General features: G+C 70.5%; 78 protein-coding genes and 1 pseudogene. 25 read left to right on the top strand and 54 right to left on the bottom strand.

The features are described 5' to 3' along the window. Positions 1-58: 58 nt before the first annotated feature. The gene (locus tag STRIP9103_RS12860; protein WP_078613890.1) at positions 59-1,879 is read right to left on the bottom strand and encodes a S9 family peptidase; all 1,821 of its coding nucleotides are present in this window, start codon (positions 1,877-1,879) and stop codon (positions 59-61) included. A 161-nt stretch (positions 1,880-2,040) separates the two neighbouring features. Here STRIP9103_RS12860 and STRIP9103_RS12855 point away from each other — a divergent pair, with 161 nt between their 5' ends. Then, a complete protein-coding gene (locus STRIP9103_RS12855) occupies positions 2,041-2,457 on the top strand; it encodes a nuclear transport factor 2 family protein (protein ID WP_048820178.1) in 417 nt (138 codons plus the stop codon). Between the two features lie 103 nt (positions 2,458-2,560). Next, entirely contained in the window at positions 2,561-3,367 is an 807-nt protein-coding gene (locus STRIP9103_RS12850) for an SURF1 family protein (protein ID WP_009309448.1), read from the top strand. 114 nt (positions 3,368-3,481) lie between these two features. On the opposite strand, the gene STRIP9103_RS12845 is transcribed toward STRIP9103_RS12850, so the two are convergent. The 4 genes from STRIP9103_RS12845 to STRIP9103_RS12830 all read right to left on the bottom strand — a co-directional run bounded on the left by STRIP9103_RS12845 (position 3,482) and on the right by STRIP9103_RS12830 (position 8,611). Further along, positions 3,482-4,939: a hypothetical protein gene (locus STRIP9103_RS12845; RefSeq protein WP_009309443.1), complete on the bottom strand. Its 1,458-nt coding sequence runs from the start codon at positions 4,937-4,939 to the stop codon at positions 3,482-3,484. Next, a complete protein-coding gene (locus STRIP9103_RS12840; RefSeq protein WP_078613891.1) occupies positions 4,936-5,544 on the bottom strand; it encodes a SigE family RNA polymerase sigma factor in 609 nt (202 codons plus the stop codon). Before STRIP9103_RS12840 ends, STRIP9103_RS12845 begins: the two co-directional genes overlap by 4 nt. Before the next feature lie 707 nt (positions 5,545-6,251). Further along, positions 6,252-7,334 carry an aspartate-semialdehyde dehydrogenase gene (locus tag STRIP9103_RS12835; protein ID WP_009309368.1) on the bottom strand — a complete coding sequence of 361 codons (1,083 nt, stop codon included), beginning with the start codon at positions 7,332-7,334 and terminating at the stop codon, positions 6,252-6,254. Beyond that, a complete protein-coding gene (locus tag STRIP9103_RS12830) occupies positions 7,334-8,611 on the bottom strand; it encodes an aspartate kinase (RefSeq protein ID WP_009309397.1) in 1,278 nt (425 codons plus the stop codon). The genes STRIP9103_RS12835 and STRIP9103_RS12830 overlap by 1 nt, the downstream gene beginning before the upstream one ends. 330 nt (positions 8,612-8,941) lie before the next feature. Between STRIP9103_RS12830 and STRIP9103_RS12825 the strand changes: the two genes are divergently transcribed. Next, positions 8,942-9,658: a response regulator transcription factor gene (locus STRIP9103_RS12825; protein WP_009309409.1), complete on the top strand. Its 717-nt coding sequence runs from the start codon at positions 8,942-8,944 to the stop codon at positions 9,656-9,658. After that, positions 9,655-11,037, top strand: coding sequence for a sensor histidine kinase (locus tag STRIP9103_RS12820; RefSeq protein ID WP_009309330.1), 1,383 nt, complete (start codon positions 9,655-9,657; stop codon positions 11,035-11,037). The genes STRIP9103_RS12825 and STRIP9103_RS12820 overlap by 4 nt, the downstream gene beginning before the upstream one ends. A 98-nt stretch (positions 11,038-11,135) precedes the next feature. Here STRIP9103_RS12820 and STRIP9103_RS12815 read toward each other — a convergent pair whose 3' ends face one another. Then, positions 11,136-11,636, bottom strand: a complete 501-nt coding sequence (locus STRIP9103_RS12815; RefSeq protein WP_009309453.1) for an SgcJ/EcaC family oxidoreductase — start codon at positions 11,634-11,636, stop codon at positions 11,136-11,138. Positions 11,637-11,884: 248 nt separating this feature from the next. Between STRIP9103_RS12815 and STRIP9103_RS46355 the strand changes: the two are divergent. After that, positions 11,885-12,229: pseudogene (locus STRIP9103_RS46355) on the top strand (GNAT family N-acetyltransferase); the annotation flags it as partial. 36 nt (positions 12,230-12,265) lie between these two features. On the opposite strand, the gene STRIP9103_RS12805 reads toward STRIP9103_RS46355, so the two are convergent. The 6 genes from STRIP9103_RS12805 to STRIP9103_RS12780 form a co-directional block, all read right to left on the bottom strand. Next, entirely contained in the window at positions 12,266-13,201 is a 936-nt protein-coding gene (locus STRIP9103_RS12805; RefSeq protein ID WP_009309359.1) for a M56 family metallopeptidase, read from the bottom strand. Positions 13,202-13,341: 140 nt separating this feature from the next. Beyond that, positions 13,342-13,800 carry a hypothetical protein gene (locus STRIP9103_RS12800; RefSeq protein WP_234022188.1) on the bottom strand — a complete coding sequence of 153 codons (459 nt, stop codon included), beginning with the start codon at positions 13,798-13,800 and terminating at the stop codon, positions 13,342-13,344. Positions 13,801-13,888: 88 nt separating this feature from the next. Further along, positions 13,889-16,198, bottom strand: coding sequence for a tetratricopeptide repeat protein (locus tag STRIP9103_RS12795; protein WP_048820175.1), 2,310 nt, complete (start codon positions 16,196-16,198; stop codon positions 13,889-13,891). A gap of 112 nt (positions 16,199-16,310) precedes the next feature. Further along, complete coding sequence (locus STRIP9103_RS12790) at positions 16,311-16,973, bottom strand: DUF5063 domain-containing protein (protein WP_009309437.1); 663 nt, start codon at positions 16,971-16,973, stop codon at positions 16,311-16,313. Next, positions 16,966-17,565, bottom strand: a complete 600-nt coding sequence (recR, locus tag STRIP9103_RS12785) for a recombination mediator RecR (protein ID WP_009309432.1) — start codon at positions 17,563-17,565, stop codon at positions 16,966-16,968. Before recR ends, STRIP9103_RS12790 begins: the two co-directional genes overlap by 8 nt. A 241-nt stretch (positions 17,566-17,806) precedes the next feature. Then, complete coding sequence (locus tag STRIP9103_RS12780; protein WP_048820186.1) at positions 17,807-18,157, bottom strand: YbaB/EbfC family nucleoid-associated protein; 351 nt, start codon at positions 18,155-18,157, stop codon at positions 17,807-17,809. Positions 18,158-18,567: 410 nt separating this feature from the next. Here STRIP9103_RS12780 and STRIP9103_RS12775 point away from each other — a divergent pair, with 410 nt between their 5' ends. Further along, positions 18,568-19,338, top strand: coding sequence for an SLATT domain-containing protein (locus STRIP9103_RS12775; protein WP_009309451.1), 771 nt, complete (start codon positions 18,568-18,570; stop codon positions 19,336-19,338). 248 nt (positions 19,339-19,586) lie between these two features. Here the strand turns inward: STRIP9103_RS12775 and STRIP9103_RS12770 are convergent, their stop codons facing one another. Continuing rightward, positions 19,587-21,872, bottom strand: a complete 2,286-nt coding sequence (locus STRIP9103_RS12770; RefSeq protein ID WP_048820174.1) for a serine/threonine-protein kinase — start codon at positions 21,870-21,872, stop codon at positions 19,587-19,589. Positions 21,873-22,194: 322 nt separating this feature from the next. Between STRIP9103_RS12770 and STRIP9103_RS12765 the strand changes: the two genes are divergently transcribed. The 7 genes from STRIP9103_RS12765 to STRIP9103_RS46350 all read left to right on the top strand — a co-directional run bounded on the left by STRIP9103_RS12765 (position 22,195) and on the right by STRIP9103_RS46350 (position 31,633). Beyond that, on the top strand, positions 22,195-23,550 hold the full coding sequence (locus STRIP9103_RS12765) for an aspartate aminotransferase family protein (protein ID WP_048820185.1): 1,356 nt from the start codon (positions 22,195-22,197) through the stop codon (positions 23,548-23,550). 71 nt (positions 23,551-23,621) lie between these two features. After that, complete coding sequence (locus tag STRIP9103_RS12760; RefSeq protein WP_048820173.1) at positions 23,622-24,224, top strand: hypothetical protein; 603 nt, start codon at positions 23,622-23,624, stop codon at positions 24,222-24,224. Positions 24,225-24,384: 160 nt separating this feature from the next. Continuing rightward, positions 24,385-25,086 carry a GntR family transcriptional regulator gene (locus STRIP9103_RS12755; protein ID WP_048820172.1) on the top strand — a complete coding sequence of 234 codons (702 nt, stop codon included), beginning with the start codon at positions 24,385-24,387 and terminating at the stop codon, positions 25,084-25,086. Next, positions 25,083-27,644, top strand: coding sequence for a dolichyl-phosphate beta-glucosyltransferase (locus STRIP9103_RS12750; RefSeq protein ID WP_009309393.1), 2,562 nt, complete (start codon positions 25,083-25,085; stop codon positions 27,642-27,644). The genes STRIP9103_RS12755 and STRIP9103_RS12750 overlap by 4 nt, the downstream gene beginning before the upstream one ends. A 274-nt stretch (positions 27,645-27,918) precedes the next feature. Next, a complete protein-coding gene (locus STRIP9103_RS12745; protein WP_009309435.1) occupies positions 27,919-28,569 on the top strand; it encodes a hypothetical protein in 651 nt (216 codons plus the stop codon). Positions 28,570-28,617: 48 nt separating this feature from the next. After that, a complete protein-coding gene (locus STRIP9103_RS45205; protein WP_078613889.1) occupies positions 28,618-30,714 on the top strand; it encodes a serine/threonine-protein kinase in 2,097 nt (698 codons plus the stop codon). A gap of 44 nt (positions 30,715-30,758) precedes the next feature. Then, positions 30,759-31,633, top strand: a protein-coding gene (locus tag STRIP9103_RS46350) for an IS5 family transposase (protein WP_374005668.1) whose coding sequence is annotated in 2 segments (ribosomal slippage) — positions 30,759-31,148 and positions 31,151-31,633 — 873 coding nt in all. Because the reading frame shifts where the segments join, the coding sequence is not laid out codon by codon here. Between the two features lie 55 nt (positions 31,634-31,688). Here STRIP9103_RS46350 and STRIP9103_RS12725 read toward each other — a convergent pair. Next, the gene (locus STRIP9103_RS12725; RefSeq protein WP_009309450.1) at positions 31,689-32,972 is read right to left on the bottom strand and encodes an adenylosuccinate synthase; all 1,284 of its coding nucleotides are present in this window, start codon (positions 32,970-32,972) and stop codon (positions 31,689-31,691) included. A gap of 198 nt (positions 32,973-33,170) precedes the next feature. Between STRIP9103_RS12725 and STRIP9103_RS12720 the strand changes: the two genes are divergently transcribed. Continuing rightward, on the top strand, positions 33,171-34,184 hold the full coding sequence (locus STRIP9103_RS12720) for a diacylglycerol kinase catalytic domain-containing protein (protein ID WP_009309331.1): 1,014 nt from the start codon (positions 33,171-33,173) through the stop codon (positions 34,182-34,184). 113 nt (positions 34,185-34,297) lie between these two features. Here STRIP9103_RS12720 and STRIP9103_RS52755 read toward each other — a convergent pair whose 3' ends face one another. After that, positions 34,298-34,426, bottom strand: coding sequence for a hypothetical protein (locus STRIP9103_RS52755; RefSeq protein WP_009309429.1), 129 nt, complete (start codon positions 34,424-34,426; stop codon positions 34,298-34,300). 63 nt (positions 34,427-34,489) lie between these two features. Then, the gene (locus STRIP9103_RS49880; RefSeq protein WP_009309367.1) at positions 34,490-34,735 is read right to left on the bottom strand and encodes a hypothetical protein; all 246 of its coding nucleotides are present in this window, start codon (positions 34,733-34,735) and stop codon (positions 34,490-34,492) included. 109 nt (positions 34,736-34,844) lie between these two features. Here STRIP9103_RS49880 and STRIP9103_RS12715 point away from each other — a divergent pair, with 109 nt between their 5' ends. After that, positions 34,845-36,356: an APC family permease gene (locus tag STRIP9103_RS12715; RefSeq protein ID WP_009309424.1), complete on the top strand. Its 1,512-nt coding sequence runs from the start codon at positions 34,845-34,847 to the stop codon at positions 36,354-36,356. A 111-nt stretch (positions 36,357-36,467) separates the two neighbouring features. Then, on the top strand, positions 36,468-37,100 hold the full coding sequence (locus tag STRIP9103_RS12710) for a TIGR04222 domain-containing membrane protein (RefSeq protein WP_048820171.1): 633 nt from the start codon (positions 36,468-36,470) through the stop codon (positions 37,098-37,100). A 17-nt stretch (positions 37,101-37,117) separates the two neighbouring features. On the opposite strand, the gene hemC is transcribed toward STRIP9103_RS12710, so the two are convergent. From hemC to STRIP9103_RS12660, 10 genes are all read right to left on the bottom strand, one after another. Next, positions 37,118-38,053, bottom strand: coding sequence for a hydroxymethylbilane synthase (hemC, locus tag STRIP9103_RS12705; RefSeq protein ID WP_048820183.1), 936 nt, complete (start codon positions 38,051-38,053; stop codon positions 37,118-37,120). 49 nt (positions 38,054-38,102) lie between these two features. Continuing rightward, the gene (locus STRIP9103_RS12700; protein WP_009309408.1) at positions 38,103-38,300 is read right to left on the bottom strand and encodes a DUF397 domain-containing protein; all 198 of its coding nucleotides are present in this window, start codon (positions 38,298-38,300) and stop codon (positions 38,103-38,105) included. Between the two features lie 198 nt (positions 38,301-38,498). Beyond that, positions 38,499-39,731, bottom strand: a complete 1,233-nt coding sequence (gene tgmC, locus STRIP9103_RS12695; protein ID WP_048820170.1) for an ATP-grasp peptide maturase system methyltransferase — start codon at positions 39,729-39,731, stop codon at positions 38,499-38,501. Continuing rightward, on the bottom strand, positions 39,731-40,696 hold the full coding sequence (gene tgmB, locus STRIP9103_RS12690) for an ATP-grasp ribosomal peptide maturase (protein ID WP_009309334.1): 966 nt from the start codon (positions 40,694-40,696) through the stop codon (positions 39,731-39,733). Before tgmB ends, tgmC begins: the two co-directional genes overlap by 1 nt. Further along, on the bottom strand, positions 40,696-40,959 hold the full coding sequence (gene tgmA / locus STRIP9103_RS12685; protein WP_009309382.1) for a putative ATP-grasp-modified RiPP: 264 nt from the start codon (positions 40,957-40,959) through the stop codon (positions 40,696-40,698). The genes tgmB and tgmA overlap by 1 nt, the downstream gene beginning before the upstream one ends. Before the next feature lie 121 nt (positions 40,960-41,080). After that, complete coding sequence (locus STRIP9103_RS12680) at positions 41,081-41,929, bottom strand: helix-turn-helix domain-containing protein (protein ID WP_009309394.1); 849 nt, start codon at positions 41,927-41,929, stop codon at positions 41,081-41,083. Between the two features lie 12 nt (positions 41,930-41,941). Next, positions 41,942-42,457: a DUF6879 family protein gene (locus STRIP9103_RS12675; RefSeq protein WP_009309345.1), complete on the bottom strand. Its 516-nt coding sequence runs from the start codon at positions 42,455-42,457 to the stop codon at positions 41,942-41,944. Continuing rightward, positions 42,438-42,701 (bottom strand): hypothetical protein, encoded by a 264-nt coding sequence (locus STRIP9103_RS12670; protein ID WP_009309379.1) that lies wholly within the window; start codon positions 42,699-42,701, stop codon positions 42,438-42,440. Before STRIP9103_RS12670 ends, STRIP9103_RS12675 begins: the two co-directional genes overlap by 20 nt. A gap of 120 nt (positions 42,702-42,821) precedes the next feature. Further along, positions 42,822-43,016, bottom strand: a complete 195-nt coding sequence (locus STRIP9103_RS12665; RefSeq protein ID WP_009309387.1) for a DUF397 domain-containing protein — start codon at positions 43,014-43,016, stop codon at positions 42,822-42,824. After that, entirely contained in the window at positions 43,013-43,882 is an 870-nt protein-coding gene (locus STRIP9103_RS12660) for a helix-turn-helix domain-containing protein (protein WP_009309369.1), read from the bottom strand. Before STRIP9103_RS12660 ends, STRIP9103_RS12665 begins: the two co-directional genes overlap by 4 nt. Positions 43,883-44,069: 187 nt before the next feature. Between STRIP9103_RS12660 and STRIP9103_RS12655 the strand changes: the two genes are divergently transcribed. Both STRIP9103_RS12655 and STRIP9103_RS12645 read left to right on the top strand, forming a co-directional pair. Next, positions 44,070-44,405, top strand: coding sequence for an ATP-binding protein (locus tag STRIP9103_RS12655; RefSeq protein WP_234022187.1), 336 nt, complete (start codon positions 44,070-44,072; stop codon positions 44,403-44,405). 627 nt (positions 44,406-45,032) lie between these two features. Continuing rightward, entirely contained in the window at positions 45,033-45,515 is a 483-nt protein-coding gene (locus tag STRIP9103_RS12645) for a hypothetical protein (protein WP_009309344.1), read from the top strand. Between the two features lie 10 nt (positions 45,516-45,525). Here STRIP9103_RS12645 and STRIP9103_RS12640 read toward each other — a convergent pair whose 3' ends face one another. The 3 genes from STRIP9103_RS12640 to STRIP9103_RS12630 form a co-directional block, all read right to left on the bottom strand. Then, positions 45,526-46,476 (bottom strand): hypothetical protein, encoded by a 951-nt coding sequence (locus STRIP9103_RS12640; RefSeq protein ID WP_009309442.1) that lies wholly within the window; start codon positions 46,474-46,476, stop codon positions 45,526-45,528. Positions 46,477-46,554: 78 nt separating this feature from the next. Next, positions 46,555-47,595: a NucA/NucB deoxyribonuclease domain-containing protein gene (locus tag STRIP9103_RS12635; protein WP_009309401.1), complete on the bottom strand. Its 1,041-nt coding sequence runs from the start codon at positions 47,593-47,595 to the stop codon at positions 46,555-46,557. Positions 47,596-47,768: 173 nt separating this feature from the next. Next, positions 47,769-48,299: a GbsR/MarR family transcriptional regulator gene (locus STRIP9103_RS12630; RefSeq protein ID WP_009309389.1), complete on the bottom strand. Its 531-nt coding sequence runs from the start codon at positions 48,297-48,299 to the stop codon at positions 47,769-47,771. A 103-nt stretch (positions 48,300-48,402) separates the two neighbouring features. Here STRIP9103_RS12630 and STRIP9103_RS12625 point away from each other — a divergent pair, with 103 nt between their 5' ends. Both STRIP9103_RS12625 and STRIP9103_RS12620 read left to right on the top strand, forming a co-directional pair. Next, on the top strand, positions 48,403-49,359 hold the full coding sequence (locus STRIP9103_RS12625; RefSeq protein ID WP_009309392.1) for an ABC transporter ATP-binding protein: 957 nt from the start codon (positions 48,403-48,405) through the stop codon (positions 49,357-49,359). Next, entirely contained in the window at positions 49,356-50,993 is a 1,638-nt protein-coding gene (locus STRIP9103_RS12620) for an ABC transporter permease (protein ID WP_009309371.1), read from the top strand. Before STRIP9103_RS12625 ends, STRIP9103_RS12620 begins: the two co-directional genes overlap by 4 nt. A 594-nt stretch (positions 50,994-51,587) precedes the next feature. Here STRIP9103_RS12620 and STRIP9103_RS12615 read toward each other — a convergent pair. The 12 genes from STRIP9103_RS12615 to STRIP9103_RS12560 all read right to left on the bottom strand — a co-directional run bounded on the left by STRIP9103_RS12615 (position 51,588) and on the right by STRIP9103_RS12560 (position 65,512). Next, positions 51,588-52,184: a Uma2 family endonuclease gene (locus STRIP9103_RS12615; RefSeq protein WP_009309346.1), complete on the bottom strand. Its 597-nt coding sequence runs from the start codon at positions 52,182-52,184 to the stop codon at positions 51,588-51,590. Between the two features lie 88 nt (positions 52,185-52,272). After that, on the bottom strand, positions 52,273-53,493 hold the full coding sequence (locus STRIP9103_RS12610; RefSeq protein ID WP_009309403.1) for a cytochrome P450: 1,221 nt from the start codon (positions 53,491-53,493) through the stop codon (positions 52,273-52,275). 311 nt (positions 53,494-53,804) lie between these two features. Further along, complete coding sequence (locus STRIP9103_RS12605) at positions 53,805-54,479, bottom strand: response regulator (RefSeq protein WP_009309391.1); 675 nt, start codon at positions 54,477-54,479, stop codon at positions 53,805-53,807. Next, on the bottom strand, positions 54,476-55,825 hold the full coding sequence (locus STRIP9103_RS12600) for a sensor histidine kinase (protein WP_009309377.1): 1,350 nt from the start codon (positions 55,823-55,825) through the stop codon (positions 54,476-54,478). The genes STRIP9103_RS12605 and STRIP9103_RS12600 overlap by 4 nt, the downstream gene beginning before the upstream one ends. A 145-nt stretch (positions 55,826-55,970) precedes the next feature. Continuing rightward, positions 55,971-56,645, bottom strand: a complete 675-nt coding sequence (locus STRIP9103_RS12595) for a response regulator (RefSeq protein WP_009309385.1) — start codon at positions 56,643-56,645, stop codon at positions 55,971-55,973. Beyond that, entirely contained in the window at positions 56,642-58,078 is a 1,437-nt protein-coding gene (locus STRIP9103_RS12590) for a sensor histidine kinase (RefSeq protein WP_078613887.1), read from the bottom strand. Before STRIP9103_RS12590 ends, STRIP9103_RS12595 begins: the two co-directional genes overlap by 4 nt. Positions 58,079-58,088: 10 nt before the next feature. Then, positions 58,089-59,330: an acyltransferase family protein gene (locus STRIP9103_RS12585; protein WP_048820182.1), complete on the bottom strand. Its 1,242-nt coding sequence runs from the start codon at positions 59,328-59,330 to the stop codon at positions 58,089-58,091. Between the two features lie 376 nt (positions 59,331-59,706). Continuing rightward, the gene (locus STRIP9103_RS48330; RefSeq protein WP_048820181.1) at positions 59,707-60,678 is read right to left on the bottom strand and encodes an alpha/beta hydrolase; all 972 of its coding nucleotides are present in this window, start codon (positions 60,676-60,678) and stop codon (positions 59,707-59,709) included. A 646-nt stretch (positions 60,679-61,324) separates the two neighbouring features. Next, positions 61,325-62,275, bottom strand: a complete 951-nt coding sequence (locus tag STRIP9103_RS12575) for an alpha/beta hydrolase (RefSeq protein ID WP_009309374.1) — start codon at positions 62,273-62,275, stop codon at positions 61,325-61,327. A 379-nt stretch (positions 62,276-62,654) separates the two neighbouring features. After that, positions 62,655-63,947 carry a kynureninase gene (locus STRIP9103_RS12570; protein ID WP_009309333.1) on the bottom strand — a complete coding sequence of 431 codons (1,293 nt, stop codon included), beginning with the start codon at positions 63,945-63,947 and terminating at the stop codon, positions 62,655-62,657. Next, positions 63,940-64,785: a tryptophan 2,3-dioxygenase family protein gene (locus STRIP9103_RS12565; protein WP_009309348.1), complete on the bottom strand. Its 846-nt coding sequence runs from the start codon at positions 64,783-64,785 to the stop codon at positions 63,940-63,942. Before STRIP9103_RS12565 ends, STRIP9103_RS12570 begins: the two co-directional genes overlap by 8 nt. Before the next feature lie 313 nt (positions 64,786-65,098). Then, positions 65,099-65,512: a DUF3151 domain-containing protein gene (locus tag STRIP9103_RS12560; protein WP_009309423.1), complete on the bottom strand. Its 414-nt coding sequence runs from the start codon at positions 65,510-65,512 to the stop codon at positions 65,099-65,101. A gap of 483 nt (positions 65,513-65,995) precedes the next feature. On the opposite strand from STRIP9103_RS12560, the gene STRIP9103_RS12555 reads away from it, so the two are divergent. Together STRIP9103_RS12555 and STRIP9103_RS12550 are read left to right on the top strand one after the other, a co-directional pair. Further along, positions 65,996-67,231 carry a S8 family peptidase gene (locus tag STRIP9103_RS12555; RefSeq protein WP_009309417.1) on the top strand — a complete coding sequence of 412 codons (1,236 nt, stop codon included), beginning with the start codon at positions 65,996-65,998 and terminating at the stop codon, positions 67,229-67,231. Then, the gene (locus tag STRIP9103_RS12550; protein WP_009309419.1) at positions 67,228-67,476 is read left to right on the top strand and encodes a hypothetical protein; all 249 of its coding nucleotides are present in this window, start codon (positions 67,228-67,230) and stop codon (positions 67,474-67,476) included. Before STRIP9103_RS12555 ends, STRIP9103_RS12550 begins: the two co-directional genes overlap by 4 nt. Before the next feature lie 51 nt (positions 67,477-67,527). Here STRIP9103_RS12550 and STRIP9103_RS12545 read toward each other — a convergent pair whose 3' ends face one another. The 4 genes from STRIP9103_RS12545 to STRIP9103_RS12530 all read right to left on the bottom strand — a co-directional run bounded on the left by STRIP9103_RS12545 (position 67,528) and on the right by STRIP9103_RS12530 (position 72,028). Next, positions 67,528-69,012 (bottom strand): MFS transporter, encoded by a 1,485-nt coding sequence (locus STRIP9103_RS12545; protein ID WP_009309399.1) that lies wholly within the window; start codon positions 69,010-69,012, stop codon positions 67,528-67,530. Positions 69,013-69,356: 344 nt separating this feature from the next. Continuing rightward, the gene (fbaA, locus tag STRIP9103_RS12540; protein WP_009309352.1) at positions 69,357-70,379 is read right to left on the bottom strand and encodes a class II fructose-bisphosphate aldolase; all 1,023 of its coding nucleotides are present in this window, start codon (positions 70,377-70,379) and stop codon (positions 69,357-69,359) included. Between the two features lie 205 nt (positions 70,380-70,584). Beyond that, positions 70,585-71,139, bottom strand: a complete 555-nt coding sequence (pyrE, locus tag STRIP9103_RS12535) for an orotate phosphoribosyltransferase (protein WP_048820166.1) — start codon at positions 71,137-71,139, stop codon at positions 70,585-70,587. A 94-nt stretch (positions 71,140-71,233) separates the two neighbouring features. Then, positions 71,234-72,028, bottom strand: coding sequence for an aldose epimerase family protein (locus tag STRIP9103_RS12530; protein WP_009309452.1), 795 nt, complete (start codon positions 72,026-72,028; stop codon positions 71,234-71,236). A gap of 246 nt (positions 72,029-72,274) precedes the next feature. Here STRIP9103_RS12530 and STRIP9103_RS12525 point away from each other — a divergent pair, with 246 nt between their 5' ends. Then, positions 72,275-72,493, top strand: a complete 219-nt coding sequence (locus tag STRIP9103_RS12525; RefSeq protein ID WP_048820165.1) for a hypothetical protein — start codon at positions 72,275-72,277, stop codon at positions 72,491-72,493. A 39-nt stretch (positions 72,494-72,532) separates the two neighbouring features. On the opposite strand, the gene STRIP9103_RS12520 is transcribed toward STRIP9103_RS12525, so the two are convergent. From STRIP9103_RS12520 to STRIP9103_RS46325, 7 genes are all read right to left on the bottom strand, one after another. Further along, positions 72,533-73,588: an SRPBCC family protein gene (locus tag STRIP9103_RS12520; RefSeq protein ID WP_009309396.1), complete on the bottom strand. Its 1,056-nt coding sequence runs from the start codon at positions 73,586-73,588 to the stop codon at positions 72,533-72,535. Positions 73,589-73,697: 109 nt separating this feature from the next. Beyond that, positions 73,698-75,296, bottom strand: coding sequence for a polyamine aminopropyltransferase (locus tag STRIP9103_RS12515; RefSeq protein ID WP_048820180.1), 1,599 nt, complete (start codon positions 75,294-75,296; stop codon positions 73,698-73,700). 164 nt (positions 75,297-75,460) lie between these two features. After that, the gene (locus STRIP9103_RS12510; RefSeq protein ID WP_009309411.1) at positions 75,461-75,982 is read right to left on the bottom strand and encodes a DUF2617 family protein; all 522 of its coding nucleotides are present in this window, start codon (positions 75,980-75,982) and stop codon (positions 75,461-75,463) included. Positions 75,983-76,439: 457 nt separating this feature from the next. After that, on the bottom strand, positions 76,440-76,940 hold the full coding sequence (locus STRIP9103_RS49870) for a hypothetical protein (protein WP_009309395.1): 501 nt from the start codon (positions 76,938-76,940) through the stop codon (positions 76,440-76,442). A gap of 76 nt (positions 76,941-77,016) precedes the next feature. Then, complete coding sequence (locus STRIP9103_RS12495) at positions 77,017-77,316, bottom strand: hypothetical protein (protein WP_009309406.1); 300 nt, start codon at positions 77,314-77,316, stop codon at positions 77,017-77,019. A gap of 3 nt (positions 77,317-77,319) precedes the next feature. After that, positions 77,320-77,562: a hypothetical protein gene (locus STRIP9103_RS46330; RefSeq protein ID WP_078613884.1), complete on the bottom strand. Its 243-nt coding sequence runs from the start codon at positions 77,560-77,562 to the stop codon at positions 77,320-77,322. Positions 77,563-77,844: 282 nt separating this feature from the next. Next, positions 77,845-78,078: a hypothetical protein gene (locus tag STRIP9103_RS46325; RefSeq protein ID WP_086019256.1), complete on the bottom strand. Its 234-nt coding sequence runs from the start codon at positions 78,076-78,078 to the stop codon at positions 77,845-77,847. Between the two features lie 203 nt (positions 78,079-78,281). On the opposite strand from STRIP9103_RS46325, the gene STRIP9103_RS12490 reads away from it, so the two are divergent. Next, positions 78,282-79,448, top strand: coding sequence for a pyridoxal phosphate-dependent aminotransferase (locus STRIP9103_RS12490; protein WP_009309336.1), 1,167 nt, complete (start codon positions 78,282-78,284; stop codon positions 79,446-79,448). Between the two features lie 216 nt (positions 79,449-79,664). Here STRIP9103_RS12490 and STRIP9103_RS12485 read toward each other — a convergent pair whose 3' ends face one another. Both STRIP9103_RS12485 and clpB read right to left on the bottom strand, forming a co-directional pair. After that, entirely contained in the window at positions 79,665-80,192 is a 528-nt protein-coding gene (locus tag STRIP9103_RS12485; protein WP_009309363.1) for a YbjN domain-containing protein, read from the bottom strand. A 181-nt stretch (positions 80,193-80,373) separates the two neighbouring features. Then, positions 80,374-82,971 (bottom strand): ATP-dependent chaperone ClpB, encoded by a 2,598-nt coding sequence (gene clpB, locus STRIP9103_RS12480; protein ID WP_009309415.1) that lies wholly within the window; start codon positions 82,969-82,971, stop codon positions 80,374-80,376. 127 nt (positions 82,972-83,098) lie between these two features. On the opposite strand from clpB, the gene STRIP9103_RS12475 reads away from it, so the two are divergent. Continuing rightward, positions 83,099-83,512: a pyridoxamine 5'-phosphate oxidase family protein gene (locus tag STRIP9103_RS12475; RefSeq protein ID WP_048820179.1), complete on the top strand. Its 414-nt coding sequence runs from the start codon at positions 83,099-83,101 to the stop codon at positions 83,510-83,512. Positions 83,513-83,707: the final 195 nt, after the last annotated feature.

Here is an 83,707-nt window from a genome sequence, read left to right as displayed (position 1 = left end):
AACGAACCCCATCCCCCCGAGCCAGAAGGCGCGGCGGGGGCGGGGCCTCCTCGGGGAGTCAGGACAGGTGGCGTTGGGCGAAGGAGAGTTCCAGGCGGAGTTGTTTGATGCGTTCGTCGACGACCAGGGAGCCATGGCCGGCGTCGTAGCGATAGACCTCGTGGACGGCGGACCGCGCGGCGAGCCGCTCGACGTAGTTGTCGACCTGCCGGATGGGACAGCGGGGGTCGTTGACCCCGGCGGAGATGTAGACGGGAGACTTCACCGCGTCCACATACGTCAGGGGTGACGACGCCTCGAAGCGTTCGGGAACCTCCTCCGGCGTACCCCCGAGCAACGTCCGGTCCATCGCCTTCAGCGCCTCCATCTCGTCGTGGTACGCGGTGACATAGTCGGCGACGGGCACCGCGGCGATACCGAGACTCCAGGCGTCCGGCTGGGTGCCGAGGCCGAGGAGGGTCAGATAGCCGCCCCAGGAGCCACCGGTGAGGATCAGCCGCTCGGGGTCGGCGAAGCCGGAGCTCACGGCCCACTCCCGTACCGCCGCGATGTCCTCCAGCTCGATCAGACCCACCCGGTGCTTGAGCGCGTCGGTCCAGGCGCGGCCGTAACCGGTGGAGCCCCGGTAGTTGATGCGGATCACCGCGTACCCGTGGTCCAGCCAGGCCGCCGGCCCCGCGGCGAACGCGTCGCTGTCGTGCCAGGTCGGGCCGCCGTGGATGTCGAAGACGGTCGGGTAGGGGCCGGACACACCGACGGGGCGTTGGACGAGGGCGTGGACCCGGCCGCCGGGGCTGTCCACCCACACGTCCTCCACCGGCACCGAGCCGGGGCACTTCAGGCCCGGCGGGTCCAGCACCACCTCACCCGTCGTCGAGCGGACGACCGGCGGTTCGGCGGCCGAGGACCACAGGTACTCCACGCTGCCGTCGGGGCGGGCCGTCGCCCCGGACACCGTGCCTCTCGGGGTCTCCACGCACTCCAGACGACGGGACGCGAGGTCGTAGCGCCACAGCTCGCTGCGGGCCTCGAAGCTGTGGACGACGAGCAGGGCGGAGCCGTCCGGGTACCACTCGGCGCTCAGGTCGCCCTCCAGCTGGGCGGCCAGCCCGAGGTCGGTCTCCTCGCCGGACGCCACGTCCCAGACCAGCGGCTCCCAACGGCCGCTCCGCTGATGCCCGATGAGCAGGCGCGTGTCGCCGTCGACCGGGGCGAAGCCCATCACCTCCAGGCCCAGCTCGATCGTGCCCCCCTTGGTGTCGTCCAGCTCGGCGACCGTCGTACCGTCCGACCGGACCACGCGCAGCGCCGAGTGCATCGCGTCGCCGTGCTCGGTGTGCTCGATCGCGATCAGCGTGCCGTCGTGCGAGAGGTCGCCGACGCCCGCCGACTCCCGGTGCCGGTAAATCTCGACGGGGGGCGAGCCGGGCCGCGACACATGGATCGTCGAGCCGTCCTCGTCCGTCGAGCGGCCGACGATCGCCATACCGCCGTCGCGGCCGATCGCCAGACCGGCCGGGTAGGAGGGATCGAGACCCGGCGTGGCCTCCTCGTCGGGGCCGCCGTGGAACGGCTGGCGGCGCCACACACCGAACTCGTCGCCGTCCTTGTCGTCAAACCACCAGATCCACTCGCCGTCGGGCGAGAGCACGCCGTCCGTCGTGCCGTTGGCCCGGTCCGTCACCTGGCGCTGCTCGCCCGTCACCCGGTCCCACGCGTACAACTCGTACGTCCCCGTCGCGTTGGAGACGAACAGTGAGCGGTGCGGCGCGTCCTCCGCCCAGTCCGGCAGCGACACCCTCGGCGCCCGGAACCTCTTCTCCCAGTCGGGCATCGACCCGCTCTGCTCCTGCGGGGTGGACCCGTTGCTCTCAGTCATGGCCCCATACTGCCCCGACCGCCCGACATTCCGCCCCCGAGGCCCCCAGCCTGTGGAAAACTTCCGGCCCGGCGGGCTCGAACGGCCTCGAACAAGCTACGGACCGGCACGGAATGCCCAGGTCAGGGTCGATTGTCAGTGGTGGAGTCCACACTCGCCCCATGACCTCAACGACCGATTCCCCTACGACCGATTCGCCCCCTATGACCGATATGCGCGGCACCGTCGAGAAGTTCTGGGCCACCGCACAGGCCCGGGACTGGGCCGCGTTCGCCGAGACGCTGGCCGAGGACGTCGTGTACGAGCTGCCGCAGACCCGGGAGCGTATCCGCGGCAGGGACACCTATGTGCGGTTCAACCGGGAGTACCCGGGTGACTGGCACGCCCGGATCGAGCGGATCATCGCCGAGCCGGGGCACGTCGTCAGCTGGATCCATTTCACGGTGGGGCTGGAGGAGATGTACGGCATCTCGTTCTTCACCGGCGACGAGCAGGGCAGGATAGCCGCCGTCACGGACTTCTGGCCCGAGCCGTACGAGCCGCCGGCGGGCCGGGAGCACCTCGTCGAGCGGTACTGACCCGTGAGGGGTGACGGCCCCGCGAGAGGGACGGGCTCCGTGGGGACCGAGGGGGCCGACCCCGCGGCCCGGCGGTCGGCGTGGGCACCGTACGGTGGAAGGCGTGTACCGGTTTCTGCTGACGCCCCGTTGGTGGGGGATCAACGTCTTCGTGCTGCTCGCCATCCCCTTCTGTGTGTTCATGGGGTCGTGGCAGCTGAGCCGGTTCGAGGACCGGATGGCGGACCATCGCGCGGCGACCGAGCGGACGGACCCGGCGGACCGGGCTCCGGCGCGGCCACTGGAGAAGTTGCTGCCGGTGGACAGGGAGACCTCGGGCGAGTCGGCCACCGCCAGCGGACGGTACGGCGAGCAGCTCCTCGTGCCGAACCGGAAGCTGGACGGCAAGAACGGCTTCTACGTACTGACGCTGCTGCGTACCGACGAGGGCCGGGCCCTGCCTGTCGTACGGGGCTGGCTGCCCGGCACCGCCGACCCGGACAAGGCCCCGGCCGCGCCCACCGGCGAGGTCACCGTGACCGGTGCGCTGCAGGCCTCCGAGACCCCGGGGTCGAACGGCGTGGCCGTCCAGGGCGGGCTGCCGGCCGGGCAGACCGGGGCGATCAGTGCGGCGGCGCTGGTGAACCTGGTACCGGACAAGCTGTACGACGCGTGGATCACGCTCGACAAGGCCGACTCGGGGATGAAGGCCGTGCCCGCCGTCGCGCCGCAGGACACCGGGCTCGACCTCAAGGCCTTCCAGAACCTCGGCTACACCGGCGAGTGGTTCGTCTTCGCGGGCTTCGTCGTCTTCATGTGGTTCCGCCTGTTCCGCCGAGAGGTGGAGTTCATCCGCGACGCCGAGCTGGGCCTGGTGCCGGGCGACGACCACCCCGGGGACCGCTCGCGCGAAGCCGAGCCCGCCCAGTAGACCGCTGAGGTCCGCAGGCCCTTTTGAGGGGCGCGGGCTGTACCGATCCGCGGCTCCGCCGCGTGGGCGCGAGCCGTCGGCGGCCCCGGCTCACGCGGCCCCGGCTCACGCACTTCAGGACGTCGCCAGCAGTCCCGTTCGGTAGACCGTCCCCGCGCAGGCGTTGCTCACGGTGGTCGTGGCCGTGGTCACGCCGCCCTCCGCCGTGTGGGAGACGAGGACGCTGCCGTCGACGGCGCCGTCCTCGGTGAAGAGCTGGGTGGTCATGGAGTTGGTGCCGTCCGTGGTGGTGCCGCCGTCGGTCACCTCCTCCGTGGGGGTGGGATCCGGACTCGGCTCACCGCCGCCGCTGGTTCCGCCGGTCGTCTCGTCGCCGGTGGGGCAGGGCTCGGACGGCACCCAGGCGAACTGCACCTCGTACGAGGTACCCGGCGCCAGCACCAGCTGGGAAGGAGACAGCGCCGGGTCGGGCAGCCCGCCGGCCGCGTCGCCCGCGACATGGGGCACCACGCTGATCCTGGACCCGTCGGCGGCACCCTGCGGGGTCGTGCTCACACCGCCCGCGCCGGCGACCGTACAGCTGGCGCCGGAGATGTTGGACACGCGGAACGTGCCGTAGACGGCGCCGACGGAGTCCGGGGCACCGGCGCTCGCACTGCTGCTGAGCTGGGTGGCAGTACAGGCCGGGATGGTCTCGGTCGCGGGCGTCGGCTCGGCACCGCCCGTGGAGCCGTTGCTCTCGCCCTTGCCCTTGTCGCCCTTGCCCTTGTCATCATTTTTGCCGGATTCCGGGGCGCTGGACGAGCCGCCCGCGGAACCACTCTTGCCGGACTCCCCCTTGGACTCGCCCGAACCACCCTGCGTCTGCGAGCCGTTGCCGACGGCGGAGGGATTGATCTCGGAGCCGGTGGAGTTGGAGACATGGACCAGGGCCGGGACCGCCGTGCCGATGAAGAGCGCGGCTGCCGCCATACCGACGACGGCCTGACGCTTGCGCGCCCGCCGGGCCGGTACCGCTCGTCGCAGATGCTCCAGCGTGCCGTCGCGCGGCTCGATCTCCGCCACGGCCTGGTGCAGCAGATTCCGCAGCGCCAACTCGTCCGAGTCGGCCCCGGCCAGGCCCAGCCCCGGACCATGGCCCGCGCCGAGCCCCTGACCACCGGAACCCCGGCCGCCCGGTTCCCGACCGTTCCCAGCACTCGAGTCACCCGAACCCGAGGCGCCCGATCCCGAGCCCAGGTCGTCCGAACCCGACTCCCCCGAACCCAGGTCGTCCGAACCCGAATCGCCCTGGCCGTCCAGCCGCCCCGGCTCCTTTGGACCGTGCCCTTCGAGACCCTGGCCCTTGGTGGGGCCTTGTTCTTCGGGGCCGTGATTCACAGTTCCGTTCCCAGCGTGCGATTGCGTTTCTTCGTGCTCGTCGAGCCCGCGCCCCCCGACGCGCTCGTCCCGCCCGCGCTCTTCCGCGCGTTCGTCGTCGTCCCGGCGTCCCCAGGAGGCCCGCCTCCGGGTGCCGAGCTCATCGTGCTCGTCGCGCCTGCCGTGCCCGTCGTCCCTGGCGTTCCCGCTCATGCCGGGGCCTCCATGGCGACCCGCAGGGCCGCGATGCCGCGCGAGCCGTACGCCTTGACCGAACCCAGCGATATGCCGAGCGTGTCGGCGACCTGGGCCTCGGTCATGTCGGCGAAGTAACGCAGCACGAGGACCTCGCGCTGACGGCGCTGGAGCCCCTTCATCGCCTTGATGAGGGAGTCGCGCTCCAACTGGTCGTACGCGCCCTCCTCCGCGCTCGCCATGTCGGGCATCGGCTTCGACAGCAGCTTCAGCCCGAGGATGCGGCGGCGCAGGGCGGAGCGCGAGAGGTTCACGACCGTCTGGCGCAGATAGGCGAGCGTCTTCTCCGGGTCACGGACGCGCTTGCGCGCCGAGTGGACGCGGATGAAGGCCTCCTGGACGACGTCCTCGCAGGAGGCGGTGTCGTCGAGAAGGAGGGCCGCGAGGCCGAGGAGCGAGCGGTAGTGGGCACGGTACGTCTCGGTGAGATGGTCGACCGTCGTACCGGAGGCCGGCACCGTGGAGGTGTCGTCGTCCGCGCCGTCACGCTGACTGGGTATGCGGGTGGGCCGCGCCGCGGGCATGGGCGCGATCACCGGCATGCCGCCGGGCGAGCCGGGCATGCGGGGACGGACGGCCACAGGGGGGCGCCGCAGGGCGGCGCCCCTCGTCTGTACCGCGGTGAAGTCGAGTACCTCTGCCACGCCTGTTGGACCCGCTTCCCCCCTTGGAGGTTGTACGCGACAGGCATCGCTTTTGCGTCAGATCGCGCGCCTGTTCGTACGCCACACACCCCGCCCGCCCGTACGGCACACACCCCACCGGTCGATTCGGTACCCGCGCCTGGCGGCACGCTGCGCGCACCCGCCAGTACGACCGACCGAACACCGGACAGCGCGTCGAACGCCCTCATGCGTACCAGCTCTTCCCCTGTGCCCCGAGTGTGCGCGCCCAGCCCCGCCGAAGGGCGCTTGTTGAAGACGCTCCCCGTCCGCCGCGCGGTTGCGGCGGACGGGGAGGGAAATCCTCGATCTCCGGGAGGCCTGAATCAACCCGAAGACCCCGCGACGGCACGGCCGGAAATCCTTCGACCACCGCACCGCCGACCTGAAGAACTTACACGCCACCACCGACAACGTCCCACAGCGAACCGACAGCCGGCACTCATGCGAACCAACAGTCGGCATTCACACAGAACTTCAGTCGGCACTCACGCGAACCGACAGCCGGTCTACACGACGAAAGCGAACGCCACGCCCAAAAGCGGAGGCCACTGCACTACAAGACAACGCACAGTGCACGCAGAGACAACGAACCCTGCCCCCCGGACCTACGCCGTCAGCTCGGCCGCCACCAACTCCGCGATCTGGGCCGTGTTGAGGGCGGAGCCCTTGCGGAGGTTGTCACCGCAGACGAAGAGTTCGAGGGCGGTGGGGTCGTCGAGGGCGCGGCGGACGCGGCCCACCCAGGTCGGGTCGGTGCCGACCACGTCGGCGGGCGTGGGGAACTCCCCGGCGCCCGGGTCGTCGTAGAGGACGACTCCCGGCGCCGTGGCCAGGATCTCGCGCGCCTTGGCGACCGTGACCTCGTTCTCGAAGCGGGCGTGGAGGGTCAGGGAGTGCGCGGTGACGACCGGCACCCGTACGCAGGTCACGGCGACCGGCAGGTTCGGCAGTCCGAGGATCTTGCGGGACTCGTTGCGTACCTTCATCTCCTCCGACGACCAGCCGTCCTCCCTCAGCGACCCGGCCCACGGCACCACGTTCAGCGCCACCGGCTCCGGGAACGGCCCGGTGTGGTCGCCGAGAGCCCGCCGTACGTCACCGGGGGTCGTCCCCAGCTCCGTACCGGCGACGAGGGAGAGCTGCCGGCGCAGGGTGTCCACGCCGGCGCGCCCGGCGCCGCTGACCGCCTGGTAGGAGGAGGCCACCAGCTCGCGCAGCCCGAACTCGGCGTGCAGCGCGCCGAGCGCCACGATCATGGAGAGGGTGGTGCAGTTGGGGTTGGCGACGATCCCGCGCGGCCGTACCCGGGCGGCGTGCGGATTGACCTCGGGGACGACGAGGGGCACCTCCGGGTCCATCCGGAAGGCGCCCGAGTTGTCGACCACGACCGCGCCCTTGGCGGCGGCGATCGGCGCCCAGTGCTCCGCGATCTCGTCGGGTACGTCGAACATGGCGACGTCGACCCCGTCGAAGACCTCCTCGGCGCCCTCCGTCAGCCCCAGTACCTCGACCTCCTCCCCGCGCACGGTCAGCTTGCGGCCGGCCGAGCGGGGGGAGGCGATCAGACGGATCTCGCCCCAGATGTCCGCCCGGTGGGACAGGATCTGGAGCATGACCGTGCCGACGGCCCCGGTCGCACCCACGACCGCGAGCGTCGGCCTGCCGGTTCGCCCGGCATCAGCGGCCATCAGCGACCGGTGCCCCCGTACACGACGGCCTCGTCGCTGTCGGAGTCGAGGCCGAAGGCCGTGTGGACGGCGCGCACGGCCTCCGGGACGTCGTCGGCACGGGTGACGACCGAGATGCGGATCTCGGAGGTCGAGATCAGCTCGATGTTCACGCCGGCGTCGGACAGGGCCTCGAAGAAAGAGGCCGTGACACCCGGGTTGGTCTTCATCCCGGCGCCGACGAGGGAGATCTTGCCGATCTGGTCGTCGTAGCGCAGGGAGTCGAAGCCGATGCCGTCCTTGTTCTTCTCCAGGGCGTCGATCGCCTTGCGGCCCTCGGTCTTGGGGAGGGTGAAGGAGATGTCGGTGAGGCCGGTCGTCACGGCGGAGACGTTCTGCACCACCATGTCGATGTTGACCTCGGCGTCGGCGATGGCGCGGAAGATCGCGGCGGCCTCGCCCGGCTTGTCCGGGACGCCGACGACCGTGACCTTGGCCTCGGAGGTGTCGTGCGCGACACCGGAGATGATGGCCTGCTCCACCTTCTGGTCCCCTTGCTCGATCGGCTCACTGCTGACCCACGTGCCCTGCAGTCCGCTGAAGCTGGACCGGACGTGGATCGGGATGTTGTAGCGGCGGGCGTACTCCACACAGCGGTGGAGCAGCACCTTGGAGCCGGACGACGCCAGCTCCAGCATGTCCTCGAAGGAGATCCAGTCGATCTTCCGGGCCTTCTTCACGACCCGCGGGTCGGCGGTGAAGACGCCGTCGACGTCGGTGTAGATCTCGCAGACCTCGGCGTCGAGGGCGGCGGCCAGCGCGACGGCGGTCGTGTCCGACCCGCCACGGCCCAGCGTGGTGATGTCCTTGCTGTCCGCGCTGACGCCCTGGAACCCGGCCACGATGGCGATGTTGCCCTGGTCGAGGGCCGTACGGATACGTCCCGGCGTGACATCGATGATCCGGGCTTTGTTGTGGACCGAGTCGGTGATGACGCCTGCCTGGCTGCCGGTGAACGACTGGGCCTCGTGGCCCAGGTTTTTGATCGCCATGGCCAGCAGCGCCATGGAGATACGCTCTCCGGCGGTCAGCAGCATGTCGAACTCACGCCCGGCAGGCATCGGTGACACCTGCTCGGCGAGATCGATCAGCTCGTCCGTCGTGTCGCCCATCGCGGAAACGACGACGACCACCTGGTGGCCGTTCTTCTTCGCTTCCACGATCCGCTTGGCGACGCGCTTGATGCCCTCGGCATCGGCTACGGAGGAGCCTCCGTACTTCTGCACGACAAGGCCCACGTGCGCTCCTCGCTCGGTTCAGTCCCTTATCCGCCCCCTACACACATACGCGTATACGGGCGGTGCGGTCGGCTCAGTCTAACGAGCGGCCGACATTCCCCTCCGAAGTACCGCATGGTGAGATGTCCCGCTCACCTCTTGATCACCTCGGTTTTCTCCGGACGTCCGCCGTTTTTCACCCGGCTTCTCGCCCGGACCTCCGGCCGCTCCGGGAACGTCTCTGCCCACCTCCCCGCCGAACAGTCGGCGAGGACGCGGAAAAGTGCCCCGAGTCACATCGATGCACCCCACACCGATGAATGCTCAACTTTCAAGCACTAAGGTCGTGCCGTGCGCGTACTTCTGGTGGAAGACGACGAGCCGGTCGCCGAGTCCCTGCGACGCGGGCTCCTGCGATATGGCTTCGAGGTGGAGTGGGTCTCCACGGGCGGCGCGGCGCTGTCGTACGAGGGACCTTACGACGTCGTGCTCCTCGACCTCGGTCTGCCCGACACCGACGGCCTGGACGTCTGCAAGGCGCTGCGGGGCCGCAGCGAGGTGCCGATCATCGTGATCAGCGCGCGCAGCGACGAGACCGACCGGGTGGTCGGCCTGGAGCTGGGCGCCGACGACTACGTCTCCAAGCCGTTCGGCGTGCGTGAGGTCATCGCTCGCATCCGCGCGGTGATGCGCCGGATGCAGCCGCGCACCCCGGACGCCCCCGCCGCCGGCCCCGACCGCTACGGCTCCCGGCTCACCATCGACCGCAAGGCCGCGCGCGTGCACCTCGACGGTACGGAGGTGGGGCTCGCGCCCAAGGAGTACGACCTCCTCGCCTTCCTCGCCGAGGAGCCCGGGGCGCTGATGTCCCGGGAGCAGATCATGGAGGCGGTCTGGGACGCGAACTGGTTCGGGCCGACGAAGACGCTGGACGTCCATGTGGCGGCGCTGCGGCGGAAACTGGCCGGGGCGATCACCATCGAGGCGGTTCGGGGGGTCGGGTTCCGGCTGATCGTGACCGAGGAGACCGGGGAGACCGGGGCGGGCAAGGACAGCGGCGCGTCATGATCCGTCAGCTCATCCGCAGCTACGTACTCCTCGTGGCCGTGGCCATCGCCCTGTTCACCGTGCCGGTGGCCTTCACGCTCACCGATCAGTTGCGCGGCGACACCAAGGAGTCCGTCCAGCGCGAGGCCGAGACCATGGCGCGGCTGCTGGGCAACGGCAACGACGCCTCCTGCCAGGCCCTGACGCAGATGGCCAAGGCGTACCCGAAGAAGGAGAAGGTCCAGGTCCTCGCCACCAACGGCTGCGCGCCGACGGAGCTGGAGGAACCGGCCCGGGACGCGGCGCTCACCACGGCCCTGCGGCAGGGCCGGTCGACCGTCGACTGGGGCTCCGACTTCATATGGGGCGAGAACCTGGTGATCACCGTCCCCGCCCATGAGCGCACGGCGGACGGCAAGGAGACGGACGAGGTCGTCGGCGCCGTACGGGTCGTCTTCTCGACCGACCACCTCACCTACCGGCTGTGGACGATCTGGGGCTTCCGGGCGGCGCTGGCCGTACTGGTCCTGATGGCGGCGGCGATCATCGGTGTGTTCGCCGCCCGCCGCCTGACCGCTCCCCTGCGCCAACTCAACGAGATGGCGAGCAAGATGAGCGACGGCGACCTGACCGCCCGCTCCCCCGTCACGGGCCCCCAGGAGACCCAGACCCTGGCCCGCACCCTCAACCAGGCGGGCGAACGCCTCGACACGCTCATCGCCTCGCAGCGGATCTTCGTGGCGGACGCCTCGCATCAGCTGCGGACCCCTCTCACGGCCCTGCGTCTGTCCCTGGACAACATCGCGGACGGGGTGGACGACGAGTTCGTACGGGAGGACGTGGAGCAGGCCACGGCCGAGGTGGTCCGGATGAGCCGGCTGGTCAACGGCCTGCTGGTGCTGGCCCGGGCCGAGGCGAAGGTGACGGTGGCGGAACCGCTGTCCCTCCGGGACGTCATCCAGGAACGCCTCGGCGTATGGAGACCGGCCGCCGACGAGCGCGGAGTCACCATCACGCTCAGGGGGAGTGCCGACGGCCGGCCGCTTGTGCTGGCCAGTCCCGGTCATCTGGACCAGGTCCTGGACAACGTGCTTTCCAACGCCCTGGAGGTCTCACCGGACGGTGCGACCATCACGGTCCTGGTGGAGCCTCGGGGCGACGAGGTGGTGCTGTCGGTGCTGGACGAGGGGCCCGGTATGTCGGACGCCGAGAAGTCCCGTGCCTTCGACCGCTTCTGGCGCGGCCAGGGCCTCACCGGCAAGTCCGGCTCCGGCCTCGGCCTCGCCGTTGTCAAGCAACTGGTCACCGACGACGGCGGAACCGTGACCCTCAAGGACGCGCCGGGGGGCGGCTTGTGCGTCGCGCTCACGCTGCGGGCGGCGCGACACGGGGGCGGCTGAGCGCGTAGGCGCCGAGCCGGGCGGGGTGGCTGAGCCGGTGGGGGTGGAGGGCTCAGCCACGGCTGTGGTGGCCGGTGGAGCCGGCCGGTGGCTGGTGATCAGCCCTCGGGCATCGCCGACGAGTGGTGGTTCACGATCTTCCACACGCCGTTCCGCTTCTCGTACTCGTACGTGTAGCGGGCCTTGACGACGCGCTTCTTGCCGGTCTTCTTGTCGGTGAGCGTGAACTGGTACACGCCGGCGTCGAGCGCGGAGTTTCTGTCGAGGACGTTGATGTGCGTCTCGATCTTCTTGCCGACCGGCTTGTTCTCCAGGAAGTGGTTGAAGTAGTCCACGATCCCGGCGCGGTTGGTGCGGACCTTGTTGGAGACGGTCGGCAGGAGCACCGCGTCCTTCGCGTACCGGTCCGCCACCTTCTTCGCGTCGCCGGTCCGCAGGGACTTGTTCCACCCGTCGAAGAGCGCCGCGATCTCCTTCTTGGACGGCTTCTTCGGCGCGGCCTCGGCACCGGCCATGCTCACTCCGGCGGTCACGGTACCGGCGGTGACGACAGCGGTAGCGGCGACGATGGCGGCGCGTATGCGGTTCTTGCGGGTCATCGCGATCTCCAGTGCGAGTCGGGGTGTTCCTCCCTCCGCGTTCTCTGCGGTGGAAGTGACTCAAGATTCGCGTGACGCCGGTTAGGGGCCGTTCAGTGGACGTACAGGGGTGAGGCAAGGTTCGTACAACGTCTGTTGGAGGGTGCCAGGGTCCGACGCACCCGGGATTCCCCCTCGCCGGGAGCGTGAGCTCGCGAGGGACCCGCTCCGTCCATGAACCCCACCACGAAACGGATCCGCATCCTGTCATGAGCATTCGCACCGACTGGATCACGCGTGCCGAGACCGGCGCCGACATCCCCGCCATCCGCGAGATCGACCTGGCGGCCTTCGACACCCCGTTGGAAGCCGACCTCGTCGACGCGCTACGTACGGACGCCGCCTGGATCGACGGCCTGTCCATCGTCGCCGCCACCGTGGACGACAGGGTCGTGGGCCACGCGCTCCTGACCCGCTGCCACATCGACGACACCCCGGCCCTGTGCCTGGGCCCCGTCGCCGTGCTCCCCGAGTACCAGCGGACCGGCGCCGGATCGGCGGCCGTCCGCACCGCGCTCAAGGCGGCGAAGGACATCGGCGAGCACTTCGTCGTTGGAGCCGTTGGAATCCGAGGCGTCCATGGACCGCGCCTACAGCGTCCCCAACGCCGGTGCGAACGCGATCAGCAGGGGGAGCAGGGCCAGGAGGGCGGCGGCGGTCGTGGTGGCCGCGCGGTGGGCCCGGTCCAGGCGAGGCGGCGGTTCCAGGAGCCGCTCCACCCGGTCGCCGAGGAGACGACGGGTGCTGGCACAGCTCAACACGCCCCGGTGCTGGTTGAGTTCGATCAGGGCGAGGGCAGTGGTGAGGTGACCGCAGCGGCGGGAGGCCGTGTCGTCGGCGGCGAGTTCGACGAGGCGGTGGGTCTGGTCGGCGAAGTGGGTGAAGAGCGGAATGCGGGGGAAGCCGGTGGCCAGCGCGGTGGAGAGGTGGAGCAGCCAGTCGTGCCGGGCCCGGGCATGGCCCAGCTCGTGCGCCAGTACGGCGTCCAGCTGACGGTCGGTGAGCTTGCCCAACGCGCCGGTGGTGACGACCAGTTGGGGCGGCGCGCCCGGCATCAGCCAGGCGTCCGGGTACTCGTCCTCCAGCACGAGAAGCGGCCCCTGGGCCCGGGGGAGTCCCGCCGGGAGGTCGGGCGCGCGTTCCCGCAGATGCGCCCGGCGCAGCGTGCGGCGGCGCCGGGCCTCGACCAGTTCCCGTACGAGCATGGCCCCGCTCCACGCGGTCCCGCAGGCCAGCAGCAGGGTCAGCAGGGCCGTCCAGGGCGGAGCGGCCGTCAGGTCGTACGCGGCGGTCACGGCCGCCGGCGCGGGCGCGAAGGCATGCGTCCGGACCGTCTCGAACACCGCCGCCGCGCCCAGCACCAGCGCCGCCAGACAGCTCAGCAGCGCCGCCGCCACCAGACACTGCCACGCCCACAACGCCACGACGGGTTCCCGCTCGGGCCACCCCGCCTTCAGCAGGGCACGGGGGCCCAGCACGGCGGCGGTCAGGGCCACGGCGATGAGAAGGAGCAGGAGGACGGTCACGTCGGCGGGTCCGGTTCCTTGTCGGACGGGCAGGCGGGCGGGGCGGAGCGGGTCACGTACGTACGTCGGTGCCTACGCTACCGCCGCCACCGGCACTTCGAGGTGCTCGCGACCACCGCGGTTGCCTCCGGCCGCCGCACTCAATTCCCCGTGGACGCCGTACCGATGTCGCCGCCCGCCGCGATGGAACCGGCGCCGGACGCGTTCACGCCGCCGGTAGCCGGATCCGGGGCCGGAGACGGGGCCGGAATAGGCGACGGGGCCGCCGGCGGCGAAGTGGCTCCGCCCGTGGACGCCGTGCCGATGTGGCCGCCGGCGGCGATCGCGCCGGGGCCCGACGCGTTCACGCCGGTGCCCGGGGCAGGCGGAGCGGGCGGGGGTGCCGAGTTGCCCAGCTGGGCGAGCAGGGTGAGGGCGATGCCGATGAGGGCCGCCACTCCGCCCGCCACGCTCGCCCAGGGGTCGGCCGCGTCGACGTCGAGCACGGCGCCGACCACCAGCCCCACGACTCCGGCCGCGCAGAGCCCGACTCCCGTCCACAGCAACGCCTTTGAACGTCCGCCGTGCTGTCCTGTCTGACCCGTCCGCCCAGTCGTCATACGGTCATCATCCCGCCCCGCACCGTCGATCACGCCTCTCGTCCGAGCAGGATGCCAACCTGTGACGGACGAGCGCGGCCGCGGTCGGTCACTCGGGGGCGGGATCGGGATCGGGATCGGCCGTGGTCTCGGGGAATTCCTTGACGACCGTGAACATCGCCTTGAACATGCCGAACATCACGGTCGCCATCGGATGCTCCTCGCCCAGCGCCGAGAACATCTCCACGAACACGCGCACCGTCGGCTCGGCATAGCGCTCGTCCCGCGTCGCCATGTAGGTCTGTATCAGCGCCAGCCGCGCGACCATGGTCTCGGCGTGGTCATCGGTGAGCACGCGCAGGCAGGTCTCCAGGTCCCGCTCCGCGGCCCGCACGTCCTCCTCGGTGGCGGGGGTGAGCTGCCGGGGCTCCAGGGTCGCGATCTCCTCGGCGATGCCACGCATCATGCCGACCAGCGCCTCCTCGTCGTTCTGCGCGGCGACGAGGAGCCTGCCGAAGACAGAGCTGGTCCCCGCCGGCAGCGGCGGAAGGACGGCCTGGCGGGTCAGCATGGCGGCCAGGCTCTTGGCGGCGAGGGTCTCGGGGTGCTCCTCGCCCAGCACGCGCACGCAGTCGGCGAGCAACGCCTCGGCCAGGTCGACGGCCCGCGCCGACTCCCCCACCTCGGACACGGCCACGGCCACGTTGTGCCGCGCCGAGAAGGTACGGGGGTGGTCCTCGCCGAACACCCGGACGCAGCCCGCGACGACGTCCTCGACCAGCCGGAGCGCCCGCTCGGGATCTCCTTCCAGAGAGGCCATGTAGTACACGTTCATCCGGGCCGCGAGCGTTGTCCCGTGCTCGGTGCCCAGGACCCGCTCACAGTCCGCCAGGGTCTGCTCGGCGACCGCGGGCAGTTGCTCGGTGTCCAACAACATCCGGCGGGCCTGGACGAGTCGGGTCCGCGCGTCGAGGGTTTCCACGGAGTCGGGGCCGTGCAGTCGTACGCAGGACGCCTCGGCGCGACGGAGCAGGCCGAGCGCGCCGGGTGCGAGCCGCGTCCCGGCACTGAGCATGAAGTTGCCGGTCCGCGTCAACAGCCCCGCCATCGCCTCCGTGTCCGCGTCGGGCGAGGTGTGCTCGGCCAGCTTCTCGACGTGGGGCAGCAGCGTCCGCATGACCGGCCATGCCGAGGGGTCGTCTTCCACATCCCGAGGCATCGCCCGCGCCAGTGCCTCCGTCGCCGCCGCGCACGCCTGTTCGATCGCCTCCTTGTTCCGGTGACGGTCGGCGGCGTCCTCGGTGCGGGACACGGCCTGTACCAGGCGGTGCACGGACACCGTGTCGCCGGAGAGAGTGATCATGCTGTGGGCGGCGAGGCGGCCGAGGGCACCGCGAACGGCCGGGCGGCTACCGAGGTCGGCGAGGAGGGATCGCGGGATGCCTTCGGGGGCGTACCAGGCGAGCGTCAGCAGGATCCGCACGGTCAGCGGGTCCTCCGCGAGGCGGTCCAGGGTGATGTGCCAGACGCGGGCGACGGTGCGTTCATGGTCGCGGCTCTCGTCCTTCGCCGCGTACATCTCGACGGGGTACGCGGCGAGGTCGTCGAGGTATTCGCGGGCCGAGCAGTCGGTCTGCTGGCAGTACGCCGCCACCTGGGCCACCGCGAGCGGGAGGCAGCCGAGTTCCGCGCAGAGTTCGGCGGTGTCCGGGTCCTCGCCCCGGATCCGGGTGAAGAGGCCCACCGCCTCCGTGTCGGACAGGACGTCCAGCGGTACGGTCTCCGCGATGCCCTGCCAGCCCGTCGCCTGTCGGCTCGTCATCAGGAAACGGCCCGAAGGCGCCCTGGAGAGCAGGGGGGTGACGTCGGCGGGAGTGGTGACGTTGTCGAGGACGAGCAACCAGCCGGTGTGCGAGGCGAGCCATCGCAGGGCCCACTCGGCCAGCTGTTCCTGGGGCAGCAGGGTGGCCAGCGAGGGCTGGAGGGCGGTGGCGAGACCGGCGAGGCCGGCGTCGATCGCGGCGCGGCTTTCGGCGGTGATCCACCAGACGGGGGCATGGGTCGTGCTGTAGCCGGCGGCCCAGCGGGCGGCGAGCGTGGACTTTCCGATGCCTCCGAGGCCGTGCAGTACATGGGCGAGCGCCTGGCCGGGAACGGGCACTGCCTCGTCCAGGACGCTCAGTTCGTCGCCACGGCCGACGAACAGCCCTGCCCGGTACGGGAGCCTGGTCAGGACCGGTGGGCAGTCGACCGACTCGGCCGGCGGGCATGCCTCGAGCGCCAGGAGCCCGACGTTGTCGATGTGCAGACCCACGGAACCGGCTCCGGTGAACGCCTGACCGATGTTCCCACGAGCGGCGATGGCTTGGTCGCCGGAGGCGTTCACGGCAGCCGGATCGCGGTCGAACAAGGCACTCATGGGTCACATGATGACCGCCCACGCCGGAAATCGTCATGCGTACGGCGGGAGTTGGGCGCCCGATCGGATCTCGCGCGCCGCTCCCGCCGTGAACCATGCGGTGCCCGCTCGGCTACTTGACCTTCCGGCCGAGGCCCAGCGGCCCCGCGATCTCCTCCGCCATGACCTTGCCGGCCTCGAATTCGAGGGTGTCGTCGCCCATGCCCTGGTCGGTGTCGAGGCCGTCCAGTTCGGCGAGGGGCTGGTTGAGACGGACATGGGCGACCAGGGACTGCAGGGCCCGCAGGGTCGCCGAGGCCGTGGAGCCCCAGTTGGAGAAGTACGAGAACTGCCACCACCACAGGGCCTCGGTGTGGCGGCCGGCGCGGTAGTGGGCCATGCCGTGGCGGAGGTCGGTGATGACGTCGGCGAGGTCGTCGGAGATACGGGCCGGGACGGGCGCCTTGCGCGGCTCGTACGGGTCGAAGACCTCGGAGTACACGTCGACGGGTTCGAGCATCACGGCCAGGCGTTCGCGCAGCTCGTCGACGTCCGGCTCGGGGCCCGGGTCGGGCTCGTAGCGCTCGTCCGGCACGATGTCCTCGTGCGCGCCGAGGCGACCGCCGGCCAGGAGGAGCTGGGAGACCTCCAGGAGGAGGAAGGGGACGGCCGAGTCCGGCTCGTCGCCCTTCGCCACCTCCGTGACGGCCACCAGGAAGCTCTCGATCTGGTCCGCGATCTGGACCGCGAAGTCGTCCGGGTTCTGGTCGGTCGCGTGCAGCGTGGCGTCAGACATCCAGCAATCGTCTCCCCTCGAAGGCGCGGCCGAGGGTCACCTCGTCCGCGTATTCCAGGTCGCCACCCACCGGGAGGCCGCTGGCCAGGCGGGTGACCTTGAGGCCCATGGGTTTGATCATGCGGGCGAGGTACGTCGCGGTGGCCTCGCCCTCCAGGTTCGGGTCGGTGGCCAGGATCAGCTCCGTGACCGTACCGTCGGCCAACCGCGCGAGAAGTTCCCGTATACGCAGGTCGTCCGGTCCCACACCCTCGATCGGGCTGATCGCGCCGCCCAGGACGTGGTAGCGACCGCGGAACTCACGGGTCCGTTCGATCGCGACGACATCCTTCGGTTCCTCCACGACACAGATGACCGACGGGTCGCGGCGGGTGTCCCGGCAGATGTTGCACAGCTCTTCCTGCGCGATGTTGCCGCAGGTCGCGCAGAAGCGGACCTTCGCCTTGACCTCCATCAGGGCCTGCGCGAGGCGCCGTACGTCCGTCGGTTCGGCCTGGAGGATGTGGAAGGCGATCCGCTGCGCGCTCTTGGGACCGACGCCGGGCAGCCGCCCCAGCTCGTCGATGAGGTCCTGGACCACGCCTTCGTACACGGACTGCCGTCCTTCCTGGTGTCTTTCAGTACGTACCGTAGTCGGCCGCCGCCGGTCGGAGGAAGGCGGTACGGGTCTCGGATGGATTCAGAGGGGTCGCGGAGGGAGCTGGGGAGCCGCGAAGCGGGGCGGGGCGTGGGTCCGGAGGCCTCCGGGGCCGGGGGCTTCCGGGCTTCCGGGCTTCCGGGTTTCCGGGGGCTTCCTGGTGCTTCCGGGGGCTTCCGGATCTCGGGGGAAGGAATCAGAACGGCAGGCCCGGGATGCCCAGGCCGCCACCGCCGCCGAGGCCCTGGGCGAGGGGGCCCAGCTTCTGCTGCTGGAGGGCCTGGGCGTTCTCGTTCGCCGCCTGGACCGCCGCGACGATCAGGTCGGCGAGGGTCTCGGTGTCCTCCGGGTCCACCGCCTTGGGGTCGATCCGCAGGGCGCGCAGTTCGCCGGAGCCGTTCACGGTGGCCTTCACCAGACCGCCGCCCGCCTGGCCGTCGACCTCCGTTTGCGCGAGTTCCTCCTGTGCCCTCGCCAGGTCCTGCTGCATCTTCTGGGCCTGCTGGAGCAGCTGCTGCATATTGGGCTGGCCACCACCGGGGATCACGATCAGCTCCTCGTTCTTGTCCGGGTCGCCGCCCGGACGTTCTTGCCGGATCATCGCCCGGGCTCGCGCCTGAACTCGCGCCTGGGCTCATTGCTTGCGTTCTTGCCTGGGTTCTTGCCTGGGTTCTGCCGGGGTTCTTGCTCGCGTTCTTGCGGTCGTCACGAGCCTACGTGGTCGGCACCGCCTGTGCTTTGCCACTCTTTCGAGTGAGTCGGCGGGGATTCGTATATCTGATCAAGGGCAACTTCCAGGGGTAAAAGCGGTGAAACCGGGGTCTTCGCCACCCCTTGGGAGGTAGGAAGGGTCCGGCCGCGTGCGCGACGCCGGGCGCCGCGCGTACGGCCATCCGTACGTGCACGCCGTACGTGTCTCGCACTGTCGTCAGCAGCGTCGTCAGTAGGGAGTGCCGGGTGAGCCAGCCGGAGATGCAGCCCGAGGGGTGTCCCCCGGACGGGCGTGGTGACGGGTCCGGGCTGTGGGCGGAGCCGTGGACGGCGACGGATGGGCCCTGGGCCGGGGATCTGGCCGGGCGGCCGTTTCCGCACGGGGACTGGGGGGCGCCGGCGGAACGGCTGGACGAGCTGTACCGGTGGGTCGAGCGGACGGCGCTGGAGACCGCCGGGTGGTATCTCGCCGACCGGGTGTGGAAACGGCTGGGGGCGCGGGTGCTGCGCGTCGGGGCCGTCTTGGGGGCGCTCGTCGGGGCCGCGCTGCCGCTGCTCGATCTCACCGGGGTGATGGGCGGGGTGGCTCCCTGGGGGTACCTCGCGCTGTTGTCGTGCGTGGCGTGCGTCGCGGTGGATCGGTTCTTCGGGGTCACGTCCGGGTGGATGCGGGATGTGGCTACGGCCCAGGCTGTGCAGCGGCGGCTTCAGGCGCTGCAGTTCGACTGGGCGTCGGAGAGTGCGCGGGAGGTGCTCGGGCCGACGGAGGGGACGGCCGGGGAGGCGGCGGAGCGATGCCTCGGGGTGCTGCGGCGGTTCTGTGAGGACATCACGGAGTTGGTGCGGGCGGAGACGGCGGACTGGATGTTGGAGTTCCGGAACGGGGGGGTGGTGCCGCTGGGGCTTCAGGGCGGGGGCTCCGGGGGCCGCTCCGAGGGCGCCTCGGGTGGGCGCCTCTCCATGCTCCCGAGTGCCCGCCCGAACATGCCTCGCCAACGTCCCCCGGAGGCCCGCTGACCGCCTTTCCTCGCCCCCGCCGCCCCTACCCGTCCCCTCCCCCAGGGGCTGCCTCCCCTTCGACCCCGCCGCGCCTTCCAGCTCGGGGGGATGGAGGTGGGTCGGCGGGCGCGGGTGGGGATCCGGGGGGGCCGGTTCCTGGACGTACGACTGGAGTTCGACCGTCATCCGGCCCGAGGAGGCCGCCGCGTACTCGGCGCCGTAGTAGGGGCTCGCGCCGGGTGTTCGGCGAAAGTTCGCCCGGCGGCTCAGCCCGCCTTCGTGTACGTGACCGCCTTCCCCGCCGTGTCGACGCGCCGCAGCCGTCCGTCGGGCAGGAGGGTGACGGTGGTGGCGGCGCCCGGGGAGCAGGAGGTGGCCGGTTCACCGACGGTGACGGTGGAGGGGCCGATCTGGAGAGGGCCGCCGTCGGCCGGTTCCTCCGTCAGCTCCGCCTCGAACACACAGTGGTACGTGCCGCCCCCTTCGAGCGGGCCGTCCGCCGTGAGGGAGAGCACCGTGTCGCCGACCTCGCCCTGCTGGATGACGAGTTCACGGGTGTCCTCGCTGTCGGCGCCGCCGAGGGCCGCGTTCCAGGTGCCGAGGAACTCCTCGGGGATCGTCCCGGCGTCCGGGGACTCGGTGGTCGGCTCCGGCGACGTCGCCGGGTCCGACGGCTCGGGTGTGCTGGGCCCCGGGGTCGCGGGCGCGCTGGTGGTCGGCCCACTCCCCTTGGCGTCGTCCTCCTTGCCGCCGCCCTTCTTCATCACCGCGTAGACGGTGCCGCCCGCGCCGAGCGCCACGACCAGGGCGACGATCACGAGGAGGACGGAGGAACGGCCGCTTCTGCGGGACGGTTCGGGGGCGACTCCTTGGCCGGGGCCGTAGACGGGGGGCGGTCCGTAGGGCGGGGTCGGGCCGAGACCGGGGGCAGCGGTTCCGGGGCCGCCGTGGTCATGGCCGTACGGCGTCTGACCGTGACCGTACGGGGAGCCGTCCTGCCCGTACGAGCCGTACGGGGCCTGCGGGGCGGCGGCACCCTGGGGATAGCCGTACCCGGGGGCGGGGGCCGGGCCTTGCTGCCCGTAGCCGGAGGCGGCCCCCTGCTGCCCGTAGCCGGGAGCGGCGCCCGGCCCATGGCTGGGGACGGCGCCCGGCTGCTGTCCGTACCCCGCAGGCCCCTGCGGGTGCTGCTGCGGCTGCTGCGGGAAGCCGTACCCGGCGGGTGCGGGTCCCTGTCCGGGCGGCGCGCTCGGCGGAGGCGGCTGGGAGCCCGCCGCCCCCACGATCTGCGTGGGCAACCGGTCCAGCGGGGCCGAACCCGGCGTACCCGGCGGGGGCGGTACGGCACCACCGTCGGGCGCGGCGGAGGCGTGCTCGGCCGGAGCCGAGGGCGGGGTCGCCGGGCCGGGCGGAGTCGCGGAAGCGGGCCCGGGCGGAGTCGCGGGCGCGGCGGCGGGCGGCTGCTCGGTGAGACCGGGCGCTCCTGCCCGACCGTCCTCCCCAGGAGTCACCGCCGCTCCCTCGCTGTCCGTCCCCACCGCCCCCGGAGCACCCGCGGCTCCCGCGGCTTTCCCAAGCGGCACCGCCCCCGGCGTGCCCTCCGCTGTCCCCGGCTCCTCTCCCGGCGCCTCCTCCGGATCCTCGGCATCCAGCAACTGCACCGCGTGCCGCCCCAGTTGGGCCACGAGGGCACTCGGCAGCCAGGGGTCGCGGGACCGGCCGGCGAAGACGGTGTCCTCGGCCCCCGTCCGCAGCAGGATCTGGGCCAGCGTCGGACGGGCGGTGGGGTCCTTGCGCAGGCACTGCCGTACGAGGTGGTAGAGCCCTTCGGGCAGCCCCGCCAGGTCGGGCTCTTCCTCGGCGATGCGGTACATCAGCGCGTGGACACCGGAGTTGGCGGCGCCGAAGGGGAGGTTGCCGGTGGCGGCGTAGGCGAGGATGGAGCCGAGGCAGAAGACGTCGCAGGCGGGGGTGATGCGGTCGCCCCGCACCTGCTCGGGCGCCATGAACCCCGGCGACCCGACGACCGCGCCGGTACGGGTGAGCCCGCCGTCGGTGACCGTCTCCAGCGCCCGCGCGATACCGAAGTCGATGACGCGCGGCCCGTCGATCGTGATCAGCACGTTGGACGGCTTGAGGTCCCGGTGGATGAGCCCGGCGGCGTGGATGTCCTCCAGCGCGTGCGCGAGCCCGGCGGCGAGGATCCGTACGGAACGCTCGGGCAGCGCCCCGTGGTCCCGCCCGACCACGGTCTGCAGGGACGGCCCGGCGACGTACCCGGTGGCGACCCAGGGGATCTCGGCCTCGGTGTCCGCGTCCAGCACCGGTGCGGTCCAGTACCCGCCGACCTGCCGCGCGGCCGCCACCTCCTGGCGGAACCGCGCCCGGAACTCCTCCTGCACGGCCAGCTCACGCCGGACGAGCTTCACAGCGACGGTACGACCGCGGTCGGAGCGGGCCAGGTACACCATCCCCATCCCGCCGGCTCCCAGCCGCGCGAGCAACCGGTAGGCCCCGATCCTCTGTGGATCCCCCGCCCCGAGCTTCTCCATGGCTACCGTCCCCGCCTTCCCCCGAGCCCCCGTGCGAGCCTTCGTGGCTTCCTTACGCGAGTGTGTACGCGTACGTGTGAGTACGTACGTGTACGTACGCAACGGACCGATCGTAGTGCGGCCACGAGAACAGCCGAATGGACCGGCGTCTACGGTTCCGTAACAGCCCCGCGCCCTGAAGGTCCGCTGCGACCACGTAGATGGGGGAGGGACGGGTAGGGGCGGCGGGGGCGACAACATGTCGCGTTCCAGCCCCGCGCACAGACAGGACGCCGATGTCTCCGACACACGTCCCACCCCTACCCTCACCCCCATGACCCCTCTGACCCCCCAGCCAGATCCCCAGGTCGGCGCCAAGGTGAAGGCGGCGGACCGAGCCCACGTCTTCCACTCCTGGTCCGCCCAGGAACTCATCGACCCGCTCCCCGTCGCCGGTGCGGAGGGTTCGTACTTCTGGGACTACGACGGCAACCGCTACCTGGACTTCACCAGCGGCCTCGTCTTCACCAACATCGGCTACCAGCACCCCAAGGTCGTCGCCGCGATCCAGGAACAGGCCGCGACGATGACGACGTTCGCCCCGGCGTTCGCGGTCGAGGCGCGCTCGGAGGCCGCACGGCTGATCGCCGAACGCACGCCGGGCGACCTGGACAAGATCTTCTTCACCAACGGGGGCGCGGACGCGGTGGAGCACGCCGTGCGCATGGCCCGGCTGCACACCGGCCGCCCCAAGGTGCTCGCCGCGTACCGCTCGTACCACGGCGGCACCCAGCAGGCCGTGAACATCACCGGCGACCCCCGCCGCTGGGCCTCCGACACCGCCGCGGCCGGGGTCGTGCACTTCTGGGCCCCCTTCCTCTACCGCTCCCGCTTCTACGCGGAGACGGAGGAACAGGAGTGCGCCCGCGCGCTGGAACACCTCGAAACGACGATCGCCTTCGAGGGCCCCTCGACGATCGCCGCGATCATCCTGGAGACCATCCCGGGCACGGCCGGCATCATGATCCCGCCGCCGGGCTATCTGGCAGGCGTCCGCGACCTCTGCGACAAGTACGGCATCGTCTTCGTCCTCGACGAGGTCATGGCGGGCTTCGGCCGCACGGGCAAGTGGTTCGCGGCGGACCACTTCGACGTGGTCCCGGACCTGATGACCTTCGCCAAGGGCGTGAACTCGGGATACGTCCCGCTGGGCGGCGTGGCGATCTCCGGGACGATCGCCGAGACCTTCGCCAGGCGCCCGTACCCCGGCGGCCTGACGTACTCCGGCCACCCGCTCGCCTGCGGCGCGGCCGTGGCCACGATCAACGTGATGGCGGAGGAGGGCATCGTGGACAACGCGGCGGAACTCGGCGCGACGCTCATCGAACCGGCCCTGCGCGAACTGGCCGCCCGCCACCCCTCGGTCGGCGAGGTACGCGGCGTGGGCATGTTCTGGGCCCTGGAACTGGTGAAGAACAAGGAAACCCGCGAGCCGTTGGTCCCCTACAACGCGACGGGCGAGGCCAACACCCCCATGCTGGCCTTCGCCAAGGCAGCCAGGTCCCAAGGCCTCTGGCCCTTCGTCAACATGAACCGCACCCACGTGGTCCCGCCGTGCAACATCACGGAGTCGGAGGCGAAGGAGGGCCTGGCAGCACTGGACGCGGCGCTGACCGTGGCGGACGAGTACACGGTGTGAGGCGATGACTCCGGCCGGATTCGCGCGATCAGCGGGGCCGACGGTTGTGGCCGTGGCATCTTGGCCAGGTGATGCACAGGACAGAAGAGGAGTGGCTGGCGACTCAGCGTCCGTCGCGGATACGTGAGGTCCAGGCCGGTCGCCTGGCCTGGACCGAGGTCGATCTGATCGACATCCAGGGCGGGTCCGCGCGTCCGTTGCGTGAGGGGCTGGAAGTCTTCGGCGTCCAGGTGAACTACCTGCGGGTCGGCCAGCCCCGCCATCTGGTGGCGGCGCTGGACGGCACGAGACCGATCGCACCGTATGTGATCCTGTCCTGCCACGGCGACGAGGGACGCATCCTGATGGACGACGTCGCCGAGGAACTGGCCGAATTCCAGCCGTTCAACGGCGCCGTCGGCCCGGACCGGGTACGCGAACATCTCCGCCTGCCGGGCAGCGTCACCCTCGCCACCGGCTGCGACACCGGGGACCCCGCGCTCGCCGAGGCCTTCCTCGACGCCGGCGCCAGCATGTACATCGCCCCCACCGGCGCCCCGTTCGGCTACGCGAGCGTGTTCGCCCCGCTGTTCTTCTTCTACGAACTCACCGAGCGGCGCACCCCCTCGGCGGCCGTCGAACACCTGCGCGCACACGACACCGAACTCGCCATGTGGCAGCTCTACCAACGCTGACCCCACACGCCCACACGGGTCCACGAGCCGCACGAGTCGGCACAGTGGGGCAAAAACTCCTCGCTCGAACCCGAACGCGTAAGGTGACGTGCTCGTAAGAGAACACAGAGAGCACGCACAGGAATGCGTACCCGTACGCGGATGGGGGACCCAGACCACGATGCCCGGCACCGGCGGTGGCAATGGCGCCGTGACCCGTAGCACCCTGCGGCAGCAGCTCGCGGACGCGCTCCGTGACGAGGTGCTGGCCGGCCGTCTGAAGCCGGGGCAGGAGTTCACGGTGAAGGAGATCGCCGAGCAGTACGGGGTGTCGGCGACGCCCGTGCGCGAGGCCCTGGTCGACCTGTCCGCGCAGGGCCTGCTGGAGGCCGTACAGCACCGGGGTTTCCAGGTCCACGAGTACTCGGTGGCCGACTACCGCAGCATGGTCGAGGCCCGTGTCCTGGTCGGCGAGGGCATGTTCCGCCGGATCGGCGACCGCAAGGTCGACCCCCGTACGGCCGCCGCGCTCGCCGGGGTCCAGCGCCGCGGCGAGGAGGCGCGGCGCGCCGCGACCGCCGGTGACCTGAACATCCTCATCGGCTACGACCTGCGGTTCTGGCGCGAGCTGACCTCCCTGTTCGGTAACCCCTACCTCACCGACTTCCTGCACCGGCTGCGCGTGCAGTCCTGGGTGTGCGCGGTCCAGCACCTGCGCCGCGCGGACGACCTCCGCGGCCGGCTCTGGTCCCGCCACACCGAGCTCGTCGACGCCCTCACCCGCCGCGACGCCCAGACCGCGCGGCAGATCGTCGCCGGGTACGACGAATACTCCCTGACCCTCGTGGAAAACCCGGCGAACGGGGAAGCGGAGGCCGGATGACCACGCCCCCCGCGGGCGTCGGCCCCCATGTCGGCGTCGACCTCTCCGTCGTCATCCCCGCCTACAACGAGGAGGGCCGCCTCGGCCCCACCCTCGACGCGATCGTCGCCCATCTCGCCGCGACCGAGACCGCCGCGACCTGGGAGGTCATCGTCGTCGACGACGGCTCGACGGACGGTACGCGCGACGTCGTCGCCGCCTTCACCGCCCGCGACTCCCGCGTCCAGCTCATCACCGGCGGCCCCGAGAACCGCGGCAAGGGCCACGCCCTGCGCCTCGGCGTCTGCGCCTCGTACGGCCGCCGCGTCCTGCTCACTGACGCCGATCTCGCCGCCCCCATCGACGAGTTGGAACGGCTCGACAAGGCCCTCGCCGACGGCAACTCCGCCGCGATCGGCTCCCGCGAGGCCCCCGGCGCCAACGTCGAGCAGCGACAACACCGGCTGCGCGAAACCCTCGGCCGCGCCGGCAACTTACTGATACGCGGCCTCGCCGTGCCCGGCATCCGCGACACCCAGTGCGGCTTCAAGCTCCTCGACGGCGACCGCGCCCGCGAGGCCTTCGCCGCCTCCCGTCTCGACGGCTTCGCGATAGACGTGGAGATACTCCGGCATTTCCGGCAGAGCGGCTGGCCCGTCGCCGAGGTCCCCATCCGCTGGTCCCACCAGCCGGGCTCGAAGATCCGCCCCCGCGACTACGCCCGATCCCTGACCGACCTCGCCATCCTTCGGACCCGTACGACCAAGCCCCGCACAGCCGAGACCCGTACACCCGCCCCCCGTTCCCTCGACGCACCCGGCTCACCCCGATCCCCCCGCCCGGCACTCCGCGCAGCGCTCCGCTCCCTCCGCCCCGCCGACGCCGCCGCGCTCACCCTCTTCCTCCTTCTCTCCCTGGCCCTCCACTCCGGCCGCTGGCCGGATCCGAACGGCCGCTACCTCCCGGACTCCCTCCAGGACCAGAACCAGTGGGAGTGGTTCTTCGCGGTGACGGCCGACAACCTCGTCCATCTCCGCAACCCCCTCTTCACCACCGCCCAGGGCTTCCCGGACGGCGTGAACCTGATGGCCAACACGGTGATGCTGGGCCTGTCGGTCCCCCTCACCCCGGTCACGCTCACGCTCGGCCCGGCCGTCTCCCTCGCCCTGGTGATGACGCTGGGCCTCGCCGCGACGGCCGCCGCCTGGTACTGGCTGCTCGTCAAGCGAGTCGTACGGCACCGGGGCGCGGCCTTCGCGGGAGCGGTCCTCGCCGCGTTCGCCCCGCCGATGGTCAGCCACGCCAACGCGCACCCCAACTTCGTCGTCCTGTTCATGCTGCCGCTGATCATCGACCGGGCCCTGCGGCTGTGCACGGGCGAGCGGACGGTACGGGACGGGGTGGTCCTGGGCCTGATGACGGCGTACCAGATCCTCCTCGGCGAGGAGCCGCTGCTGCTCGCCGCGATGGGGATGCTGCTGTTCGCCGCCGCGTACGCCGTCGTGCGGCAGGACGTGGCCCGCGCCTGCTGGCGCCCCCTGCTGACGGGGCTGGGCATCGCGGCCCTGGTGGCGATGCCTCTCGTCGGCTTCCCGCTCTCCTGGCAGTTCTTCGGCCCGCAGAGCTACTCGGACATCGCCCACGGCGACAACACCGGCAACAGCCCCCTCGCCCTCCTCTCCTTCGCCGAACGCTCCCTCCTCGCCGGCGACCGCGCCCGCGCCGACGCGCTCTCCCTCAATCCCACCGAACAGAACGCCTTCTACGGCTGGCCCCTCGTCCTCCTGGCCCTCGGCATCGTCGTACGCCTCTGGGAACGCCCCCTGGTCAAGGCGCTCGCCTTCACCGCGCTCGCCGCCGCCGTCCTCTCCCTCGGCACGAAGATCCGCCTGCCGCAGACGGACCTCGTCGTCCCCGGCCCCTGGACGCTGCTCGCCGAGAAACCGCTGTTCGAGGCGGTGATCGAGAGCCGGGTGGCGATGATCTGCGCCCCCGTGCTCGGCATGCTGCTGGCCCTCGCCTGGGAACGCCTCGCGGCGACGAACGGCCTCGGCACCCGGTACACCGGCTTCATGGCGATCGCCCTCGCCCTGCTCCCGATCGTCCCCGCGCCGCTGACGTCGATGGAGCGGCCCGAGGTCCCGGCGTTCATCGCGGACGGCACATGGAAGTCGTACGTGGACACAGAGGCCGGCGAGACCCTCGTACCCGTCCCGCTGCCGGACGCCGGCAACGCGGAGGCACTGCACTGGCAGACCACCGCCGACTTCGCCTTCCGGATGCCCGGCGGCTACTTCAACGGCCCCTTCGGCGAGGACCGCACCGGCATCTACGGCGCCGCCCCCCGCCACACCTCCAACCTCCTGCGCGACGTCCGCTACACCGGCGAACTCCCGGTCATCGGCGAGAACTGGCGGGCCCAGGCCCGCCGCGACTTCGCCTACTGGCACGCGGGCGCACTCGTCCTCGTCCCACAGACGTACGACGAGCAGCTGCGCGCGACGGTGGACAAGCTGGTCGGCCATCCGGGTAGGTGGGTGGGCGGTGTGTGGGTATGGGACCTGCACGAGACCGCATAGGACAGGCGCGAGAGTCACGCGAGAATCACCAGGGCCTCAGCGGGAACCCGTGGAGGCCTCGGGCCCCCGTGGACCCGTACGCGAACCCACAGAACCCGCGCCGGCCCTCGGCCCCCGCACCACACCGTCCGGAACCCGCACACCGACCCCGTAGGGGTCCGCACGAAGGGGACTGAAGCGGCCCCCACCGACTACGCTTCCCTGACCACTGTGTGCCGTGCGCGAACCGCTCCGTACCGTGCGTGGCATGCCGGATGACGCGAGGAGTTCTCTTTTGGCCTGTGACCTCTGGTTGGTCCCGCTCGTCGACGTGTTGTGCCACACGCCCGACAATCCCTTCGCCGAGGAACTCGCGCTCTACAACAAGCTGCTGGGCGAGGCCGGGCTGCCACCGGTGCCGGTGTTCCAGTACATGCCGGGGATGACCGGCGACGTCGCCCCGGTCGCGGGCTTCGACTACGACGCGCTGCACTTCCTGCGCCGGGCCTATCTGCTCCAGGTGTGCGGTCTGGCGGTGACCCCGGTGGACGAGCTGGGCGGCGACTACGAGCAGCTGCTGGAGATGTTCGAGACGACGGCCCAGCAGTCGCACCTGGTCTGGCACTACGACCACGCCGGCGCGTACGTCCCGGTCGACTTCCCGCAGCCGCTCGCCGACGAAGAACTCCTCGCCGGTGGCGGCCCCTTGGGCTCCTCCCAGGCGCTGCTGCGGGAACTGGAGTTCGTGGCCCCGGCGATCGGCATCGACCCGGCGAACCCCCCGGCCCCGCCCGAAGCCCCCCTCGCCCCGACCGAGCTGGAGGAACCGGCCGTTCCGGCGCCGTACGATCCCAGCCCCTTCGCCCGGGAACGCCATGTCTGGCTGGGCCTCCACGCGGCGACGACCCGAAGCCTGGCGCAGGGCTCGATGATCGTCTTCAGCTGAGCCGGAAGCGGGCACCGTCCGAGGCGTGTTGTGCGAAGATCCGGTGCTATGCGTCCACTCACCGCTGAGGACCCCTCGCACATAGGCGCGTACCGGCTCGTAGGGCGGCTCGCGGCCGGTGGGATGGGGCGGGTCTATCTGGGGCGGGCGCCCGGTGGGCGGATCGTGGCCGTGAAGCTGGTGCACGGGGAGCTGGCGCGGCAGGGGGAGTTCCGGGAGCGGTTCGCGCGGGAGGTGCGGGCCTCGCGGAAGGTCGGCGGGGAGTGGACGGCGGCCGTACTGGACGCCGACACCGAGGCCGAGGTGCCGTGGGTCGCCACCAAGTACGTGCCCGGACCCTCCCTGGAGTCGGTCGTGGAGGACGGGTACGGGCCCTTGCCGACCGCCTCCGTACGGGCCCTCGGCCACCGGCTGGCCCTCGCCCTCACCTCGATCCACGACGCCGGCCTGGTCCACCGCGACCTCAAACCCTCCAACGTCCTCCTGACCGCGGACGGCCCCCGCGTCATCGACTTCGGCATCGCCCGCGCCCTCGACACCGTCACCGGCGGCGGTCTCACCCGCACCGGCGCGGTCATCGGCTCCCCTGGCTTCATGTCCCCGGAACAGGTCCGCGGCGAACGCGTCACCACCGCCTCCGACGTCTTCTCCCTCGGCTCCCTGCTCGCCTACGCCGCCACCGGCCGGCTGCCCTTCGGCACCTCCGAAATCGGCCTCCACGCCCTCATGTTCCGCATCGCCCAGGACGAGCCCGACCTCACCGGGGTACCGGAGGACCTGGTCGACCTGATCCGCGAGTGCCTGGCCAAGGACCCGGCGGCCCGTCCGACCGTGGCCGAGCTGATCGACCGCACGCGCACCCCGGACTCCGACGCCGCCTGGCTACCGGCCGAACTCCTCGCCGGACTCGCCGACCACGCCGTACGGCTCCTGGACACGGACGGCCCGGAACCGACGGTCCTCGACGCCGCCGCGCCCGGGTCGACATCGCCACCGACACCGGCCCCCGCCCCGACTCCGGCCGACGCGAAGACTCCGGCACCCGCTCCGACTCCGGCCGACGCGAAGACTCCGGCACCCGCTCCGACTCCGGCCGACGCGAAGACTCCGGCACCCGCTCCGACTCCGACCGACCCGAGGACTCCGGCACCCGCACCCCCCTCCGGCCTCAAGCCTTCCCGGGCACGGCGGCGGGCGGCCGTTCTCGGCACCGTGCTGGCCGTGCTCATCGCGGCGGTCGTCTTCGTCGTACTACGGCCGGACGGGGAGAAGGAGCAGGGGGCGAAGGGGACCGGCGATCCAACGGCCTCGGCCACATCCTCCGCGTCACCGTCCAAGTCGGCCTCGGCGTCGGCCTCCCCCTCCCCGTCCGGCTCGCCCTCCGCCTCCGCCACGCGGGCATCCACCGCCGAACGCATGCCGAAGTCGCTGGTGGGGGCCTGGGAAGGGAAGGAGAAGACCAGCGACGGGATGGTCCGTACGCCTCGGGTGCGGATCGAACTGCGGGCGGGCGCGCGGGGGCAGCCGCTCGCGGTCTATTCGCGGCTCGGCTACTTCTCCCTCTGCCGGGCCCGCAGTTCACTGCGGTCGATCGACGGGAACTCGATCACACTGGGCGAGGCCCGCTGGGAGGACGAGCAGACGGTCGAGGGCGAGAACCGGGAGGAGTGCGGTGCGCCGCCGTCGAAGCAGACGATCAGGCTTCTGGCCGAGGACGAGAGCGTCGAGTGGACCGGCGACGGTTCCTCGCTCGAACTCTTCCGCGCCGCCACCGGCGGTTCGCCCATCCCCGAGGAGTTCCTGGGCAGATGGGAGTTCGTCGACCTGGAGGGCAACCGTATGGGCAGGTTCCTCACCATCGAGCAGAGCGCCGTGGGCGGCGAGATCGTCACGCGGAACAACTTCGCCCCGGGCTGCGAGTACACCCAGACGCTGAGCGCGGTGAACGACGGCATCTGGTACGGCCCCCAGATCGTCGGCTTCGACGACGACAGCGAGGGAGAGGACGCCTGCGAGAGAGGCGCCAACGGCAGCATGTCCATCGAGCCGAACGAGGGTGGCGAACTCCTCATGTGGCAGATGTACGACCTCGGCAGCGAGCCGGGCACGCTGGTGCGCGCCCGGCCCGCCGACGCGGGGCACTAGGGTGCGTTTCATATGTGGATCTTGATGTGTCAAGATCCCACTTCGTGGGGCGGCATGATCTGACGAATACACAGTGGGCGAAGCTGGAGCCCCTGCTCCCGGTCGGCAAGAAGCCTGGACGGCCACCGGTGCACACCAAGCGGCAACTGATAGACGGCATACGGTGGCGCACCCGCGCCGGTGCTCCCTGGCGGGACGTGCCCGAGCGCTATGGCCCGTGGGAGACGGTCTACGGCCTGTTCCGCCGCTGGCAGCGGGACGGCACCTGGCACCGCATCTTCGAACAGCTGCAGGCCCAGGCCGACGCCGAGGGACTGATCACCTGGGACGTCTCGGTGGACTCGACCATCGCCCGCGCCCACCAGCATGCGGCCGGCGCCCGCAAAAAGGGGATCTGCAGATCGAGCCGCCAGGCGGTGTGTTCATCGAGCCCGACGACCACGGGCTCGGACGCTCCCGGGGCGGGCTGACAACCAAGCTCCACCTGGCGGTCGAGCAGGCCCAGAAACCGATGTCGCTGGTCATCACGGCAGGACAGCGCGGTGATTCCCCGCAGTTCCAGGTGGTCTTGGGCCGCATCCGGGTGCCCCGGCTCGGGTCGGGCCGCCCGCGCACCCGGCCGGACAAGGTGCGTGCCGACAAGGCGTACGGCTCCCGCGCGAACCGTGCCTACCTGCGCAAGCGCGGTATCCGCTGCACGATCCCGGAGAAGCGCGACCAGATCGCCAACCGCAAGAACCGCGGCTCCCACGGCGGCCGGCCACCTAAGTTCGACAAGGCCGACTACAAGGAGCGCCACGCGGTCGAGTGCGGAATCAATCGCCTCAAGCGGCACCGCGCTGTCGCCACGAGATACGACAAGTTGGCAGTTCGCTACGAGGCGACCGTGCTGGTCGCAGCCATCAACGAGTGGCTGTGACCAGCACTTTCAAAACGCACCCTAGATCACTCGGGGCCCCGGATGACGCCGGGCACTAGATGAACGAGTTGATCTCGATCGTCTCGTCGCGGCCCGGGCCGACGCCGATCGCGGAGATCGGGGCGCCGGACATCTCCTCCAGTGCCTTGACGTAGCCCTGGGCGTTCTTGGGGAGGTCGGAGAAGGACTTGGCCTTCGTGATGTCCTCCGACCAGCCCGGCAGGGTCTCGTAGACGGGCTTGGCGTGGTGGAAGTCCGACTGGGAGTAGGGGAGTTCCTCCACGCGCTTGCCGTCGATCTCGTAGGCGACGCAGACCGGGATCTCCTCCCAGCCCGTCAGGACGTCGAGCTTGGTGAGGAAGAAGTCCGTCAGGCCGTTGACCCGGGTCGCGTAACGGGCGATCACCGCGTCGAACCAGCCGCAGCGGCGGTCGCGGCCCGTCGTCACGCCCCGTTCGCCGCCGATGCGGCGCAGGGCCTCGCCGTCCTCGTCGAAGAGTTCCGTGGGGAAGGGACCGGCGCCGACGCGGGTCGTGTACGCCTTGAGGATGCCGATGACGCGGCTGATCTTGGTCGGGCCGACGCCGGTGCCCGTGCAGGCGCCGCCCGCGGTCGGGTTCGACGACGTCACGAAGGGGTACGTGCCGTGGTCGATGTCCAGCAGCGTGCCCTGGCCGCCCTCGAACAGGACGACCTTGCCGTCGTCCAGGGCCTGGTTGAGGACCAGGACCGTGTCGGTGACGTACGGGGCGAGCTTGTCGGCGTAGCCCAGCAGCTCCTCGACGACCTGGTCCACCGCGATCGCACGGCGGTTGTAGAGCTTGGTGAGGAGCTGGTTCTTGACGTCGAGGGCCGCCTCGACCTTCTGCGTCAGGATCGACTCGTCGTACAGGTCCTGGACACGGATGCCCACGCGGTTGATCTTGTCCGCGTACGTCGGGCCGATGCCACGGCCGGTCGTACCGATCTTCCGCTTGCCGAGGAAGCGTTCCGTGACCTTGTCGACGGTGACGTTGTACGGCGTGATGATGTGAGCGTTGCCGCTGATCAGGAGCTTGGACGTGTCGACGCCGCGCTCGTTCAGACCGCTCAGCTCGGAGAGCAGGACCGACGGGTCGACGACGACTCCGTTGCCGATGACCGGAGTGCACTCCGGGGTCAGGATTCCGGAAGGGAGCAGGTGCAGGGCGTACTTCTGATCGCCCACGACCACCGTGTGGCCGGCGTTGTTGCCGCCCTGGTAGCGCACCACATAGTCGACGGAGCCGCCTAGCAGGTCCGTCGCCTTTCCCTTGCCTTCGTCACCCCACTGAGCACCGAGCAGCACAAGTGCGGGCACGCGCGTACACCCCTTCCGGGCGGGGCATGTCCAAGGTCGGGGGCGTACGCGGTGGCTCATATCCACCGCGTGCACCGCGACCGTCGTTGGCCGCAAACTGTTGGACCCGGATGCCCCGGAATAGACGAAGCCCCTGGCGCAATAGCGCAAGGGGCTCTTGCACAAAGATGCTACCCGAGGAAGCGAGGCAGGACCGAGGTGTCGACTCCCGACCAGCTCCTCGTGGTCATCGACCCCCTCGCCCGTCATACGGACGGTGAGTCGGTACGGATCGCGAAAGACGTGCTCAGCGCGGGTGCGGCGAGTACGAAGGTATGCCTTCCGGACGGGCCCGAGGAATTCGCGCGCGTGCTCTCGCGGCGGGGTTCGCGGCGGCCGGTCGTCGTCGGCGACGACCGTGCGCTGCTGCGGGCCGTGGCCATTTTGCATCGCCGGCGGGAGCTGGCCGCGTGCGCGCTCTCCGTCGTCCCGGTCGGTTCGGCGCTCGGGCTCGCCCGGTCGCTCGGCGTCCCGACCGGCGCGGTGGCGGCTGCCCGGGCCGCCCTCGACGGCGTCGAACGCCGACTGGACCTCCTCGTCGACGACAGCGACGGGGTGGTGCTGGGCAGACTCCGGATTCCGGCGCTGCCGGGTGCCGCCGCCTGCGAGACGGAGGCCGAGGCGGAGACGGAGACGGGGATGGATACGGGGACGGGTACGGGGAGAAGCGTTGCGAGGGGGGTCGGGACAACGGGCACGGGGGCCGATCCCGGTGCGCCGGGGGATGGCTCCGGCAGCTCGGGAGGTGGCCTCGGCGGGGCTCACTCATGGCTGCGTGCCTGGCCCCAGTCCCTCGTCCGTACGTTGTCCACGCGGCCTTCGCGTCCCGCCCGGGGCCCCCGGGCCTCGCGTCCCGCTCGCATACGGGTCGCCTCGTCGGCCGGGGTCGGGCCCTCGCGGCTGCGGGTGGAGGTGGACGGGGTGGTACTCGTGGACCTGGGTCAGCCGGTGGAGGCCGTGTCCATCACCCCCGGCGCGGGCGGCGGTGCCGAGGTCGAGGTCCGGCCGGTGTCGGTGGGCGCCGAGGCCGCGCCGCTGCAGGCGGTGGGCAAGCTGGTCACCGTCTCCGGGGCGGACTTCCGGTACCGGGCGGATTCGCTGGTGGCGGGACCGGTGCGGACACGGACGTGGACGGTACGGGAGGGAGCCTGGGGGCTGACGTTGCCGGGGTGAGGTGATGACGCCGGACGGGCCGCGATGTCGCCGGACGGGCCGCGTCGCCGGATGGGCCGCGATGTCGCCGGAGGCGTGAAGGGCGCCCATGGTGGTGCCGGGCGCCCCGGGTGTCACCGGAGGTTGTTGACGACCACCGACGCGCGGAACCAGCGGCGTTGGTCGCCGTAGAGCCGTCGCTGGGCGGCGGCCAGACAGCCGTCGGTGTGGGCACGGACGACATGCCCGGTGGTCAGCCGCAACGACAACTCCGTCCGCCCCGGCCTGGGCCGGCAGACCGCAGGTCAGCGCGGTGACGGTCGGCTTCACGACGGGGCTCCGGTGGCGGCGAGGGCGGTGAAGGCGGCGGGCAGGGCGGCGGGACGGCGCATGGCGGGGTTTCCCCAGGGACGGTCGGCGACGGCAGCGGCGGGACGGCGGCCAGCGGGAGCTGACGCGGCATCCTTCCCGGCCTTTGTTCCGGTATGCGCGATATCCCCCGTTCGGGTGAGAAAAAGGATCACGATGACGGCCGTACCGAGAATTTTTCTAAAGGTCTGGTTGACAAACATTTAACGCCCCGAGACTCTTGGCCGACTCATTCGGGCTACAGAGTTCCGGTCCAGCAGGTCCATACGGCAGCGAGCCGGGCGATCACGGCAACCAGGAAGGGGCCACCCGATGGCGGTACAGGAAGGCGTCGCTCCCGAGGCACCCGACACGAGCCCAGGCACCGTGCACAGGCTCAAGCCCAACGCGGTCGGCCTGCTGGGCGTGGTGTTCATGGCGGTGGCCACGGCCGCCCCGATCACCGCGATGACCGGCAACGTGCCCTTCATGGTGTCGTCCGGCAACGGCATCGGGGCCCCGGCCAGCTACCTCGTCGCAATGGTCGTACTGGCAATCTTTTCCGTCGGCTTCACCTCGATGGCGAAGCACATCACCTCCACCGGCGCCTTCTACGGCTTCATCTCCTACGGTCTCGGCCGCACCGTCGGCCTCGCCTCCGGACTGCTGGCGACCTTCGCGTACGTCGTCTTCGAGCCGGCCCTCATCGGCATCTTCTCGGTCTTCGCGACGACGACCCTGGAGGACCAGACCGGGACGCACGTCCCCTGGTGGACCTTCGCGATCCTGATGCTGGCGATCAACGCCCTGGGCACCTGGTTCGGCGTCTCGGTGGCCGAGAAGCTGCTGGTCGTGCTGCTCGCCACCGAGGTGACGATCCTCGCCGCGATGGCGATCTCGGTCGCGCTGCACGGCGGCGGCCCGCACGGCTTCACGTTCGGCCCGGTCAACCCCGTGAACGCCTTCCAGGGCACCTCCGCCGGCCTCGGGCTGTTCTTCGCGTTCTGGTCGTGGGTCGGGTTCGAGTCGACGGCGATGTACGGCGAGGAGTCCCGCGACCCGAAGAAGATCATCCCCAAGGCGACGATGATCTCGGTGCTCGGCGTCGGTGTCTTCTACGTCTTCGTCTCCTGGATGGCCATCATCGGCAACGGCGAGAAGGAAGCGGTCGCGGCGGCCTCCTCCGCCAACCCGCTCGCCATGTTCTTCAACCCCACCGAGCAGTACGTCGGCCACTGGGCGGTCGTCGTCATGCGGTGGCTGATGATCACCGGCTCGCTCGCCTGCGGCATGGCCTTCCACAACTGCGCGGCGCGCTACCTCTACGCCCTCGGCCGCGAAGGCGTCCTCCCCTCCCTCCAGCGGACCATCGGCCGCACCCACCCCCGGCACGGCTCCCCGCACATCGCCGGCCTCGTCCAGACGGCGGTGACCGGCGTCCTCCTCGCCGCGTTCGCCCTCGCGGGCAAGGACCCGTACACCGGTACGTACGTCCTGCTCGCCATCCTCGGCACGATGGCCATCCTGGTCGTCCAGGCCGTCTGTTCCTTCGCCGTCCTCGCCTACTTCCGCTCCCACCACCCCGAGTCCCGCCACTGGTTCAGGACCCTTGTCGCCCCGCTGATCGGCGGCGTGGCGATGCTCGCGGTGGTCGTCCTGCTCGTGTCCAACATGGGCGTGGCGGCCGGCCCCGAGTCGGGATCGCTCGTCCTGCGGGCCACGCCGTGGATCGTCGCGCTCATCGCGATCGGCGGGGTGGCGTACGCCCAGTACCTGAAGCACCGGGCGCCCGAGCGGTACGCGCTGCTGGGACGGACGGTGCTGGAGGAGACGAAGGAGCGATAGCCCTTTCGCAAGCTCAAGTGTTCCTCTGAACAGGCCCCGGGAAGGGTTGTGGGCGGTTCTGTCCGGTGACACTGCGGGCAGGCGGGGGTGTTTCAAGGGGGTGAGCCCGAGATGCGGTTGGGCTTTCGGCGGAGTGTGGCGGCGGCCGGGGAGGAGAACCGGGCGCTGGACGTGTACGACGTCGCGTTCTTGGCGGGCGGGGCGCATCGGGTGGCCGACAGCGCGGTGATCGCGCTGGCCGAGCGGGGGCTGGTGACGGTCCGGGGCTCGCGCGTACGCGCCGTGGGCCGGGAGCGGCCCCACCATCCGGTCGAGCGCGTCCTGATCGCGTCATGCCTGCGCAGCCGGACCGTCGTCGCCGTGCACACGGCCCTCCAACGCTCCCCGGAGGTCGAGGAGATCGCCCGCCAACTTGCCGCGCGGGGCCTGGTGACGGGCTCCCGGCGCCGCTTGACCCGCGCGGGCCGACGGCGACTGCGGACGGCCGAACAGGACGGGAACCTCCCGGCGTACGTCTTCGACGGCCCCGCCGTCCTGCCGCGCGGCCCCGTCCGCCGCGGCATCGCCACCGTCCATCCGATCCCGTCCGGCCTCGGCCGCGCCCTGGTCCGCATGGGCAAGACCCTGGACCACGGCTACGACTACGACTACGACTCGGATGCGGACACCGGCTCCGGTCCGGGGTCGGACTCCGGCTCGGGTGGCGGGTTCAGTTGCGGTGGTGGGGGTGGTGGCGGTGACTGAAACTCGGCTCCGAAATCTCAGTGGGGGATGGTGTCGATCAGGTCGCGGGCGCCCTGGCGCAGCAGGGCGACGGCGACGGAGGTGCCGAGGGTGGCGGGGTCGAGGCGGCCCGCCCATTCGTGGGCGTTGAGGACGGTCTTGCCGTCCGGGGTGAACACGCTGGCGCGCAGGGACAGTTCGCCGTTGCGTTCGGTGCGGGCGTATCCGGCGATGGGGCTGTTGCAGTGGCCCTGGAGGACGTGCAGGAACATGCGCTCGGCGGTGGCTTCGCGGTGGGTGTCGGGGTCGCCGAGGTCGCTGACGGTCTCGATGAGGTCGGTGTCGCCCTCGCGGCACTGAAGGGCGAGGATGCCCGCGCCGATCGGCGGCATCATCGTCTCGACGTCCAGGATCTGGGTGATCGCGTCGCTGCGGCCGATCCGTTCGAGACCGGACACGGCGAGAAGCAGTGCGTCCGCCTCGCCGTCCGCGAGCTTCCGCAGTCGCCGGTTGGCGTTGCCTCGAAACGGTACGCAGGTCAGGTGCGGGTGGGATGCCGCGAGTTGGGCGGTGCGCCGTACGGAGGAGGTGCCGATCCTGGTGCCGGGCGGCAACTCGTCGAGGGTGAGCCCGCCGGGGTGGACGAGTGCGTCGCGGATGTCGTCCCGCTTGAGGAACGCGGCGAACGCGGTCCCTGCGGGCAGGGGCCGGTCGGCGGGGACATCCTTGACGCAGTGCACCGCCAGGTCCGCCTCTCCCGCGAGAAGCGCCGCGTCGACCTCCTTGGTGAACGCGCCCTTGCCCTCGACCTTCGCCAGGTCGCCCATCCACTTGTCGCCGGTCGTCTTCACCGGCACGACCGTGGTGCGGATGCGCGGGTGGAGCGCGGCCAGTTCACCGCGCACGCGCTCCACCTGAGCCAGGGCCATCGGCGAGTCGCGGGAGACGATACGGATGAGCTCAGGAGCGGACATGCCGTCCACGATAGTCCGTCAGATACGGGCGCCGACCTGTACCGCCGGCCTACTGGTCGAACCGCCCGTCCTTCGCACCGGCCAGGAAGGTGTGCCAGCCGGTGGGGGTGAGGTGGAGGAGGGGGCCGTGGGGGTTCTTGCTGTCGCGGATGGCTCGGCCGCCGGTGGAAGTGAAGGCGACCTCGACGCAGTTGCCCTCGCCTGCGGTGTACGACGACTTCCAGAAGGGGCTTACGACCTCGGTCACGGTGTGTCTTCCTTGCTTCTCTGTAGTGCGCGCCGAATGAGCTGCGCGCTTGCATAGTTGAGATCCCCTCAGCGAAGCCGCCGAAAACCGCCCCGCCACGCTGGATCCGGGCGCCGTACCGACACCGACTGTCAGTCCCGGATGCAGGTCGGCTCCTGGGCATGTGCCGGGCGAGCATGCGGAGGCGCGCCAGCGTGGTCAGGCGCTGAGTGGGGGGTGTGCGTGGTTCCAGCGGAGAGCCGGGTGGTCGCCGATCCAGTACGAGCGGGCCTCGGTAGTGATCCGCTGTCCGCCGATCCAGTAGGCGTGCGCCTTGGGAGTGACCTCCATACGGACGGAGGTGATGTCGGGTTCGCCGGCGTCCCGCCACGCGGTGACCACGCGTTCGACGGCGTCCCAGATGGCGACCGGTCCTCCTTGCCGGACGTGCCACTCGTCGCCGTCGGCGGTGAGGGCGGCGAACGCTTCACGGCTGGTGTCGAACAGGTAGACCGTCTCCCGACTACCACTGACGGCTCGTACGAGTTGGGTACCGGGTGCGGCGAGCTGGGCCAGGAAGGCGGGCATCCAGTCGTTCAGCACGTCCGGGGAGAGACTGGTCCGCCGCTCTGTGTCGGCGTGGGCGGCGCGGGCCGACAGATCTCCCGAGAGGGGGACGGCTGCCTCCGCTCGGGCAGGCATGAACGAGGTTCGGCCGATGATCCGGCCCTCCGCCGTGCCGTCGTCCTTGACGGTGAGCTTCGCCAGGCCCGTGCCGTAGGACCAGGCGCTGGGGCCTACCGTCGCGAGGATGATTCCGCCGGGCCTGGTCTGTCTGACCCACGCGTAGGGGATGCGGCGGACGGCGCAGGTGGCGATGGTTCGGTCATACGGTGCGCGGCTGGGATGCCCGAGGAGACCGTCCCCGGTGACAGTCCATGTCGAATACCCCGCCTCCTCCAATGCCGCGTCTGCCCGCCGCGCTACGAGGGGGTCCACTTCCACGCTGGTGACGTTGTCCTCTCCCAGTCGATGGCACAGCAGGCCTGTGGAATAGCCCGTGCCCGTGCCGATCTCCAGCACGCTCATGCCGTCGTCCACGTCCAGCGCTTCGTTCATCCCGATGACGGTCGCGGGCATCGTGGAGGACGAGGTGGGGTAGCCGGTCACCGGACCGTCGGCCGTCTCGGGGGTGACGTGACCGTCGATCTGCGTCACCCAGGTCTCGGTCCGATAGACGAGCGTCAGCCACTCGTCTTCGCCGGTGTCGCGGCTCACGGGCGTGTAGCGGGTGAAACCGTCCAGGCCGGTCTCGTCCTTGAAGAACGACGGGAGGAACCGTTCCCGGGGTACGGCTTCGACCGCCTTCCGCCATGCGGGGGTCTTCAGAACGCCGCCCTCTTCCAGGTGGTCGGCCAGAGCGCGGCGGAGCCGTGCGGGGTCGAGAGGCATCACGTTGTGGCTCCTTGCTCCAGGAGGTCGGCGAAAGCGGCGGCGATCGGCAGCCCTGTCTCGTCTTCGAGCCAACCCCATTGGCCGTTTGGGTTCAGCTCCAGCCAGCGGAGGTCACCGTCAGGAGTGATGCACAGGTCGAAGCTGCCCGAGGCGAGACCGAAGTGCTCCAGATGGGCGGTCAGGGCTTTTTCCATCCCAGTGGGCAGAGTCATGGGCTGGTAGGTCAGGGCGCTGTAATCGGCCCGCCAGTCCAACAGGTCGGAGTCGATCCGGATGGCGAACACCTTCGGGCCGACGACGACCACTCGCACGTCCGCGACCTTGTCGACGCGCGCTTGGAACAGGTGCGGGGCCACAGTCACGCTCTCGTCCACCTCGTCGGCGGTGACAGGTTCGGTCCAGGTGGTCAGCCCCATGCCGTCGCCGCGCCGGTAGGGGGTCCAGCGCAGTGTCTTGTAGATCGCCTGGCCGTGATCGGTGATGAAGGCGCGGATGGTGGCCAGATCGTTGGAGATCAGTGTGGGCGGGACCGTGAGGCCAAGGCGTTGGGCCACGGCCAGTTGCATGGGCTTGTGTTCCGCCGCGTGGTTGCTGAGCGGGTGGTTCACGTAGCGGCAGTTCGCCAGGGCGTAGAGCGTGCCGCCGAGGCCATGACGGACCTGAGCGGCCGCGAACCGGGCGTCGGGGTCGCCCAGATGCTCGAAATGGGGCCACGTCGGGCGACGCCAGTACAAGGACCGCACCCCTTCCAGAGTGGTGTTCCTGGAGGGAGTGCGGAGGCGGCCCACGGGGGTGGCCTCCAGGCCGGCGCCGAACCGGGCTGACAGCAGGAGGCGGTCACCGATGTCGGAGGGGTCGAACCGCACGACCGGGACACCACGTTCGTTCAGTTCGGTGATGACCATGTCGGCGGTCACATCGTCCACCTCGGTGACGACCGCGACCGCTCCGGTGCCGGTCATCAGTCCTGCTCGCTGTCCTGGTCGTGGTCCGTGTCGTTGCGACTGTCCTGGTTGGTGGATTGGGGCTGCGTCTCGGTTCCCTTGCTGGTTCCGTGCTTGCCCAGCTCCACGACACCACCCAGCGCGTCGCGGAAGACGGTGGTCTGGGTGACGTGGTCGAGTTCGGCGGTCGCGTAGCCGGGCTGGTAGGTGCTGGGGTACGGACGCATCCGGCTGATGCCCCAGGGCAAGCGCGGCTGGGCGGTGACCGTGGTCTGGTGCATGGTGTTCCTCTCCTCGGCTTCTTGTGGGTGCCACACCGCCCTCGACATCGGGCGCCATGGCCACAACGCTAGGAACCCACGCTCCCCAACTACCAGGCGATTGCAGGTGATTGCAGGGTGATCATCTGAGCGAGCCCATGGCCGTCGTGATCAGTGCGCGGGCCTTCGTGCCGTAGACCGCGGTGGCCGCCAACACGGCGAACGTGTCGGCGTACGCCGCTACCTCACTGGGCTGGGTGAGGGTGAGATAGCCGGAGACCAACTCGACGTTGACCTGTGCTTTGTCGTAGATCCAGAATCCTTCTACCGGCATCCGAGAACGTCCCAGCCGCATGGGCACCACACCCAGGCTGACATTGGGCAGCGAACCGACGGTGAGCAAGTGCTCAAGTTGTTCGAGCTGTGTGGCCACCTCGCCAAGTGCGTTCCTTAGAACCGACTCCTCGATCAGGAATGCGAAGCGACGGTGTCCCTCGTAAAGCACGTGCTGACGCTCCATGCGCGCGGCCACGGCGTCCGCCACGTCATCGATCTCCACCCGTCTGCGCTGGACCCCTCGCAGCACGTCTTCCGTGTAGCCGTACGTCTGAACGAGTCCGGGTACGAGCCCGGGTGAGTACGAACGGAACCAACGGGTTCGCTCGTACAGCGGCAAGCGGGCTTCCTGCGCCTGTCGGAGCCCCGCACGCTCCATCCGGCGCCATTCCACGAACATGCCCTCTACAGCCCGGAGAGAGGCAATCAGGTCGCTTGTTTGATCTTCCTTCCCACACGCCCGGCACCAGGCGCGGATGTCGTCTTCGGACGGCGAGGTCTTCGCCGTCGAGATCCGGGACACCTTGGACGGATGCCACCCGCACGCCTGTGCAAGTCCCTTGCCGTCCAACCCGGCGTCCTTGCACATCTCCCGGAGACGATCGGCAAGGACGCGCCGGGCTGCCTGAACACTTGACGAGCCTGATGCGGGCATGGTGCAGACCGGTCAGACCGGCTTGTACTCCTCGTGCGGCGTGGCCCGTTCCCAGACCGTTTCGAACGCCGTACCGACCAACTCCACCACGGCCGGCTCAGTGCGCCATTCACGGTCGACCACCTCTCCGATTCCGGAGAAGTAGGTGAAAAGCACCGAGGAGTTGTCGAACATCCACAGGTCGGTTCCGGGGAGCGGGATGTCCGCCGCCCTTCGCCGGGGCAGCCACCGGACCAGCTCACCGGCCGTGACATTGGGGAACGTCACATCGTACTCGTACTTGATGTAGTCCGTCACCGGTTCCGAGACGATCCGGGCCCGTCTCATCACGACTCCGCGTTCCGTCGTCTCGGTCACCACGTCCAGGAATGGACGCCACCACGTCGATCGGTCCGCGGTGGGGTCGAGACGCTTGCCGTTCTGCCACTCGATGAACTCGGGGTCACTGGGCTGGTAGGCATCGCGCATTTCGAGGTGAACCGCTGAACGCTTGGCCCTGGCCAGCCCCTCAAGAACGGGGTTCGTCACTGGCGCTGTCCTCCGGGCGCGGGATGTACTGCAACATGACCTTGGGCAGCCGGATGATCGTCTCGTGATCCGGCACGTCCGTCGAGTGGCCGGGGACGGAGCCGATCTCCTGGCACACCTTCACCTCGGCCTCCGTGGCTTTGTACGACTGGACGAGCAGGTCTCCCGTGTCCTCGTCCAGCCAGATCGTCGGCGAGTCCGTGTCAGGTGTGTTCGGGATGATGCCAAGAAAACGTAGCCGCATTCCCTCTCCCGGTGCCGATGCGATTGCATCCGATTGCACGACTTTGCCCCGGGCGGCAGAGGGCGTCAATAGGGCACGCGTGTACGGCGGTTGGCGGCAGTGACCACTTCGAGTGGACGGTCAGCTGAACGCGCCGCGCTTGGCCCCCGCCAGGAAGGCGTGCCAGCCGGTGGGGGTGAGGTGGAGGAGGGGGCCGTGGGGGTTCTTGCTGTCGCGGATGGCTCGGCCGCCGGTGGAGGTGAAGGCGACCTCGACGCATTGGCTCTCGCCGACGGTGTACGACGACTTCCAGAAGGGGCCTATGACCTCGGTCACGATGCGTCTTCCTCGCTGCTTTGCAGTGCGCTTTGGATGAGTCGCGCGCTGGCGTCTGGTGCCAGTGCTGCCGATCGTAGTTGGTCGAACGAATTGGCGTAAGCCGCCAGATCCTCGGGCGCTTCAAGGACAGAAGCACCCCGCAGGTTCTCCAAGGCTACGGCTTCGACAGTCGGGTCAGATTCGAAGCTGAAGGACTGAAAGGCGGAGGTGGAACCTGCAATCGCTCCCGCGCCGAACGGGAGCACCTGGACGGTGACGTTCTGCCGTTCTCCGACCTCAAGGATCGCGGACAGTTGGTCCCTGTGGATCGAGACGCTCGTCAAGGGGTGCCTGACGACCGCTTCCCAGAGGATGGCGGTGTACGTCGCTCCGCCCTCTTCGATCTTTGCCTGCCGCGCCTCGCGCACCTTCGCCAACTGAGCGATTCGTTCAGGGGCGATGTAGTGAGGCGTCGCCGCGATAGCGGCCTCCGCGTACGCAGCAGTCTGCAGAAGCCCCGGAACAACGACCGGCTGCCATTCCCGGATGTACGTCGCGTCGTCCTCCAACGCAATGTAGTCGAGGTAGTCCTGTCGAAGGTGTGCCGCATGTTCGAGCCACCACCCGCGATGCTTGGACCGCTTGGCCAAGTCCTCCAGTTTGGCGAGAACTTCGGGGTCGTTCACACCGTACGCATCCAGCAGTACGCGGACCTCAAGGATGCGCGCGGTCACGTGCCCGCTCTCTATACGGCTGACCCGAGCCTGATCGACACCGAGCACGCCTGCCGCGTGCGCCTGGTCGATCTTGGCGGCCCGTCGATAACGCTTGAGCGCAGCCCCAAGTCGCCTACTGCGCACGGTCGGCCGTCCCCCTGCGGGCATTGCTTCCCCTCTCCTGCGAGAGCCGGTCTCAGGTCGCACCAACTCTAGGGCGTGCGACCACCAAAGAGGGAAGCCGACATATATGAGAACTTTCCACTTGCAAGCCAATCGATTTGAGCTCTAGCCTCATGGTGCACGCACCACTACAGGGCGTGAACTTGACTGCACGTCAGGGGGTCCAATCGCCATGCCCGCACTCGCTCCACGCCCCACCCACCCGCGTCGCGACTCCTTCCGTATCCCCAAACGCAGAAGACACGTTCCGGAGGCCCGCGCGGCGGTGCGGCGGATCCTCAAGGACTGGGCCCTCGACGGTGAACTCGCCGATGACATCGCCACCGTGGCGACCGAGTTGGTCACCAATGCCGTACGGCACTGTCGGGTGGCCCTCGCCGAGGTCGAGGTGGTGGTGTCGATCCGGGGGTGTGGGCTGCTGCTTGAGGTGTCGGACCCCGACAAGGGGCGGCTTCCGGTGCCGCACACGGAGGGGGAGCCGGAGGGCGACGGGGGGGGCGCGGGCTGACGCTGGTCGCCGCGCTCTCGGAGCGGTGGGGGTGCGAGGCGCGGCCGTTCACCAAGTGCGTGTGGGCGTACTTCCTCGTGCCCGAGGAGTCGCATTGCAGCAGGTGACGTCGGCGCCACCCCTCAGTCCTCAACGCGGACGGTGGCGACGCTGGGCCGCCCGTTCGGAACGGCACCGGGCAACCCACGGCCGGTGGCTGCCGCTGCTCCCCCGCGAACCGTGCTGGGAGCCACCGCACGCGCAGGTGAACGTGCGCACCGAGTACCCGGTGAACCCGGAGCGGGACATCGTACGGCCGTACGTCACGGCGCACTTCGATGAGGAGCGACCGAGATGGACTTGAGCAAGAACGAAAACGAAAGCGAACCGAAGGCGCGGCCGGAGGCATCGCCGGAAGACGCGGTCATGGCCACGTTCAGCGCGCGGCTCGACCATGCCGTGGCCTGCAAGGACGCCTGCCGCCGGAAGGGGGTCACCTGTCTCCCCTCGGTGCGGTTGGGCAAGGGGCACCGCGAGGCGAGGAGGGCGGCCAGCAGGGCGCGGCGGAGTACTCCGTCCCCATGACCGTACGCACCTCGTCAGGAATAATCCGTTGACAACAAGTTGTTTTCATTCGATGCTGGCCGTATGTCGTCAACGTCTCCCCAGCCGACCGATCCCGCCACCGGCCCCGCCGACCCCACCGACCCCTTCTCTCCTCCCAGCGCGGACGAGGCTCGGGCGCAGCGCACGTACGCCTCGCTGTTCCGCATCGCCGAGCGGCACGCGGCCACGGACGGGCAGCGGCGGCGCCAGTCCCATCCCCACGTACTCGGGCCGCACGAGGCTATCCGCCTCGTCTCCTTCCTGCTCAGCGGGGCCGCACTCCTCGAAGACGGCGAACCGGAGGTCGACCGCGCGGACATCACCGCCGCGCTGACGCTCGTGCCCCTCGCTCGCGGTGAGATGGACGAGCTGGAGGTCGGCCTCCTGGAAATGGCCCGGGGGCGCGGCATGACCTGGCCGGAGATCGCCTTCGGCCTCGGCCTCCAGACCCCGCAGGCCGCCCGACAGCGCTACGAACGCCTGGCCAGCCGCACCGACACCGGCTCGGACAAGGGCGGCGCGTAGCAGGCCTCGCCTACGGCTCGGGCCAGACCGTCACGTAGTACTCGCCCTCCTCGCTGCGCGGGTCCCTGCCGCGTACGTAGACGATGACGTGCCACCTGTCTCCCGCGTCCGGGCCGGGCAACGGCACGGTGTCGGCGTACTCCTCGTCCTCGTCCGGCACGACCCGCAGGTCGCCGCCGGGCCCGCTCAGCGTGAACTCCGCTTCGATCTCCCACTCCCGCGCCTCGGCGGGAAGCGCCCGGGTGAAGGAGACGACGGTGCCGAACAGGAACTTGTCTCCCCAGCCCTGTGTGGCGATACGAGCGCCGCGCCCGTCAGGCGAGATCACGAGCAGTTCACCGGTGGCGGGGATCTGCGGTGCTCCGTCCCCGACGTACAGAGTGAGGGTGTGCGACGGCTCCCTGAAGGCGATCGCCGCGGAACCGGCGACGCACTCGTCGGCCTCGGTGGATTCATCGGCTCCGGACCGGTCCGGGAGGATGACTTCATAAGGGCTCTTGAGGGCGGGCCACAGCTGGATCAGGTGGGTCTCCCGCATTTCCTTCACGCCTGGAGGGTGCAGGCCCGGAGCCGCCGACTGCGTACGGATGTGCACGCGGACCCGCCACCAGGACAATTCCGTGGCGCCGCCGGGGACGGGAACGATCTCCTGATCATCGGCCGGGTTGTGCAGGAAGACCTCTCCCGCGAACCGCATGCTGCCTTCGACCACTTCCCGCCAGTCGGAGGTGTCCATCGCGGGCGCCTGCTGGTGGAACTCGAAGACTAGGTGGACATCCCCGTACGGCGTCAGCGTGCCGATGTGTCCGGCACGCCCCTTCCGGGAGATCTCCAGCGTGCCGGAGTCGCGCTTGGACTCCTTCGGCTGGGGGACTTCCTCATCGTCTTCGAGAGTGCCGATCACCCAGTACTGGCCGTGATCCGCGCGAAAGTCGACCTCATGGCGCACAGGGCGGTTCATACCGTTCCTTCCATTCAGCGGCGGCGGCTCCCGCACCCCAGGGCAAGGGCGGGGAGCCGCACAGTACAGCGCGTGGTCTCAGGCGGCCACGTAGAACGGGTCACCGTCGAAGACCCGGTACGTCCTCTTGAACCCGGAGACCCGGCCACCTTGAGTCTGCTGCTCCGAAGGGGGTACGAACTTGATGCCCCGCTGCGACGCCGGGAGCGCGGTGCCGCCCTCCTTCGTGCTGGCGAAGGGGTACTCGTCACACCAGGTCAGGCCCTTTGCCTTCTCCGCCGGCGTGGGCTTGGCCTTGCCGCACACGGCGTCGCGGTTCCTGTCGATCTGCTTCTCGTTGCTGATCGCGTGCAGCGGCTTGCCGTACCCGGGCTCGCCGTAATGGCCGCCCTTCTTGCGTACGTTGCGGATGTTCTCGCCGATGTACCGCAGATCCCCCATGTTGACCACGGCACCCGCCTGCGGGAACACACACCCCGGGGCCCTCGTGCGCTTCTTCTTGCCCCAGAACATGTCGTCGCACCGGTACCTCGCCGAGTTGTACTTGAACGTCCCAAGGGTGTAGCCCGGCTTGGTGAAGGTGAACCGGTAGGAGGACGAGGTCAGTTGCTTCTTCTTCTTGCCCACGTTGGTCTTGTAGGCCACCTTGCCGCTGCGGGCCGGGCCCAGGGTGGAGCCCTGCGGGAAGTCGACCTTGGTCGTGATGCCCTTGCCGGCGCCCACGCGCACGCTCATACGGATACCGGAGGCGTTGACCAGCTTGGCCTTGCTGACCGTGAAGGTCTCCTTCCAGTTCCGCTTTCCGGCCCGGAGCGTCATGGAGTGCCTGATGTGGAACGTGGCCTGGCCGGTCTTCTTGCCGTTGCGGTACACGTCGACACGAGCGTTGGTGTCCAGGCACATGCTGGTCCGGGTGATCACGATCTGCCCGATCTTGCAGCTCGGCACCGCGGCCGCATTGACCTGCACGGTTTCCACGGCACCCAACCGCATGGCGGCGAATCGATTCTCCGCCGACGCGGACTGCGTCGAGGCCGAAGACGTACCTACCAGGGTCCCGGCGAGCGCGAAGCCCGCCACCGAGCCCGCTATGAGACGGCTCGTCGTTGTCCTGCCCATTGAATGTCCCCCGTCCCCGCCGCGACGCGCGGACCGTACGGATTACGGTCCGGTGCGGCGGAAGGCGACATTCAACGTATGAGCTTCATACCCCAACTCACCAGTGCATGACGGGAGTTGTCCCGAACTCGTCTTGTACCGAAGGGCACCTCCCTTTAGTACAAGGCGAGTTGTCAGCCCCGGCCGAACACCCTGTCCCGGTGCTCACGCCAACGCCCCATCATCGCCTCGACCTCTCCCTCGACGAACTCGAAGAAGGCGAGGGTCTCGGCGAGGCGGCGGCCCGCCGGGGTGTCGGCGCCGAGGCTGGTGACGCCCTCGCGCAGGGCGTCCTCCCAGCGCTTGATGAGGGCCTCGCGGTTGGTGATGGCCTCGTACCACTGCTCGCTGTGGACGCGGTAGCGCTCGCGCCGGGAGCCGGGCTCGCGCTCGCGGGAGACCAGGTGGACCTGGGCGAGATAGCGGACCGCGCCGGAGACGGCCGCGGGGCTGATCTGGAGCTGTTCGCCCAGCTCCACGGAGGTCAGCGCGCCGGTGTCGGAGGCCAGGAGCGCGGCGAAGACCCGGGCCGGCATCCGCGGCACCCCGGCCTCGACCAACTGCGCCGCGAAGTGCTCGACGAAGCGCGAGACCGACTCCGGGTCCCGGCCGGAGGATTCGGCGTCCCGCCCGGCCGTCCTCGCCTCGGCCTTCGATTCCGTCATCCCTGGATCATCTCCCCTGGTCAGACACCACCGCTCAGTCTACGGCGCTTTTATACGTTTCCTTAACTTCACAAATTTCTGAAAGAAGTGTACGTTCTGAAGCATGACGAAGGCCATAACCGTCTCGGGACTTCACAAGTCCTTCGGACGGACCCACGCGCTGGACGGGCTCGACCTGACCGTCGAGACCGGCGAGGTCCACGGCTTCCTCGGCCCCAACGGAGCCGGAAAGTCCACCACCATCCGCGTTCTGCTCGGCCTGCTGCGCGCCGACTCGGGCGCCGCGCAGGTGCTCGGCCGCGACCCATGGGCGGACGCGGTGGAGGTGCACCGCCGGATCGCGTACGTCCCGGGTGATGTGACCCTGTGGCGGAACCTCGCCGGCGGCGAGGTCATCGACCTGTACGGGCGGCTGCGCGGAGGGCTGGACGCGCGGCGCCGGGCCGACCTCGTCGAGCGGTTCGAGCTGGACCCCACGAAGAAGGGGCGCACGTACTCGAAGGGCAACCGGCAGAAGGTCGCCCTCGTCGCCGCCTTCGCCTCCGACGTCGACCTGCTGATCCTCGACGAACCGACCTCCGGCCTGGACCCGCTGATGGAAGAGGTCTTCCAGCAGTGCGTACGGGAGGAACGGGACCGGGGCCGTACGGTCCTCCTCTCCTCGCACATCCTCAGCGAGGTCGAGGAACTCTGCGACCGGGTCAGCATCATCCGCAAGGGCGTCACCGTCGAGACCGGCTCCCTCACCGACCTGCGCCATCTGACCCGTACCAGCGTCTCCGCCGAACTCGCCTCCCCGCCCAACGGGTTGACCCGTCTCCCCGGCGTCCACGACCTCGACGTCCAGGGCAACCGGGTCCGACTCCAGGTCGACACCGACAAACTCGACGCCGTACTGCGCTCGCTGAGCGAGTCGGGCATACGGTCGCTGACGTCGACCCCGCCGACGCTGGAGGAGCTGTTCCTGCGGCACTACCAGGACGACGTACGGGGCGCGGCAGGGCCGACGGACGGCACGGAGGGCGCAGAGGGTGCGCGGGGCGCGGTGAGCGCGCGATGAGCGCCACCACCGCCACCACCGCCTCCAGGGGCGGCGGCTCGTTCGGCGCACGATCCGGCGGGCGCAGCCCTCAACTGGCCGGTACGGGGATCCTGTTGAGGTTCGCCTTGCGTCGGGACCGGGTCATGGTCCCGGTCTGGGTCGCGGTGATCGGCCTGATGGTCCTGTCCATGCCGAACAGCTTGAAGGGCCTGTACGGCACCGCCGCCGAACGCGCCGACCTGATGCGGCAGATGAGCACGAACTCTTCGCTGCGCGCCCTGATCGGCCCTGTCTTCGACGACTCCCTCGGCGCGCTGACGGCGTGGCGCGTGGGCGTGTACGCCGGTGCGCTGGCCGCCGTGATGAGCCTGCTCGTGGTCATCCGGCATACGCGGGACGAGGAGGAGAGCGGCCGTCAGGAGATGGTGGCGAGCGGGATGGTGGGACGCCGGGCCTCGCTGACCGCCGCCCTGCTCACGGCGGCCGTCGCGAACGGTGTGCTCGCGCTGCTGGTCGCGGCCGGGCTGGCGCAGTACGGGGCGGCGAGCGCACTGGCGTTCGGGCTGGGCATCGCGGGCGTCGGGATGGTGTTCGCGACGATGGCGGCCGTCGTCGCCCAGCTGACGGAGAGCGCGCGGCTGGCGCGGGGGCTCACGGCGGGTGTGCTGGGCGCGGCGTTCGTGCTGCGGGCGGCCGGTGACGCCTCCGAGAACGACGGTTCGTCTTTTTTGACGTGGCTGTCGCCGCTGGGATGGCTGGCGAACGAGCGTTCGTTCGCGGATGAACGGTGGTGGGTGCTGCTGCTGTTCGTGGCGGCGACGCCGGCGCAGGGCGCGGTGGCGTACGGGCTCGCCGGGCGCCGCGATGTCGGGATGAGCTTCCTGCCGACCCGGCCGGGCCCGGCGTCCGGTCGGCTGACCACGGCGGGTGCGCTGGCCTGGCGGTTGCAGCGGGGCAGCGTACTGGGCTGGAGCATCGGCTTCTTCCTCACCGGTCTCGTCTACGGCGGGCTGACCGAGGGCGCGGCCGACCTCGTCGGCGACAACGAGAACGCCCGCCAGATATTCGAACGCATGGGCGGCCAGGCCGGACTGACCAACGCGTTCCTCGCCTCGATGATCGGCATGATGGGCCTGATCGCCGCGTTGTACATCGTCGGCGCCGTGCTCCGCCTGCATGGCGAGGAGACCTCCGGCCGCGCCGAACCCGTCCTCGCGAGCGCGGTCGGCCGCCTGCGCTGGGCCGCCGGCCACCTGGCCGTCGCCTTCGGCGGCACCGTCTGGATCATGCTCCTCGCCGGCCTCGGCTTCACCGCCGGCTACGGCAAGGAGTTCGGCCCGATCCTGGGTGCCTGCCTGGTGCAGGTCGCCGGGGTGTGGGTGATCGGCGGGATCGCCGTACTGCTGTACGGGCTCGCACCCCGGGCGGCGGTCGCGACCTGGGGCCTCGCCGGAGCCGTACTCCTGATCGGCTGGATCGGCCCCGCGCTGAATGCTCCGCAGGCTCTCCTCGACGTCTCCCCCTTCGGGCATCTGCCGAAGCTGCCGGGTGGGGAGATGGAGTGGGGACCGGTACTGACACTGACCGGGCTCGCGGTGGTACTGGTGGCCGGGGGGTTGGCGGGGTTGCGGAGGCGGGACCTCTCGACATGAGCGGACGTGGGCGGAGGGCCGAGTGGTTCGGTTCGATGGTCGAGTGGCTGAGTGGTCGAGTGGCTGAGTGGTCGAGTGGCTGAGTGGTCGAGTGGCTGAGTGATCCACTGGTCCGGTGATCAGGGGCGCGCCCCCTCCCCGTGGAGAACCACGGCGGAACGGGGCGCGTCCTTGCGTTCGTGGAGCGACCGGACGAGCGGGGGCAGGGGGGTCGGCGGAGCGCGTTGGCGTGCGGCGGGTGCGCGTTGTCGGCGGTGGGGGCGTTGACGGCCACCCTCGTGTGGAGTTCCTCGCCCCGTACGCGGCGCCATATGGGCGGCGGCTTCGAGGGCGAGGGCACGGATTACACCGTCCTCGTCACCGAACTCCCCCTGGTCATCGCCGCCGGAGCCGCCGTTCCGGCCGTCGCCTGCCTTCTGCTGACGTGGGCGGTGGGTCGACGGCGACGGGTCGGGGCGCCGATCTGGGGACGTCAACGAGGCATGAGCACGCTTGAGCTTGAGCGCCGGGTTCTGGGGTTCTGTCGCGCGGGGGCGACCGGCGTGCCGCTGCCCTGGAAACTGGGCCCGGGGGCAGCGGTGCCACGGCAAACGGTCAGTCGACGTACTGCTTGAGTTCCTCGGTGTCGAGTTCGATGCCGAGGGGATCGGGCAGGGAGAGCTTCGCGCCGAACGCCTTCCTGACCGCGCTGCGGTATCCGCCGCCGGGATCCGGATCGCTGAAGAGTGTGACCGAGTGGTCGTCCCGGTCGATCAGCAAGTAGTAGGGAATCCCGGAGTCGGCGTAGCCAGCGGGCTTCTCCTCTCGATCACGACGGTGGGTGTCCGCGTCGTACGAGGTGACCTCGACCGTCATCACCACTCCGGCGGTTTCGGCCCAGTCCCCCTTCCCCGCGAACGTTCCCCGGGGCGCGAGCACGGCATCGGGAAGCGCCCGCCCCTTGCGGTACTTCTCGATCCGCAGTCCCAGCTCTCCGCCCCCATACAGCCACAGCCCCGTGCCGGCCATGAGGAAGCTCTCCTGCAGCCACCTGATGACCTCGCTGTGGTTGCCGTCCGTCATGCCCTTGATCCCGACCCGTCCGTTGATGAACTCCAACCTGACGGCGTCGAACTTCTTGGCCACATGCGCGGCGAGTTCCTCGAACTCCTCCACGGACATCTGAGACGTGTGCTGCGCCATAACCGTCATGGTGCCTCCCTTCGCAGGCAGGCACCAGCTTGCCGAGCCGCCCTCGACCACCGATCGGTCCCCTCCACACGTTCATCCGAACGTGTGATCACCGCACCTCCACGCTCAGGCCATCCAACCCCCGGATCACAAACCCCGGCTTCCGCTTCGGCTCCGCCGTCGGCGTCAGGGTCGGGGCCTTCTCCAGGAGGGCCCTCATGGACGCCGCCAGTTCGATACGGGCCAGGGGAGCGCCGATGCAGTAGTGGATGCCGGCGCTGAAGGAGATGTGCGGGTTCTCCTCGCGGGTCAGGTCCAGTTTCTCGGGGTTGGTGAACACGGACGGGTCATGGTTCGCCGAGCCGAACAGCATCGCGATCTCCGCGCCCCTCGGAACCGTCGTGCCGTCGATCTCGATGTCGTCCAGCACCCAGCGTTCGAAGAGCTGCAGCGGGGTGTCGTACCGCATCAGCTCCTCGACGGCCGCCGGTACGAGGGAGTGGTCCGCGCGGAGGGCGGCGAGCTGGTCGGGGTTGCGGAACAGCGCCCACCAGCCGTTCACGGTGGCGTTCACCGTCGCCTCGTGGCCCGCGTTGAGCAACAGGACGCAGGTCGAGATCATCTCCTGCTCGGTGAGGCGATCACCCTCGTCGTGGGCCGCGATCAGGCCCGAGATCAGGTCCTCGCCCGGCTGCGCCCTGCGGTGCGCGATCAGCTCCCGGAGGTACTCCGAGAACTCCACCGACGCCCGCACCGCCTTCTTCGCCGTCTCCTCCGACGGGTTCAGCTCATACATCCCGCAGATGTCCGCCGACCAGGGCCTCAACGGCGCCCGGTCCGCCTCCGGGATGCCCAACATCTCGGCGATCACCGCCACCGGAAGCGGCTCCGCCACGTCCCGCAGCAGATCACCCCCGCCGGCCTCCACCAGCCCCGCCACCAGCTCGCCGGCCAACTGGTCCACGTACGGCTTCAGCTGCTCCACCGTGCGCGGCGTGAACGCCTTCGACACCAGCCGCCGGATCCTGGTGTGGTCCGGGGGCTCCAGGTCCAGCATCCCGTGGTCGTTCAGCGTGTGGAACGGCTCCTGCTCCGCCGGGGGCGCGCTGCGGCCGAAGTCCTCGTGCGTGAACCTGTGCTGGTACGTCCGGCCCAGCCGCCGGTCCCGCAGCAGCGCCGACACATCCGCGTGGTGCGGCACGAGCCACTGCTTCGTCGGCTCGAAGTACAGCACCCGGCCCGCCGCCCGCAGCTCGGCATACGCCGGGTACGGGTCGGCCACGAAGTCGGGGTTCCACGGATCGAACGCGAGGTCGGATGCAGCTGCCATGCGGGGACGCTAACCCGCGATCGGGCGGATGAACAGGGGGAACTCGGCGCCTGACCTCGACAAAGCCCTTCGGGGGCCCCTCCCCCCTCCCTCCCCCTCCCCTCCCCCGTGTGGCACTGGGCCTCCCCCATGTGGCACTGGGCGGCCATCGCGTCGGCGCGGCCGGCCCTGTCAGGCCGGTGTGGCCTGACGCGCCCGGTGGCCTGTCACCTCCGGTGGCCTGTCACGCCCGGTGGCCTGTCACGCCGGTGTGGCCTGTCACGCCGGTGTGGCCTGTCACGCCCGGTGACCTGTCACGCCGGTGTGGCCTGTCACGCCGGTGTGACCAGTCTCGCCTCGTAGGCGAAGACTGCCGCCTGGGTGCGGTCGCGGAGGCCCAGCTTGACCAGGATTCGGCTTACGTGGGTCTTGATCGTGGACTCGGCCACGACCAGGCGTTCGGCTATCTCCGAGTTGGACAGGCCCTGGGCTATGAGGATCAGGACCTCCGTCTCGCGTTCGGTGAGTTCTCCGTAGGCCAGCTGGGCCGCCGCCGAGGGCTTCGGGCTCTCGGCGAGCTTGGAGAACTCGGTGATCAGGCGCTTCGTGACGGACGGAGCCAGCAGGGCCTCGCCGGCGGCCACCACCCTTACGCCGTCGGCCAGTTGGCGGGCCGAGGCGTCCTTGAGGAGGAAGCCGGAGGCCCCCGCGCGCAGCGCCTGGTACACGTACTCGTCGAGGTCGAAGGTGGTGAGGACCAGTACCTTGGCTCCACCGTCCGCGGCCACGATCTCCCTCGTCGCCTCTATGCCGTTCAGCTCCGGCATACGAATGTCCATCAGGACCACGTCCGGCGAGAGCTCCCGGACCCGGTCGACCGCGTCCCGCCCGTTCACCGCCTCGCCGATCACCTCGATGTCCGGCATCGCGCCGAGCAGCACCGAGAAGCCCTCGCGGACCATCATCTGATCGTCGGCGATCAGCACCCGGATGGTCGAGCCGGTCATGCGTCGCCCTCGCTCACGGTGGCCACCGGCAGGAACACCGTCACCTCGTAGCCCCCTTCTTCCGTCTCGCCCGTGGTCATCTCGCCGTTCAGCATCGTGACGCGCTCGCGCATCCCGGTGATGCCGTGGCCGGCGCCGTGCGTGGACTTCACCATGGTCACCTCCGGAGAGGGGCCGTTGACTATGCGCAGGCCGAGTCCGCCCAGTACGTAGGCGATCTCCACTCGGGCCGTCGCGCCGGGTGCGTGCCTCAGGGTGTTGCTGAGGGCCTCCTGGACTATGCGGTACGCCGACAGCTCCACGCCCTGCGGGAGTTCGCGCACCGCTCCCGTGACCGCCTTCTCCACCGTCAGGCCGGCGTCCCGCACATTGGCCAGCAGGCCGTCGAGGTCGGCGAGGGTGGGCTGCGGGGCCTCCGGGGCCTCGTAGTCCTCGGCGCGGACCACCCCGAGGACACGGCGCAGCTCGGTCAGCGCCGCCACCGCGTTCTCCCGGATCGTGGCGAAGGCCTGCTCCAGCTCGGGCGGCGGGTTCTCCACGCGGTAGGGCGCGGCCTCGGCCTGGATGGCGACCACCGACATGTGGTGGGCGACCACGTCGTGCAGCTCGCGGGCGATCGTCGTGCGCTCTTCGAGAAGGGTGCGCTTGGAACGCTCATGGGCGGTCACCGTCTGCTGCGCGGTCACCTCACGTTGGGCCGTGCGGCGTATGTTCAGGGCGGACACCGCCAGCAGGGCCATCGCGGAGACCATCAGGAGCGAACCCGTGTTCGACGAGTAGTGCCCCGCTCCGAGGAGGCTTTCGAGGAGCACTCCGTACGCCAAGGTCAACGCCCACATCCAGGCGGCTATGCGGGGCCGGGTGCGCAGTGCCACGACCGTCATGACCACGAGGTGGGCCGCGAAGCTGCCGGGCGCCCATGGCCAGTCGCTCCACATGTCGCTGAACGCCGCGGTGAGCGGGGTCGCCGCCATGGACACCCAGAAGGCTCCCACGGGCCGGACCAGCGTCAGAATGACCGGGCCGAGGGACAGGAGGGCGCACACCACCACGCCCAACTCGCTGCCCCGCTCGCCGGCGGAGGTCGCGATGGCCAGCGACAGCAGGCCGGCCGCCACCACGGTCGCGTGCGGAGCCCAGGCCACGTACTCCCGGAGGCGGCCGGACAGCCGGCTGGTGAACAGGCCGTCCATCCTCATGGGCGGCAACGGTCGGTAGGCGAACGCGTCGTGGAACAGGTCCTGCCGCAGTCCGTGCCACGCGTCCATCGCGAACCGGAACTCCGGGGTGCTCTGCTTGGGCCCCCGGGGCGGGGGAATCGTCTGCGTCTGGGTCGTCTCGGTCACATGGAAAACGGTAGGTGGAGGCCGGGGTCGGCGTCGTCACCAGTGAGATGGGTCCTGTGAGGTCCGTCTCAGGTACTACGGGTATCGGTGGGGGCGACTGAAAGGCGGCTTATGGGGCGGTTCACGGAAGCCGACCCCGTGCGCGTCAGTAGCCGGAAGGGCGGACCAAGCCGGATTCGTAGGCGAAGACCGCCGCCTGGGTGCGGTCGCGGAGGCCCAGTTTGACGAGGATGCGGCCCACGTGGGTCTTCACGGTCTGTTCGGCCACGACGAGGCGTTCGGCGATCTCGGCGTTGGACAGGCCCTGGGCGATCAGGGCGAGGACCTCCGTCTCCCGCTCGGTCAGGTCGCCGACGCGGTCCTTCAGCGGGGCGCGGGGCGCGGTGCCCAGGCGGGAGAACTCGGCGATGAGACGGCGGGTGATACCGGGTGCGAGCAGCGCGTCGCCCGCCGCCACCACCCGTACCGCTTCGGCCAGTTGGTCTGCGGAGGCGTCCTTGAGGAGGAAGCCGGACGCGCCGGCGCGCAGGGCCTCGTACACGTACTCGTCCAGGTCGAAGGTGGTGAGCACCAGGACTCTGATGTGCGGGTGCTCGGCGGTGATGCGGCGGGTGGCTTCGATACCGCCGAGTTCGGGCATGCGGATGTCCATCAGGACGACGTCCGGGGCGAGTTCGGTGACCTTGTCGATGGCGTCGAGGCCGTGCACCGCCTGGCCGACGACGTCGATGTCGGGCTGGGTGTTGAGCAGCACCGAGAAGCCCTGCCGGACCATCTGCTGGTCGTCGGCGATCAGTACGCGGATGGTGCCGCTCGTCATGGGGTCTCTTCTCCTGTCGTGTCCGGTGAGAGGCCGGCGGTCGCCGGTGAGGTGCCGGAGGTCGTACGGGGTGACATGTCGGCGCCGGGGGCGCCGTTCCTCGGGAGGAAGGCGACCACCGCGAAGCCGCCGTGGGAGGTTTCGGTCGCCATGAGGGTGCCACCGAGCATCGCGGCGCGTTCACGCATACCGAGTAGACCGTGGCCCGCGCCGGGTGACGGCTGGGCCGGGCGGTCGGGTCTGGAGTTGATGACCCGGAGTTGGAGACCGCGCGGGAAATGAGTCAGTTCCACTCGTACGGTCGACCCGGGAGCGTGACGCAGGGCGTTGCTCAGCGCCTCCTGGACGATCCGGTACGCCGACAGCTCCACGCCGGGCGGCAGCGGGCGTACGTCGCCGTGGATCTCGGTGGTGACGGCCAGCCCCGCGGCACGGGTGTTCTCGACGAGGGCGTCGAGGCGGTCCAGGGTGGGTTGCGGGGTGTGGGGGGCGGTGCCCTCGGCGGCGGCCGTTATGCCGTGCGGGTCGTCGGGGTCCGCCGGGTCTTCGGCACGCAGGACACCGAGGACGCGGCGGAGTTCGGTGAGGGCCTCCAGCGCGTTCTGCCGGATGCCGTTGAGGTTCTCCTTCAGTTCGTCGGGCGGGTTCTCCACCAGGTGGGGGGCGACCTGAGCCTGGATGGAGATCACCGACATGTGGTGGGCGACCACGTCGTGCAGCTCGCGTGCGATACGGCTGCGCTCCTCCAGGACCGTGCGGCGGGCGCGTTCCTCGGCGGTGAGGCCGGCCTGTTCGACGAGTTGGGTACGCGCCTCGCGGCGGCCTCTCATCGTGCTGCCGAGGAGGACGACGCCGATGAAGAGGGCCATGGCCAGGGTGCTCGTCGACGAGTAGGCCGGGGCGCCGATGACTCCCTGGACGACATAGGTGGCCAGGGCGGTCAACGCCAGCACCTCGACCGCGACGCGGGTGGGCAGGCGTAGCGCGAGCAGGAAGAGGATCACGGCGTGCGCGATCATCCCGGGCGGGCTCCACGGCCATGGGACGTTGCCCCGCGGCAGGTCGTTCGGCACCGTCAGGTCGAACTGGGCCGCCCCGGTGAGCAGATGGAACAGTTGGATCCGGACGCCGAGGGCCACGACGACGGTGACGACCATGGAGGCCCACCACGCCGGTACCGGCCACCACAGCGCGAGCGCCACCGCCGCGCCCTGGGCCAGCGAGCACAGCAGGGTGTACTCCGCGCCCAGGTGGTAGCGGTCCTCCATCTGGTCGATGTTCCCCAGCGTGATGCCGAGCGCGATCAGGAAGACCAGGCCGTGCGGCAGCCAACGCAGCCACACCGAGGGGGGCAGCGGGTGGGCCTCGCTGCTCAACAGGTCTTCGCGCAGCATGCGAAGCCCTGTGGTCAGCCGTTTCTCCACTGCGCTCATTCGGACCAGCCTAGGCATGGGGCGCCGTCCTGGGCTGCGGGATTTTGGGGCGGCGCGGGGTTTCCGGGTGCGGGGTGTTCTTGGGTTGACGGGCTTCGGTTGGGTGTCGGGGGGATTTGGGTTGGCGCTGTTGGTTCGGGTGCCGGGTGGTTTCGGGGCGGCGCCGTTCGTTCGGGTGCCGGGTCTCGTAGGTGTGGAACGCGGCCCAGCAGAGGAGGAGGGCCAAAGTGAACACCGGGAGCCAGGCCAGACGGGCCGCTACCCAGGTCAAGGTGTCGGGGGGTGTGTGCAGGCCGGGGAGATGGCCTGCCGCCAGGCCGGTGGCGGTCGTTGCCATCAGAGCCGTCTGGTGCCACAGGAACACCGTCATCGCCGAGAGGTTGACGACCGCCACCGCTGCCCAGGCCATGGGTCGTCGTGCCAGTGTGCGGCGGAGGGGGCCTCGGAGCAGGAGGGCCAGGCCGCACTGGGCCAGGCCGAAGGTCACGGCGGCCAGGGTCGGGGGGGTCAGGTTGGAGATGTGGGAGCCGGGGACGCCGACCATCGAGGCCGGGTAGCCGGCCCACGTGATCAGGGCCGCCGTTGCCGTCGCGCCGGATACGAGTAGGAACCAGCCGGCGCGGTGGCGGTCCAGTTCGCCTCGGGTCCAGGCCGCGCCCAGGGCGTACGGGACCAGCCAGCCCGCCGCCAGGTTGATCCAGCCGAGCGCGGCCGGGGCGCCCAGGCCGAAGCGGGCGATGTCGACGTGGAGGACCACGGCCAGGGGCCACAGGGGGTTCAGGCGGGCCACCAACGGTGTTGCCGCTGTCAGTGCCGCGAAGACCAGGAGGAACCACAGCGGGGACAGGGCCAGTTTGAGGAGGGTGTGGACCGTGGCGAAGTCGGTGTCTGTGGCCAGGAGGGTGATCGTCACGACCGTCCAGAGGGTCAGGACTGCCGCGACCGGTATGAACAGGCGGCCCAGGCGGGTGGCCAGCCATTGGGGGTACGTGGTGCCTCGGGCTCGGGCGGAGGCGTAGCTCTTCGTCGCCACGTGGCCGCCGACCAGGAAGAAGACGGCCAGGGTTTGGAAGAGCCAGGAGATGGGGGCCAGCCAGGGCATGTGCTGGAGGGGGCTTGAGGTGTGGAGGGTGCCGCCGCCGGTCGAGACCAGGGCCGTCACCAGCCAGTGGCCCAGGATTATGCCGAGTATGGCGAGGGCTCGGAGGGCGTCTACGGCGCGGTCTCGGCTGGTGGGGGTGGAGTTGTGGATGCGGTGGGCTGCGGCGCGTAGGGGGTTGTGCGGGGAGCGGGGGTGGAGGGGGTGTGCGGGGGCACTGTCGAGTGCGGGTGTGTCGGGTGCGGGTGTGTGGTGGGATGCCCGGCCTTCGGCCGGATTTGGGTTCCCACCCGCACCGCCCGTGCGGCAATCGATTTCGGGTGCGGGTGGCCCCTGTGGGGGTTGAGCACCGTCGGCGAGTGCGGATGGGTGTGTGGGTGGGACAACGGCTGTGCCCACTGCAGCGGCATCGACTTCGCGTGCGTTCGACTCCCGGTGGGGTTGGCCGACCTCGGCGGGTGCGGGTGGGGGCGCTGGGGTGGTCTTGGGATTGGACACGTGGGTGGCCCTGGGCGTGGGGGTTGGGTGGTCACGCATCGGGGGTCTCCGTGAGGGTGCCTCGGGTTATGTGGGCAAGGTTTTTGAGGGAGAGGGAGCCGGGGGCGAAGTAGTCGCTGTGGCCGGCGTCGCCTGCTGGGAAGACGTGGGCGCCGAAGGCCGGGGACGTGGGGTCGGTGCCGAAGCCGATCGTGGTGCCGAAGAAGTCCGCCTGGGTGTGCGGGACCATCTCGATCCAGTCGTCGGTGCCTCGGGCCGCCCATACCTGGGCCGAGGTGTCCAGTGCGGCGGCGCTGTCCACGCCTGCGCCGGGGCTGCCGATCATGACGATGTCGTCGACGTCGTCCAGGCCGGCGGCGGCTCGGCCGCACACCACCGAGCCGTATGAGTGGCAGACCAGGGAGACGTCCGCCGAACCGCCCACCAGTCCGCGTAGTTCATGCACGAACGTGCGCAGGTGTGGGGCCGCCTGTTCGGCCCGGGTGGGGGTCAGGACCGTCGTGCTGATCGTCCCCGGTGTCTCGTGGCCGAGCCACGCGATGACCGCCGTGCCCGGGCCTGTCTCGGTATGGAGTGCCTGTGCCGCCTTCTGGAAGCGGTCGTATGTGTCCAGGCTTGTGTCCGAGCCCGGGACCAGTACCGCTATGTGGTCTGCCTTCAGCAGGTCGCCGAAGACTTCCACGGTCCGGCCGGGGCCCCGGCCGTCGAACGACAGGAACTGCCGGGAAGGGGCCGCCATCGAACGGTCCGTCGCCGCCCGGCTCCGGTCACCGTGGGCCTCGGCCATGCGGGCCGCCGCCTCCGCGTTCGCACGGTTGGCCCTGTATGTCGTCTGGAGCGTCGCTCGGGTCGGGAGCGTGAGGGAAGCGGCGGCGGGGGCCGGGGCCGGGATCTGGGGTTGGGCCGCTGCTGAGACGGGGGCGATTACAGCGGTCGCGACGAGGAGGGCGAGGAGGGTGCGGCGTAGGCGGGCGGGCCAGGTGGTTCGGTGGGCCGACCGGATGTTTCGGCGCCACGCGCCGTGTCCGTACGGCTTCGCGTCTTGGCGCCGCGCGCTGTGCCAGTCCGGCTTCGCGTCTTGGCGCCGCTCGTCGTGGCGGTCCGGCTTCGCGTCTTGGCGCCGCTCGTCGTGGCGGTCCGGCTTCGCGTCTCTGTGACGCTCACCGTGTTGGCCTGGCTTGGCGTCTCCGTCTCGGTGCCGCTCGTCATGGTGGTCCGGGCCGGCGTCTCGACCAGCGTCGTCGTGTCGGCTCGGCTCGTGGCGTTGGCTTGGCTCGTGGTGTCGATTCCACCTCGCGTCTCGGGTCCGCCCGCCGTCTCCGGTCCGCGCGTCGTTTTGGCTCGGGCTGCCGTCTCGGCTTCGGCCGTCATATCGGCTCGGCCCGGCGTCTCGGATCCGGTCAGCGTCGTTTCCGCTTCGGCTCCCTCGTGCCTCCGGTCGTGTCGTGACCGCCATGTCGCCCCCGCCCCTTCCAGTTCGGCCCGGCCGCTGGTCGGGCCGTTCTGGAAGGAAGCTATGGATCAGGGGGCGTGGTCGGCGTCACGCCTGGGAGCTCACATGGGATGTAGCTCTCAGGTATTACGGGTATCCCCGTGAGGGGGAGGAGGGGGCGTTCGGCGGCCTCACCAGGCCGGCTCATCAGGCCGGCTCACCAGGCCAGTTGGGCGATCTCCTCCGCCACCACCGCGCACGCGTCCGCCGCCGGGTCGATCAGGGGGAAGTGGCCCACGTCCTCCAGCAGGGTCAGGCCCACGATCTCGCCCGCCTTCGCCGCCGCGTCCGCGTAGGCCTCGGCCACGGCCTGCGGTACGACGATGTCGGAGCGGCCCTGTACGAGGGTGGTGGCGATGCCTGTCGGCAGGAGGAGGGCCGGGTCGGCGTACGGGCGGCGTTCCGTGAACTTGTCCTGGCCGCCGAGGAGTTGGGTGGTCGCGCCGCCGCAGACGTCCAGTTTCTCGGCGACGGCGAAGTCGGCGATCGGGGCGAGGGCGACGACGCCGCGCAGCGGGGCCGGGCGGGAGGTGCGCCACGGGGTGTCCGACGGGAGTAGGTGGCGGGCTGCCGCCCACAGGGCGAGGTGGCCGCCTGCGGAATGGCCGGTCAGTACCGTGCGGCGCGGGTCCGCCTGCGGCAGGGCCTCCCGTACGAGGGCGGGCAGGGCGTCCATCGCGGCGGCCACGTCGTCGAACGTCTCCGGCCAGCGACCCGCCACGGGGCCCGTCGCGCCGGTCGGGCCCGTCTGGGTCGGTAGTGAGCTGCCCCTCCTGTACTCGACGTTGGCCACGGCGAAGCCTCGGCGGGCCAGGTAGTCGGCGAAGGGGGTGATGTGGTGGCGGTCGTACGGGGCGCGCCATGCGCCGCCGTGGAGGATGACGACGAGTGGGGCTGTGCCGGTGGTCGCGGTTGCGTCTGTGCCTGCGCCTGCGCCTGGGACGGAGGCCGGGGGTGTCGTTGTGTCAGATGTGTGGGGGGCGTAGAAGTCGATCACCTGGTCGGGGTGGTCGCCGTAGGACTTGGTGGTGTCGGGGGCGACTGGGGGGTGTGAGAAGGCGGATGCCTCTTCGGCGGCATCGCGGGCTGCGGCGTCGTCGTCCGGCATGCTCCAACCTCTCAAGGGTGAAACGGATTTGGAAGGGTTTGGGGGTGGGCGGGCGTGGGAACTGGATGCCTGCCGTTGGCGGGGACGGTATCAGGCCCGTGACGTGCGTCGACACGGGGATGTGACGCTGGGTGAGGGTTGGCGGGTCTGGTGGGGTTTGCTGGGGGCGCCCCCAGGGGGAACTGGGGGTGGGGTGCTCGGGGTGCGTGCGTGATCCGGGGCCCGGGGTGGTTGGTGATCCGGCGCTGGGGCTGGGCGGGCAGCCGGGCCGGCGGCGCGGCTGCCCGCAGCCAGGACAGGCGGACAGCCAACCGAACCGGCGGCACGATTGCCCGAGGCTGCGCATGGGGAGTGGCAGCCGGGCCGTTGTCGTGGAGGGTTATGTGAGGGACTTCAGCGTGTTTGCCAGTACTCGGGCCGCTCGTTCCACGTCTGCGAAGCCTACGTAGAGCGGGGTGAAGCCGAAGCGGAGGACGTCGGGGTGGCGGAAGTCGCCTATGACGCCTTGGGCGATGAGGTGTTTCATCACTTCGGCGGCTTGGGGACAGCGGAGCGCTATCTGGCTGCCGCGTTCCGAATGAGGGATGGGGGTCAGGGACTCGACCTGGCCCTCGGGGACGTATGACGCGACGCAGGTCAGGAAGAAGTCCGTCAGGGCCAGGGACTTGGCTCGGACCGCATCGATCGAGACGCCCTCCCAGACCTCGAGTGCCGCCTCCAGGGCCAGCATCGACAGGATGTCAGGGGTGCCCACCCTGCCCCGCCCCGCACCCGTCGTGGGGTGGTACTCCCGGCTCATCCCGAAGGGCTCCGCGTGCGAGTTCCAGCCGGGGAGGGGGGAGTCGAAGCGGGGCTGGAGGGCGCGGCGTACGTAGAGGTACGCGGGCGAACCCGGGCCCCCGTTCAGGTACTTGTACGTGCAGCCGACCGCCAGGTCGACCCCGTGCTCGTCGAGGCCCACCGGCAGCGCGCCCGCGCTGTGGCACAGGTCCCAGACGGCGTACGCCCCGGCGTCGTGGATCGCCGCCGTGAGGGCGGGCAGGTCGTGGAGGCGGCCGGTGCGGTAGTCGACGTGGTTGAGCAGGACCGCCGCCGTACGGCTGCTCAGCGCGTCCGGCACCTCCGCGGGGGTCACCGGGCGCAGGGTGCGGCCGGTCAGGCGGGCGGCCGACTCGGCTATGTAGCCGTCCGTGGGGAACGTCGTCGCGTCGACCAGGATCTCGTCACGGACGCCGGCGGTCATCTCATGCCGGACGCCACCAGTCGTACGGTCCTCGCCGTCAGCCGTACGAACCTCGCCACCAGTCGTACGGTCCTCGCCGTCGTCGGCCATGCGTACCGCCGCCACAAGTGCCTTGAACACGTTGACGCTCGTGGAGTCGCCGACGACGATCTGGCCGGGGGCCGCGCCGACCAGCGGGGCGATGCGGTCGCCGATGCGTTCCGGTGCCGTCCACCAGCCGCTCTCGTCCCAGGAGCGGATGCGCAGCTCGCCCCACTGGCGGTGGACGACGTCGGCGACCGCGCCGGGGACGTTCGCGGGGAGGGCGCCGAGGGAGTTGCCGTCGAGGTACACGGCGTCGTCGAGGACGAAGCGTTCGCGCAGCGCGGCCAGTTCGTCCGCCGCGTCCAACTTTTCTGCGGCAACGGTCAGTTCAGTGAGGTCAGACATGGGAGCGCGCCGTCCACAGCTCGGGGAACACGTTCTTGCGGGCGCGCTTCTCCAGCCAGGCGACCCCGGCGGAGCCGCCCGTGCCGGGCTTGGCGCCCATGGCGCGGCGGGTGGCGACGAGGTGGTCGTTGCGCCAGCGCCAGACGAGTTCGGCGACGTCGGTCAACGCCTCGCCGAGGCGGGCGAGTTCGTGGTCGGGGTCCCCGGAGTAGAGCTCGGTCCACACCTTCTCGACCTCGGGTGAGGGCTCGTAGCGCTGGGAGACGTCACGGCTGACGACGGAGTCGGGGATGGCGTGGCCGCGGCGGGCCAGGAGCCGCAGGACCTCGTCGTAGAGGCTCGGCTCGTGCAGCGCCTTCTCCAACTCGGCGTGGACGCGCGGGGCGCCCCGGTGGGGTACGAGCATGGACGCGGACTTCTCGGCGAGCAGGAACTCCATACGGCGGTACATCGCCGACTGGAAACCGGAGCCCTCGCCGAGGGCGTCGCGGTAGGAGTTGAACTGGGCGGGGGTGAGCTGGCCGAGAGGCTTCCAGGAGGCGTTCAGGGCCTCCAGTTCGCGTACGGAACGCTTCAGCGCGGCGATGGCGGTCGGTACGTCGTCGTTCCGCAGGGCGGTGGCCACGGTCTCCCACTCGTGGACGATGACGGTGAACCACAGCTCCATGACCTGGGTCGTCACCAGGAAGACCATCTCTCCGGGGTCGTCGGAGAGGGGGTGCTGGAGGTGGGTGAGGACGTCTGCCTGGACGTAGTCCTCGTACGGGGTCGTTCCCTGGAAGTCGAGATGCGGGGTCTCGGGCTCCGAAGCCTCGACGGGCTGAGCCTGCTGGGACATCGCTGTCTCCTGTTGTGTACTCCGGGTAGCGGTCCGCCCCTGCCGTTACCGACACGGGGGCCCCGGTCCCCACCCGCATAGTCGGGGATTCACCCCCGACACCACAAGGTCCGCCTGGTCACACCAGGCGGACCCGCACGGAGTCGCTCCGCTCGGCTGGCCGTGGGGGCTGGTCCCGCCCAGCCGACCGCCGTGGCTCGGCTCAGACCGGCCGACCGCAGAGGCCCGGCTGAGGCAAGCCAACCGAAGAGGCCCCGCTCGGGCCAGCCGACCGAATAGGCACAGCTCAGACCGCCGACCGCAGAGGCCCGGCTCAGCCCAGTGTCTGCGCCGCCGTCGGCGAGGAGTCCTTCAGGAACTGTGTGCAGCGCTCGTACTCCTCCTGCTCGCCGATCGCCTGCGCGGCGCGGGCGAGGGCGTGCAGGGCGCGCAGGAAGCCACGGTTCGGCTCGTGCTCCCAGGGGACGGGGCCGTGGCCCTTCCAGCCACTGCGGCGCAGGGCGTCCAGGCCGCGGTGGTAACCCGTACGGGCATAGGCGTACGACTCCACGACGCCACCCCGCTCGAACGCCTCGTCGGCGAGCTGGGCCCAGGCGAGGGAGGAGGTGGGGTACTTGGCTGCGACGTCGGCCGGGGCCGTTCCGTTCGCGAGGAGTTCGCGGGGCTCCGGGTCGTCGGGGAGGTGCGTCGGGGGCGGGCCCCCGAGGAGGTTCTCGTGAATCGTCATGGGTTCCAGTCTGGCCCATGCGGGGCACCGGTCGTCCGGCGGTGTCGCGGTCTTCCTTCCTGGTGGAGTCCGGTGCTCCTCCCCCAGTGGAGTCCGGTGCTCCTCCCCCGGTGAAGTCCGGTGCTCCTCCCTCGGCCGGCGGTCGCCGCGTTGCGGACCTCCGCGCCCGGTGCGACGGTGATCGAGGGGGCGATGCCGAAGGCCCTGGCAAGGAGCAAGGACAGCGGACCGAGGGCAGGGACCAAGGACACAGCCTTGCCTTGCGGGCGATGGCATCGCGCGTCGACACACGGCTGAACCGCACCCACCGTCCTCGGTGCCCGGCACGCCATGTCTCGGCGCGTCCACGAACAAGGGGGAAGCACACAGAAAGCGGGAAATTCAATGGCGAACGGCCCCATGGACAGGCGCGCCTTCGGAGAACAGCCTGATCGGCCCAGTGGCCCCCTCACTGGCCAGCACTCGGAGTACACCGGTCGGTATGTGGTCCTGTTCGAGCCGAACAACGAGGAGAGCGGACTGAACGCACTGCGTGCCGGCGCCGACATCGCGTCCGTCCAACGTGTGCGAGGAGCCGACGCCGCGAGTGTCGCGGAACTCCTTGAGCGCCCCGATGTCTCGGTGCTCTTCGAAGACCTCTCCGCCGCCGTCGTCGAGGTGCGGCCCGACCAGCGCCATGCGCTGGTGACCACGGCCGAGACGGAATCCTCGATCATCGCCGCCGAGCCGGAGCGCCTGGTCTACGCCATGCCGATCACCGCCCCGCACCAGGCGCCGACCGAGTTCTTCCCGGCCTTCCGCAGCGACGAGGATGTCGTCAGCCGCCACACCGAGGCCGAGCTCGCCGCCGGCCAGGGCCCGGCCTGGCACGAGAAGAACTGGACCTGGGGCCTCCAGGCGATCCGGGCCAATCTGTCCCCCCAGACCGGAAAGGGGGTGAAGATCGCCGTTCTCGACACCGGCGTGGACACCGACCACCCGGACCTGGCCGGGCGCATCGCGGCGACGGTCTCCTTCGTGCCCAATGAGACCGTCGAGGACGGCAACGGCCACGGCACGCACTGCATCGGCACCGCCGCCGGTCCGGCCAACCCCAGGCAGGGACCCCGCTACGGTGTGGCACCCGACGCGCAGATCCTCGCGGCGAAGGTGCTCAGCAACGCGGGCGTCGGCAGCGACGGCCAGATCCTGGCGGGCATGGCCTGGGCCATCTCGCAGGGCGCGAAGGTGATCTCCATGTCGCTCGGCGCCCGGGTCCGGCCGGGCGAGCTCTTCCCGCAGACGTACGAGAACCTGGCCCAGCGCGCGCTCAAGCTCGGGGCGGTGATCGTCGCCGCCGCGGGCAACGACAGCAACCGGCCGGGCTCCGTCTTTCCCGTCAGCCGACCCGCGAACTGCCCCTCGATCCTCGCGGTGGCCGCCCTCGACAAGGCGATCAGCCCGTCGTTCTTCTCCAACGGCGGCATCAACGACCAGGGCGGCGAGATCAACATCGCCGCGCCCGGCAGGGACGTGTACTCGGCTGCCCCCGACGGTGGGTACCGGACCCTGAGCGGCACCAGCATGGCCACCCCGCACGTCGCGGGTGTCATCGCGCTGCTCGCCCAGGCGACCCCCCACGCCTCCGCGGCCCAGCTCATGGCGAGTCTGAAGGCCAGCGCGTTCCCGCTGGTCCATCCCGTCAAGGACGTCGGCGCGGGCCTCCTCCAGGCCCCGTGAGCGAGTCGTCCCAGTCCGAGCCGGTCGGGGTCATCCTCTCGGTCGATCCCGACCGGTTCGCGGAAGTCGTGGAGGCCCTGCGGCGGGCCGGGCTGACGGTCACGGGCGAGCAGCCGATCGTCGGCACGCTCTCCGGCACCGTCGCGGAGGACCGGATTCCGGCCCTGGAGGCGGTCGACGGCGTCGATTCCGTGGACCGGGATCGCACCGTCCGCCTCCCCCCGCCCGACTCCCCGATCCAGTGATGCCGGGGAACGTCGTCCCGGGCCGGTGAAACTGCTCGCTCCTCGCCGGTGTCATGGCCGGTCAGGCGGTTGGGAGTCCGGCTCCGCCCCCGTCTCCAACGGCGGAGCCGTCACCCCGCAATGCGTGCGGCATTCCGGATGCCGGCAGTCCGCGGACGGACGGCGTACGGTCGTGAAGGCGATGATCGCCGCGACGACCAACGCGGTCGCGCACAGCGGCATCGCGCGGTCGAAGGCGGAGTCGAAGGCGGCGGGCGAGCGGTACGCCTCCGGACCCATCCCGGCGAGAAGGGGCAGTGCGGCGATCGCGACGAGGCCGGCGGCGCGGGCGGCGGCGTTGTTGATGCCGCTGGCGAGGCCGGCGTGCTCGGTGGTGACGGAGGCGAGGACGGTGGCGGTCAGCGGCGCCACCAGGGTCACCATGCCGAGGCCCAGGACGAGCAGGGCGGGCAGGACGTCCGTCGCGTACGAGGCGTCGGTGCCCACGCGCAGCATCAGCAGGACGCCCGCCGCGCACAGCAGGGGGCCGACCGTGAGGGGGATGCGGGGGCCGATGCGTTCGCCGAGAGCGCCCGCGCGGGAGGAGAGGAGCAGCATCAGGGCGGTGATGGGCAGCAGGGCCGTACCGGCGCCGAGGGCCGAGTAGCCGGAGACCACCTGGAGCTGGAGGGCGGCGAGGAAGAAGAAGCCGCTGAACGCCGCGTACACGAACAGGGTAACGATGTTGACCGCCGTGAACTGGCGGGAGGCGAAGATCTGCGGCGGCATCATCGGGTCGGGGCGCCTGCGCTCGACGTGCACGAAGGCCACGCCCGTCACCACGCCGACGATCGCCGTGAGCGTGACGGGGAGGGAGCCGGTTCCGGCCTCGATCAGGGCGTACGTGACGAAGGCGAGGGAGAGGGCGCCGAGGGTGGCGCCGAGGACGTCGAAGCCGGAGTCGTGGGCCTCGCCTCCCCCAGCGGATTCCGGTACGTGGCGGGCGGCGATCGGGACGCAGAGGAGGGCCAGGGGGACGTTCAGGAGGAAGACCCAGCGCCAGCCGGGGCCGTCCACCAGCCAGCCGCCCAGGAACGGGCCTACGGCGGCGCCGATGCCGCCGAAGCCGGACCACAGGCCCACCGCCTTCGCCCTGTCGTCCGGGTGGAAGGACGCCTGGATGAGGGCGAGGGAGCCGGGGGTGAGGAGGGCGCCGCCGATGCCTTGCAGGGCTCGGGCGGCGATCAGTACGGCGCCGTTCGGGGCGATGCCGCACAGGAGTGAGGCGGCGGCGAACCAGACCACGCCGAGTACGAAGATCTTGCGGCGGCCGAAGCGGTCGCCCAGGGCGCCGCCGAGGAGGATCAGGCCGGCGAGGGTGAGCATGTACGCGTTGACGGTCCACTGGAGGGCGGACAGGTCGGCGTTCAGGTCGTGGCCGATGCGGGGGAGGGCGACGTTGACGACCGTCGAGTCCAGCAAGGCCATGCTGGAGCCGAGGACCGTGGTCAGGAGGATCCACTTGCCCTGGGGTGAGCTGAGCCGGACTTCGGCCATGGTCGGATCATCCCGCGTCCGGGGTGTTCGGGCCAGGTGTGGTTGGGGTGGGACTTGGCTGTGGGGTGGGGCGAGGCGGGGCGGTCCAGCGGGGCCCGGGAGTGTGCGGTGGGCCGGGGGTTGGGGGCTCTAAGGGGGCCGGAGCTGTGCGGTGGGCCGGGGTTGGTGCCGGCCGGGTGGGGTCGCGCAGCCCGGCGCTTACGGGGTGCCGCCGCGCCCACCCGTGCCGCCCCAGCGGCACGACTGCCCGCAGCTGGGGACAGACGTGGGTGGGCAGCCGGCCCAGCGGCGCGGCTGCCCACCGCTGGGGAGCGGCGACGGTGACGGCACCCCGTGTGTGTGGGTTACTTGATCTTCGTGCCCGCCGACCGGAGGTTGGTGCAGGCCTCGACCACGCGGGCGGCCATCGACGACTCCGCGAGCTTGCCCCAGGTTCGGGGGTCGTAGGTCTTCTTGGAGCCGACTTCGCCGTCGACCTTCAGGACGCCGTCGTAGTTCTTGAACATGTGGTCGACCACGGGGCGGGTGAAGGCGTACTGGGTGTCGGTGTCGATGTTCATCTTGACGACGCCGTTCTCCAGGGCGGTGTGGATCTCCTGCTCCGTGGAGCCGGAGCCGCCGTGGAAGACGAAGTCGAACGGGGACTCCTTGCCGAAGCGGGCGGCGACGCCCTCGTTGAGCTCCTTGAGGAGGTCGGGGCGCAGGACGACGTTGCCCGGCTTGTAGACGCCGTGGACGTTGCCGAAGGACGCGGCCAGCAGGTAGCGGCCCTTCTCGCCGAGGCCAAGGGCCTCAGCGGTGCGGATCGCGTCGTCGACCGTCGTGTACAGGGAGTCGTTGATCTCGTGCGAGACGCCGTCCTCCTCGCCACCGGTCGGGGTGATCTCGACCTCCAGGATGATCTTCGCGGCGGCGGCGCGGGCCAGCAGCTCCTGGGCGATCTCGAGGTTGTCGGCGAGGGTCTCCGCCGAGCCGTCCCACATGTGGGACTGGAAGAGGGGGTTCTCGCCACGGGCGACCCGCTCCTCGGACACGGCCAGCAGCGGCCGTACGTAGCCGTCCAGCTTGTCCTTCGGGCAGTGGTCCGTGTGCAGCGCGACCGTGATGTCGTACTTCTTCGCGACGATGTACGCGAACTCGGCCAGGGCGACGGCGCCGGTGACCATGTCCTTGTTGTGCTGGCCGCCCAGGAACTCGGCACCGCCGGTCGAGATCTGGATGATGCCGTCGCTCTCCGCCTCCGCGAAGCCGCGCAGCGCGGCGTGCAGCGTCTGGGACGAGGTCACGTTGATGGCCGGGTAGGCGAACTTGCCTGCCTTCGCCCGGTCGAGCATCTCGTTGTAGACCTCGGGGGTTGCGATGGGCATGGTCCGCTCCTTGTATGTGCGGGTGGCGTTGTGCTTACGAGCCCTGACCTAGGGTTGCGACATCATCGTCGGCCCCATCTTTCCAGACTTGACCGGATGCTCCGGCCAATGTGTCCGGAACTGTTCGGTAACCCCTGATCCTGGGCTTCCGAGTGGGTGACCCGGTGGGTGACCTCGGGTGTTCCCACGGCACCGGCAGCCGCCGTCAGTCGAGGCCCAGTTCGTCCTTCGAATACGCGTAGCGGTACGGGACGCCCGCGCCCTGCTCGATCTTCTCGGCGGCGCCGGTCGCGCGGTCGACGATGGTCGCGACGGCGACGACCTCGGCCCCGGCCTCGCGCACGGCCTCGACGGCGGTGAGCGGGGAGCCGCCGGTGGTGGAGGTGTCCTCGACGACCAGGACGCGCCGGCCGCTGATCTCCGGCCCTTCCACCCGCCGCTGCAACCCGTGCGCCTTCGCCGCCTTGCGTACGACGAACGCGTCCAGCCGGCGGCCCCGGGCGGCGGCGGCGTGCAGCATGGCGCCGGCCACCGGGTCCGCGCCCATCGTGAGACCGCCGACCGCGTCGAAGTCGAGGTCGGCGGTCAGGTCGAGCAGCACCTGCCCGACCAGCGGGGCGGCCTCACCGTCGAGCGTGACGCGGCGCAGGTCGACGTAGTAGTCCGCCTCCAGACCCGACGACAGGGTCACCTTGCCGTGCACCACGGCCTTGTCCTTGATCTGCTGCAGCAACGAGCCACGTACGTCCACGTCAGTCATGCAGCCAGCTTAAGGGGGGCGTTCGTGGTCGCCGCCGGGTGCGGGTGGTACGACCGGCGGATCGTTCGGGCGGTCCGCTGCCCGCGGGGGTCCGTCACAGGCGTCGCCAGCTCCACGTGGTCGTGGCTTCCAGGGGGTCGATGGGGGTGACCAGACGGGGGTGGGTGTTGAGTCCGTTGGGCGGGCCGGTCTGCGGCTCGACGCACACCGCCTCCGCCTGCTCGTCGTACACCACGACCCACTCCTCGCGGGACGCCACCTTCAGCTCCAGGCGGTCCGGCCAGGTGAGGGTGACATCGACGCCGTCGGGCATGCCGAAGCAGTCGTCCCACGGTCCCGGCCTGGGGTCGACACGGTTGCCGGTGGGCAGATGGTCCTCGCCCCGCTCCTCCTGCCAGACGGGGCTGAAGTCCAGCCGCACCTCCGCGCCGCCGTCCTCCAGGGTGCGGTTGAACCAGGGGTGCCAGCCGATCTGCGCCGGGAAGGAGTCCTCGTACGTCTCCACGGACATGGTGAGCGTGAGGCTGTCCGGGGTGAGCGTGACGGCCTGGGTGACTCGGCCGGGGTACGGCCAGGGGTCGACCAGGTCGTACGTGAGGACGGCCGCCGACTCCTCTCGACCGGCGACCTTCCACGCTCCGTCGCGTGTGGTGCCGTGGATGGCGTTGGGCGGGGCGTTCAGGGGCATCTGCTGTACGGCGCCGCCGCTGAGGAAGCGGCCGTCCCGGATACGTCCGCACCAGGGGACCATCGGGAAGCAGCCGAACCTCTCGCCCTGGCGCAGCAGTTCGAGCCCGCCGATGCGCAGGCTCGCCACGCGTCCGCCGTTGCCCGGCGCCAACACGGCCTCCGCGTCACCCGCGGCCAACGTGATCAGTTCGCTAGTCACGCGACGACCTTATTACTGGCCGAGCTTCTGGGGGTGGGGACGTACGTCGCCTGCGGGCCGGTGGGCGGCGGATCCCCCTCCGGGCTCGTCCTCGAACGCCGGACGGGCTGAGGTGCGAGGAACCTTCCCTCCCGCACCGGCGTTCCTCTTGTCGAAGCCGAACGATCGAAATGGAACCGTCGAAGCCGAACAGTGCAAGCCGAACAGTCGAAGCTGAATATTCGTGTGCGACGAAGGCGAGTTGCCATGCAGGCGAACGACCCGACCAAGCTCGAAACCACCCTCGCCGACGGACGGCGCCTGACGCTGTCGCTTCCCGCGACGAACGCGCAGTGGGCCGCCGACGGCATCCAGGGCCTGCGCGCGGTCCCGGCCACGCACACGGGTCGCGGCGAGGAGCCGCCGCCCCTTCCCGAGCAGCCCGCGCTTCCCCTTCAGGTCGCCCTTCTCGGTCTCGGTGCCTGACTCCGTCGGATCAGGGTTGGGGGCCTGAGGAGGTGGCCCTCAGCGGCGCTTGCGCAGGGCCCGGCCCACGATGATGGCCGAGGCCAGGACCAGGGCCGCCGCGGGGGCCGCCCAGCGGAGGGCCGTGCCGGCGGAGACCGTCTCGGGGGCCGGGACCGGGGCGTAACGGCCGCGCGGCGGGGCGTGGTCCACCTCCTCCGCGCTCCGGCCGATCATCGTCCGCCGGGCGTGCGCGGCCTCGGCCGGCGGCTCTCCCCCGGCGGCGAAGTCGTCCTCGGCGAACGGGTCGAGGGAGGACGGCGGAATCTCGGCCTCGAAGACGGAGTCTTCGGACTCCCCGCCCCCCGCCCCGGCACTTCCGGCGGCGGACTTGTCACCGCCCGCGTCAGTACCTCCAGCGGCGGACTTGTCACCGCCCACATCAGCGCCTCCGGCAACGCGGTCGTCGTCGCCTGTGTCAGCACCTCCGGCAACGGGCTCGCCGCCACCCGCGTCAGCGCCTCCGGCAGCCGGCTCGCCACCGCCCGTGTCAGCGCCTCCGGCAACCGGCTCACCACCGCCCGCGTCAGCGCCTCCGGCGGGCTCGCCGCCACCCGCGTCCGGCCCTTCGTCGGTCTCCCCCGCTGTTCCGGGCTCGCCGTCGGCCTCCGCCTCCCGTTCTTCCTCCTCGGCGGCAGCCGCGTCCCCCAGGTTCCCCGCGAACCTCCCGAGCAGCCGCTCCATCGCTGATGTGACCGCGTCCCCCGGCAGTTCGGTCACGCGGCCGTCGGCCGTGGCGGTGCCGGTGACGTTGACGGTGGTGCCCTCGGTGGCCGGGATCAGGCGGACGGTCAGGGCGAGCTTCACGGAGCCGGTGCCTCGGGCCTCCGTGGCGTCGCCCTCGACGGCGTACGTGCCGTCGGCCTGGGGGGTGACGCGGAGGGTGCCGCGGTAGGTGATGGTGTGGCCGGCGACGCGTACCTTCAGACGACCGGCCACGGGTGGGGTGCCCGCGTCCTGCTGGAGCCCGGGGACCGCTCGGGCCACCCGCTCGGGGTCGGACAGCGCCTCCCGGAGGCGGTCGACGGGAACCGGAACGAACACCTCATGCTCCATGACAGTCGAGCCTACCCACGAGCCACCGCCCCGCACCGGTACATACGCGGTATTGCCCGTGTTCCTCACGAGATTCGGCCTTCCTCCCGCGGCTCGGTCGGCACGGGACTCAGTCGGCGTACCTCGGATGTACCAGCGTGGACGGGGGGAGGCCTTTGACGCGGGAGGCGTCGTCCAGGGGTGTGGCCGTTGCCCCCAGGTTCAGCGCGGGGGGTCGGCCGGCGGAGCTCGGCGTGGCCAGTACGAAACCCCAGTCGTGGGGCGTGCGGGTGGTGTGGGGGGCGCGCACCAGGTAGGGGGTGGTGTGCAGGCCGACGGCGCGGAGGGTGGCGTCGACCGTCCAGAAGGCGCGGGGGCGGGACGCCACGGGCCCCGCGTGCACGACGAGGCGGCCGTCGTCTGCGAGGACCTGGCGGGCGAGGCCGTAGAACTCCTGTGAGTAGAGCTTGGTGCTCGCCGTGATGCCGGGGTCGGGGAGGTCCGAGATCACGACGTCGTAGTCGTAGGACGTCGCCGGGCCGGCGTCGCGGAGCCAGGTGAAGGCGTCGGCCGTGAAGACTCGGACGCGGTCGTCGTCGTAGGCGTGGCCGTTCAGGGTGGACAGGGGCGGGTCGGTGCGGGCGAGGCGGACCACGCCCGGGTCGAGTTCCACGACGTCCACCTGGCGTACGCCCTCGTGGTGGAGGACCTCGCGGACGGCGAGGCCGTCTCCGCCGCCGAGGACGAGGACACGGGCGTGGGGGCCGGCGGTCATCGCGGGGTGGACCAGGGCGTGGTGGTAGCGGTACTCGTCGCGGGCGCTCATGCGCAGGCGGCCGTCGAGGAAGAGGGAGAGCGGGCGGCCGTCGGTGCCGCCGGTGAGGACGATCTCCTGGACGCCGGTCTGCAGTGCGACGCGTACGTCTCTGCCGTAGACGGCGCGTCTGACGGCGCGTTCGAAGTCGTCGACGTGCAGGGCCGCGGTGGCGAGCAGGACGAGTACGGCGAAGTTGGTGAGGAGGAGGAACCAGCGGGCGCGGCGGGTCAGATCGTGGCGGAACAGGCCGAGGACGAGGGCGCCCCCGACCAGCGCGTTGACCGTGCCGGTGAGGAGGGCGCCGGTCAGCTGGCCGAGCCAGGGCAGGAGGAGGAAGGGGAAGGCGAGGCCGCCGACCAGTGCGCCCACGTAGTCGGCCGCGAAGAGGTCCGCGACCGTGCCGGCCGCGTCCTGTCTTCGGATGCGTTGGATCAGCTCCATGAGCAGCGGGACTTCGGCGCCGATCAGCAGGCCGATGGCCAGGGAGAAGGCGACGAGGAGGTAGCGGGAGCCGCCGGCCCACATGCCGCCCCAGTCGCCGGTCCAGGCGAACGCGGCGTACAGCGCGAGGGCGCTGCAGCCGCCGATGAGTGCGAGGGCCGCCTCGATGGCGCCGAAGCCGAGGGCCGCGCGGGGGCGGAGGCGTTTGGCGGCGAGGGAGCCGAGGCCCATGGCGAAGACCATGACGGAGAGGACGACGGAGGCCTGGGTGACCGAGTCGCCGATCAGGTACGAGGCGAGGGCGACGAGTTCGAGTTCGTACACGAGTCCGCAGGCGGCGCAGACGAAGACGCCGGCCAGGACGAGGAGTCGGCCTACGCCGGGGCGGACGGGGAGCCACGCGTGGCTGACGCCTCCGCCGCGCAAGGGGGGTGGGGTACCGGGGGGTGCGGGGGCGTGCGGCTCGATCACCCACGGCACGCTACCGTCAGGGCTGCGCTGTGCTGGGTCACCCACACGGGTGTTACTGGCGGACCGTTGAACCACCGTGGCCGACTCCGGGGTCTGCTCACCCCCGCCGCCCCTACTCATCCCACCCCCAGGGGACACGCCCCTTCTCCGCCCGCCGCCCCCGCTCAAAGCGCCGCGGGCACCCGTACGCCAACCCTCGTTCTCGTGGCGACGAGTTGGCCGTCCTGGGGGTAGGCGTGCCAGGTGCGCCAGTGGACTTGGCCCTGGTGGCGTTGGGCGAGCATGGCGGTGAAGGCGTGGGGGCTGCCGGGGAAGACACCGGCGAGGCCGTGGGGGTGGTCGGAGACCAGGGCCAGCAACTCCTGGGCGCGGCCCGCGAAGGAGCCGGGGGAGAGAACCTCGACGCGCGCCGCGAACTCGTACTCCCAGTCGTCGACTCGTTTGGCGACGCCCAGCGGCAGGGGTGTGCTGGAACCGGGGATGCACGCGACCGTCTCCGAGCAGTGGCTGCCCCGCTCCTCCTCCAGCAGCACCTGGTGGGACGCGCCGAGCAGTCTCAACTGCAGCTTCGCGCCGGTGAGTTCCAGGTCGAGCGTGGCGAGCGCGGGCAGTGGCTCGCGGCCCAGGGCCCAGGCGAGGTCGGACGCGCGCGTGTCGGTGTAGGAGGTGTTCAGGGTTGTGAGCATGGGTCGGCTCCGCTAGCACTCAAAGAAGAGGAGTGGGTCCGTGCGCATCCCGGTCGGCTCTTGGGGATGCGGCACGGTTAGCCAGGCCCAGGTGGGGATGACGTCCCAGTCGATCCGGTCAGCCGGGTAAGGCCTGTCGGGAGGGACGTCCGGGGGCTGCGTTGGCGTTTTATAGGGAATCATGAACTGTGGCGCCACCACAGCGTTTTTACCGAACTTGACGTACTTTCCGTCCCCCCGAGGGCTGCACAGCTCAACTGTTCAACCGGGCGTACGCCCTGCCCGCGAAAATGCTCCCCGCACGCCCCCGTATCGGGCGCACGGAACCCTGGGAGCGCCCACCGGACGACCCGGAACGCCCGGCGTACTCAGGCGTATTCAGGAGTCACATGCGAGCGCCCGCCGGGAGTGTGATCCTCCCGGCGGGGGCTCGCGTGTGGAGCCCGGCTGCCCCGTGTCAGCTGCCTCCACCGCAGCCGCCGCCACCGCCGCCGCAGGAGGACCCGCCTCCGCAGGACGAACCGCTGCTGCTCCCGCATGACGACGAGCTGCTTCCACAGGACGACGAGCCGCTGCCGCACGACGAGCCGGATCCACCGCCCGACGACGAGCCCTTGTCATCCGACGAGGAGCCGGACGATCCGCTGTCCCCGGCCGCTGCCGCCGCCACCCACCAACTGCCGTCGACGTTGGAGGAGCTGGTGTTGGCGTCACTGGTGCGGCGGACATGGCCGCCGCCGTAACCGCCGCCACCGCCTCGCCCACTCGACGTACGGCCACTCGACGTACGACCGCTCGACGTACGTCCACCCGTCGTACGGCCGCTCGACGTACGGCCGCTCGACGAGCCACGACCCCCTCGTGTCCTGTTCGCGCTGCTCCGGTTGACGGCCACGAGGACCCCCACCAGCACGACCACCACTACCAGGATGATGCCGATCAGCACCCACGCGTTCATGGCGTCACCCTCCCCTCTTTCCTGTTTCCCCCGAAGCGGCCCCCCGTGGGCGCCTCGCTCACTTGTGCATGTGCGGTCAGCCGCTGCCGCCCCCGCAGGAGGAGGACGAGCCACCCCCGCAGGACGAGCCGCTGCCGCACGACGATCCGCCGGACGCGTCGCCGTGGCCGTAGCGGTGGTCGTCGCCGTCGGGCCAGTCGGCCCGGGTGACGTCCGCCCACCAGCTGCGGCGCCGTCGGGCCCGGCGGGGCGGGCCCAGACCGGGCGCGTCGCCCGGAACGCCCCGCGTGATCGCCACGCCGATGGCCACCAGCGCCCACACCACCACGAGGGCGGCGAACAGCAGGACCCCGAGCGTGAGGATCGCGACGATCACCGGTCAGTCGCCTCCGCCGCCGCCTCCGCCGCCGCCGCAGCCGCCGCCGCAGGAGGACCCGCCTCCGCACGACGAACCGCTGCTGCTCCCGCACGACGAGCTGCCCCCGCACGACGATCCGCCGGACGAGCCACCGCCGTCCGCCCACCAACTGCGGCGCCGCCCGCGCCTGGAACTCCTGACGGCCCCGATCACGACCGCCAGGCCGATGACGACGAGCACCAGGATGAAGCCGACTTCCGCCATGGCTCACCCTCCCCTCTTCCTTGCTTGTGTCCCCCGAAGCGACCCCCCGTCGGGTGCCTCGCTCACTCGCGTGCCGCGGAGATGCCCCCTCGGCCGACCGCCCAAAGCAGAGTTGAGCAAGTCCAGAGCTTCATGGCCGACCGCCACCACCGCCCGGCCTTGGCGGACCGGCTCTCACCGCCGCATCAACCCCCACGGCCGACAGCCACCGCATCAGCCCTGGTCGCGGACAGCCGCCGCATCAGCCCGAGCCGCCGGCAGCCACCGCATCAGCCCCCACGCTCAGCTGCCGCCCCCACCACAGCCACCGCCACCGCCACCGCACGACGAACCCCCGCCGCACGACGAGCCGCCCCCGCAGGACCACCATCCGCCCCCACCGCCGTGCGACGACCCGCGGCTGCCCGCCCACCAGCTGTCGTGGCGGCGGCGTCGGCGTGCGCCCCGCCCCACGCTCGACACGATGCCGATCAGTACGACGGCCCCCAGGACGACGTAGAAAATCTCTCCGGTCATCTTCGTCATCCCCCTTTCGTTCCCCCTTGCGGGCCCCTCGTGGGCCGCGCGTGACGGGGGGATGCCCTCGCGTCTCGCGGCCCAAAGCAGAGTTGAGCAAGTCCAGAGGTTGGGCGCTGCGCCGTGCGAATGCCAGGATCGGCGAGGATGGCGTCCAAGAGATCGGCGGAAACCCCGGGCACCCGGGTGAGGACGGTGGAGACATGAGCGACAGGCCACTGCTGAACCGCAGGCTGGACGGGCTCGGCACGACGATCTTCGCGGAGATGTCGGCACTGGCGACCGCCACGGGCGCGATCAACCTGGGTCAGGGTTTCCCGGACACGGACGGCCCGGAGTCAGTGCGTGAGGCCGCCGTCCGTGCGCTGCGGGAGGGCCACGGCAACCAGTACCCGCCGGGACCGGGCGTCCCGGAGCTGCGCGCGGCCATCAGCGAGCACCAGCGCCGCTTCTACGATCTGAGCTTCGACCCCGACACGGAGGTTCTGGTCACCGCGGGGGCGACGGAGGCGATCGCCGCGGCGATGCTCGCGTTGCTGGAGCCCGATGACGAGGTCATCGCCTTCGAGCCGTTCTACGACTCGTACGCCGCCTGCATCGCGATGGCCGGCGCGAAACGCGTGCCGCTGACCCTGCGGGCGCCTTCCTTCCGTCCGGACCTGGACGAGCTGCGCGCCAAGATCACCCCGCGGACCCGCGTCCTTCTCCTCAACACCCCGCACAACCCGACCGGGATGGTCCTCACCGCCGAAGAGGCGGGCGCCATCGCCGCGCTCGCCGTCGAACACGACCTGCTCGTCGTCACCGACGAGGTCTACGAACACCTCGTCTACCAGGGCGGGCACCACCCCATCGCGGCCCTGCCCGGGATGCGCGAGCGGACGGTCACGATCGGCTCGGCGGGCAAGACCTTCTCCTTCACTGGATGGAAGGTCGGCTGGGTCACGGCGAGCGGCCCGCTCGTCGCCGCCGTCCGAACGGCCAAGCAGTACCTGACATATGTCAGCGCGGGCCCCTTCCAGTACGCGATCGCCGAGGCGCTGCGCCTGCCGGACTCGTACTTCGACGGTTTCCGCGACGACCTCCGCCGCAAGCGCGACCTGCTCGGCGACGGCCTGCGGGCGGCCGGGTTCGAGGTCTACGAGCCCGAGGGCACGTACTTCATCACCACCGACATCACCCCCTTCGGGGAGAAGGACGCCTACGCCTTCTGCCGAGCCCTCCCCGAGCGCTGCGGCGTCGTCGCCATCCCCAACTCCGTCTTCTACGACGACCCCGACGCCGGCCGGAGCCAGGTCCGGTTCACCTTCTGCAAGAAGGACGACGTCCTCAGCGAAGCAGCCGACCGCCTGCGAGCCCTGGCGGCCTGAACCCACGACAGGCTCAAGCGGCTCGTACTCGGCACTCCGCGCACCCGATCACGGCGGTGATCGCGACGGCGGCGCCGGTGCTGTTCACGCTGTGGGTGGCGCCCGTACGGACGGGCTGTCGGTGACGCCCGTACGGACGGCGAGAGCCCGGCCGTGGCACGCGACCGTGGTGGTCGGCGCGCCCCGGCCGGGCTCTCGTTCGGGCCCGGACGCGACCTACTCGTCGTCCTCGGGCTTCTCGGAGTCCTCGACTTCCTCGGCCAGGCCGAGCTGCTCGACCAGCCACTTGTCGAACTCGATGGCGGCCCGCACCCAGCTGACCGTGGACGAGACGAAATGCTCCAGGCTGACGCCGGTGCCGATCAGCAGCTGCGCCTCGCCGATGAGACGAACCGTACCGTCGTCGTGGGTGTGGCTGTAGACCTTGGGCCACAGGGTGCGGCGGTTCCAGTCGTCGATGGTCTCCAGCAGGGCCGGCTTCTCATCGATCTGGTGCGGGCGGTCGTAGAACGTGCGCACCGAGAAGACCTGCTGGTCGCCCTCGCCACGGAACATGAAGTACGTACGGAATTCCTCCCACGGCGCCGCGAGGTCGCCCTCGTCGTCGACGACGTACTTCAGCTCCATCTGGTCGAGAAGCTGCTTCACGAGGTCCTGATCCGGGACGACAGGGCCGGGCGGCGGGCCGGGCTGCGGCTCGGGCTGGCCCCCGAAGTTCGGAATCGAGGACGGGTCGATGGACATACTTGGACACTCCAACGGTCGTCTGGCTCGTCCGGCCGTCGCTGAGACCAGACGTACGACCCACCCTCTCTCCCTTCGCCCCCACCGGGCAACCTGCCTCATGGGGCAGGTGGTGACCGATGGGGTTTTTCCGTCCGGCCAGAGCAGCTTTCTCCTCCGCCCAGGGCGTCTTTCCGGTCGTCTACAGCGTCTTTCCGGTCGCCGGGCCCACGATCAGGCCCTCCCCGAAGGCGTCCACCCGAACCGTGTCGCCGTCCTTGACCTCGCCGGCCAGGATCTCCTTGGCCAGCCGGTCGCCGATGGCGGTCTGGACCAGACGGCGCAGCGGGCGGGCGCCGTACGCCGGGTCGTTGCCCTCGTCGGCGAGCCAGGCCAGGGCCTCGGGGGTGACCTCCAGGGTCAGACGGCGTTCGGCGAGCCGCTTGGCGAGGCGGTCGATCTGGAGCCCCGCGATGCGTTCCAGTTCGGCCTTGCTCAGCGCGGAGAAGACCACCAGGTCGTCGAGGCGGTTGAGGAACTCCGGCTTGAAGGAGGCCCTGACCACCTCCAGCACCTGCTGCCGCTTCACGTCCTCGCTGGTCGTCGGCTCGACCAGGAACTGGCTGCCCAGGTTCGAGGTGAGGATCAGAATCGTGTTGCGGAAATCCACCGTCCGGCCCTGTCCATCGGTGAGCCGGCCGTCGTCCAGCACCTGGAGGAGGATGTCGAAGACCTCGGGGTGGGCCTTCTCCACCTCGTCCAGCAGGACCACGGAGTACGGGCGGCGGCGCACGGCCTCCGTCAGCTGGCCGCCCTCCTCGTAGCCGACGTAGCCGGGCGGGGCGCCGACCAGGCGGGCCACGCTGTGCTTCTCGCCGTACTCCGACATGTCGATGCGGACCATGGCCCGCTCGTCGTCGAAGAGGAAGTCGGCGAGCGCCTTGGCCAGCTCGGTCTTGCCGACACCGGTCGGGCCGAGGAAGAGGAAGGAGCCGGTCGGGCGGTCCGGGTCGGCGATCCCGGCACGGCTACGGCGTACGGCGTCGCTCACGGCCCGTACGGCCTCGGTCTGGCCGATCAGGCGGTGGCCCAGCTCGTCCTCCATACGGAGCAGCTTCTGGGTCTCGCCCTCCAGCAGGCGGCCGGCGGGGATGCCGGTCCAGGAGGCGACGACGTCGGCGATGTCGTCGGAGCCGACCTCCTCCTTGACCATGGTGCCCTTGGCGGCCTCCTCCTCGGCCTCGCTGGCGGCCTCCAGGTCGCGCTCCAGGGCCGGGATCTCGCCGTACAGCAGCTTGCTCGCGGTGTCGAAGTCGCCGTCGCGCTGGGCCCGTTCGGCCTGGCCGCGCAGTTCGTCGAGCTTCTCCTTCAGCTCACCGACGCGGTTGAGGGACTGCTTCTCCTTCTCCCAGCGGGCGGTCAGGCCCCGCAGCTCCTCCTCCTTGTCGGCGAGGTCGCGGCGCAGCTTCTCCAGGCGCTCGCGGGAGGCGGCGTCGGTCTCCTTGTCGAGGGCCAGCTCCTCCATCTTCAACCGGTCGACGACGCGCTGGAGTTCGTCGATCTCGACGGGGGACGAGTCGATCTCCATACGGAGCCGGGAGGCGGCCTCGTCGACGAGGTCGATGGCCTTGTCGGGCAGGAAGCGGGAGGTGATGTACCGGTCGGAGAGAGTGGCCGCCGCGACCAGCGCCGCGTCCGCGATCTGGACCTTGTGGTGGGCCTCGTACCGGCCCTTGAGTCCACGCAGGATGGCGATGGTGTCCTCGACGGTCGGCTCGGCGACCAGCACCTGCTGGAAGCGCCGCTCCAGCGCCGGGTCCTTCTCGATGCGCTCGCGGTACTCGTCGAGGGTGGTCGCGCCGACCATGCGCAGCTCACCACGGGCGAGCATGGGCTTCAGCATGTTGCCGGCGTCCATGGCGGAATCCCCGCCGGCCCCCGCGCCCACGACCGTGTGCAGCTCGTCGATGAAGGTGATGATCTGCCCGTCGGAGTCCTTGATCTCGGCGAGGACGGTCTTCAGCCGCTCCTCGAACTCACCCCGGTACTTGGCCCCGGCGACCATCGCGCCCAGATCCAGCGCGACGAGCCGCTTGTCCTTCAGCGACTCGGGCACGTCACCCTTCACGATCCGCTGGGCGAGCCCCTCGACGACGGCGGTCTTGCCGACGCCGGGCTCACCGATGAGGACGGGATTGTTCTTCGTACGGCGGGACAGCACCTGCACGACCCGCCGAATCTCCTGGTCCCGGCCGATGACGGGATCGAGCTTGCCCTCCCGCGCGGCGGCGGTGAAGTCGGTGCCGAACTTCTCCAGGGCCTTGTACGACCCCTCCGGATCGGGTGTGGTCACCCGGCGCCCTCCCCTGGCCTTCTGGAACGCCTCCTGCAACTTCCCGGCGTTCGCCCCTTGCCGGGAGAGTACGTCCCCGGCCTGGCCGCCCTTCTCGGCGATCCCGACCAGAAGGTGCTCGGTGGAGACGTACTCGTCGCCGAACTCCTTGGCCTGGGCCTGGGCGGCGGCGATCACGGCGAGCAGTTCGCGGCTGGGCTGGGGCGGCGCCACGGTGGACCCGGTGACGCTGGGCAGACCGGCGAGGATGCGCTCGGCGCCGGAGCGTACGACCGCCTGGTCGGCGTCGACGGCGGCGAGCAGGTCGGTGATGTTCTCGTTGTCCTGGCCCTGGAGCAGAGCCAGCAGCAGATGAGCGGGGGTGAAGTCCGGGTGGCCCTCGGACACGGCCCGGTTGCTGGCCGCGTTGATCGCGTCCCGGCTCCTGTTGGTCAGCTCGGCGTCCACGTTCGCGTTCTCCTCCTTGTGTCAGCCCTGATCCAGGTGGTTCATGCTGACTTGAGCAACGTACACAAAGTTGAGTCTATTCCACTCAAGGCGGTGCGTGGGAGGGGAAATGGCTAGGTTGCTCGGCATGGCCGCTTACTCCGTAGACCCGAACGCACCCGACGAGGCGTACCTCAGCTTCTGGCGGGAGCGACACCTGTGCACGCTGACGACGCTCCGCCCGGACGGCACCCCTCATGTGGTGCCCGTCGGGGTGACATACGACCCCGAGGCGGGACTGGCTCGGGTGATCACCAACAAGACGAGCCGGAAGGTCGGCAATGTCCTCGCCGCCGGGCCGGAGGGCGCGCCGGTCGCCGTCTGCCAGGTGGACGGGGGCCGCTGGGCGACGCTGGAAGGGCGCGCGCGGGTGCGTACGGAGCCGGAGCGGGTCGCGGACGCGGTACGGCGCTACGCGGAGCGGTACGGGCGGATGCCGGGGCCGAACCCGGACCGCGTGGTGATCGAGATCGACTTGACGGCGGCGCTGGGACGGGGCTGACCGCCACACCTGGCCCGGACGGATCAATTCCAGCCAACGGGGCGACCGGTGCGGCCCGCCGGGAGCAGGGGCGGGCCGGTGCCGATACCGGCGGGCATCCCGAAATATCCTCGTAAACCTGCAGCGGGGGCCAGCGTCCTCGCGAGGAGGCGGGACACGTGCATCTGGGAGATGCCCACCTCCTGGGCGATCTGG

The sequence above is a fragment of the Streptomyces ipomoeae 91-03 genome (genome assembly GCF_000317595.1).
In the GTDB taxonomy this organism is placed as follows: Bacteria; Actinomycetota; Actinomycetes; order Streptomycetales; family Streptomycetaceae; genus Streptomyces; species Streptomyces ipomoeae.
The sequence above is the reverse complement of the archived record's forward strand: the minus strand, read 5'-3'. Positions and strand labels throughout refer to the sequence as shown.

What these genes read in the sequence shown, in the direction of transcription:
- STRIP9103_RS12860 (WP_078613890.1), bottom strand. Translation starts at nt 1,879, where the DNA reads ATGACTGAGAGCAACGGGTCCACCCCGCAGGAGCAGAGCGGGTCGATG.
- STRIP9103_RS12855 (WP_048820178.1), top strand. Translation starts at nt 2,041, where the DNA reads ATGACCTCAACGACCGATTCCCCTACGACCGATTCGCCCCCTATGACC.
- STRIP9103_RS12845 (WP_009309443.1), bottom strand. Translation starts at nt 4,939, where the DNA reads ATGAGCGGGAACGCCAGGGACGACGGGCACGGCAGGCGCGACGAGCAC.
- STRIP9103_RS12840 (WP_078613891.1), bottom strand. Translation starts at nt 5,544, where the DNA reads ATGCCCGGCTCGCCCGGCGGCATGCCGGTGATCGCGCCCATGCCCGCG.
- STRIP9103_RS12835 (WP_009309368.1), bottom strand. Translation starts at nt 7,334, where the DNA reads ATGGCCGCTGATGCCGGGCGAACCGGCAGGCCGACGCTCGCGGTCGTG.
- STRIP9103_RS12820 (WP_009309330.1), top strand. Translation starts at nt 9,655, where the DNA reads ATGATCCGTCAGCTCATCCGCAGCTACGTACTCCTCGTGGCCGTGGCC.
- STRIP9103_RS12815 (WP_009309453.1), bottom strand. Translation starts at nt 11,636, where the DNA reads ATGACCCGCAAGAACCGCATACGCGCCGCCATCGTCGCCGCTACCGCT.
- STRIP9103_RS12800 (WP_234022188.1), bottom strand. Translation starts at nt 13,800, where the DNA reads ATGACGACTGGGCGGACGGGTCAGACAGGACAGCACGGCGGACGTTCA.
- STRIP9103_RS12795 (WP_048820175.1), bottom strand. Translation starts at nt 16,198, where the DNA reads ATGAGTGCCTTGTTCGACCGCGATCCGGCTGCCGTGAACGCCTCCGGC.
- STRIP9103_RS12790 (WP_009309437.1), bottom strand. Translation starts at nt 16,973, where the DNA reads ATGTCTGACGCCACGCTGCACGCGACCGACCAGAACCCGGACGACTTC.
- STRIP9103_RS12770 (WP_048820174.1), bottom strand. Translation starts at nt 21,872, where the DNA reads ATGGAGAAGCTCGGGGCGGGGGATCCACAGAGGATCGGGGCCTACCGG.
- STRIP9103_RS12760 (WP_048820173.1), top strand. Translation starts at nt 23,622, where the DNA reads ATGCACAGGACAGAAGAGGAGTGGCTGGCGACTCAGCGTCCGTCGCGG.
- STRIP9103_RS12755 (WP_048820172.1), top strand. Translation starts at nt 24,385, where the DNA reads ATGCCCGGCACCGGCGGTGGCAATGGCGCCGTGACCCGTAGCACCCTG.
- STRIP9103_RS12750 (WP_009309393.1), top strand. Translation starts at nt 25,083, where the DNA reads ATGACCACGCCCCCCGCGGGCGTCGGCCCCCATGTCGGCGTCGACCTC.
- STRIP9103_RS45205 (WP_078613889.1), top strand. Translation starts at nt 28,618, where the DNA reads ATGCGTCCACTCACCGCTGAGGACCCCTCGCACATAGGCGCGTACCGG.
- STRIP9103_RS49880 (WP_009309367.1), bottom strand. Translation starts at nt 34,735, where the DNA reads ATGTTTGTCAACCAGACCTTTAGAAAAATTCTCGGTACGGCCGTCATC.
- STRIP9103_RS12715 (WP_009309424.1), top strand. Translation starts at nt 34,845, where the DNA reads ATGGCGGTACAGGAAGGCGTCGCTCCCGAGGCACCCGACACGAGCCCA.
- STRIP9103_RS12710 (WP_048820171.1), top strand. Translation starts at nt 36,468, where the DNA reads ATGCGGTTGGGCTTTCGGCGGAGTGTGGCGGCGGCCGGGGAGGAGAAC.
- hemC (WP_048820183.1), bottom strand. Translation starts at nt 38,053, where the DNA reads ATGTCCGCTCCTGAGCTCATCCGTATCGTCTCCCGCGACTCGCCGATG.
- tgmC (WP_048820170.1), bottom strand. Translation starts at nt 39,731, where the DNA reads ATGCCTCTCGACCCCGCACGGCTCCGCCGCGCTCTGGCCGACCACCTG.
- tgmB (WP_009309334.1), bottom strand. Translation starts at nt 40,696, where the DNA reads ATGACCGGCACCGGAGCGGTCGCGGTCGTCACCGAGGTGGACGATGTG.
- tgmA (WP_009309382.1), bottom strand. Translation starts at nt 40,959, where the DNA reads ATGCACCAGACCACGGTCACCGCCCAGCCGCGCTTGCCCTGGGGCATC.
- STRIP9103_RS12680 (WP_009309394.1), bottom strand. Translation starts at nt 41,929, where the DNA reads ATGCCCGCATCAGGCTCGTCAAGTGTTCAGGCAGCCCGGCGCGTCCTT.
- STRIP9103_RS12670 (WP_009309379.1), bottom strand. Translation starts at nt 42,701, where the DNA reads ATGCGGCTACGTTTTCTTGGCATCATCCCGAACACACCTGACACGGAC.
- STRIP9103_RS12660 (WP_009309369.1), bottom strand. Translation starts at nt 43,882, where the DNA reads ATGCCCGCAGGGGGACGGCCGACCGTGCGCAGTAGGCGACTTGGGGCT.
- STRIP9103_RS12655 (WP_234022187.1), top strand. Translation starts at nt 44,070, where the DNA reads ATGCCCGCACTCGCTCCACGCCCCACCCACCCGCGTCGCGACTCCTTC.
- STRIP9103_RS12645 (WP_009309344.1), top strand. Translation starts at nt 45,033, where the DNA reads ATGTCGTCAACGTCTCCCCAGCCGACCGATCCCGCCACCGGCCCCGCC.
- STRIP9103_RS12640 (WP_009309442.1), bottom strand. Translation starts at nt 46,476, where the DNA reads ATGAACCGCCCTGTGCGCCATGAGGTCGACTTTCGCGCGGATCACGGC.
- STRIP9103_RS12635 (WP_009309401.1), bottom strand. Translation starts at nt 47,595, where the DNA reads ATGGGCAGGACAACGACGAGCCGTCTCATAGCGGGCTCGGTGGCGGGC.
- STRIP9103_RS12630 (WP_009309389.1), bottom strand. Translation starts at nt 48,299, where the DNA reads ATGACGGAATCGAAGGCCGAGGCGAGGACGGCCGGGCGGGACGCCGAA.
- STRIP9103_RS12625 (WP_009309392.1), top strand. Translation starts at nt 48,403, where the DNA reads ATGACGAAGGCCATAACCGTCTCGGGACTTCACAAGTCCTTCGGACGG.
- STRIP9103_RS12620 (WP_009309371.1), top strand. Translation starts at nt 49,356, where the DNA reads ATGAGCGCCACCACCGCCACCACCGCCTCCAGGGGCGGCGGCTCGTTC.
- STRIP9103_RS12615 (WP_009309346.1), bottom strand. Translation starts at nt 52,184, where the DNA reads ATGACGGTTATGGCGCAGCACACGTCTCAGATGTCCGTGGAGGAGTTC.
- STRIP9103_RS12610 (WP_009309403.1), bottom strand. Translation starts at nt 53,493, where the DNA reads ATGGCAGCTGCATCCGACCTCGCGTTCGATCCGTGGAACCCCGACTTC.
- STRIP9103_RS12605 (WP_009309391.1), bottom strand. Translation starts at nt 54,479, where the DNA reads ATGACCGGCTCGACCATCCGGGTGCTGATCGCCGACGATCAGATGATG.
- STRIP9103_RS12595 (WP_009309385.1), bottom strand. Translation starts at nt 56,645, where the DNA reads ATGACGAGCGGCACCATCCGCGTACTGATCGCCGACGACCAGCAGATG.
- STRIP9103_RS12590 (WP_078613887.1), bottom strand. Translation starts at nt 58,078, where the DNA reads ATGAGCGCAGTGGAGAAACGGCTGACCACAGGGCTTCGCATGCTGCGC.
- STRIP9103_RS12575 (WP_009309374.1), bottom strand. Translation starts at nt 62,275, where the DNA reads ATGCCGGACGACGACGCCGCAGCCCGCGATGCCGCCGAAGAGGCATCC.
- STRIP9103_RS12570 (WP_009309333.1), bottom strand. Translation starts at nt 63,947, where the DNA reads ATGTCTGACCTCACTGAACTGACCGTTGCCGCAGAAAAGTTGGACGCG.
- STRIP9103_RS12565 (WP_009309348.1), bottom strand. Translation starts at nt 64,785, where the DNA reads ATGTCCCAGCAGGCTCAGCCCGTCGAGGCTTCGGAGCCCGAGACCCCG.
- STRIP9103_RS12560 (WP_009309423.1), bottom strand. Translation starts at nt 65,512, where the DNA reads ATGACGATTCACGAGAACCTCCTCGGGGGCCCGCCCCCGACGCACCTC.
- STRIP9103_RS12545 (WP_009309399.1), bottom strand. Translation starts at nt 69,012, where the DNA reads ATGGCCGAAGTCCGGCTCAGCTCACCCCAGGGCAAGTGGATCCTCCTG.
- fbaA (WP_009309352.1), bottom strand. Translation starts at nt 70,379, where the DNA reads ATGCCCATCGCAACCCCCGAGGTCTACAACGAGATGCTCGACCGGGCG.
- pyrE (WP_048820166.1), bottom strand. Translation starts at nt 71,139, where the DNA reads ATGACTGACGTGGACGTACGTGGCTCGTTGCTGCAGCAGATCAAGGAC.
- STRIP9103_RS12525 (WP_048820165.1), top strand. Translation starts at nt 72,275, where the DNA reads ATGCAGGCGAACGACCCGACCAAGCTCGAAACCACCCTCGCCGACGGA.
- STRIP9103_RS12520 (WP_009309396.1), bottom strand. Translation starts at nt 73,588, where the DNA reads ATGGAGCATGAGGTGTTCGTTCCGGTTCCCGTCGACCGCCTCCGGGAG.
- STRIP9103_RS12510 (WP_009309411.1), bottom strand. Translation starts at nt 75,982, where the DNA reads ATGCTCACAACCCTGAACACCTCCTACACCGACACGCGCGCGTCCGAC.
- STRIP9103_RS49870 (WP_009309395.1), bottom strand. Translation starts at nt 76,940, where the DNA reads ATGAACGCGTGGGTGCTGATCGGCATCATCCTGGTAGTGGTGGTCGTG.
- STRIP9103_RS46330 (WP_078613884.1), bottom strand. Translation starts at nt 77,562, where the DNA reads ATGGCGGAAGTCGGCTTCATCCTGGTGCTCGTCGTCATCGGCCTGGCG.
- STRIP9103_RS46325 (WP_086019256.1), bottom strand. Translation starts at nt 78,078, where the DNA reads ATGACCGGAGAGATTTTCTACGTCGTCCTGGGGGCCGTCGTACTGATC.
- STRIP9103_RS12490 (WP_009309336.1), top strand. Translation starts at nt 78,282, where the DNA reads ATGAGCGACAGGCCACTGCTGAACCGCAGGCTGGACGGGCTCGGCACG.
- STRIP9103_RS12485 (WP_009309363.1), bottom strand. Translation starts at nt 80,192, where the DNA reads ATGTCCATCGACCCGTCCTCGATTCCGAACTTCGGGGGCCAGCCCGAG.
- STRIP9103_RS12475 (WP_048820179.1), top strand. Translation starts at nt 83,099, where the DNA reads ATGGCCGCTTACTCCGTAGACCCGAACGCACCCGACGAGGCGTACCTC.